Here is a 115,343-nt window from a genome sequence, read left to right as displayed (position 1 = left end):
TACCGCGCCGCGTGGGAGAACACGCAGTTCCGTCGGGCCATCTTCAACTCGATCGGCATCAGCCTCATCGCCACCACGCTCTCGGTGATCCTGGCGACGCTGGCGGCCTACGCCATCGCTCGGCTCGACTTCAAGGGCAAGAAGCTCGTGCTCACCACGGCGCTCGCCATCGCGATGTTCCCGGTGGTGTCGCTGATCAGCCCGCTGTTCGACATGTGGCGCGCCATCGGCCTCTACGACACCTGGCCCGGCCTCATCATCCCCTACATGTCGTTCACGCTGCCGCTGGCGATCTGGACGCTCTCGGCGTTCTTCCGCGAGATCCCGTGGGAGATGGAGCAGGCCGCCCAGGTCGACGGGGCCACGTCATGGCAGGCGTTCCGCAAGGTGATCGTGCCGCTCGCCGCACCCGGCGTGTTCACCGCGGCGATCCTGACGTTCTTCTTCGCCTGGAACGACTTCGTCTTCGGCATCACGCTGACCTCGACCGAGACCGCCCGGCCGATCCCGGCGTCGCTGTCGTTCTTCGTCGGTGCCGACCCGTTCAACCGACCGGCATCGCTGCTGGCGGCCGGTGCCGTCATTGCGACGATCCCGATCATCATCATCGTCCTCATTTTCCAGCGCAAGATCGTCGCCGGTCTCACCTCCGGCGCAGTGAAGGGGTGAACTGCTCATGGCCGGCATCGACATGAGGAACATCGTCAAGAAGTACGGCGACGGCTTCCCGGCCGTCAACGACGTCAGCATCGACGTCCAGGACGGCGAGTTCATGATCCTGGTGGGCCCGTCGGGCTGCGGGAAGTCCACGCTGCTGCGGATGATCGTGGGCCTGGAGGACATCACCGACGGCGACATGATGATCGGCGACCGCCGGGTCAACGACCTCGCGCCGCGCGATCGCAACCTGGCGATGGTGTTCCAGAACTACGCGCTCTACCCGCACCTGACCGTCTACGAGAACATCGCGTTCCCGCTGCGGCTCGCCAAGGCCCCCGAGGCCGAGATCGACAAGAAGGTGCGCGAGGCGTCGAAGACTCTCGAGCTCGACGAGCACCTCGAGCGCAAGCCCGGCAACCTGTCGGGTGGCCAGCGTCAGCGCGTGGCGATGGGGCGGGCGATCGTCCGCGAGGCCGACGCGTTCTTGTTCGACGAGCCGCTGTCCAACCTCGACGCCAAGCTCCGCGGTCAGATGCGCACCGAGATCTCGCGGCTGCAGAAGCGCCTGGGCATCACCACCGTCTACGTCACCCACGACCAGACCGAGGCGATGACGCTGGGCGACCGGGTCGCCGTCCTCAAGCGGGGCGTGCTGCAGCAGCTCGCCTCGCCCCGTGAGCTCTACGAGAACCCCGGCAACCTGTTCGTGGCCGGCTTCATCGGCAGCCCGCCGATGAACTTCCTGCCGGCCACGGTCGAGGGCACCTCGGTCAAGCTGCCGTTCGGCTCGGTCGAGATCCCGGCGGCCAAGGCCGAGAAGGCGGCCGGCAAGGGCCTGCTCATCGCCGGCATCCGGCCCGAGCACTTCGAGGACGCCTCCGTCGTCGACAGGGACACCTCGGGCTCGACGTTCCGCGCGAAGGTCGACGTGGTCGAGTGGCTCGGCAACGAGGCCTACGCCTACCTGCCGTTCGAGGCGCCGCCCGAGGTGGAGGAGCAGCTGCTCCAGCTCGAGAAGGACCTCGACGGCGACTCGCTGCGCACCCAGCTCGTCGTCTCCCTCGACGGCGCCAGCAGCATCGCCGAGGGCGACGAGGCCGAGATCTGGGTCAACACCGCCAAGATCCACCTGTTCGACCCGCAGACCGGCGAGAACCTCACCGTCGACCACCAGAAGGCCGGCCGCATCCCCGGGCACGCCATGGCCGACGCCGCCGAGCAGCCCGCGGCGGCCGGCTAGCCGTCCCTCCCGACCGGCTCGACCGCACCGCGGTCGGGCCGGTCCGGCGTCTCAGTGCAGGGCGTGCGGACCCTTGCGCCCGGGCGGCAGCCCGTCCCCGCCGTCGCGCCGCTCCTTGCGCTCGACCGAGACGCCGCCCCAGAACGCGACGCCCCTGATGCGCAGCACCGGCGAGTCGGGGGCGAGGTCGGGCGCGACCGACTCGTCGTCCCACCAGCCGAAGCCGCCCATGATGCCGGTGCCCTCGACGATCACGTCGACGCCGGGACCGACGGTCACCGTCGCGCCGCCCATGAAGGCGTTGACGGTCATCACGCACTCCTGCGCTCCGAACGAGGCCTCGCGCAGGTCGAGGTCGGCGCCGCCCATGAACGCCGTGACCGTCATGCTGGCCGGCACGGTCCACGCCCCCTTGCGGTCGAAGCCGCCCATCATCGCCAGGTGGCGCGACCGCGCGACGGTGGCGCCCGGCGTCACCGACGCGCCCCGGACGACGGGCGCGGACGACGTCCTCGGGACCGGCAGGTCGGCCGTGATCGGGACCAGGTCGGCGTAGGTGCGCGCGGCATAGGTGGCCTCGAGCCGCTCCTCGAGCTCGTCGAGGTCGATGCGCCCCTCCCCCGCCGCGTCGCGCAACCGCTCGGCGACCGCGTGCCGCTCGTCGTCGGAGATGCGCAGGTCGGGAGTCGGCTCGGCGTCGCTCACCCTGGGCAGGTTACGCGGCGGGCGCGGTCCTACGATGGCCGTCGTGAGCGAAGCCGAGTTCCGTTACTCCGACCTGCTGCCCACCGGCCCCGACGACACGCCGTACCGGCTGGTCACCACCGAGGGGGTCTCGACGTTCGAGGCCGGCGGACGCACGTTCCTGCAGGTCGAGCCGGAGGCGATCCAGCGGCTCACCGCGGAGGCGATGCACGACATCAGCCACTTCCTGCGCCCGGCGCACCTCGCCCAGCTGCGCAGGATCATCGACGACCCCGAGGCCTCGGGCAACGACCGCTTCGTCGCGCTCGACCTGCTCAAGAACGTCAACATCTCCGCCGGCGGCGTCCTGCCGATGTGCCAGGACACCGGCACCGCGATCGTCATGGGCAAGAAGTCCGAGGGCGTGCTCACCGGCCTCGACGACGGCGAGGCGATCAGCCGCGGCGTCTTCGACGCCTACACGCAGCTCAACCTGCGCTACTCCCAGCTCGCCCCGCTGACGACGTACGAGGAGAAGAACACCGGCACCAACCTGCCGGCGCAGATCGAGCTGTACGCGACGCCCGACCCGGCGTCCGGCAAGCCCGAGTACAAGTTCCTCTTCATGGCCAAGGGTGGTGGGTCGGCCAACAAGTCGTTCCTGTTCCAGGAGACGAAGGCGATCCTCAACCCGAAGCGCATGCTGAGCTTCCTCGACGAGAAGATCCGCTCGCTCGGCACCGCCGCCTGCCCGCCGTACCACCTCGCCGTCGTCATCGGCGGCACCAGCGCCGAGTTCGCGCTCAAGACCGCCAAGTACGCCAGCGCCCACTACCTCGACAACCTGCCCACCGAGGGGTCGATGTCGGCGCACGGCTTCCGCGACCTCGAGCTCGAGGAGCAGGTCTTCGAGCTCACGCAGTCGTTCGGCATCGGCGCGCAGTTCGGCGGCAAGTACTTCTGCCACGACGTCCGCGTCGTCCGGCTCCCCCGCCACGGCGCCTCGTGCCCGGTGGCCATCGCCGTCTCGTGCTCGGCCGACCGGCAGGCGCTCGGCAAGATCACCTCCGAGGGCGTCTTCCTCGAGCAGCTCGAGACCGACCCCGCGCAGTACATGCCCGATGCCGGCGTCGCCGACGACATCGCCGGCGGCGAGGTGGTCGAGGTCGACCTCAACCGGCCGATGAGCGAGATCCTCGCCCAGCTCTCCAGCTACCCGGTCAAGACCCGGCTCTCGCTCACCGGCCCGCTCGTCGTGGCGCGCGACATCGCCCACGCCAAGATCCAGGAGCGCCTCGACGCCGGCGAGGAGATGCCGGACTACCTCAAGAACCACCCGGTCTACTACGCCGGCCCCGCGAAGACCCCCGAGGGCATGGCCTCGGGCTCGTTCGGCCCCACGACGGCCGGGCGCATGGACTCCTACGTCGAGTCGTTCCAGGCTGCGGGCGGCTCGATGGTCATGCTCGCCAAGGGCAACCGCTCGAAGCAGGTCACCGAGGCGTGCGGCACCCACGGCGGCTTCTACCTCGGCTCGATCGGCGGCCCGGCCGCTCGGCTCGCCCAGGACTGCATCAAGAGCCAGGAGGTCATCGAGTACCCCGAGCTCGGCATGGAAGCCGTGTGGAAGATCGAGGTCGAGGACTTCCCGGCCTTCATCGTGGTCGACGACAAGGGCAACGACTTCTTCACCGACCCGTCCGGCACGGTCACCGTGCCGATCAGCGGCATCCGGGTGCGCTCGGCCGAGTAGGCCTAGTGGGTCGGCTCGTCGGCGTGCGGGTTGGCGTTGGGGCCGACCGCGCCGAGCTCATCGGCGCTCGGCGCCTCGGGGTTGCCGGCCACGCCCTGGCTGTCGCTGATCTCGGCGTCGGCGTCGTCGGCAGGCATGGCCTGCACCTCGGACACCTGGCCCTCGCCGTCCTGCGACTGGTCCTGCGACTGGCTCTGCGACTGGCTCATGCCTCCACGGTGCGGGCTCGGACGTCGGTCCGGTCCACCCGCACGGGTCCCGGTCGGGAACCTCCGAGCGACCCGGCTCGTCCATGCTGACGTGCGCTACCGAGACCTGCCCGAGGACGGACCCGAGGTGTGGCGGTCGGTCGCCCGCGGGACGGCGGTGCTGCTGGCCGCGGCGACCGGTGTGTGCCTCGCCGTGGTCGCCGTCGGGGTGTCGACCGGCGGGCTCGACCTCGACCGGTTGCTCTTCCGCGACCGGGCCGTCGACGCAGAGATCATCGACCGCACCGACACCGGCGAGCGCTGCGGTCGCACCGGCAACGCCTCGTGGTCTCGCTACCTGGTCCGGTGGACGACGCCCGCGGGCGAGCAGGCGGAGGCCTACGTGCACTCGTGCCCGGGGTCGAGCTCCGGCGGCACGCACCCCGTCCGGGTCACCCCCGCTCAGGAGCGTGCGGCCGCCCAGGGGCTACGTCCCTCGGTGCCGAAGAGCTCGATCGTGCTCACCTACGGCTTCTACGGCGGCTCGGGCCTCGCGATCGTCGTGCTGGTCGCCTGGTTGCGGACGCGCCCCGCGACCCGGCGCGCCCGCCGGGAGGAGCGGATCAGAGCTGCGCTGCGGCACGCATCGCTGTCACACCAGCGCGCGCAGGCCGTCGACGAGCGGCGTGGTGGGCCGGCCGATCAGGCGTGAGAGCGAGCCGTCGGGGTCTCCCAGGACGCCGCGGCTGATGCCGTCCTCCATCGCCACGACGAAGCCGGCGGTGCCGGCGTCGAGGCCCACCGACTCGAGCAGCGCCCGGTGCTCGTCGGCGGAGAGCTGCCGCAGCGTGACGTCGCGGCCGACGACCTCGCCGAGCGTGGTGGCCAGGACGGCGAAGTCCCACGGCTCGTCGCCACCGAGCTCGTAGACGCGGCCCAGATGGCCGTCGGTCGTGAGCACGACGGCGGCCGCCTCCGCGTAGTCGGCGCGCGCGGCACTCGCCACCCGGCCGCTGCCGGCATTGGTGGCGAGCACCCCGGTCTCGCGGGCGGTGGCGAGGGTCTGCGCGTAGTTCTCGTGGTACCAGTTGTTGCGCAGGATCGTGGCCGGGGCGCCTGAGGCGACGATGATCTCCTCGGTCGCCTTGTGCTCGGGGGCGAGCACGAAGTCGGCGGTGTCGGCCTTCGGGGCGCTCGTGTAGACGAGCTGGCTCACGGCCGCGGCCGCGGCCGCGTCGACGACGGTGCGGTGCTGCTCGACCCGCTGACCGACCTCGCTGCCCGAGATCAGCAGCACGCGGTCGACGCCGGCGACGGCGTCCTCGACCGAGGCGGGGTCGGAGTAGTCGAGCCGGACGACGTCGACGCCCTGTGCGGCGTAGGCGTCGAGGGCGGACGGCGTCCGCGCTCCGGCGCGGACGGTGGTCGGGTCGACGCCGCGGGCGAGCAGCGAGTCGAGGACGAGGCGGCCGAGCTGGCCGGAGGCGGCGGTGACGAGGATGGTCATGTCGGCTCCAACGACCGGGTACATCCGATGCTTCCCATCAGGAGGTACCCACCTTTTGGTAAGTTGGTGGCATGACGGTGAGTCTCCAGGCCATGCGGGTGCAGAGCGACGGCATCTTCACCCGGCACTGTCCGGCTCGCACCGTGCTCGACCACGTGACCAGCAAGTGGGGCGTGCTGGTGCTGGCAGCCCTGGCCGACGGCACGCTGCGCTGGGGCGAGCTGCGCCGCGAGGTCGACGGCATCAGCGAGAAGATGCTCGCCGCGACCCTCAAGACGTTCGAGGCCGACGGTCTCGTCGTCCGCACGGCCTACCCGGAGGTGCCGCCGCGGGTCGACTACCGCCTGACGCCACTGGGCCGCGACCTGGTCGGGGCCATGTCGCCCCTGATGACCTGGGTCGCGGCCCACGCCGGCGAGATCGTCAACGGCTGAGCGAGGCCTCGCGAGCCGGGGTGTCGGCCGCGACCGCGACCGGCGTCCCGGCGATGAACCGGTCGAGCGAGAGGCGGCCGGCACCCGTGGCGGCCAGGGCGAGGCCCATGGCGCCGAGCACGAGCACGAGCTCGTAGCCGCCGTCCGAGGCGAAGAAGGCGTCGCGGTGCACGTAGTAGAACGCACCCGCCATGTTGGCCGCCCACAGGACGCCGACCAGCGGCGTCAGCGCACCGAGGACGACGAGCACGCCGCCGCCGAGCTCGATGGCGATCGCGAACGCCGCGGCGGCGTCGTGCAGCGGGATGCCCATCATCTCGAAGCCGCTGGCCGTGGCGTCGAAGCCGTTGGTCACCAGCTTCTGCCAGCCGTGGGCGATCATCACGACGCCGAGGACGAGCCGCAGGAGCAGCAGGCCCGCGTCGTGGGCGGTGGTGGTGGGATGACTTCCGAGCAGGACCTTCTTCATGGCCAGCCTCCGAGCGGGTTGGTGATCTGAGTGGGGTGCGGGGACGGTCGATCGGTTCGGCACCGGACCGAGGAGCCGGTGGTTGATCGTTCAACGAACCTAGGGGTGCTGGTTGAAAGGAAGATGAGAGTCGTGTTCGGGCTGCGTTAACGCTGCGAGGACGTCGGTGTCAGGCTGGGCTCGTGAACTACGTCGAGCTGGCGCGGGCCGAGACCGAGCGCGGCGAGCTGGTGCTGCGCGAGCGCCGTCCCGGGGGCGACGACCTCGACGACGCCGCCGGCGCCCCCACCGCGCTCGAGCTGCGCGCCAACGGGGTCTTCGTGATGGACACCGTGGAGGTCTCGACCGAGCGGGCACTGGCCGGCGCGGCGCTGGCCGTGGTCGAGGAGCCGCGTGCCGTGTGCGTCGGCGGCCTGGGCCTGGGCTTCACGATGCACGAGGTGCTCGCCGACTCCCGCGTCGAGACCTGCGCCGTCGTCGAGCTCGAGCAGGCGCTCGTCGACTGGATGCGCGACGGCACGATCGCCCACGGACCGGCGCTGCTGGCCGACGAGCGCGTGAAGGTCGTGGTGGCCGACATCGCGATCGCCGTCGCCGAGGCCCGCCCCCACACCTACGACCTCGTGCTGCTCGACGTCGACAACGGACCCGGCTACCTGGTGCACGAGACCAACGCCACCCTCTACGAGCAGCCGTTCCTCGAGCAGGTGCGCGCCATGCTGCGATCGGGCGGCGCCCTCGTGGTCTGGTCGGCCGCCGAGGCACCCGAGCTCGCCACCGCCCTCGGCGCGGTCTTCGACGACGTCGGCGCCGACGCACTCGACGTCCGGCTGAACGACCGCGACGAGCAGTACTGGCTCTACCGGGGCCGGGTCGCGGCCGGCAGCTAGCGGCGCCGCGACAGGTCGACGGGCGCCGTCGCCGGTATCGGGTCGGCCGGCTTGGTGACGACGTTCTCGTGCGCGCGCTCGCGCACCGCGATCTTGATCTGCTCGAGGTTGTTGCGCAGCAGGTCGGAGACCAGCTCGTCCATGCGCGGGTCGCTGAGCATGTCGATCAGCACGCGCATCACGGTCTCGGAGGCCTCGGAGACGATCGTGTCGTAGCCGGGCAGCCTGCTCACGATGCGGGCGTTGGGGTCGGCGCGCACCTTCTCGGCCACCAGGGCCTTGAGCTCGTCGTGGTTCTCGAGCAGCGCGTCGGAGATGTTCTTGGTGTAGTGGCCGGTCTGGATGACGGCGGCGACCTCGTCGAGGACGACGATCGTGAGTGGCCGCTTGACCAGCTCGATGAGCCGGAACGCCAGGCGGCCGGCCCGGTCGACCACCCACGGACGTCGCATGCCGACGCGGACGAACAGCGCGCCGACGAGCGCCGCGGCGATCGAGCCGCCGATCACCAGGCCCGCCACCAGCAGCAGCACCTGCAGGGTGCTGAGGTCCTCCAGCCACTGGCCCATGGGCCCAGCCTAGGAGTCGTCCGCGCGTCAGCCGAACAGGGACCGGTAGTGGTCGCCGCGCTCGAGGTAGGGCTCGAAGACCACCGCGGCGGGATCGCCACCGTCGAGGCACGCCGTCAAACGGTCGAGGTAGTAGTCCCACCCCGGGCCGACGCTGGCGACCATGTCGGCGCCGACCTGCCCCTCGGGCACGACCTGGGTGAACGTGAGCGTCGTGACGCCGTCGGCCTCGACGAGCTCGAGCGTGTGCTGCCACTGCACCAACGGGCCCGAGCCGTCGGGACTGAACGGGTGGCCGTCGCGGCTGCGGACGACGAAGCGGCGCGGCGGCTCGCAGGTCTCGACGAGGTAGACCTCGTCGGGGACGTCGTCGCCCTCGGCCGTCATGCGGAAGACCACCTGGCCGGTGGCCGGGTCGCCGCTCCAGGTGCCGATCCAGCGCTCCATGCGCTCGGGGTCGGTGCAGGCCGCCCAGACGTCGTCGATGGGGGCCCGGTAGGTCCGGGTGAGGACCAGGTCGTGGCCGGCGCGGGTGCCGAGGTTCATGCGGTGTCCTCCTGGGACTCGGTGGTGGGGGTCGTACGTCGGTCGGGGGCGGTGCGCCGGACCTCGAGGTCGAGCCCGTCGAGGTCGGCCGCGCCGAACCGTGGGGCGGGCGCCGGCCGGAGCTCGTCGAGCAGTGCCTGCACGGGCAGCAGGCCGGCGGGGACGAGGGCGTAGTGGCGTTCGCGTCCCCGCTCCTCGGCGGTCGCGAGGCCGGCCTCGACGAGCAGCCGCAGGTGCTTGCTGACGGCCGGGCGGCTGATGGGGCGCGCCGCCGCCAGGTCGACGACGCGGGCCGGGCCATCGCTGAGCGCGCGCAGCAGGTCGCGACGCACGGGGTCGGCGAGGGCGGAGAAGGGGTCCACCGGCAATAGGTAACCCGATGGCTACCATTTGGTCAAGGTCCGGCCGTTAGGTTGGAGGCGTGAAGACACGGACCGAGCACGACTCCATGGGTGAGGTGGAGGTGCCGGCCGACGCGTTGTGGCGGGCCCAGACCCAGCGCGCCGTCGAGAACTTCCCGATCAGCGGGACCCCGATCGAGCCGGCGCTGGTGCACGCGCTGGGACACGTGAAGGCGGCGGCCGCCGTCGTCAACGGCGAGCTCGGCGTGCTCGACGACGGGCTCGCCGACGGTGTCGCAGCCGCGGCGCGGGAGGTCGCGGCCGGCGACCACGACGACGCCTTCCCGATCGACGTCTTCCAGACCGGATCCGGCACGAGCAGCAACATGAACGCCAACGAGGTGATCGCCTCGCTGGCCGCCCGGGCCGGTGTCGAGGCGCACCCCAACGACCACGTCAACGCCAGCCAGTCGAGCAACGACACCTTCCCGACGGCGATCCACGTCGCCGTCACCCTCGCCGTGGTGGGCGACCTCGTGCCGGCCCTCACCACCCTGCGCGACTCGCTGGCGACCAAGGCCGAGGAGTTCGGCGGGCTCGTGAAGTCCGGTCGCACGCACCTGATGGACGCCACCCCGGTCATGCTCGGCCAGGAGTTCTCCGGCTACGCCGCCACGCTGGACTACGCCGTCGAGCGGCTCGAGGCGGTGCTGCCGCGCGTGCGCGAGCTCCCGCTGGGCGGCACCGCGGTGGGCACCGGCATCAACACCCCGCCCGGCTTCGCAGCAAGGGTCATCGAGGTGCTCGGCGAGGCCACGGGCGAGCCGTTCACCGAGGCCCGCAACCACTTCGAGGCGCAGGGGACCCGCGACTCGCTCGTCGAGCTCAGCGGCGTGCTGCGCACGATCGCCGTCGGCCTGACGAAGATCTGCAACGACCTGCGCTGGATGTCGTCGGGCCCCACCACCGGGCTCGCCGAGATCCACCTGCCCGACCTGCAGCCGGGCTCGAGCATCATGCCCGGCAAGGTCAACCCGGTGCTGCCGGAGGCCACGCTCATGGTCTGCTTCCAGGTCGTCGGCAACGACGCGGCGGTCACCGCCGCCGGGGCGTCGGGCTCGTTCGAGCTCAACGTGGCCATGCCGGTCATGGCCCGCAACGTGCTCGAGTCGGTGCGGCTGCTGTCGACGTCGACGACGCTGCTGGCCGACCGTTGCGTCGACGGCATCACCGCCGACGCCGAACGCATGCGCCGCTACGCCGAGTCGTCGCCGTCCGTCGTCACGCCGCTGAACAAGCACCTCGGCTACGAGGCGGCGGCGGCGATCGCGAAGCAGGCGCTGGCCGAGGGAAGCACGATCCGCGAGACGGTGCTCGCCCTCGGCTACGTCGAGCGCGGCGAGCTGAGCGAGGCCGACCTCGACGCCGCGCTCGACGTCGAGCGGATGACGAGGCCGTGAGCGTGGCCGAGCCCGTGACCCGACCCGAGCTGTCCGACGAGTACTTCACCGAGGAGCGCCTGGCGATCCGCCAGGCCGTCTGGCACCCCACCGCCGACGGCCGCGAGCCGTCGACCGAGGCGCTCTTCGCGCTGGTCGACACACGGCCCGACGCCGTGCTGGAGATCGGCTGCGGCACCGGGGCGTTCGCGGCGCGCGTGGCCGCCGCGCTCCCCCGCGCCGACGTGGTCGCCGTCGACGCCTCGGCGCGGATGGTCGAGCTGGCGGCGAGCCGCGGGGTCGCGGCCCGCGTCGCCGACGCCCACGACCTCCCGTTCGCCGACGACTCCTTCGACGCCGTCGCCGCGCTGTGGATGCTGTACCACGTGCGCGACCTGCACCGCGGGCTGGCCGAGGTCCGCCGCGTGCTGCGCCCGGGCGGCACGTTCGTCGCCGTCACCAACGGCATCGAGCACATCGCCGACCTGCGCCGCGAGGCCGGCGGCGACGTCGTCGCCACCCACTTCTCCAGCGAGAACGGCGACGCGGCGCTGCGCCGTCACTTCGACGACGTCACCCGCGACGACCTCCACACCCGCGCGATCCTGCACGACCGCGCCTCGGCCCTGGCCTATCTGCACTCCTCCGAGGAGGACCTCGACTGGTCACCGCCCGACGACGGCTGGCCGCGCGAGTACGCCGGCCACGTCACGGTGTTCGTGGCCCGCTGACCTCGCGTCGTCAGGCGCCTGGGCAACACACACGGGCTCGCGTGTACGACGACGACCTGGGGACCGGTCTCAGGCACACGACCCTGCACCCGAAAGTTCACGAGACCTGGCGGCGCGACACGCTCGCGCGGCCGAGCACACACGTCGGCGCGGGCCGGCCGGATGCGCGGGCCCGCCGCAGCCCGAGCCGACCACAGCCCAGCCGGATCACCCAGGCGGACCCGAGCGCGGCAGCCTGGCGCGTCGCCGCCCTACCGACACGGGCACAGACCGACCTCGCGGCGCGACACGCTCGCGCCATTGGAACTAGTACCAGCCGACGCTCTCGGAGTGGCCCCAGGCGCTGCAGGGGCTGCCGTAGCGGTCGCGGATGTAGCCGAGGCCCCAGCGGATCTGGGTGACCGGGTTGGTCGCCCAGTCGGCGCCGGCGGACGACATCTTCGAGCCCGGCAGGGCCTGCGGGATGCCGTAGGCGGACGACGAGGGGTTGTCGGCGTAGGGGTTCCAGCCGGACTCGCGCATGTAGAGCGAGTCGAGGCAGCCGAACTGGTCGCTGCTGAAGCCGAACTCGGACAACAGCGCCCGGGCGATGTCGCGGGGGTCGGCGTCGGAGAGGTCCTGCGCGCCGGACTCGACGACGGCCGCGGACTCGGCCGACAGGGCGGCCTCCTTGGCCGGGTCGGCCGGCTCGCGGCGATCGGCCGAGCGGGACAGCTCGGGGGCGCGCTCGATGACCTCGGCGCTGGTCAGCTCGGCGTCGGCCGGCCGACGGATCGGCACGTCGTCGGCGGCGGCGACCTCGCCGACCGGGTTGACGGTGTCGACCGCCTGGGCGGAGGAGCCCGCCGAGCCGGTGAGCATGCCGCCACCGATGGTGGCGCCGGTGCTCACGACGGCGACGGAGCCGAGGAGGACGGTGGTGCCGACGACCTTGCGCGGGGCGACGGTGACGGCGTCGGGCACGGCAGGACGCTTGGGGGCGCCGCGGTGCTTCGGGACGTGCTTCACGTGCTTGGACAAGATTTCAGTACCCAGGTGCTGGACGACAGTCGGTCTCGGCGATCGGCTGGGCCCGCAAGGGGACCGCGGAAGATCTCGCTCCACCATGCCCGGTGGTTGAAAGTCGTGCAAACCGAACCGCGCGATCCGGTGGACGAATGTGGGCGATCTCGGGGCGGGCGCGCCTCGTCAGTCACACGAGACACACCCGCCACGCGGGACCCGGCGGAACCCGGCTCAGGTCACACCGTCGCGTTCTCCAGCATCTCGGTGACCAGCGCCGCGATGGGCGAGCGCTCGGACCGGGTCAGGGTCACGTGCGCGAACAGCGGGTGCCCCTTGAGCTTCTCGATCACGGCGACGACGCCGTCGTGCCGCCCGACCCGCAGGTTGTCGCGCTGGGCGACGTCATGGGTCAGCACGACCTTCGAGTTGGCGCCGATGCGCGAGAGCACGGTGAGCAGCACGTTGCGCTCGAGCGACTGGGCCTCGTCGACGATGACGAACGCGTCGTGCAGCGAGCGACCGCGGATGTGGGTGAGCGGCAGCACCTCGAGCATGCCGCGCGCGAGGATCTCGTCGATGACGTCGGCGGAGGTGATGGCGCCGAGGGTGTCGAAGACCGCCTGGCCCCACGGCGACATCTTCTCCGACTCCGAGCCCGGCAGGTAGCCGAGCTCCTGCCCGCCCACCGCGAACAGCGGGCGGAACACCACGACCTTCTTGTGCTGGCCGCGCTCGAGCACCGCCTCCAGGCCCGCGCACAGCGCGAGCGCCGACTTGCCGGTGCCGGCCCGGCCGCCGAGCGAGACGATGCCGACCTCGGGGTCGAGCAGCATCTCGAGCGCGACCCGCTGCTCGGCGCTGCGGCCGTGGATGCCGAACGCCTCGCGGTCGCCACGCACCAGGTGGACCTGCTTGTCGGGCCCGACCCGGCCGAGCGCCGTCCCGCGGTCGGAGAGCAGCACCAGGCCCTGGTGGCAGGGGAAGTCGCGCGCCGACTCGAGGTCGACGGTGCCGTCGTCGTACAGCTCGTCGAGGACGGCGGCCTCGACGTCGAGCTCGGCCATACCGGAGAAGCCGGTGTCGGAGTCGTTGATGGTCTCGCCGCGGTACTCCTGGGCGTCGAGGCCGACCGCGGAGGCCTTGATCCGCATCGGCAGGTCCTTGGAGACCAGCGTGACGTCGCGGCCCTCGTCGGCGAGGTTGCGGGCGACGGCGAGGATGCGGGTGTCGTTGTCGCCGAGGCGGAAGCCGGAGGGCAGCGCCGTCGGGTCGGTGTGGTTGAGCTCGACGCGGATCGTGCCGCCGTGGTCGCCCACCGGCACCGGCTCGTCGAGGCGTCCGTGGGTGACGCGCAGGTCGTCGAGCATGCGCAGCGCCGAGCGGGCGAAGTAGCCCAGCTCGGGGTGATGACGCTTGGCCTCGAGCTCGGTGATCACCACGACGGGCAGCACGACCTCGTGCTCCTCGAAGCGCCGCATCGCCGCCGGGTCGGCGAGCAGCACGCTGGTGTCGAGCACGTAGGTGCGGTTCTGGGTGTCAGCCACGGTCGTCCCCTGTTCGTGACCGCGCGCGCACATCCGCCCGGTCCTCACTCAGCGATGGACCGGAGAGGTGCCCGAACACCGATGTGCCGGCGTCCTCCCACCACGCGGCCGGCAGTGCTGCCGGTCGTGGTGCAAAGGTCGTGATCGCTCACGCTCGGGCCTCCCGATGGCGACGAGCTTCCCCACTCGTCACTGGCTACGACGCTACGACTCCGCGCCGCGGATCCGTGGCGACACGCCCGAACGCGCGATGACGGGCGGGTTAACTCCCGTATCTCCGTTCGCGCTGGGCGTAGGCCCGGATGGCGCGCAGGAAGTCGACGCGGCGGAAGTCGGGCCAGTAGGCCTCGCAGAAGTAGAACTCCGACTTCGCGCTCTGCCAGAGCAGGAACCCGCCGAGGCGCTGCTCGCCCGACGTGCGGATGACGAGGTCGGGGTCGGGCTGGCCCTTGGTGTACAGGTGGTCGGCGATGTGCTCGACGTCGATGATCTCGGCGAGCTGCTCGAGCGTGGTGCCGCGGGCGGCGTGCTCGTGCAGCAACGAGCGGACCGCGTCGGCGATCTCGCGGCGTCCGCCGTAGGGGACGGCGACGTTGACGAGCATGCCGTCGACGTCGGCGGTGGCCTCGGCGGCCGCCTTGAGCCGGCGGGCGACGTCGTCGGGCAGCAGGTCGAGGGCCCCGACCGGGTGCAGGCGCCACCGCCGCTGGTCGGCCAGCGAGTCGACGGCGTCGGCGATGATCGTGAGCAGCGGCTCGAGCTCGGGGGCCGGGCGGTTGAGGTTGTCGGTGCTGAGGAGCCAGAGGGTGACCACCTCGATGCCGACCTCGTCGCACCACCCGAGCAGCGGCTCGATGTTGGCCGCGCCGGCGCGGTGACCGTGCGAGGTGTCCTGCCCGACCGCCCTGGCCCAGCGCCGGTTGCCGTCGAGCATGACGCCGACGTGCTTGGGCAGGCTGCTCGGCATGCGGCGCAGCATCCGGGCCTCGTAGGCCGGGTAGAGCACCTGCCGGATTCCCCGCTTCCAGTCGGCCACCTCCCGATGGTAGGACACCGGAAGAGGTTCGGTCGGCACCTGAGACCGGCCGCCCCCGTCTCGTTCCGAGACTCCCCGAGACCCGAGAAGAGCGACACAGACCGATGAACGCTGACTGGCACCCCGACCCGACCGGCCGTCACGAGCTGCGCTACTGGGACGGCTCCCAGTGGACCGAGCACGTCTCCGACCAGGGCAAGCAGTCCACCTCGCCCATGGACGCCGCTCCCCCGCAGCACGCCCAGCAGGCCCGGCAGGCCCAGCCGGCCCAGCAGGGCTACCAGCAGCACGGTGGCCAGATGGGCGGCCAGATGGGTGGCGACATGTTCGCCGGCATCTCCGGCGACCTCATCGACGGCCGGTTCGCCGAGGTGCAGGGCAGCGGCCCGCAGCTGCAGAACGCCAAGATGCTCCGGGTCCGCGTGACCGAGCCGTTCATGGCCCAGCAGGGCTCGATGGTCGCCTACCAGGGCAACGTCACCTTCGCCTACCAGAGCGCCGGCGGCGTCGGGAAGGTCCTCAAGCGGGCCCTGACCAGCGAGGGCCTCTCGCTCATGCGCGTCGAGGGCCAGGGCGACGTCTTCATCGCCGACACCAACAAGAACGTGCACATCCTGCAGCTCAACAGCTCCGGCATCTCGGCCAGCGCGAAGAGCATCCTGGCCTTCTCCGCCTCGCTGCAGTGGGACGTCGAGCGGGTCAAGGGCGCGAGCATGCTCGCCGGCGGCCTGTTCAACACCACCATCCGCGGCACCGGCTGGGTCGCCATCGTCACCGACGGCGAGCCCGTCGTCCTCAACGCCGCCGAGGCGCCGACGTTCGCCGACACCGACGCCATCGTCGCCTGGTCGGCCGACCTCCAGACCACGCTGAAGTCGACGATGTCGGCGGGCGCGCTGATCGGCCGCGGCTCGGGCGAGGCGGTCCAGGTCTCGTTCCAGGGTCGCGGCTTCGTCATCGTCCAGCCCTCGGAGGGCTACCCGGTCCCCGGCAGCGCCTGAGCACCTCGCGCACACGGGCCGACGTCGATGAGACACCTCTCATCGAGGTCGGCCCGCGCCGCACAGGTTCGGTCGATACCCTCAAGGGCATGAACGACGCGCTGCAGCACGCCAACGGGGCGGTCCGGCACGGTCTCGAGACGATCGGCGACAGGGCCGAGCAGGCCATCGCCGCGGTCAAGCCGAGACTGCGCGGGTGGCTGCACCTCGGCACCGCGCCGCTCGCGCTGGCCGGCGGCATCGTGCTGATCTGCCTCGCCCCGACCACCGCCACCAAGATCGGTGCGGCGCTGTTCACCGCCTCGGCGCTGCTGCTGTTCGGCGTCTCGGCGATCTACCACACCGGCACCTGGTCGCCGCGCACGTGGGCGTTCCTGCGGCGCTTCGACCACGCCAACATCTTCCTGCTCATCGCCGGGTCGTACACCCCGTTCAGCATCATCCTGCTCGAGGGCACCTCACGCACGCTGCTGCTCTCGGCGGTCTGGGGCGGGGCGCTGCTCGGCGTGGGGTTCCGGATCTTCTGGACCGACGCGCCGCGCTGGCTCTACGTGCCCATCTACATCGCGCTCGGCTGGGCGGCGGTGTTCTTCATCCCGGCGCTCTACGACGGCGCCATCGACCTCGGGCTCGGCATCGGCATCGCGGTGTTCGTGCTCATCTGCACCGGCGGCCTGCTCTACACCTTCGGTGGCGTCGTCTACGGCTTCAAGCGGCCCAACCCGTGGCCGCGGTGGTTCGGCTTCCACGAGGTCTTCCACACCTTCACCGTGCTCGCGTTCGCCGCGCACTACGTCGGCGTGTCGATGGCGACCTACGCACTGCGCTAGCCCCTCAACACAACGCCACCTCCCCGCGTCTAGAAGGGCGGAGGTGGAGATGACCTACGAGGAGTTCGTGGTCGCCGAGCAGCAGCGGCTGCTCGGACTCGCGCACGCCCTGACCGGCAACCCGCACGACGCCTGGGACCTCACCCAGGAGACGCTCGTGCGCGTCGCCGAGCGGTGGCGGCGCATCGACGACGCGCGGCCCTACGCCCGCCAGGTGATGGTCCGGCTGAACGTCGACCGGATTCGTCGGCGGCGCCGGGAGCGCCCGGTCGACGAGACGCCGGACGCCGCCGTCGAGCCCGTGCTCGTCGGCGACGTCGACCCGTGGCTGGTCGAGGCCCTCGCCACCCTCTCGCCCCAGCAGCGCACCGCCCTGGCGCTGCGCTTCGTCGAGGACCTCGACACCCGCACCATCGCCGAGCGCCTGGGCTGCTCGGAGGGGACGGCGCGCAGCCACCTCTCCCGCGGCACCGAGCGCCTGCGCCACCACGCCCGACAGCGCGAGCAGGAGCCGAACCGATGACCGACACCACGCAGATCGAGGCCGCCTACGAGCGCCTCACCGCCGCCCTGGCCGTCCCCGCCGAGGCCGACCGCCTCGTCGCGGCGCGGGTCGCCGTCCGACGCCGTCGCCGACGCGCGAGGCACGGCGTGGCCGCGATCGCGGTCGCGGCGACGACGATCGGCGCCGCCGCCCTCGTCGGCGGTGGGACGCCCGCGACGCAGCCGATCCCCCCGGCCGCCACCGCAACCGAGACCACGGCCCGCCCCGCACCGGACCGCGCCGCCGACGAGACCCCTGACGCCGAGCCGCTGTGCGGCCTCACCGGCGAGGAGGCGCTGCGACTGGTGCGCCAGCGCTACCGCGACGAGCACCCCGGCGCGCACGGCCCGGACGACGAGCTCGCCGTCCCGCTCGCCGACCTGAGCCGGGCCGTCGCGCCGTGCCGCTGACCCTCCGCCGGTCATCGGCTCCTCGACGAGCGACTGGCGCTGAGCCCGTAGGCTCGTGGCCATGGCCACGATCGAGCTGACCAACGACAACTTCGCCGAGCACGTCGAGGGCGACGACATCCTCCTCGTCGACTTCTGGGCCAGCTGGTGCGGGCCGTGCCAGCAGTTCGCCCCCACCTACGAGGCGGCCTCCGAGGTCCACTCCGACATCACCTTCGGCTCCATCAACACCGAGGAACAGCGCGAGCTGTCGGCCGAGGCCGGCATCCGCTCGATCCCGACGCTGATGGCGTTCCGCGACGGCATCCTGGTCTTCTCGCAGCCGGGCGCGCTGCCGCCCGCGGCGCTCGAGACGCTCATCGGCAAGGTCCGTTCGCTCGACATGGACATGGTGCGCCAGAAGGTCGCCGAGGCCGAGGCGGCCCAGTAGCGCCCACCTAGCCGGAACCCCCGCCGCGCCGTCCGCGTCGGAGCCCGCATGTCCCGCTCCCGCGTCGTCCTCGTCGCCCTGGTCATGGCCGCAGCGGTCGCCGTCGGCGTCGGCGGCGGCCTCGTCGTCGCCGGCACCGGGGACGACGCCCCGGATGCCGGCGTGCGCGAGCGCGAGCCCGTCGTCCGGGCCCCGGAGCCGCAGGTCTTCGACGTCACGCTCGAGGTCGACGCGTGCTGGGTCGCGGCCGTCGAGGCGGGCGGCCGGGTCTGGGACCTGCCGGTCGAGCAGCAGTTCAGCGCGATCGCGCAGAACACGCCCGACGACATCAGCGGCCGGGGCACCGCCACGCTCGACGGGCCCGACGACGACACCCTCGACTACGTCGACGCCGACGGTGGCCGGCTGACCTTCGTCCCGGCCGGCGACCCGCGCACGCTGCAGGACCGCGTGTGCGACGCCACCGGCCCCTGACGGCGACGCCGATCGGCTCAGCCCTTCTTGCGCACCGGCTTGCCGAGCTTGGGCAGCACGGTGCCGCGCCCGTGCAGCATCGTCAGCACCTGCACGAGCTGCTGCTCGTGCTGGGTGGTGCGCTTGAACGAGGTCAGCGGCATCACCGGCTTGAACCGCTGCCGCGCGATCGCCTTGGCGTAGGTGAACTCCTTGAGGCCGTCCTCGCCGTGGATGCGGCCGAAACCGGAGTCGCCGACGCCGCCGAACGGCAGAGACGGCACGCCGGCGAACGTGATCACGCCGTTGATCGCCGTCATGCCCGAACGGATGCGCTCGGCGATCTCCATGCCGCGCGCCTTCGAGAACACCGTGGAGCCGAGGCCGTACGACGTCGCGTTGGTGCGCCGGATCGCCTCCTCGACCGTGCCGACGCGCGCCACCGTGACCGTGGGCCCGAACGTCTCCTCGCAGACGGCGAGGGAGTCCTCGGGCACGTCGACGAGGATGGTCGGCTGCACGAACCGCTCGCCCACGGCGTCGGCGCCGCCGACCAGCGCCCGGCCCCCGCGGGCGATGGCGTCGTCGATGTGGGCGCGGATGACGTCCATCTGCTTCGGCATCGTGATCGGGCCGAGCGGGGAGTCGGGCCCGTCGTGGGCCTCGAGCTGCTCGGCCTGCGCGACGAGCTCGCGCACGAACTCGTCGTAGACCCGCTCGTGCACGTAGACGCGCTCGACGCCGGTGCAGGTCTGGCCGGCGTTGGCGACCGCGCCCCACAGCACGGCGTCGGCGGCGGCCGCGACGTCGGCGTCGTGGTCGACGATGACGGCGTCCTTGCCGCCGGCCTCGATGACGACCGGCGTGAGGGTCTCGGCGCACGCGGCCATGACCCGCTTGCCGGTGGCGGTGGAGCCGGTGAACGCGACCTTGTCGACGCCGGCGCGGCACAGGGCGGCGCCGGTGTCGCCCAGGCCGGTGACGACGGTGAGCACCGGGCGGCCGACGGCCTCGTGGAACGTGCGCGCCAGCCACTCGCCGACGCCGGGGGTGTACTCCGACGGCTTGAACACCACGGCGTTGCCGGCCGCGAGGGCGTAGGCGATGGAGCCCATCGGCGTGAAGACCGGGTAGTTCCACGGCCCGATGACGCCGACGACGCCGAGCGGCTTGTAGGCGACGGTCGCGGCCTGGTTGGCCATCAGCAGCCCCGACGACACCTTGCGGCGTCCGAGGGTCTTGCCGGCGTGCTTGGCCGCCCAGTCGAGGTGGTCGATGGCGAGCGCGGCCTCGAGCAGCGCGTCGCCGGTGGGCTTGCCGGTCTCCTGGCGCATCACCTCGGCCAACTGGGCCAGGCGCCGGGTGATGACGCCCTTCCAGCGCTGCAGGTGCTCGGCGCGCTCGTCGAACGACAGGGCCGCCCACCACACGGCCTCGTCCTTCGCGGCCCGGACGGCGGCGACGACGTCGGCCTCGGAGTGCACCGGGTGGCTCGCCACGACGTCGCCGGTGATCGGGTTGAGGGAGTCGAACCTGGGCGCCGGCGCGGTCTGGTCGGTCCGGTCGGTCTGGTCGTCGGCGATCGTCACTGCGCACTCCTGATGAGGTCGGCCGCCTTCTCGGCGACCATGATGGTCGGGGCGTTGGTGTTGCCGCGCGGCACGGCCGGCATGACGGAGGCGTCGACGACCCGCAGGCCCTCGACGCCGCGCACCCGCAGCTCGGGGTCGACGACGGCGTCGTCGCCGGTGCCCATCGCGCAGGTGGAGGTGGGGTGGAACGTGGTCTGCGTGTAGCGGCGCACGTGCTCGACCAGGTCGTCGTCGGACGGCGTGGCGGTGAGCTCGAAGGGGCGGTCGATGAGGTCGGCGATCGCCCCCTGCTGGGTCACCTCGGCGATGCGCCGGCAGCCGGCGACCATCGCGTCGAGGTCGGTCTGGTCGTCGTAGTAGGCCGCCTCGATCTCGGGGTGCCAGGTCGGGTCGGCCGAGCGGAGCCGCACGTGGCCGCGGCTCGCCGTGCCGACCAGGGTGGACAGCACGGTGACCATGCGCGTGCGCGGCTCGACCATGCCGTCGCCGTACAGGCCGGTGGGCAGCACGTGCGCCTGGAGGTCGGGTGCCGGCAGGCCCTCGCGCGAGCGCCAGAACGCCCCGGTCTCGGCGACGTTGGAGGTGAGCGGGCCCTGCTTGCGCGTCTTCCAGCGAAGGAAGTTGCCGAGCGTGTTGAGGTCGGCGAGGTCGGTGGTGTCCTTGGTGTGCCAGAGCATCGGCGTGTAGGGGTGGTCCTGCATGCCCTGGCCGACGCCGGCGAGCTCGACCTTGCCGGTGATGCCGTGCTCGGCGAGGTGCGCCGTCGGCCCGACGCCGCTGAGCATCAGCAGCTGCGGGCTGTTGATCGCACCACCGCTGAGCAGCACCTCGCGTCTCGCGCGCACCGTGTGCTCGCGGCCGTGCTGGCGGAAGGTGAGGCCGGTGGCGCGGCTCTGGCCGCTCGAGCCCTCGATCTCGATGCGCGCCGCGAGCGCCCCGGTGGCGACGGTCAGGTTGTCGCGGCCGAGAGCGGGCTTGAGGTAGGCGTCGTAGGTCGACCAGCGCTGCCCGCCGTTGCAGGTCACCTGGTAGGGCCCGGCACCCTCCTGCTCGGCGCCGTTGAAGTCGTCGGTGCGCTTGAACCCGGCAGCGACCGCGCTCTCGACCCACGACGACGACAGCTCGTGGGTGAAGCGGCGGTCCTCGACGACGAGCGGGCCGTCGGTGCCGTGGAAGGTGTCGCCGAGGCGGCGGTTGCCCTCGGCGCGCTTGAAGTAGGGCAGGACGTCGTCGTAGCCCCACCCGGCGGCGCCGTACTGGTCGCGCCAGCCGTCGTAGTCGGCGGCGTTGCCGCGGATGTAGATCATCGCGTTGACCGCCGAGCACCCGCCGAGGGCCTTCATCCGCGGCCACGAGGTCCGCCGGCCGTGCAGCTGCTTCTGCTCGGTGGTCGCGTAGTTCCAGTCCCACTTGGTCTTCACCAGACCGACGAACGCGGCCGGGATCATCACCTCGTCGACCTCGGGCGCGGGGCCCGCCTCGACGAGCAGGACCGTGGTGCCGGGGTCCTCGCTCAGGCGAGCGGCGAGCACGGCGCCGGCGCTGCCGGCCCCGACGACGACGTAGTCATAGGCGTCAGTGGTGTGGACCGTCACACAGGCGAACGTACTGCAGGTACGGCAAGGATGACAGTGTTGCTGTCAACGTTCTGGACGACGGGTCAGGCGTCGCGCTCGTCGGACGGGGCCGCGTCGGACTCGCCCTGCTCGCGCTGCTGCCGGACGGCGGCCAGCCCGCGCGGCGGACGCTGCCGTCGCGGCGGGTCGCTCGGGTCGTAGAGCCCCGAGGCCGCAGCCTTCTCGACGTTCTTGAGCCGCTTGACCAGGCTGAAGCCGAGCAGGACGACGGCGAGGATGCCGAGGCCGAAGAGTCCGAAGGCGCCCCACCCGGCGACGACGTCCTCGTCGTCGGGGGCGGCCGCGAGCACGAGCTGGAGCGTGGTCATGCCCCCATCGTCTCACCGAGGGTGACACCGGCGAAGAGGTCGTCCTCCACGACGCCGTCGGCCACCGTGGGACCGACGTGGCTGGTGACCAGCTCGAAGTCCTCCGTGGGCCAGATGGTCGCCTGCAGCTCGCGCGGGATGGCGAACCAGAACCCGTCGGGGTCGATCTGCGTGGCGTGGGCCAGCAGCGCCTGGTCGCGCACCCCGAAGTAGTCGGAGCACGGCACCCGGGTGGTCACGCGTGCCTCCCACTCGGGCTCGTCGACCCAGTTCTCGAGCCGCTCGGTCCAGGGCGACTCGAGGCCGTGGGCGAGCATCGCGTCGTGGATGGCCTGGATGCGGGCCTTGTTGAACGAGTGGTGGTAGTAGAGCTTCAGCACCTGCCACGGCTCCCCGGCCTCGGGGTACTGCTCGGGATCGGCAGCGGCCGCGAAGGCCGCCACGCTGACCTCGTGGCAGCGGATGTGGTCGGGGTGCGGGTATCCCCCGCGCTCGTCGTAGGTGGTCATGACGTGCGGGCGGAACTCGCGGATGAGCGCCACCAGTCGGCCGACGGACTCCTCGAGCGGCACCAGGGCGAAGCACCCCTCGGGCAGCGGCGGCTTGGGGTCGCCCTCCGGCCAGCCGGAGTCGACGAAGCCGAGCCAGTCCTGCCGCACGCCGAGGATGTCGCGGGCACGCTCCATCTCCTGGCGGCGGATCTCGGTGATGTTCTCCAGGACGTCGGGCCGCTCCATCTTCGGGTTGAGGATCGAGCCCCGCTCGCCGCCGGTGCAGGTGACGACGTGGACGTCGACACCCTCGGCGACGTACATCGCCGTGGACGCCGCGCCCTTGCTCGACTCGTCGTCGGGGTGCGCGTGCACGTGCATCAAGCGGTAGCCCGCACGGGGCTTCGGGTCCTGCGACATGGCGTCCATCCTAGGATCGGGTCGTGAGCAGCACCGACCTGGCCGCCCGATACGGCACCCGACCGGGCTGGCACCGCTGGGCCCTGGTCGCCCTGGGCGGCGCGCTGGCCCTCGGCGCCGTGGCGTTCTTCGTCGCGTTCCTGCCCTCACTGGCCTCTCCCCCGGTCTCCTCGGGCAACCTCACCTACGACGTCGTCGACGACCGGACGGCGGTCGCGACGTTCAGCGTCGACCTCGACGACGACGTCGACGAGGCCACCTGCACCCTCAAGGCCTACGCCGCCGACCACACGCTCGTCGGCAACCTCGCCTTCGCCGTCCCGGCCGGCTCGTCGCGCGTCGAGCAGTCGATCGCGACCGCCAGCCGGGCCACGTCGGTCGAGCTCGTCGGCTGCACCGCGCCCGGGCAGAACCGGCCTCGCTGAGCGGCCTCTTGCTAGTCTCGTTCTTTCGGCCGCCCGGGCGATTCGGGCGGCTCGCGTGTTTCGTACCCCCAGCACCACACCGCTAGGAGCAAGTCATGACCCAGTCGACCGAGCAGGACACCATCTGGCTGACCGCCGGTGCCCTCAGCAAGCTGCGGGCCGAGCTGGAGAACCTCAAGGGTCCGGTCCGCGACGAGATCGTGACCCGCATCAGCGAGGCCCGCGACGAGGGTGACCTGAAGGAGAACGGCGGCTACCACGCCGCCCGCGAGGAGCAGGGCAAGAACGAGGGCAACATCCGCGCCCTCGAGGAGCTGCTCCTCAAGGCCGTCTCCGACGAGCCCGCCGACGACGGCGTCGTCGCGGTCGGCAAGGTCGTCACCTACAAGTTCGAGGGCGACGACGACGACGAGGCCGAGACGTTCCTGCTGGGTGCCCGCGAGAACGAGGACTACGTCGACGTCGACGTCTACTCGCCCCAGGCCCCGCTCGGCGAGGCCCTGCTCGGCGCGAAGAAGGGCGACACCGTCGCGTTCGAGGCGCCGACCGGCAAGACCCTGCAGGTCGTCGTGGTCGACGCGACGCCCTACACCGACTGACGTCGGGCCCGGCTCACTCCAGCACCCGGTAGCCCCGCTCGCGCAGCCGGGCGGTGACGAGGGCGGCGTGCGGCTCGCCGCGGGTCTCGAGCTGCAGGTGCACGTCGACCTCGTCGAGGTGCAGCGACGGCGAGATGCGCTCGTGGGCGACCTCGAGCACGTTGGCGCCCATCTCGCCGACCTCGCCGAGCAGGCGGGCGAGGCCGCCGGGCACGTCGGGGATGTTGACGTGCAGGTTGAGGTAGCGGCCGGCGGCGGCCATGCCGTGCTGGATGACCTTGCCGAGCAGGATCGGGTCGATGTTGCCGCCGGACAGCACGGCGACGGCCGGGGTGCGGTAGGCGGTCGGGTGGGACATCAGCGCGGCGACGGCGGCCGCCCCGGCCGGCTCGACGACGACCTTGGCCCGCTCGACGAGGGCGAGCAGGGCGCGCGACATCTCCTCCTCGGTGACGGTGACGATCTCGTCGACGTGCTCGCGCACGGCGGCGAAGGTCAGGTCGCCGGGCAGGCCGACCGCGATGCCGTCGGCCATGGTCTTCATCGACGTCAGGGCCACCGGCGCCCCGGTCTGCAACGAGCTGGGGTAGGCCGCGGCGCCCTTGGCCTGCACCCCGATCACCGTGACCGAGGGCCGCAGCGCCTTGACCGCGAGCGCGACGCCGGCGAGCAGGCCTCCCCCGCCGGTGGGCACGACGACGGTCTCGACAGCGGGCACCTGCTCGAGCACCTCGAGGCCCACCGTGCCCTGGCCGGCCATGATGTCGCCGTGGTCGAAGGGGTGGATGAGCACCGCGCCGGTCTCGTCGGCGAACCGCCGTGCCTCGCGCAGGCAGTCCTCGAGGTAGCCGGGCACGAACACGACGTCGGCGCCGTAGCCGCGCGTGGCCTTCTCCTTGGGGATCGGGGCACCCTCGGGCATGAAGACCGTGGCCCGGATGCCGAGCGTCTGGGCCGCGAGCGCCACGCCTTGGGCGTGGTTGCCGGCCGAGGCCGCCACCACACCGCGGGAGCGCTCCTCGGGCGTGAGGCGGGAGATGCGCACGTAGGCGCCGCGGGCCTTGAACGAGCCGGTGCGCTGGAGGTTCTCGCACTTGAGCCACACCGGACCGCCGACCACCGAGGAGAGCCAGCGCGACTCCTCCATCGGGGTCTCGATCGTGACGCCGGCGAGGAGGCGGCGCGCCTCCTCGATGTCGGCCAGGGAGACCGTCACCGGTCGTCCCCGCGGGAGGTGTCGGCCTCGTCGGGGTCGCGGCCGGGGTCGTCGCCGACCCCGGGGTCGGCGTCGGCGTACGTCACGGCGAGCTTGTCCTCGGGGTGGACGACGCCCTGCTCGGCGTAGTCCTCGGCAAGCTCCTGCTGGGGTGACTTGCCGGGCTCGGTGTAGCCGGACAGGTGGGTGACGACGGCGTTGACGACGGCGGCGAAAGGCACCGCGATGAGCGCACCGGTGATGCCGGCCAGCACGATGCCGGTGGCGATCGCGAGGATGACGCCGAGCGGGTGGATCGAGACCCACCGCCCCATCAGGAACGGCTGGAGCACGTGCGACTCCAGCTGCTGCACGACGACGATGACCGCCAGCATGATGAGCGCGATCACCGGGCCCTCGGCGACCAGCGCCACGAGCACCGCCACACCGCCGGCGACGAAGGCGCCGACGAGCGGGACGAACGCGCCGAGGAAGACCAGCACGCCGATCGGGAAGACGAACGGCACGCCGAGAACGGCCGCGCCGATCATCACGCCGGCGGCGTCGACCGCGGCCACGATCACGGTCGCACGCACGAACTGGGTGAGCGACGTCCAGGCGACGCGGCCCGAGCTGTCGACGCGCGCCCGGGCGGCGCGCGGGGTGATGCGCACGAGCCACGACCAGATGCGCTCACCGTCGGCGAGGAAGAAGTAGGTGGAGAACAAGACGATGAACAGGCCGGCGAAGACGTGGCTGATCGTCGCGCCGACCTCGGTGACCCGGCCGGCGACGTCGCCCTCGTTGACGGCGTCGAGCAACGCCTCCTGGGTCTTCTTGATGCCGTCGTCGATCTGGTTGTCGCTGGCGTGGAGCGGGCCGTCCTTGAGCCAGTCGCGGATGTCGCCGAGTCCGGCCGCGGCCGAGGTGGCGAGGTCGTCGGCGCCGGAGGCGATCTGCTGCCCGGCGAGGGTGAGCAGGCCCGCGACGGCGCCGAGGGTGACCAGGACCGTGAGGAGGGAGGAGAGACCGCGGGGCAGCCCGAGGCGGGTCAGCGCCCGGACGAGCGGGCTGACCAGGGCGGTGATGAGCAGCGCCACGGCGAGCGGCACGGTGATCTCGCGCAGCGCGTTGATCGACAGCACGATCATCGTGCCGGCCACCGCGATGACGACGAACCGCCACGCCCACTGGGCGGAGAGCTCGACGCCGTAGGGCACCATGCCGCGGTAGTCGTCGGCCGAGGGCACGGCCGAGGCGGCGGCGCGCGGGGGCTCGGCGAGCCGCTCGTCGCGCAGCTGGGCCCACTGGGCGGTGATGCGGGCGAGCAGTCTCTCCTCGCGCTCGGAGTCCTCGATCTCCTGGCGACGACGCAGGCGTCGGCGCCGCTGCTCGGGTTCGTCGACGGGCGTGCTGGGCTGGTGGGGGTCGTCCGTCACCTCGTCACCCTAAGCAACGTGGTCGCCAGCCGGGAGGCCACCTCCGGGTGTTCGTGCGTGAGCAGGCCGACGGCGGCCAGCACGTAGTCGCGGTCGACGACGACACGGGCCCGTTCGGGCAGCTGCCACCCGCCCTCGACGTCGGCGCCCAGGCTGCCGGCGAGCACCCGGTGCTCGACCCCCGGCCGGCCGTGACGCAGCACGCCGCCGGACGCGACGACGAGGCCGACCTCGCGCAGGTCGGTGCCGGTGCGCTCGACCACGCGCCCGTCGGGGCCGACGACGACCCGCGACCGGCCGGCGTGACGTCGCAGCGCCGCGCCGACGGCGACGCCGGCGATCGCCTCGTCGTCGTCGCGCCCGGCGTCGTCGGTCGGCAGGAAGGCCGGGTCGTCGCTGCGCACGCGTGCCGCGGCGGCGAGGTCGTCGCGCTCCCCCGCCTCGACGGTGGTGCCCGCCGACCACCGCATGCCGAGGTCGCCCTCGACGGTGCGGGTGACGGCGGTGGGGGCGACGACGTCGCGGGCGAGCGCGCCGTCCTCGGGGTCGAGGTCGACGACCGAGTGCACGTCGGTGGTGGCGCCGCCGACGTCGACCACGACGACGTCGGAGCCGGTGGCGGCCGCGAGCACCTCGACCCCGGTGAGGACGACGTCGGGCGTCGCGCCACGCACGAGCTCGACGAACGTCGCGCCGCCGTCACGACGGCTGAGGGCCTTGCCGCCGATCACGTGGGCCAGGAACATCTCGCGGATCGCGGCGCGGGCGCCGTCGGGGCGCAGGACGCCGATCTGCGGCACCACGTTGGCCGCCACGACGACGGGCAGCCCGCGCAGCACCTCGACGACGTCGTCGACCGCGTCGGCGTTGCCGGCCACGACGACCGGGCCGCGCCACCCGCAGGCCACGAGGTGGCGGGCCGCGGCCACGATCACCTCGGCGTTGCCGCCGTCGGTGCCGCCGGTGAGCAGCACGACGTCGGGCTCGGCGAGGTCGTCGAGGCCGATCGCCCCGGACGCCGCCGCCACCACCGCGACGACCTTGCCGCCGCTCGACAGGGCCACCCGTCGTCCGGCCTCGGCGGTGACCAGGGCCTCGTTGCCGACGACGGCGATCCGCAGCCCGCCCCCGGCGCTCGAGCAGGCCAGCACCGGCACGCCCTCGGCGCCGAGCGCGGCGACGCAGGCGTCGACCCCGTCGAGCACGTCGGTGCCGATCGTCGTGGGGTGCTCGGCGAACCCGACGATGGCCGACGTCGTCAGGTCGACCAGGGTCGCCTTGGTGAAGGTCGACCCGACGTCGACGCAGAGCACCCGGTCGTCGTTACGAGGAGAGGGCACGGTCGAGGTCGGCGATCAGGTCGTCGGCGGTCTCGATGCCCACCGAGAGACGCACCAGGTCGGCGGGCACCTCGAGCTCGGTGCCGGCGACGCTGGCGTGCGTCATGCGGCCGGGATGCTCGATGAGCGACTCGACGCCGCCCAGCGACTCGCCCAGCGTGAAGACCGACGCCCTCTCGCACACCGCGAGCGCCTGCGCCTCGCCGCCCTCGACCCGGAAGGCGACCATGCCGCCGAACCGCCTCATCTGCCGGCTCGCGACGGCGTGGCCGGGGTGCTCGGGCAGGCCGGGGTAGATGACCTGCGTGACGGCGCGGTGCCCGGTGAGGAACTCGACGACGGCCTCGGCGTTGTCGCAGTGGCGGTCCATGCGCACGCCGAGGGTCTTGAGGCCGCGGTGGGTGAGGAAGCAGTCGAACGGGCCGGCGACCGCGCCGATGGCGTTCTGGTGGAAGGCGACCTGCTCGGCGAGGTCGAGGTCGCGGACGACGAGCGCGCCACCGACGACGTCGGAGTGGCCGCCGACGTACTTGGTCGTGGAGTGCACGACGACGTCGGCGCCGAGCGTGAGCGGCTGCTGCAGGTAGGGCGAGGCGAAGGTGTTGTCGACGACGAGCAGCGCGCCCGCGTCGTGGGCGACGGCGGCCAGGGCCTCGATGTCGCCGACGTTGAGCAGCGGGTTGGTCGGCGTCTCGAGCCAGACCAGCTTGGTCTGGCCGCGCCGGATGGCGGCGCGCACGGCGTCGACGTCGGTCAGGTCGGCCGGCGTGTGCTCGATGCCCCACGCCTGCTCGACCTTGTCGAAGAGCCGGAACGTGCCGCCGTAGGCGTCGTTCGGCAGGACGACGTGGTCGCCGGGGCGCACGGTCGAGCGCACGAGGGTGTCCTCGGCCGCGAGCCCGGAGGCGAAGCTGAAGCCGCGCTCGCCCTCCTCGACGGCGGCCAGGGCGCCCTCGAGGGCGGTGCGGGTCGGGTTGGCCGAGCGGCTGTACTCGTAGCCGCCGCGCAGGCCGCCGACGCCGTCCTGCTTGTAGGTCGAGGTCGCGTAGATCGGCGGGATCACCGCACCGGTGGTGGGGTCGGGCTCGTAGCCGGCGTGGATCGCACGCGTCTCGAAGCCGCCCTTGGAGGTCTCGGGCCGGGTCTGCTCAGTCACCAGCCGAGCCTAGTGGCTCCCCCGGTTCACGCGTCCTCCCGGCGGCGGCTGCGGGCCATGAGGACCAGGCCGCCGACGAGGACCGACAGCCCCAGCAGCAGCTGCCACAGCTCGATCTCGGCGCCCGTGCCCGGGAGCGGGATGCCGCCACCGTTGCCGTCGGTGCCGCCGTCGCCGCCGTCGCCGCCCTGGGTGGGCGGGTTCGTCGGCGGGGTGGTGGGCGGCGTGGTGTCGCCGAAGTCGATGACGACGGTGTCCTCGTTGCCCTCGACGACGTCGCCGCCCGGGTCGGTCGCGACGACCGTGGCGTCGTTGGTGATGCTGCCGGCGCGGATGTCGGCCGCGGTGATGGTGTACGGATCGGCCACGCAGGTGATCGTGGCGCCGGGCTGCAGGACCCCGCCGCCCGGGCACCGGACCGTGAGCCCGGCCTCGTCGAGCATCGGGTCGTCGATCCGCACGTCGCGGGCCGGGGCGTCGCCGGTGTTGGTGACGACGAACTCGTAGACGACCTGGTCGCCGACGTCGGTCGACCCGCTGTTGTCGATGTCGATGATCCGGCGCACGTTCTTGTCGAGCGCCAGGTCGGCCTGGCCCGCGGGCGGGGCCGGGACCGGGGTGACCGTCGAGTCGGGCACCGAGACGACCGGCGTGCCGCCCGGGTCGGTGCCGCGGACCGTGGCGGTGTTGCGCACCGCGCCGGCCGCGACGTCGCCGGCGGTGATGGTGTAGGTCGCGCTGCAGGTGAGCGTGGCGCCGGCGGCGACGACCGCACTCGGGCAGGTGACCGCGACCAGCGGGTCGTCGACCACGACGCCGGTGATGGGCAGCGAGCCGGTGTTGCTGACCACGAACGTGTAATCGATGGTGTCGCCGGCGTCGACGCGACCGTTGCCGTTGGCGTCGACCGGGTCGCCCGCCTGCTTGTCGACGGTCAGGGACGACGTCCCGGTGCCGGGCACGGGCGTGATGACCGAGTCGGTGTCGGTCACGTCGGGCCCGGTCGGCGGGGTGCCGACCACCGTGGACGGGTTGGTGACCGAGCCGGCCGCGATGTCGGCCGGCGTCAGCGTGTAGACGACCGTGCAGGTCGTCGACTCGCCGGGCGCCAGCGTCGTGGTCGGGCAGACCACCGTGCCGGGCAGACCGTCGGTCACCGTCACGTTCGTGAGCGTGACCCCGCCGGTGTTGGTCACCACGAAGCTGTAGGTGATGGTGTCGCCGGCGTCGACGACCCCGTTGCCGTTGGCGTCGACGATCGGGCCGGCCGTCTCGACCAGGTCGATCGCGGCCGCGGTCGGGATCGGCGTGACGACGGAGTCGGTGTCGGTCACGTCGGGCCCGGACGGCGGGGTGCCGGCGACCGTGGACGGGTTGGTCACCGAGCCGGCCGCGATGTCGGCCGGGGTCAGCGTGTAGACGACCGTGCACGTCATCGACGCACCGGGCGCCAGCGTCGTGGTCGGGCAGACCACCGTGCCGGGCAGCCCGTCGGTGACGGTCACGTTCGTGAGCGTCACGCCGCCGGTGTTGGTGACCAGGAACGAGTAGGTGATCGTGTCGCCGGCGTCGATCACGCCGTTGCCGTTGGCGTCGAACGGCGGCGCCGCCGACTCGACCAGGCTGATGCTCGGCGTCGCGGTGAGCGGCGTCGAGACCGTGTCGGTGTCGGTGACCGGCGCACCGGTCGGCGGGTTGCCCGTCACCGAGCTCGGGTTGGTGACCGAGCCGGCTTCGATCTCGGCCTGCGTGATGGTGTGCGTGGCCGTGCAGGTCATCGACTGTCCGGGCGCCAACGTGGAAGTCGGGCAGGTGATGGTCGTGTCGGCCAGGCCGTCGGTCACGGTCACGCCGGTCAGCGTCGTCGAGCCGGTGTTGGTCACGACGAAGGTGTAGGCGATGGTGTCGCCGGCGTCGATGACGCCGTTGCCGTTGGCGTCGACCGGGACGCCGGCCGACTCGACCAGGTCGATCGACGGCGAGGCGTCGAGCGGCGTGGACACGGAGTCGGTGTCGGTGACGGCCGGGCCGGTCGGCGGGGTGCCGGTGACCGACGACGGGTTGGTGACGACGCCGGCGTCGATGTCGGCCTGCGTGAGCGTGTAGGTGACGGTGCAGGTCGTGGAGCCACCGGGCGCCAGGATCGTGGTCGGGCAGACCACCGTGCCGGGCAGTCCGCCGGTCACGGTCACGTTCGTGAGCGTGACACCACCGGTGTTGGTGACCACGAAGCTGTAGGTGATCGTGTCGCCGGCGTCGATCACGCCGTTGCCGTTGGCGTCGAACGGCGGCGCGGCGGTCTCGTCGAGGCTGATGCTCGGCGTCGAGACCAGCGGCGTCGTCTCGGTGTCGTCGTCGGTGACGACCGCGCCGGTCGGCGGGGTGCCGACGACGGAGCTCGGGTTGACGACCTGACCGGCGTCGATCTCGACCTGCGTGATCGTGTGCGTCGCGGTGCAGGTGAACGAGGCACCGGGGGCCAGCGTGGTGGCCGGGCAGACGATCGTGGTGTCGGCCAGACCGTCGGTGACCGTCACGTTGGTCAGCGTCACGCCACCGGTGTTGGTGACCAAGAACGAGTAGGCGATGGTGTCACCGGCGTCGATCACGCCGTTGCCGTTGGCGTCGAACGGCGCCGCGGCACTCTCGTCGAGGCTGATGCTCGGTGTCGCGGTGAGCGGCGTCGTGACCGTGTCGGTGTCGGTCACCGGCGCCCCGGTCGGCGGGTTGCCGGTCACCGAGCTCGGGTTGGTGACCGAGCCGGCGTCGATCTCGGCCTGAATGATCGTGTGCGTGGCCGTGCAGGTGAACGACGCACCGGGCGCCAGCGTGGTGCCCGGGCAGGCGATGGTCGTGTCGCCGAGACCGTCGGTCACGGTCACGCCGGTCAGCGTCGTCGTGCCGGTGTTGGTGACCACGAACGAGTAGGTGATCGTGTCGCCGGCGTCGACGATGCCGTTGCCGTTGGCGTCGACGGGGGCCGCCGCGGACTCGACGAGGTCGATGCTCGCGGCCTGGGCCAGCGGGGTGGTGACCGAGTCGGTGTCGGTGACCGGGGCGCCCGTGGGCGGGTTGCCGGTGACCGCGCTCGGGTTGACGACCTGACCGGCGTTGATCTCGGCCTGGGTGATCGTGTGGGTGGACGTGCAAGTGATCGACTGCCCGGGCGCCAGGGTGGTGGTCGGGCACACGATCGTGGTGTCGGCCAGCCCGTCGGTGACGGTGACGCCGGTCAGCGTGACGCCGCCGGTGTTCGTGACGACGTAGCTGTAGGCGATCGTGTCGCCGGCGTCGATGCGGCCGTTGCCGTTCGCGTCGACCGGAGGCGCGGCCGACTCGACGAGGTCGATCGACGGGGTAAACACGAGCGGCGTCGTCTCGGTGTCGTCGTCGGTGACCACCGGCCCGGTCGGCGGGGTGCCGACGACGGTGCTCGGGTTGACGACCTGGCCGGCGTCGATCTCGGCCTGCGTGACCACGTGCGTCGCGGTGCAGGTGAACGACGCACCCGGAGCCAGCGTCGTGGCCGGGCAGACGACCGTGGTGTCAGCCAGCCCGTCGGTGACCGTCACGTTGGTCAGCGTGACGCCGCCGGTGTTGGTGACCAGGAACGAGTAGGTGATGGTGTCGCCGGCGTCGATCCGTCCGTTGCCGTTCGCGTCGACGGGGGCGGCCGCCGACTCGTCGAGGCTGATGCTCGGCGTGGCCGTGAGCGGGGTGACCTCGGTGTCGGAGGCCGTGACCGTGGCGCCGTCGGGCGCGGTGCCGACGACGGTGCTCGGGTTGACGACCTGGCCGGCGTCGATCTCGGCCTGCGTGATCGTGTGCGTGGCCGTGCAGGTGAAGGACGCACCGGGTGCGAGCGTCGTGGCCGGGCAGACGACCGTGGTGTCGGCCAGCCCGTCGGTGACGGTCACGCCGGCCAGCGTCACCGTGCCCGTGTTGGTGACCAGGAACGAGTAGGCGATCGTGTCGCCGGCGTCGATGCGACCGTTGCCGTTCGCGTCGAACGGAGCCGCGGCGGTCTCGTCGAGCGTGATCGCCGGGGCGGCGGTGAGCGGCGTCGTCTCGGTGTCGGACGCCGTGACGACCGGCCCGGTCGGCGGGGTGCCGACGACGGTGCTCGGGTTGACGACCTGGCCGGCGTCGATCTCGGCCTGCGTGATCGTGTGCGTGGCCGTGCAGGTGAAGAACGCACCGGGGGCCAGCGTGGTGGCCGGGCAGACGATCGTGGTGTCGGCGAGCCCGTCGGTGACGGTGACGCCGGTGAGCGTGACCGTGCCGGTGTTGGTGACCAGGAACGAGTAGGCGATCGTGTCGCCGGCGTCGATCCGACCGTTGCCGTTCGCGTCGAACGGGGCCGCGGCGGTCTCGTCGAGCGCGATGCTCGCGGTGGCGGCCAGCGGCGTGGTCACCGAGTCGTCGTCGGTGACGACCGGACCGGTCGGCGGGGTGCCGACGACGGTGCTCGGGTTCACGACCTGGCCGGCGTTGATCTCGGCCTGCGTGATCGTGTGGGTCGCGGTGCAGGTCGTCGAGGCGCCGGGCAGCAGCGTGGTGGTCGGGCAGACGACCGTGGTGTCGGCCAGCCCGTCGGTGACCGTCACGTTGGTCAGCGTCACGCCACCGGTGTTGGTGACCAGGAAGCTGTAGGTGATCGTGTCGCCGGCGTCGATCCGACCGTTGCCGTTCGCGTCGACCGGGTCAGCCGCCGTCTCGTCGAGGCTGATCGACGGCGTGGCGGCGAGTGGCGTGGTCTCGGTGTCGTCGTCGGTGACCACCGGGCCGACCGGCGGGGTGCCGACGACGGTGCTCGGGTTGACGACCTGGCCGGCGTCGATCTCGGCCTGCGTGATCGTGTGGGTCGCAGTGCAGGTGGTCGAGGCACCGGGCGCCAGCGTGGTGACCGGGCAGACGACCGTGGTGTCGGCGAGGCCGTCGGTCACGGTCACGTTCGTCAACGTCACGCCACCGGTGTTGGTGACCAGGAAGCTGTAGACGATCGTGTCGCCGGCGTCGATGATCCCGTTGCCGTTGGCGTCGAACGGCGCCGCGGCGCTCTCGTCGAGGCTGATGCTCGGCGTCGCGTTCAGCGGCGTCGTCTCGGTGTCGTCGTCGGTGACCACCGGGCCGACCGGCGGGGTACCGACGACGGTGCTCGGGTTGACGACCTGGCCGGCGTCGATCTCGGCCTGCGTGATCGTGTGCGTGGCCGTGCAGGTGAACGAGGCACCGGGCGCCAGGGTCGTGGACGGGCACACGATCGTGGTGTCGGCCAGCCCGTCGGTCACGGTCACGCCGGTGAGCGTCACGGTGCCGGTGTTGGTGACCACGAAGCTGTAGGCGATGGTGTCACCGGCGTCGATGACCCCGTTGCCGTTGGCGTCGAAGGGCGCCGCGGCGCTCTCGTCGAGGTCGATCGAGGCGACGGACCCGAGCGGGACCGCGGTCGAGTCGGGCAGCGACTCGATCTCCTCACCGCTGGGCGGCGTGGCGAGCGCCGTGGCGGTGTTGAGCACGGCTCCGCCGTCGACGTCGGCCTGGGTGATCGTGTAGCTCGCCTGGCAGGTGAGGTCCGCTCCGGGAGCGAGCACGATCGTCGGGCAGGTGACGTCGTCGAGCGACGGGTCGTCGACGTCGACGTCGGTGAGCGGCACGTTGCCGGTGTTGGTGACCACGAACGTGTAGGTGATCGTGTCGCCGGCCTCGGGCGAGCCGTCACCGTCGTTGTCGGTGGGGGCACCGGCCGACTTATCGACCACGACCAGCTCGATCGGGCTAGTCGGTGTCGTCGTGCTGTCCGGCGCCGAGGTGACCGGGTCGCCGCCCGGTGTCGTGCCGGAGGCGGTCGCGGTGTTGACGACCGCGCCGGCGTCGAGGTCGGCCTGGGTGACGGTGTAGGTGGCGCTGCAGGTGACCGTGGCTCCGGGGGCCAGCGTGGCCCCGCAGGCCTGGGCGCCGACGAGCGGGTCGTCGATGCTGATGCCGGTCAGCGTCTGCACTCCGGTGTTGGTGACCTCGAAGGAGTACTCGATCGTGTCACCGACGTCGGTCAGACCGTTGCCGTTGACGTCGGTCGGCGTCGCGGCGGTCTTGTCGAGCACCAGGGACGTGTCGGTCGACGTGGGGGTCGACGTCGAGTCGGGCGCCGAGACGGCTCCCTGCCCGTTGGCCCCCGTGCCGCGGGCGGTCGCGGTGTTCTCGACGCTGCCGGCGTCGACGTCGGCCTGCGTGATCGTGTAGGCCGCGGTGCACCGCGTGGTCGCCCCGGGCGTCAGCGTCGTGGTCGGGCAGGTGACGGCGGTGCCGATGGTGGCGTCGTCGATCGTGAGGCCGGTCACGGTCGTGGCGCCGGTGTTGGTGACCACGAACGCGTAGGGGATGGTGTCGCCGGCCTCGATGCGACCGTCGACGTCGACGTCGACCGGCACGCCGGCCTGCTTGTCGAGGGTCAGCGTCGCGGGCACCTCGAGCGGGGTGCTCGTCGTGTCCGGGGTCGAGGTGAACTCCGGCCCCGTCGGCGGGATGCCGCTGGCGGTGGCCGAGTTCTGCACCGACCCGGCGTTCACGTCGGCGAGCGTGATCACGTAGACGCGGGTGCAGGTCAGGGCGGCACCGGGCAGCAGGCTCGTGGCCGGGCAGGTGACCGCGCCGACCTTGGGGTCGTTGACGCGGACCTCGCTCATCGACACGGCGCCGTTGTTGGTGACCACGAAGGTGTAGGCGATCGTGTCGCCGGCGTCGAGGCGGCCGTTGCCGTTGGCGTCGACCGGGGCTGCGGCCGACTTGTCGATGACGAGCGAGGCGACGGCCGAGGTCGGGGTCGTGGTCGAGTCGGGCGGCGAGGTCACGAGCTGGTTGCCCGGGCCGCGACCGGTGGCGGTGGCGGTGTTGTTCACCGCACCGGCGTCGACGTCGGCCTGCGTGATCGTGTAGCTCGCGGTGCAGACGGTGAAGGCGTCGGGGGCCAGGGTGGTCTGCGGGCAGGTGATCGGCGCGACCTTCGGGTCGGTGATCGCGACCTGGGTCAGGGTCTGGGCGCCCTGGTTGTCGACCCGGAAGGTGTACGGGATGGTGTCGCCGGCGTCGACCCGGCCGTTGCCGTTGACGTCGACGGGCGTGCCCGCGACCTTGTCGACGGCGAGGCGACGGATGGTCGACGTGGTCGTGGTGGTCGACGAGGCGAGCGAGGTGACCGGCGGGCCGCTCGGTGGGGTGCCGGTCGCCGTGGCCGAGTTGACGACGCTGCCGAGGTCGACGTCGGCCTGGGTGATCGTGTAAAGCGCGGTGCAGGTCACGGAGGCACCGGGGGCCAGCGTGGTCTGGGGGCACGACACGGTGCCGACCTTGGGGTCGTTGACGACGACGCCGGTGAGCGTGGTGTCGCCGGTGTTGGTGACCACGAAGGTGTAGGGGATGGTGTCGCCGGCGTCGACGCGGCCGTTGCCGTTGACGTTGTTGACCGGACCAGCCGTCTTCTGGATCGTCAGCGCCGACGCGGTCGACGTCGAGGTCGACGTCGAGTCGGGCAGTGATCCGATCTGCGGGCCGACCGGAGGCAGGCCCTGGGCCGTGGCGGTGTTGTTGACGGCGCCGGCGTTCACGTCGGCCTGCGTGATGCGATAGGTGGCAGTGCAGGTCGTCGTCTGGTTCGGGTTCAGCACCGTGGTCGGGCACGCGACCGCGCCGACCGTGGCGTCGGTGATGCCGACCCCGGTGAGGGTCGTGGTCCCGGTGTTGGTGACCACGAACCGGAACGGGATGGTGTCGCCGGCGTCGACCCGGCCGTTGCCGTTGCCGTCGATCACGGTGCCGGCCTGCTTGTCGAGCAGCAACGAGGCCGTGCGGCCGGTGGGCGTCGTGGTCGTGCTCGGCGCCGAGGTGATCGGGGCCCCGGCCGGTGGGGTGCCGGTCGCGGTGGCGGTGTTGGCGACAGAGCCCGAGTTCGTGTCGGCGAGCGTCACGGTGTAGGTCGCGGTGCAGGTGACCGAGGCCCCGGGCGGGAGCGTCGTCGTCGGGCAGTTCACGCCGGCGACCTTGGCGTCGTTGACCACGATGCCGGTCAGCGTCTGCGAGCCGGTGTTGGTGACGATGAAGCGGTAGCCGAGCTGGTCGCCGGTGTCGAGCAGGCCGTTGCCGTTCGTGTCAGTCTGGCTCGCGACCTGCTTGAGGATCGTGAGGGTGTTGGTGGTGTTGGTCGCCGTCGTGGTGGTGTCGGGAGGCGACGTCACCGGGCCACCGGTCGGCGGCGTACCGGTCGCCGTGGCGGTGTTGACCACCGAGCCGGCGTTCACGTCGGCCTGGGTGATCGTGTAGCTCACCGTGCAGGTGACCGACGCCTCCTGCTGCACCGTGCTCGGCGTGCAGGTGACCGGGCCGGTCTTGGAGTCGTTGACGACGACGCCGGTGAGGGTGACGGTGCCGGTGTTCGTGACCACGAACGAGTACGGGATCGTGTCGCCGGCGTCGACGCGGCCGTTGCCGTTGACGTCGACCGGGGTGCCGGCGGTCTTGTCGATCGCGATCGAGCGCTGCACGGTCAGCTGCGTCGTCGCCGAGCTCGGGGCCGAGGTCACCGGCCCGCTCGGTGAGGTGGCCGTGGCGGTGGCGGTGTTCACCACGGGCGCGGCGTCGACGTCGGCCTGCGTAATCGTGTAGGTGGCCGTGCACGTGATCGTCTGGCCTGGCGCGAGCGTCGTGCCCGGGCAGGCCACGGCGCCGACCCGGGCGTCGTTGATCACCAGGCCGGTCAACGTGACCGAGCCGGTGTTGGTGACGGCGAACGAGTACGGGATCTGGTCGCCGGCGTCGAGGCGGCCGTCGGAGTCGACGTCGATGCCGGTGCCGGCGGTCTTGACCAGGGCGAGCGTCGAGACGGCGGTCGTGGGCGTCGAGGTCGAGTCGGGGTCGGAGGTGACGGCCGGGCCGTTCGGCGGGGTGCCGGTGGCGGTGGCGGTGTTGACGACCGAGCCGGCGTCGACGTCGGCCTGGGTGACGGTGTAGCTCGCCGTGCAGGTCTCGGTCTCGCCCGGCGCGAGCGTGGTGGTCGGGCAGACGGTCGCGGCGACCTCCGGGTCGTTGATGCCGACGAGGGTCAGGGTGACCGCGCCGGTGTTCACGACCACGAAGCGGTAGGCGATCGTGTCGCCGGCGTCGACCCGGCCGTTGCTGTTGACGTCGACCGGCGCAGCGGCCTGCTTGTCGACCGTCATCGTGGCGGTGGCGGTGGTCGGCGTCGTCGTGGACGACGGGGCCGAGGTCACGGCCGGGCCGGTGGTCGGGGTGCCCGTGGCGGTGGCGGTGTTCACGACCGAGCCGCCGTCGACGTCGGCCTGCGTGATCGTGTAGGTCTTCGTGCACGACAGGCTCGTGCCCGGGAGCAGCGGGGTCGTCGGGCAGGTGACCGGGCCGGCCTTGGCGTCGTTGATCGTGATCGCGTTGAGCGTCTGCGCGCCGTTGTTGGTGACGATGAAGGTGTAGGCGATCGTGTCGCCGGCGTCGACCCGGCCGTTGGTGTTGACGTCGACCGGCGCGGCGGCCTGCTTGAGCAGGGAGATCGCGCGCAGCGTCGAGGTGGGGGTCGAGGTCGAGTCGGGCGCCGAGGTGATGGCCGGGCCCGTCGGCGGCGTGCCGGTGGCGGTGGCGGTGTTGTTGACCGCACCGGAGTTCACGTCGGTCTGGGTGATCGCGTAGGTCTTCGTGCAGGTGACGGTGGCGCCGGGCGCCAGCGTGGTCGGCGAGCAGGTGACCGGCCCGATCTTGGCGTCGGTCACCCCGACCGCGGTGAGGGTCTGTGCGCCGGTGTTGGTGATCACGAACGAGTAGGCGATGGTGTCGCCGGCGTCGGTGCGGCCGTTGCCGTTGGCGTCGACCGGGGCGGCGGCCTGCTTGTCGAAGGACAGCGAGCGTGCCGTCGAGGTCGGCGTGGTGGTGGTCGCCGTCGGCGAGGTGATGGCGGGGCCGGTCGGCGGCGTGCCCGACGCGGTGGCCACGTTGACGACCGCGCCGGCGTCGACGTCGGCCTGCGTGATGGCGTAGGTCTTCGTGCAGGTGACCGAGGCGCCCGCGGCGAGCGTCGTCGGTGAGCAGGTCACCGGGCCGACCTTCGGGTCGTTCACCCCGACGCCGGTCAGCGTGACCGCACCGGTGTTGGTGACCACGAACGTGTAGGCGATCGTGTCGCCGACGTCGACGCGGCCGTTGGTGTTGACGTCGACCGGCGTCGCGGCCTGCTTGGTCAGGCCGATCGTCGTCGCCGTCGAGGTCGCCGTCGTCGTCGAGTCGGGCGCCGAGGTGAGCGTCGTGCCGTCGGGCGTCGTCACGGCCGCCGTCGCGGTGTTGACCACGGAGCCGGCGTTCACGTCGGCCTGGGTGATCGTGTACGTCTTGGCGCAGGTGAGGCTGGTGCCCGGCTGCACCGTGGTGCTGCCACAGGTCACGGGCCCGATCTTCGGGTCGTCGATCGTGACGCCGGTCAGGCTCACGGCGCCGGTGTTCGAGACCACGAAGCTGTAGGCGATCGTGTCGCCGGCGTCGACGCGGCCGTTGCCGTTGACGTCGACCGGCGCGGCCGACTGCTTGTCGAAGACGAACGCGGCGACCTGGCTGGTGGGCGTCGACGTCGAGTCGGGCGACGAGGTGACCGCCGGTCCGGTGCTGGGCGTGCCCGACGCGGTGGCGGTGTTGTCGACCGTGCCGGCGTTCACGTCGGCCTGGGTGATCGTGTAGGTCTTCGTGCACGTGACGCTCGTGTTGGGCGCCAGCGTCGTCGGGCTGCAGGTGACGGGGCCGATCTTCGGGTCGCTCACCGCGACCCCGGTGAGCGCGCCGGCGCCGGTGTTGGTGACCACGAAGGTGTAGAGGATCGTGTCGCCGGCGTCGACGCGGCCGTTGGTGTTGACGTCGACCGGGGTCGCGGACTGCTTGTCCAGCAGGATGGAGCGGGTCGTCGACGTCGGCGTCGTCGTGGAGGACGGCGTGGAGGAGATGCGCGTGCCCGTGGGCGGCAGACCGCTCGCGGTCGCGGTGTTGACGACCGTGCCGGCCTCGACGTCGGCCTGCGTGATCGTGTAGCTCGCCGTGCACGACGTCGAGGTGCCGGGCAGCAGCGGTGCGGTCGAGCACGTCGCTCCCCCGGTGCGGCTGTCGGCGATCTGGATGCCGGTCAGCGTCTGGGCGCCGGTGTTGGTGACCACGAACGTGTAGGGGATCGTGTCGCCGGCGTCGATGCGCTGGTTGGTGTTCACGTCGACGGGCGTACCGGCCTGCTTGTCCAGCGAGACCGAGCGGACCGTCGAGGTCGGCGTGGCGGTGTTGTCGGGCAACGAGGTGATCGCCGGCCCGGACGGCGGGGTGCCCGAGGCGGTGGCGGTGTTGTTGACCGAGCCGCCGTCGACGTCGGGCTGGGTGATCGCGTAGACCTTGGTGCAGGTGACCGAGGCACCGGGCGTCAGCGTGGTGGTCGGGCAGGTGACGGCGCCGATCTTGGTGTCGGTGACGCCGACGGAGGTGAGCGTCTGCGCACCGGTGTTCGTGATCACGAACGAGTAGAGGATGGTGTCGCCGGCGTCGACGCGGCCGTTGGTGTTGACGTCGACCGGCGCGGCCGCCGACTTGGCGAGCGTGACCGCCCGCAGCGTCGAGGTCGGCGTCGACGTCGACGACGGGGCGCTCGTCACCGTGGCCCCGCCGGGAGCGGTGCCGCTCGAGGTGGCGCTGTTGTCGACCCTGCCGAGGTTCACGTCGGCCTGGGTGACCGTGTAGGAGGCCGTGCAGGTCAGGGTGGCGCCGGGCTGCAGCGTGGTCGCCGGGCACGAGACGGCACCCACCTTGAGGTCGGTCACCCCGACGCCGGTCAGCGTGACCGCGCCGGTGTTGGAGACCAGGAACGTGTAGGCGATGGTGTCGCCGGCGTCGGTGCGGCCGTTGCCGTTGACGTCGGCGGGGGCACCGGCCGACTTCACGAGGCCGATGGTCTGCACGTTGGACGTCGTGGTCGAGGTGCCGACCGGGTCGCTCGACAGCGTGGCGCCGCTCGGCGTGGTCGCGCGACCGGTGGCGTTGTTGAGCACCGACCCGGAGTTCACGTCGGCCTGGGTGATCGTGTAGGTCGCCGAGCAGGTGGTGGTCGCGTTCGGCGCCAGCGTGGTGGTCGCGCAGGTCACGGTGCCGACCTTCGGGTCGTTGATGCCGACCAGGCTCAGCGTGACCGTGCCGGTGTTCTGCGCGGTGAAGCTGTAGGTGATCGTGTCGCCGGCGTCGATGCGCCCGTTGGTGTTCGGGTCGGTGGGCGTGCCGGCGGTCTTGGTGATGACCAGCGACGGCTGGTCGGCGGTGTCCACCGTCGACGTCGCCACGTTGGAGAGCACCGCGGGCCCGGTCGGCGGGGTACCGCTCGCCCGCGCGGTGTTGACGACCGCGCCGTTGTCGACGTCGGCCTGGGTGATCGTGTAGGTCTTCGTGCAGGTGACGCTCGCGCCCGGGAGCAGCGTGGTCGTCGAGCACGTGACCGGGCCGACCTTCGGGTCGTTGATGGTCACGCCGGTGAGCGTGACGGCGCCGGAGTTGCTGGCCACGAAGGTGTAGGTGACGACGTCGCCGGCGTCGACGAGGCCGTTGCCGTTCGGGTCGGTGGTGCCGGTCGCCGTCTTGGTCAGCGACAGGCCGCTGGCGGAACTCGTCGGCGTCGTCGTCGAGTCGGACGGCGAGGTGACGGTCGCCCCGCCGGGCAGGGTGCCCGTGGCGTTGGCGGTGTTGTTGACCGCGCCGGCGTCGACGTCGACCTGGACGATCGTGTAGGTCTTCGTGCAGGTGACGCTCGCACCGGGCGCCAGCGTCGTGGTCGGGCAGGTGACCGGGGCCAGCTTCGGGTCGTTGATCGCGAGGTTCGAGATCGTGCGCGCACCGGCGTTGGAGACGACGAACGTGTAGACGATCGTGTCACCGGCGTCGATCTGGCCGTTGGTGTTGACGTCGGTCGGCGCGGCCGACTGCTTGTCGAAGGTGAGGCCGACGACCGTCGACGTCGGCGTCGAGGTGCCGCTGGTGTTCGAGCTGATCGGGCCACCGGTGGGCGGGGTGCCCTGGGCGACGGCGGTGTTGACGACGGCGCCGGCGTCGGCGTCGGCCTGGGTGATCGTGTAGGCCGGGGCCGTGCAGGTCACGCTCGCACCCGGCTGCAGGGTGGTCGGGACGCACGTGACGGCGCCCACCTTGGGGTCGGTGACGCCGACGGCGGTGAGTGTCTGGGCGCCGGTGTTGGTGACCAGGAACGAGTAGGTGATGCGGTCGCCGGCGTCGATGCGTCCGTTGGTGTTGACGTCGACCGGGGCGGCCGCGCTCTTGGCGAGCGAGAGCGTCCGCAGCGTCGAGGTGGGCGTCGTCGTCGACGCGTTCGGCGAGGTGACCGTGGCCCCGCCCGGGTTGACGCCGGTGGCGTTGGCGGTGTTGACCACCGAGCCGGTGTTCACGTCGGCCTGGGTGATCGTGTAGGTCTTCGTGCACGTGACGCTCGCACCGGGGGCCAGCGTGGTGCTCGGGCAGGTGACGGGGCCGACCTTCGGGTCGTTCACGGTGATCGAGGTCAGGGTCTGCGCGCCGGTGTTGGTGACCACGAACGAGTAGGCGATCGTGTCGCCGGCGTCGGTGCGGCCGTTGGTGTTCACGTCGACCGGGGCGCCGGCGCCCTTGACCAGCGTGATCGTGCTCGTCGTGTTGGTCGGCGTCGAGGTGCCGCTGGTGTTCGAGCTGATCGGCCCGCCGGTCGGCGGCGTGCCCTGCGCGACGGCGGTGTTGACCACGGCACCGGCGTTCACGTCGGCCTGCGTGATCACGTAGGGAGCGGCCGTGCACGTGACGCTCGCGCCCGGCGCCAGCGTGGTCGGGGCACAGGTGACCGCGCCCACCTTGGCGTCGGTCACCCCCACCGCGGTGAGCGTCTGCGCACCGGTGTTCGTGACCAGGAAGCTGTAGGTGATGCGGTCGCCGGCGTCGACCCGGCCGTTGGAGTTCACGTCGACCGGGGCGCCGGCCGTCTTGGTCAGCGACAGCGTGCGCACGGTCGAGGTCGGCGTCGTCACCGTGGACGGCGCGGAGGTGACCGTCGTGCCGCCCGGGTTCGTGCCGGACGCCGTGGCGGTGTTGACGATGCTGCCGGTGTTCACGTCGGCCTGGGTGATCGTGTAGGTCTGCGTGCACGTGACGCTCGCGTTCGGCGCCAGGGTGGTCGTCGAGCAGGTGACGGGGCCGACCTTCGGGTCGTTCACCGCGACACCGGTCAGCGTCTGCGCACCGGTGTTGGTGACCACGAAGCTGTAGGTGACAGTGTCGTTGGCGTCGACCCGGCCGTTGGCGTTCACGTCGACCGGCGTCGCCGCGCTCTTGACGAGCGTGATCGTGCTCGTGGTGCTGGTCGGGGTCGAGGTGCCGCTGGTGTTCGAGCTGATCGGACCGCCGGTGGGCGGGGTGCCCTGCGCGGTGGCGGTGTTGACCACGGCGCCGGCGTTCACGTCGGCCTGCGCGATCGTGTACGGGGCCGCCGTGCAGGTGACGCTCGCGCCGGGCGCCAGCGTGGTCGGGGCACAGGTGACCGCGCCGACCTTCGCGTCGGTCACCCCCACCGCAGTGAGCGTCTGCGCACCGGTGTTCGTGACCAGGAACGAGTAGGCGATCGTGTCGCCGGCGTCGACCCGGCCGTTGGTGTTCACGTCGACCGGCGTCGCCGCCGTCTTGGTCAGCGACAGCGAGCGGAGCACCGACGTCGGCGTCGTGGTGGACGACGGGGACGACGTCACGGTGCCACCGCCGGGGTTGGTGCCCGATGCGGTGGCGGTGTTGACGATGCTGCCGGTGTTCACGTCGGCCTGGGTGATCGTGTAGGTCTGCGTGCACGTGACGCTCGCGTTCGGCGCCAGGGTGGTCGTCGAGCAGGTGACGGGGCCGACCTTCGGGTCGTTGACCGCGACGCCGGTCAGCGTCTGCGCACCGGTGTTGGTGACCACGAAGGAGTAGGCGATCGTGTCACCGGCGTCGACCCGGCCGTTGGCGTTCACGTCGACCGGCGTCGCCGCGCTCTTGACGAGCGTGATCGTGCTCGTGGTGTTGGTCGGGGTCGAGGTGCCGCTGGTGTTCGAGCTGATCGGGCTGCCGGTGGGCGGCGTGCCCTGTGCGGTCGCGGTGTTGACCACGGCGCCGGCGTTCACGTCGGCCTGCGTGATCGTGTACGTCTTCGTGCAGGTGACCTGGGCGGCCGGTGCCAGCGTCGTCGGGCTGCAGGTGACCGGGCCGACCTTCGCGTCGGTGATGCCCACGGCGGTCAGGGTCTGCGCGCCGGTGTTGGTGACCAGGAAGGAGTAGGCGATGGTGTCGCCGGCGTCGACCCGGCCGTTGGTGTTCACGTCGACCGGGGCGGCCGCGGTCTTGAGGAGCGTGAGCGAGCGGATGGTCGAGGTCGGCGTCGTCGTCGAGGACGGCGCCGAGCCGATGACGGCACCGGTGGGCGTGGTGCCCTGCGCCGTCGCGGTGTTGGGCACTGAGCCGGCGTTCACGTCGGCCTGGGTGATCGTGTAGGTCTTCGTGCACGTGACGCTCGCGCCCGCCGCGAGGGTGGTCGGGGTGCAGGTCACGGGTCCGACCTTGGCGTCGGTGACGCCGACCGACGTGAGTGTCTGGGCGCCGGTGTTGGTGATGAGGAAGCTGTAGGCGATGGTGTCGCCGGCGTCGACCCGGCCGTTGGTGTTGACGTCGACGGGCGTCGCGGCGCTCTTGGTCAGGGTGATCGTCGTCGTCGTGTTGGTCGGCGTCGAGGTGCCGCTCGTGTTCGACGTAATGGGCCCGCCGGTCGGCGGGGTGCCCTGCGCGGTGGCGGTGTTGACCACGGCGCCGGCGTTGACGTCGGCCTGCGTGATCGCGTACGGCGCGGCCGTGCAGGTGACGCTCGCGCCGGGTGCGAGGGTGGTCGGCGTGCAGGTCACGGGTCCGACCTTGGCGTCGGTGACGCCGACCGACGTGAGTGTCTGGGCTCCGGTGTTGGTGACCACGAAGCTGTAGGCGATGGTGTCGCCGACGTCGACCCGGCCGTTGGTGTTCACGTCGACCGGCGTGCCGGCCGACTTGGCCAGCGAGACCCCGCGCAGCGTCGACGTCGGCGTCGACGTGGTCGACGGCGCCGAGGTGATGACCCCTCCCCCGGGCGTCGTGCCCTGGGCGGTCGCGGTGTTGTCGACCGCGCCGGTGTTCACGTCGGCCTGCGTGATCGTGTACGTCTTCGTGCAGGTCACGCTCGCACCGGGCGCGAGGGTGGTCGGCGTGCAGGTCACGGGCCCGACCTTGGCGTCGGTGACGCCGACCGACGTCAGCGTCTGCGAGCCGGTGTTGGTGATCAGGAAGCTGTAGGCGATGGTGTCGCCGGCGTCGGTGCGCCCGTTGCTGTTGACGTCGATCGGCGCGGCGGCCGACTTGGTCAGCGTGATGGTGGTGACCGTCGACGTCGTCGTCGACGTCGAGTCGGGCGCCGACGTGATCACAGCACCGGTGGGCGGCGCGCCCTGCGCCGTGGCGGTGTTGAGCACGGCGCCGGCGTTCACGTCGGCCTGCGTGATCGTGTAGGTCTTCGTGCAGGTGATGGTCGCTCCCGGCGCGACCGTCGTCACCGCGCACGTCACCGGTGCGAGCTTGGCGTCGTTGATGCCCACGGCGGTGAGCGTCTGCGCGCCGGTGTTGGTGACCAGGAACGAGTAGGCGATGGTGTCACCGGCGTCGACGCGACCGTTGTTGTTGACGTCGGTGGGCGTCGCCGCGACCTTGTCGAGCGCGATGCCCCGCAGCGTCGAGGTCGGCGTCGTGGTGCTGGACGGCGCGGAGGTCACGGTGCCGCCGGTCGGCCGGGTGCCGGTGGCGGTCGCGGTGTTGACGACCGACTCGGCGTTCACGTCGGCCTGGGTGATCGGGTACGACTTCGTGCAGGTCACGCTCGCCCCGGGGGCGAGCGTGGTGCTCGGGCAGGTGACCGCGCCGACCTTGGCGTCGTTGATCGTCACCGCGCTGAGCGTGACCGCTCCGGTGTTGGTGACCAGGAAGCTGTACGGGATGGTGTCGCCGGCGTCGACCCGGCCGTTGCCGTTGACGTCGACCGGCGTGCCGGCCGACTTCACGAGGGTGAGGGTCGCGGCGGTCGAGGTGGGCGTGGTCGTGCTCGAGGGCGACGACGTCACGAGGGCGTTGGCCGGGTTGCGCCCGTTCGCGGTCGCGGTGTTGGCCACGCTGCCGCCGTCGACGTCGGCCTGGGTGACCGTGTAGGCCTTCGTGCAGGTGACGCTCGCGCCGGGAGCCAGCGTGGTGCTCGGGCAGGTGACCGGACCGACCTTGGCGTCGGCGACCGCGACCGCGGTGAGGGTCTGGGCGCCGGTGTTGGTGATCAGGAAGCTGTAGGTGATGGTGTCGCCGGCGTCGGTGCGGCCGTTGTTGTTGACGTCGACCGGCGTGCCGGCGGTCTTGGTGAGCGAGATCGTCGACAGCGTCGACGTCGGCGTCGAGGTGCTGCTGTTGTTCGAGGTGATGGCCGCGCCCGTCGGCGGCGTGCCCGACGCCGTGGCGGTGTTGTTGACCGCGCCGGCGTTCACGTCGGCCTGGGTGACGGTGTAGGTGGCCGTGCAGGTGGTGGTGCCGCCCGGCTGCAGGGTCGTGACCGGGCAGGAGGCGCCGGTGACCTTCGGGTCGTTGATCACGACGCCGGTCAGCGTCTGGGCGCCGGTGTTGGTGACCAGGAACGTGTAGGCGATGGTGTCGCCGGCGTCGGTGCGGCCGTTCGTGTTGACGTCGGTGACGCTGCCGACCGACTTGGTCAGCGTGATCGTGCGCACCGTGCTGGTCGGGGTCGACGTCGTCGCCGGCGTCGAGCTGACCCGCACGCCGCCTGGCGACGTGCCGGCCGCGACCGCGCTGTTGGCGACCGCGCCGGTGTTCACGTCGGCCTGGGTGATCGTGTACGACTTCGTGCAGGTCACGCCGGCGCCGGGGGCGAGGGTCGTGGTCGGGCAGGTGATCGCGCCGACCTTGGCGTCGGTGATCGCCACGCCGGTGAGCGTCTGCGGGCCGGTGTTGGTGACCACGAACGTGTAGGTGATCGTGTCGCCGGCGTCGACGCGACCGTTGGTGTTGACGTCGACCGGCGTGCCCGCGGTCTTGGTGAGGGCGATCGTGTTGGCCGCGCTCGTCGCGACGGTGTTGGTGCTCTGCGCCGTCGTGGCCGCGCCCGTCGGCGGGGTGCCGCTCGCCGTGGCGGTGTTGACGACCGAGCCGGAGTCGGCGTCGGTCTGGGTGATCGTGTAGGGCGCCGAGGTGCAGGTGGTCGAGGCGTTGGGCGCGAGGGTGGTGACCGGGCAGCTGGTGCCGGTGACCTTCGGGTCGGTCACGCCGACCGCGGTGAGCGTGACGTCGCCGGTGTTGGTGACCAGGAAGCTGTAGGTGATCCGGTCGCCGGCGTCGACGCGACCGTTGGCGTTGACGTCGACCGGCGCGGCGTTGCTCTTGACGAGGGTGATCGCCTTCAAGGTGCTGGTGGGGATGCTGCGCGACGCGGTCGCGGTGACCGCGGGCCCGGTGGGCGGCGTCCCCGACGTCGTCGCGGTGTTGTTGATGGTGCCGGCGTTCACGTCGGCTTGGGTGACCGGGTAGGCCGCCGCCGTGCAGGTGGTCGAGGCGCCGGGCGCGAGCGTGGTGGCCGGGCAGGTGACCGCGCCGACCTTGGCGTCGGTGACCCCGACGCCGGTCAGGGTGACGTTGCCGGTGTTGGTGACCACGAAGGTGTAGGTGACGGTGTCACCGGCGTTGAGCCGGGTGTCGGCGCCCGGGTTCGGCGTGGCGTTCTTGACCAGGGCGATGGCCGGGTTGCGCGTGATGGGCAGGGTGTTCGTGGCCGTCGCGGTCGCGTTCGGGAGTCCGGCGACGGACGAGACACCGGTGGCGGAGGCGTTGTTGACCACCGATCCGGCGTTCACGTCGGCCTGGGTGAGCGTGTAGGTCGCGGTGCAGGTGCGGCTCGCGCCCGGAGCCAGGGTGCCGGCGGGGCAGGTGACGGTGCCGACCTTCGGGTCGGTCACGGTGACCGAGGAGAGCGCCACGTTGCCGGTGTTGGTGACGACGAACGAGTAGGGCACCGTCGACCCGGCCGTCTGGCCGGTGGGGGTGCCCGCGGTCTTGGTCAGGGTGATCGCCGGGACGAGGGGCACGTTGGTGAACAGGCAGTAGACCGCCGTGCCGTCGGTGCCGGCCCCCGTGGGCATCGTGAAGGTCGCGACGTTGCCCGAGCCCGAGGCCAGGGTGGCCCCGGTGTTGAGGTTGGTGCAGCTGTAGGTGACGGCGTACTGGTTGGTCGAGATGCCGGTCTGGGTGAAGGTGTAGCTCTGGCCGTCGAGACCGAGCAGCGTGCCCGCGGTCTCGGCCGCGGTGTCCTGCAGGCCGGTGTCGGTGCCGGCCGTCGTGCCGGTCGAGCCCGGCGTGGCCGAGGTGATGCCCCCGCCGGTGATCGCGACCGTGGCCTGGTCGCCGGAGCTCGCGCGGCCGTTGGGGAAGCTCACCTGGCCCTTGAGCGTGTTCGGGGACGAGCACGAGGCGGCGTCCACCGCGCCGCCGGTCGTGGCCCCGCCGAGGTTGGCGGTCTGGGTGGCCTCGATGGCCCCCGTCGACGGGTTGACCGTACGGATCGTGTTGTCGTTGGTGAGGTAGAGGCGGCGGTCGCCCTGGCCGCCGAAGGCGATGCCGTTGGCGAGGCCGCCGGTCGAGGACGCGTCGTTGATCGTGGCGATCAGCTTCGCCGTCAGCGTGATCGGGGTGCCGGCGGCGGTCGGGATGGTCTCGTTGACCGAGAACAGGAGCGCCTGGGTGAGGCTGGCGTTGACCAGGAACAGCCCGTTCTGGTTGTCGAAGGCGATGTCGCCGTTGCCCGGCAGGGTGCCGGTCGGCTGTGCGGTGACGCCGGTGGCGACCTGGCCGAGGGCCGAGCCGGTCAGCGGGTTGAACCCGAACAGGTTGAACGTGGTGCCGCCGTAGCCGCCGAAGTAGTAGATGCCCGTGCGCGGGTTGACCGCGCCGTGGGTGATGGTGCCGATCGTGGCGGTCGGGATGGTGATCGAGCCGAGGAGCGTGACGGCGGCGGTGGTGCGGTCGTAGGAGTAGACGCGACGCACGTTGGCGTCGGCCTGCGAGTTCACGACGCCGTAGATCACGTTGCCGTTGTCGCTGATGGCGAGGGCGTTGAGGTTGGCGGTGTCGGCGACGCCGGGCTGGCTGCCGAAGGCGACGCCGGCCGCGGTGAGCACGCCCGTCGACGGCACGATCGAGTAGACCGCCCGGGGGGCGGCACCCTGCAGCACGTAGATGCTCGAGCAGTTCAGCGGCGACTGGCCGATGTTGACCCGGTAGTCCTCGGTCTCGCCGGAGTCGGTGCGACCGTTGGCCGCGATCGCCGCCGTGCCGTAGGCCGCGCGGAAGCGGGCGTACGTCGTCCCGCCGGCCGTGCCGCTCGGCACGGTCCAGGTCAGGGGCACGCTGGAGGCACCCGCCGCGAACGTCGTGCAGGCGCGCTCGGCGAGCTCGAAGGCGTTGCTGCGGTTGAAGTCCATCCAGCCGCACACGGCACCGGACTTGCTGGCCCCGGAGATCGGCACCGTGACCGTGTAGCCGTTGGTGACGCCGATCGCGGACGCCGGGATGTTGGGTGGCTGGGGATCGAAGGCGTCCTCGTCGGCACCGTCGCCGTTGAGCCCGGTGTTGTCGGCACCCGCGGCGACCGAGTTGGCGCTGGTGGTGGGGTTGACGGCGCCGGTGTTGTCGGCGTCGATCGTGGCCCCGAGCTTGAGGTCGCCCACGGTGTTGGAGGCGGCGACGGTGCCCTCGTAGGTGGTCGGCGCGTCGCCCTGGTCCTCGCTGACCGAGGCCACGATGTTGAACGCGTCGTCGAACGGCAGCACCGTCGAGCCGCCGAGAGCCACGCTGACCTGCGACAACGAGAACGTCAGGCTGGTCACGGTGCCGCTCACGTTGACGCTGCCGCAACCGGCGTTGGCCGCGGTCGCCGGGTTCGTGCCCGCGGTGTCGCACTGGGTGCTCAGGTTGGCGGTGATCGCATCGATGGTGTTGCCGTTGAGGATGCGCAGGTTGCTCGAGCCGGGACGGATGGCCCCGAGGGTCGCGCCGGCCGGGGTGGACGACGCCAGCGTGAGCCGGTTGCGCCCGCGCGTGGCCTGGGTCGTCGAGCCCTGGACGCCGGCCTGGCTGCCGAGGCCGGAGACGTGGATGACGGGGTCGGTGACGGGCTGGCTGAAGCTGATCGTCATCGTGCCGAGCCCGGTACAGGTCGCCCCGGCCGTGCAGCTGTCCGGGAGCGTCGTGACCATCCGGAACGCGGGCGTCGTCGTCGGCAACGGAGGCGAGTAGGCCTGCACACCGCTCGAGCTGACGGTGCCGGCGGCGTCCTGGATGGTCGTCGCGGCGGTGCCGTCGACCGTCGAGATCGTCTGCACGAGTCCGTTCGACATCGTGATGGTGCCGGTGCGGGCACCGACCACGCCCGTGCGCGGGTCGCCGGCGGCCGGGGCGACGTCGGCCTCGGCCGGCGTGCCGGGCGTCAGCACCGGCACGAGCGCGGCGACGAGCGCCGCCGAGACGACGACGCGGACGGTGTGGCGCGGCAGGACCCGCCGCCGGCGGAGGACGCGAGGGAGGACGCTCACGCTGGTGCCCCTGTCAGGACGGAGGGCCTGAGAAGGGCCGGGTGGCGCACGGAACCGCAGGGCGCGGGAGGGGGCATCACGGTCACGGTGCTCCGGGGTTCTCAGGAGGGTGGGGGGATGCGGCGGGGTCCGCCGCGGTGGTTCAGGGAGAGCAGGACGTCCCTCCTGACCGGCGCGGATGGTGCCGGCGGGGAGCGTCGCGCGGGTCCGTACCCACCGCCGCGATCAATAGGACTGCAACCGAAGAACCTGCTGAATTCACCCTGAGGGAGGACGTGTCGGGCACGACCCTGGCCCGATCGGGCCAGGGCCGCCATGACTCCACCGTGCTACCGGACCCCTCCAGCCCCGCGCAGGCGCCGAACCGCTTGCGTCCCCTGGGACGATGGAGGCATGTTCTCCAGGGCCAAGACCTCCCTCGTCGACGCCGAGCACGCGCTGCCCGGCCGTGAGCAGGACCCGTTCCACCGCGCCGCCCAGCACCGCGTGCTCGACGCGCCCGTCGTCACCGACGACGTCCCCGACGGACTCGAGGTCGCCGTGTTCGGCCTCGGCTGCTTCTGGGGCGCCGAGGAGATCTACTGGCAGAAGCCCGGGGTCTGGTCGACCTCGGTCGGCTACGCGGGCGGGCACACCCCGCACCCTTCCTACGAGGAGGTCTGCACGGGCCGTACCGGGCACACCGAGGCCGTGCGCATCGTCTTCGACCCCGCGGTCGTCTCCTACGCCGACCTCGTCAAGACGTTCTTCGAGGTGCACGACCCCACGCAGGGCATGCGCCAGGGCAACGACGTCGGCACCCAGTACCGCTCGGCGATCTACTGGACGACGCCCGAGCAGGAGCAGACCGCCCGCGAGCTGACCAAGATCTACGGCGACGAGCTCGCCCGGCGCCGACTCGGCGACATCACCACCGAGATCCGGCCCGCGGCCGACGTCCCCTACTACTACGCCGAGGACGCCCACCAGCAGTACCTCGCCAAGAACCCGCACGGCTACCGGTGCCACGCCAACACCGGCGTGCGCTTCCCCGCCGACGCCTGAGGCCGGCGCTGGAGGAATTCCCCTCCTCTCGGGTCACCCGCTCGGCACCGACCGACTGAGAGGATGGATCCATGGCCGACCTCCCTCGCAAGGCAGCGGCGCGCACCGCGCGTCTCGCCGCGCTGCCTCTCGGCTACGCCGGCCGCAAGACCCTCGGCCTCGGACGCCGGATCGGGGGCGCGCCGGCCGAGGCGGTGCTCTCCGACATCCAGCAGCGCACGGCCGAGCAGCTCTTCCGCACGCTCGGTGAGCTCAAGGGCGGGGCGATGAAGTTCGGTCAGGCGCTCTCGGTGCTCGAGGCCGCCCTGCCCGAGGAGGTCGCCGGGCCCTACCGCGAGCAGCTGACCAAGCTGCAGGACTCCGCTCCCCCGATGCCGACGAGCACGGTGCGCGAGATCCTGGCCGCCGACCTCGGCGCCGACTGGCAGGACAAGCTCGTCTGGCTCGACGGCGGGCCCACCGCCTCGGCGTCGATCGGCCAGGTGCACAAGGGCCGGTGGCACGACGGGCGCGACGTCGCCGTCAAGGTGCAGTACCCCGGCGCGGGCGACGCGCTGCGCTCCGACCTGCGTCAGATCGCCCGCCTCGGGCGCACGGTCGGCCCGCTGTTCCCGGGCATCGACGTCAAGCCGCTCATCGACGAGATGCAGGCCCGCGCCGTCGAGGAGCTCGACTACGCGCTCGAGGCCGAGGCCCAGAGCACCTTCGCCGAGGCGTTCGACGGCGATCCGCACATCGTCGTGCCCCCCGTGGTCGCCGTCGGGCCCACCGTCATCGTCACGGAGTGGATGGAGTCCACCTCGTCGCTGGCCCAGGTGATCGCCGAGGGCACGCAGGCCGAGCGTGACCACTACGGCGAGCTCTTCGTGCGCTTCCTGTTCTCCGGTCCGGCGCGCACCGGCATGCTGCACGCCGACCCGCACCCCGGCAACTTCCGCGTGATCCCCGCCGACGACGGCGGCCTCGGCCGCCTCGGCGTGCTCGACTACGGCGCTGTCGCGCGACTGCCCGAGCGTGAGCTGCCCGCAGCGATGGGCCGACTGATGCGCGCCTGCGCCTCGGGCGACGCCGACCGCGTGCTCGACGGGCTGCGCGCCGAGGGCTTCGTGCGCGAGCGGATCAAGATCGACGCCGAGCTGCTGATGGACTACCTCTCGCCGTTCGTCGAGCCCGCCTCGGTCGAGCGTTTCCGCTTCTCGCGCGAGTGGATGCGCGAGCAGTTCCAGCGCATCAACAACCCGCGCGAGCCCGCCTACACGATCGCGGTGAAGCTCAACCTGCCGCCGTCGTACATGCTGATCCACCGCACGTGGGTGGGCGGCATCGGCGTGCTGAGCCAGCTGGAGGCCGAGGCGCCGTTCCAGGCCATCCTGGTCGAGATGCTCCCCGGGTTCGCCGACCCCGACGCCTGAGCGCTTACACCTATTCGCCGGTCAAGCCGTCCACTGATTCGCGGATGAGGTCGGCGTGACCGTTGTGCCGGGCGTACTCCTCGATCATGTGCAGGAGGATCCAGCGCAGGCTGATCTGCTCGCCCGTGCGCGAGTGACGTCCGACTGACAGGGCGTCGGCGCCGTCGCCTCCGGCGAGCGCCTCGACGACGAAGGCGTCGGAGGCGGCGATCAGGGAGTCGAGCAGACCGTGCAGGTACTCCGGCTCGTCGTCGAGAGCCGTGCGGAACTCCCACTCGGGATCGACGTCGAAGTCGACGTCGGTGAACGGCGCCACCGTCTCGGTGCCTCGCAGGCACACGCCGAACCACCAGTCCTCGACGAGTGCCGCGTGCTTGACCAGGCCGGCGAGCGTGAGGGCCGACGGCGGGTGCAACCGGCCGAGCTGCTCCTTGGTCAGACCTCGGGTCTTCCACCGGAAGGTCTCACGCTGGTAGTCGAGGTAGGCGCGCAGCATCGTCACCTCGTCGTCCACGAACCGCGGGTCGAGGCGTCCGGCCGGTGAGTCGCTCATCCGCCCGACGCTAGCGCGGCACCCGGTCGGTGATGCAGTAGCGCGTGCCGGCCGGGTCGGCGAGCACGGTCCACCGGGAGTGGACACCCTCGACGGTGGCCCCGAGCGAGACGTGCCGCTCGGTCTCGGCGGCCCGGTCGTCGGCGGCGAGGTCGAGGTGGTAGCCGGGCTCGCGGTCGTCGCCGAGCCGCTGGAGGAGCACGCGGAGCGGTCCCCCGCCGTCGAGGCGCTTCAGCTCGGGGCTGCCGGTGTCCGACGGGGTGAACCCGGTCAGCTCCTCCCAGAAGTCCCGCTCCCGGTCGAAGGACGACGGACCGATGTCGAGGGCCACCTGGTTGACCTGCGAACGCCCGCCGGGCCACCGGACCGGCGACGACAGCCTGGTCTCGTGGGCGGCGACGAGACAGAACACCAGCCCGGCGGGCGACCGGAGGACGACGACGTCGGCGCCCGGGCCGGCGACCTCGGCAGCGCCGAGACCGACCGCGCGGGCGGCTGCGCCGCGGGGGTCGGGCACGTGCAGGTCGAGGTGGTGGCCCGACGTCGGCGACCCGAGGCGCTGCACCCGCAGGTACGCGTCGCCGTCCCGCGGCACGAGGGTGACGAACTCGTCGTGGTGACCGCGGCTCGGGGAGACGCGCGAACCGGTCACCTCCGCCCAGAACACCACCCCGCGCTCGAAGTGGTCGGGGGCGAGGTCGACGAACGCGGTCAGCCAGGACGGCGTCCAGGGGCCTGGGCCGCTCACGACGACGCCGGCTTGTGCAGCACGGCGCTGGTCGGGGTGACCAGCACGTCGTCACCGTCGACCACGGCGGTGCCGTCGACGAGCAGGCTGAACCCCGGCGCCTGCCGAGGTGGGTAGAGCAGGGTGACGACCTCGTTGGCCGCGACGTTGGCAAGGCTGCCGCGTCCGGGCGCCCGGACGACCAGCACGCCGTCGGTGAGGACGGGCCGCACGCTGACGGCCTTCACCCGCTGGTCGCCCGTGGTGAGCAGGTAGCCGTCGTCGACGTCGGCCAGGGCGTCGGCGAGGCGATCGACCTCGACAGGGATGCTCATGGGCCCATCTCACCAGAGTCCGAGCACGCCCCCGCCGATGCGGACCACGAACGCGCTGACGACGACGATGAAGAACACCCGCACGAAGCCGGCGCCCCTGGCCACCGCCGTCCGGGCGCCGAGGTAGCCGCCGACGATGTTCGCGGCGCCCATGACGAGGCCCACGTGCCACAGGACGGCGCCCTGGGGCACGAAGACGCACAGCGCGGCGAGGTTCGTGGCCCAGTTGGCCAGCCGCGCCTTCGCGCTCGCCTCGAGGAACGAGTAGCCCATCAGGCCCACGAGCGCGAACACGAAGAAGCTGCCGGTGCCGGGACCGAGCGCGCCGTCGTAGAACCCGACCGTGAACCCGGTGAGGCCGGCGATCGAGGTGTGCCGGTGGCCGCTGAACTTGAGGTCGGTCGCGTCCCCGAGGTCGGGCTTGAGCAGCACGTAGGCTCCCACGAGCACGAGCGCGACGAGCACGATCGGGTCGAACGCGCTGCGCGGGATCAGACTCGCCACCACGGCGCCGCTCGCCGATCCGGCGAACGCCAGGACCATCAGCGGCAGGAACGTGCGTGGGTCTGGCCGCACCCGGCGGTAGTAGGTGATGGAGCTGACCGTCGTCCCGCAGATGGAGCCGGCCTTGTTGGTGGCCAGGATCTCGATCGGGCTCGCCGCCGGGAGCCCGATCAGCAGCGCCGGGAGCTGGATGAGCCCCCCACCGCCGACCACCGCGTCGACGTAGCCCGCCATCACCGCCGCGAGTGCGAGCAGGGCCAGCACGGTCAACGACGGGTCGGGCACTCGGGCGATCCTAGTGACGCACGAGGGGGGAGACTGAGGGGGTGCGCATCGTGTCCCTGCTGCCGTCGACGACCGAGATCCTGTTCGCCATCGGCGCCGGGCCGGAGGTCGTCGGGGTCACCTTCGAGTGCGACCACCCGCCGGCGGCGCGCGAGCGGCGGGTCGTGTCGAGCACGGCGATGCCGCCCGGGCTGGCGCCGGCCGAGATCGACGCGTTCGTCGCCGCCGCCGTCGCGCGGGGCGAGGACCTCTACCGTCTCGACGCGGGCGCGCTCGGCGACCTCGACGCCGACCTCGTCGTCACGCAGGACCTCTGCGCGGTGTGTGCCGTCGACGTGACCGTCGTCGACGACGCGCTGGCCTACCTGGGGTGCTCGGCCGACGTGCTGACCTTCGACCCGCACACGGTGGCCGAGGTGCTGGCCTCCATCGAGGTGCTCGGCTCCGCCGTCGGGCGGTCCGCCGAGGCGACCGCGTTGGTCGCGTCGCTGCGCGCCCGGCTCGACGCCGTCGGGTCCGTGACGGCTGACGGGCCGCGGCCCCGCGTCGTCGTCCTGGAGTGGACCGACCCGCCCTACGCACCCGGTCACTGGATCCCGGAGATGGTCGAGCTCGCCGGCGGCACGTGCGTGCTCGGGACCGCAGGCCACAGGTCGACCCGCGTGCCGTGGGACGCCGTCCACGCGGCGCGGCCCGACGTCGTCGTCGTCGCACCGTGCGGCTACGACCGCGCCGGGGCGCAGGCCCAGGCCGACGCGCTCGTCGCCGCGGGCCTGCTGCCCGACGACGTGCTCGTGCACGCCGTCGACGCCGACGCCATGTGGGCGCGCCCCGGGCCCCGCCTCGTCGACGGCGTCGAGGAGCTGGCGGGAGTGCTGGCCGGTGCGCGCCGGTAGCCCCGCTCACGTCGTGCGCGGGGCTGGTGGGGCGCTCAGGGATGTCGGCGTGCTCGGGTGCCGGGTGGTGGGCGTCGGTCGACGACTGACTCGACGCCGGTGGGGCTGGTCCAGGTGTAGAGGCCGGGTTCGACCATCCGGTAGGCCCACTGGCCGTGGGTCTTGGCGCGGTGGTGGCGTCGGCAGAGCAGCGCGAGGTTCCAGGTGGCGGTGATGCCGCCGGACTCGAACGGGACGATGTGGTCGAGGTCGACCCGGCGGCGGGTGCAGTCGGGGAACACGCAGCACCGGTCCCGCAACGTGACGCGTTCACGGATCGCGTCACTGGGTCGGTAGGCGGAGGTCTCGACGGATTCGGCGAGGTCGATCACCGGCTTCACCGTGACCTTCGTGCCGGCGGCTTCGCACCACGAGCGGACCTGGTCGACCAGCAGCGGGGTCTGGGTGTTGTCGAGCAGCCCCGGCAGATCAGGGTTGGCGGCGTCGAGGTGGGCGTAGATCGTGACCCCACGACCACCACCGCTGGTGTCGAGGTCGAGGGCGAGCTGGGTACGGGCCATCTCTCCGAGGGCCTGGGAGCGTCGGACGTCGAGGGTCTCGGTCGACCCGAGGTCGGCGAGGGTCTGGGCACGGTCGCGCAGAGCGTATTCGAGATCGACCGCGTCCGCGGTGTCCAACGTGGCGACGACGTCGACGGTGCCGTCGGTGGTCGCCCCGGCCAGGTACACGGTGACGCGCCGGTCCTCGAGCGCGGCGAGACGTCGGGCCTCGGCGTCGGCGGGGTCGTGCTCGGCCCGGGCCGCGTCGACGGTGCGGTCGAGCTGGGCGAACGAGCACCGGTCCGCGACCGGTGCGATGAACCGGTCGACGTGCCAGGCCGCCGCTTCGGACAGCGTCATGGTGGCATCGGCGATCTTGAACGCCCGCCACAGGGCAACCTCGTGCTTGACCACGCGGAGGTAGAGCCGCGGGAGCCGGTGACACAGCTCGAGCGCCCGACCGAGGTAGGTCAGCCCGGCGTCGGTGCTCGTCCCGAGCGAGAGGGCGAGGTCGAGCGCGGCGTACTCCGGCACCGCGGGCGCACCCGGCCCGGCCAGGTGCAACGGACGCTCCACCGACTGCAGCAACACGACGACCTCGTCGCTAGAAGCCTCGTTCCGTTCGGCCCAGGCCAGCACGGACTTCAGCGTCTCGACCTGCGCGTCAGCCTCAGCGAGCCGACGGCCACGCACGGCAAGCAGCAGCGGATCGCTGCCGGTGCGGGTCGCGGTGGCCATAGGCCATGATACCACAAATTCGAACGCATGTTCGAGTCAATCTCGACCACCCTTCAACCCATCCCCCAGGAACTGGCCGCGCTTGGCGGGCGGTGCGCCGGAACTTGCGGAGGCGCCACCGCACGCGCCGGACCAGCACGCCGCGAGAGGCTCGGGGTCAAGGACCAATCCCCAGATCCGCGGAACAGCAAGGCGTAGGGATTGGTCCTTGAGGCCGAGACGCGGCGTGCTACCGCGCGCGGCCAACCCGACCACGCACCTCAGTCACCCACGAGAGCGCCTCAGTCGTCGCCGACCCAGGACCCGCGGCCACCCATCCAGTCCCCGTAGGCCGACCGCAGCCCACTCATCCCGCCGAAGCCGCCGTAGCCGCCGTCCCCGCCCGGCCGCCCGGCGTCCCGCGAGCCGAGGTAGGAGCCGACGACGGCGGCGCCGAGGTCGTCGAGCTCGGGGCTGACCATGCGGCCGTCGACGCGCCGGGCCATCTGCTCGATGAACCGGGCGAGACCGGGGTCGTCGCCGAGGCGGAAGAACGTCGTCTGGGCGCCGAGGCGCCGCGACGCGTCGAGCTCGCGGACGGCGAGCGCGATCGTGACCGGGTGGGGCGGGTAGGAGAAGTAGACCTCGCCGGAGCTCTCGAGGTGCGAGGTCGGCTCACCGTCGGTGACGATCAGCAGCACCGGCTGGGCACCCGGGTGCTTGCGGAAGTGCCGGTTGGCCAGCAGCAGCGCGTGGTGGAGGTTGGTGCCCTTGTCCCACATCGCGTCGAGCGCGGTGAGCTGCTCGATCTCCATCACCTCGGCGTGCCGGCCGAAGCCGATCAGCTGCAGGTGGTCGCCCCGGAACCGGCTCTTGATCAGCGTGTGCAGCGCCAGTGCGGTGCGCTTCATCGGCACCCAGCGCCCGTCCATCGCCATCGAGAACGAGGTGTCGACCAGCAGGGCGACGCAGGCCTGGGTGCGCGCCTCGGTCTCCTGCACCTCGACGTCGTCGATCGTCATCCGCGGGCCAGCGGCATCGCCCGCGCGCCGGACGACGCCGTTGAGCACCGTGCGGGGCACGTCCCACGGCTCGGTGTCGCCGTAGGCCCAGGCGCGCGTGGCGCCCGACCGCTCCCCCGCCGCGCCGGCCCGGAGCATGTCGCGCTGGCCCTGCCGGCCCGACATGCGCTGGGCGACGTCGCGCAGCAGCGCCTTGCCGAGCTGGCGCATCGCCTTCGGCGTCAGGCGCAGCTGGCCGTCGGTGCCGCGCTCGAGGGTGCCGCTGTCACGCAGCGCCTTCTCCAGCTGCTGCAGGGTGCGCGCGTCGACGGCGGCCTCGTCGCCGAGCTGGCGGGCGAGCTTGTCGAGGTCGACGTCGTCGAGCTGCGCGCGCGGGCCCGACTGCGAGAGCTGCTCGGCGAGGTCGTCGAGGTCGGCGAGGTCCTGCAGGACGCCGGTGCCGTCGCCGAGGCCGAGACCCTGCTCGCCGTCGAAGCGCTCGGAACCGCCCCAGTCCTCGCCGGGACGCAGCGCCTGGAGGTTGGCGTCGAGCTGGCCGAGCTGCTCCATGAGCTCGGGCGAGCCGAAGGCCTGCGCGCTCAGCTCCATGAGCTCCTGGCGCTGCTCGGGCGTCATCGAGTTGAGCATCCGCTGCGCGGCGGCCGCGCGTTGCGCGAGGGCGTCGAGGAGCTCGTCGATCGTCTCGGGCCGCTCGGGGAAGAAGTCCCCGTGCTGGGCCATGAAGTCGTCGAAGTCCTGCTGGGTGTCGTCGCCCGCGGCGTGCTTGGCGAGCAGCTCGTTGAGGTCGGCGAGCATGTCGTTGATCGCGGCCCGGTCGGCCTCGGTGGCGCCCTCGAGCGCCTGCTTCATGCCCTGGAAGCGCTGGTCGAGGAGCTCGCGGCCGAGGAGGTCCTTGATCTCCTCGTAGGCCGCGCGGGCCTCGGGGCTCTGCCAGTCGTAGTCGGACAGCTCGCTGACCGCGGCGGCCGGCGACGGCGAGACGTTCTCCATGCGCATCTCGCGGAATGCCCGGTCGGCGTCGTCCATCATCGCGTCGCGCGCGAGCTGCTTGCGCTCCTCGAGCACGGCCCGGTCGAGCAGCTCCTTGACCTGGCGCAGGGTGCCGTCGAGGTCGTGCTTCTGCAGCAGGTCGCGGCGGCGCTCGGCGACCTGGCGCGCGAGGTCGTCGAGGCCGCGCTGGTCGCGGCCACCACGCCGGAGGAACTCGCGCATGGCGCGCTCGGGGCTGTAGCCGGCCATGACGTCGTCGCCGATCGCGTCGAGAGCCTCGGCGAGGTCGACCGGCGGGGCGAGGGGGTCGCCACCGTCGTACTTGCGGAACCGGGATCGGGTGCGGGGCACGTCATCGAGCCTACGACGGTGCTCCTGACCAGAGGCCTGCCTCGTCCGCCCGAGGGCCGGCGTGCGACCTAGCCGTAGACGGTCTCGGCGCCGTCGGAGTCCTTGCCGACCTTGCGGGCGAGGTAGAGCCCCTCGAGAGCCAGCTCGATGGCCCCGGCGCGCTGGCCGTCGTTGGTGGCGCCGAGGCGCTCGCAGATGTCGTCGTAGAGCTCGGACTCGCCCAGCACCGGCAGGCCGGTGAGGAAGTCGCGCGCCGTGACCTGCTCGCCGGTGGTCACCATAGCGCCGGCCTCGATGCGGTCGACGAGGAGGCCGAAGTCGAGGCCGCGGAAGTGGGCGCGCACGGTCTCGGCGATCGCGGTGCGCAGCAGGTGGGTGAGGGTCTCCTGCTCGCGGCCCTCCTCGCCGGACTCGAACTCGATCTTGCCGCCGAGCACGTCGACGGCGGTCTCGAGGTCGACGACGCGGGCGACGGGCTCGTCCTCCCCCTGTCGCGTGGCGCGGTGCAGCGCGGCGGCGGCGATGGTCTCGGCGCCGGCGATGGCGAAGCGGGCCGAGACGCCGGAGCGCTGGTCGACCGCGGAGGACTCGCGCAGCTGGCGCGTGAAGCGGGCCAGCACCTCGACGAGGTAGTCGGGCACGTCGGCGACGAGGTCGGCCTCCTGGCGGATGACGGCGACCTCGGCGTCGAGCTCGAGGGGGTAGTGGGTGCGGATCTCGGCGCCGAAACGGTCCTTGAGCGGGGTGATGATCCGCCCGCGGTTGGTGTAGTCCTCCGGGTTGGCCGACGCGACGACGAGGACGTCGAGCGGCAGGCGCAGCACGTAGCCGCGGATCTGGATGTCGCGCTCCTCCATCACGTTGAGCATCGCGACCTGGATGCGCTCGGCGAGGTCGGGCAGCTCGTTGATCGCCACGATGCCGCGGTGCGCGCGCGGGATGAGGCCGAAGTGGATGGTCTCGGGGTCGCCCAGCGAGCGTCCTTCGGCCACCTTCATCGGGTCGACGTCGCCGATGAGGTCGGCCACGGAGGTGTCGGGGGTGGCCAGCTTCTCGGCGTAGCGCTCGTCGCGGTGACGCCACGAGACGCGCAGGTCGTCGCCGTAGGTGGCCACGGCGTGCTGGGAGCCGATGGTGACGGGGTCGTAGGGGTGCTCGCCGAGCTCGGAGCCGGAGATCACCGGCGTCCACTCGTCGAGCAGGCCGATCATGGTGCGCAGCAGACGGGTCTTGCCCTGCCCGCGCTCGCCGAGCAGGACGACGTCGTGGCCGGCGATGAGCGCACGCTCGAGCTGCGGCACGACCGTGGACTCGAAGCCGTGCAGGCCCGGCCACGGGTCGTCGCCGGCCGCGAGCTTGGCGAGCAGGTTGTCGCGGATCTCGGTGCGCAGCGGCTTGTGGACGTGTCCGGACGCGCGGAGCTCGCCGAGCGTGGACACCGAAGGAGCAGAGGTCACGTCCTCCACGCTACTCACGCGCGACAACGCCACGACCGGTCTAGTCCGATCCGGGCTCGCCCGGGCACAGGACGGGTGCTGTCCCCCATGGACACGGGCCGAGTCCGGTGCTGGCAGCGACCGTCGTGACCGGCGTAAACAGTTGTCTCACCGAGTTTCCCCGAACTGCTTGACGACCGGGGGAACGGCTGATTGTCTGACCATCCTCATCCACCCCTGGGTCGTACGCGTCGTTCCACCGTCGGAGCGGACGCGTGATCGGCGTCCCCGCCCGTCGCCGACCCGGGCCAGCCAAGGAGACCCATGTCGTCCTCCCGCCCCCGACCCGCGCGCAGATGGGTGGCGGCGACCGCCGCCGCCGTCCTGCTGCCCGGCCTCGCCGCCGCCGTCGTCCCGATGGCCGGCCCGGCCGTGGCCGACCCCGACACCGCCGACGCACCCGCCCTGCCCGTGCTCGAGCGCACCGCCGACGAGGAGCCGGTCGTGGTCAAGGTCGAGGTCGCCGACCGCGACGAGCTCGACCGGCTCGTCGGCACCGGCGTCGACCTCGACCACGGCGTCGAGCAGCACGGTGACCACCTCGACGTGAAGGCCGTCGTGACGCCGGGCGAGATCGCCACGCTCCAGGAGCTCGGCTTCACCGTCGGCGAGGTCGTCTGGACCCAGGACGACGCCCGCCGCGCGGTCACCGAGCGCACCGCCACGATCGCGCAGGCGCGCCAGGACAACCGACGGATGGCCCAGCGGGCCACCAACCCCGACGTCTCCGACGTCCGCATCATCCGCGCCGACTACTACACCGCCTTCGGCGTCGGCTTCCTCTCGGTCGAGGCCAAGTGGGCCAACGGCCAGACCGAGACCACCGCCCTCACGGTCGAGCGCGACAGCGGCCCCGGCACCGCGATGGGCTCCGGCGGCACCCAGAACATCACCCGCTTCGTCGACGCCGGCGTGTACCTCTACCACCGCGGCGCTGCCGCGGTGGCCACCGCGGGCGACCCGGCCGTGGCCGTGCGACCCGACAAGGTGCGCATCACCAGCGCCAGCGGCGACGTCGCCGAGGCCACCGTCCGCGACTGGCTGCCGACCCCCGAGGACGACGACCCGTTCAAGGGCCCCGGCTACCAGCAGGACTTCATCGGCTCCTACCACGACCCGACGCAGCTCTACGACCGCATCAAGATGCTCGCCCAGCAGTACCCGTCGATGGCCGAGCTCGTCGAGCTGCCCAACCAGACCAACGGCTACCGCCGCCTCTCCCAGGCCCTCCTCGACCCGCCGGGCAACCGCCTCGTCGTCCGGACGACTTCCGGCCCGGCCGGCGAGTTCACCTACGTGCCGCGCACCGGCACCGTGGGCGCCGTCCCGGCCGGCGGGTTCCCCGCGACGTCCACCCAGCTGGCCGACGTCGTCGCCGGGCCCAACGAGGCCTTCCCGAACGCCACGCCCGCCATGGGCTGCGGACCGATCAGCGGCTTCCCGGCCGGCGCGATCGCCGTGGTCACCCGCGGCGAGTGCACGTTCCAGGACAAGGCCACCAACGCCCAGGCCGCCGGCGCGAGCGCCGTCGTCGTCGTCAACAACCTCGGCGGCGCGGCCACCGGCCCCGGCAACATCGCCGCGACCGTGACCATCCCCGTCGTGGGCGTCTCGCAGGCCGACGGGGCCACCCTCCGCGCGCTGCCCGCGGGCGTCACCGGTCGTCTGGTGCCCGCCACCGCGGTCAGCAACGACCAGCGCGTCGGTCTCGACTCGAAGGCCTGGGGCCACGAGGGCGGCGACGACCTCGTCGTCCAGGTGCTCGACCCGGGCGCGGCCAACGCCGACCTCTCCGTCTCGGTCGCGGGCCGCACCATCCAGGTCGTCTCGGCCAGCGACGCCACGGGCGCGCGCACCAGCACCGCCGCCCAGGTGGTCGCGGCGATCAACGCCCACCCGCGCGCCTCGACGCTGGTCACCGCCTACACCTACCGCGGCAACGCCGGTGGCGGCGTCGTGCAGCCCACCCGGCTGATCCAGCTCGACGACAACCTCAACGCCCCCGACTACGTCTCGCACGAGCCGCAGACGGTCTACGCGCTGCGCATCGGCACCTCCCCCGAGGGCACCAAGCCGGGCGTCTTCGCCTACGCCCAGGAGCACGCCCGCGAGTGGGTGCCGCCGCTGGTCACGATCGAGGCGGCCGAGCGGCTGCTGCGCAACTACGGCACGCACGCACCGACCAAGGACCTCGTCGACAACCTCGAGGTGTGGATCATGCCGTCGGTCAACCCCGACGGTGGCCACTACTCCTTCTACGACTTCGCCTCGCAGCGCCGCAACATGAAGCGCTACTGCGAGCCCACCGGCAACTTCGACGTCACCGCCCGCAACAGCTGGGGTGTCGACGTCAACCGCAACTACGACGAGTACAGCCTCTTCGACGGCTACGACGGCGCGTCGGCGTCGTGCACCAGCGACACGTTCGCCGGCCCGGGCGAGCTGTCGGAGTCGGAGTCGAAGAACGTCGACTGGGTCGCCGCCAAGCCGAACATGAAGTTCTCGATGAACATGCACTCCTCCGGCAACTACTTCATGTGGTCGCCGGGCGCCTACAAGCTGCCCGGTCGCGTCTCGGCCCCGCGCCCGACGCTCGAGGAGGAGAACTACTTCTGGCAGGCCTCGTCGCGGATCCTCACCGCGATCAAGCGTCACCGCGGTATGTCCGTCACGCCCGCCCGCACCGGCGTCACCTCCGACGTCCTCTACTCCGCGGCCGGCAACTCGGGCGACATGAACTGGTACAAGCACCACCTCTACGCCTGGAACTTCGAGGTCGGCACCACGTTCCAGCCGCCCTTCGAGAGCACCACCGGCCCCAACGGCGCCTCGGCCCACGCCGAGACGATGGAGTACGCCAACGGCCTCGTCGAGCTGATGCGGGTCGCTCGCGACCTCGACAGCGACGTCGTGGCCCCGACGTCGACGGTCACGGTCACCGAGAGCTCGACGGCGGGCAAGGTCAACGTCGCGTTCTCCGCCGACGAGTCCGCCGAGATCCGCTACACCCTCGACGGCACCCGCCCCTCGGAGACCAACCCGGCGACGAAGGTCTACGCCCCGCGCGGCGTCCGCGAGGACGGCGAGCTGCTGACCGTCGACGCCGGCGCGAAGATCTACTGGTACGCCACCGACACGGCCGGCAACGTCGAGGGCGGCTACAACCCCGCCGACGACGCCGACCGCCGTTACCGCAAGTGGATCGCGCGGGTCGGCTACGAGGCCGCCCCGGCCCCGTCGACCGTGGCTCTCGCCGTCGCCCCGACGAGCGTCGTGGCCGGCAACGGCACCGTCGAGGCCACCGTCACGGTGACCTCCGACAACGACTTCGGCCTCACGCCCTCGGGCGAGGTCACGGTCACCGCCGGCACCGGGGCGAACGCGGTCAGCGCGACCGCACCGCTCGACGCCACCGGCAAGGCCACGGTCGACCTCGGCCCGTTCGCCAGCACCGGCTCGAAGAGCATCACGGCGACCTACGCCGGCGACGACGTCGCCGCCACGGCCACGTCGAGCGCCTCGACGGTCGCGGTCACCGCGGCCCCGTCGACGGTCGACCTCACGGTGACGCCGGCGCAGGTCGCGGTGGGCACCGGGAAGGTCCGGGTCAGGGTCGCGGTCACCGCGCCCAACCAGGTCGGCCACCAGCCGTCCGGGACGGTCGTGATCGGCAACGCCAAGACGTACGTCGTCGCCCGGCTCGGTGCCGACGGCACCGCGGTCGCCGACCTCGGCCCGTTCGACACGGCGGGCGTGACGTCGATCGCGGCCGCCTACACCGGCGACTCGCTCGCGGCGCCGTCGTCGTCGGCGGGCCGGCAGGTCCGCGTCGCCAAGGCGGCCTCGTCGGTGGCGGTCGTGCGCCAGAGCCCGACGATCGTGCGCACCAAGGGCACGGCCGCCCAGACCCGGGCCGTGCTCCGCATCCGGGTGCGGACGCCGGGCACCCCGGTCTCCGGGCGGGTGACGGTCGTGCGCGCCGGCTCGGTGGTCGCCCGCGGCACCGTCGGTCGCGACGGCATCGTCGAGCTGCGGCTGCCGCGCTTCCCGCAGCCGGGCACGAAGACCGTGCGCGTCGTCTTCGCCGGCAACGCGAACGCCACGGCCGCGAGCGTCGTCCAGAAGATCACCGTGCGTCGCTGACGCCTCCGTGAAGCACGCAGGAGCCGGTGACGCACCCCGCGTCACCGGCTCCTGTGCGTCCCGCGACTTCCCTCGAACGGCCCTGCCTGGTGACCGGCGCCACTACAGTCGTCGGGCGGGCCGACCGGCCCGGGACTCATGGGGGACCTGCACCGCATGGCACGCAAGCTGCTGAAGACCAACGACTCGGCGTGGCTGTTCGCCGAGACCTCCCGCACCCCGATGCAGGTGGGCATGCTCGCCACCTTCCGGGTGCCCCACGACCGCCCGACGTTCGTCGCCGACCTGGTCGCCCGGTGGCGCTCGGTGCGCCGGTTCCAGGGGCCGTACAACTACCTGTACCGGTCGCTGCCGGTGCCCAGCTGGGTCGAGCTCCCCGACGCCGACATCGACCTCGACTACCACCTGCGCCACTCGGCCCTGCCCGCGCCGGGCAGCCAACGCGAGCTCGGCGTGCTCGTCTCACGGCTCCACTCCGCGAAGATGGACCGGCGCTACCCGCTGTGGGAGTGCCACGTCATCGAGGGCCTCGAGCCCGACCCGGGCGACGACGGCGGCCCCCGGTGGGCGCTGTACATGAAGGCCCACCACTCACAGGTCGACGGCGTCGGCGGCGTCCGGCTGCTGAGCCGGATGCTCTCGGTCGACCCCGACGCCCGCGACATGCTGCCGCCGTGGGCCGTGGGCGCCCACGGGCCCGACCAGTCCGGCCTGCCCCCGAAGGCGAGGCGCACCGAGGTCGAGGTCGCGCCGCCCGGCGGTCTCGTCTCCGGCCTCACCGACGGGGCCCGCAGCGCGGTCTCGATCGCCGGCTCGCTCGGTCGCACCTACGCCGAGACGCTGACGGGCCGCACCGACCCCGACCGCGCGGCGCCGTTCCGCGCCCCGAAGTCGATCTTCAACGGCCGCATCCACACCCCGCGCCGCTTCGCGACCCAGCACTACTCGATCGAACGCCTCCGCCCGCTGGCCAAGGCCGCCGACGGCAGCCTCAACGACGTCTTCCTCGCCGTCAGCGGCGGCGCGCTGCGCCAGTACCTCCTCGAGCTCGACGCACTGCCCACCGAGTCGTTGACGGCCAACGTGCCGGTCTCGGTGCGCGCCCACGAAGGTGCCCGGGTGGGCAACGCCGTCACGTTCCTCTACGCGCGCCTGGGCACCGACACCCACTCGCCCCGCAAGAGGGTCGAGGCCATCAAGGCCTCCACGCGACTCGGCAAGGACCGGCTGCCCTCCGTCGGGCAGGGCGCGATGGACGCCTACACCGGGGTGCTGATGGCCCCGTTCATCGCCCAGGCCGTGCTCGGCGTCGGCGGCCGTGGACGCCCGGCGTCCAACCTCGTGATCTCCAACGTGCCCGGCCCGGCCGAGACCCGTTACCTCGACGGCTCGCCCATGGAGGAGATCTTCCCGGTGAGCCTGCTGTTCAACGGCCAGGCGCTCAACATCACCGCGGTCTCCTACGCCGGCGAGTTCAACATCGGCTTCACCGGGTGCCGCGACTCCGTGCCGAGCCTGCAGCGCATCGCGGTCCACGCCGGCGACGAGCTGGCGCGGCTGGAGCAGGAGTACGGCGTCGCGGTGCGCGCGTAGAGTTCCGCCGTGGTCTGGGCGCTGCTGACGATCGCCGTCGTGCTCCTCGTCGCCGTCGGGGTGCTCGTCGTCGTGACCCGCCGCCAGCAGCGGCGCATCGAGGAGCAGGCCGCCCGCATCGACCAGCTCGAGGCCGACCTCTCGGCCGCGCTCCGCCCGCGGCCGCCGTCGACCGCGGCCGAGCGCGCGGTGCGCCGCGTCGTCCAGACGGCGTCGAAGGTGCGCGAGTCCGGGCTCACCGGCTTGGTCGCCAGCTCGATCGACGACCTGCAGTCGTGGGCGGCGTCCGAGCGGCAGGAGATCGTCAGCATGGCCGACGTCGACGGGCGGGTGACGCTCGTCTTCTCCGACATCGAGGACTCCACCCCGCTCAACGAGCGTCTCGGCGACGACACCTGGGTGCGGGTGCTCGCCGCGCACGAGGCCCTCGTGCGTGGTCGCGTCGAGCGCTACCGCGGCCAGGTGGTGAAGAGCATCGGCGACGGGTTCATGATCGCCTTCCGCGACGCCGAGGCCGCGTGCCGCGCGTCGGTCGGCATCCAGAAGGACCTCCGGCGCACCCTCGACCCGCTGCTGCGGGTCGTCGCTCCCCTGCGGGTGCGCATCGGCATCCACACCGGCGAGGCGATCACCAAGGACGGCGACTACTTCGGCCGCAACGTCGCCATGGCGGCCCGCGTCGGCGCGCTCGCCACCGGCGGTGAGGTGCTGGCCACCGCCGCCGTGCACGACGCGCTCGACGACGACGCCGCCGTCCGGCTGGTCGAGATGGGGCAGGTCGAGCTCAAGGGCCTGCCGGGCGAGCACCGGGTCTGGCGGGTGGTGACCCGATGACGGCACTCACCACGCCCTGCCCCTGCGGCACGGGATCGGCCTACGACGCCTGCTGTGGCCGGCTGCACCGCGGTGCCGCGCAGGCCGCGACGCCGGAGGAGCTGATGCGCTCGCGCTACGCGGCCTACGCCGTCCGTGACGGCGACTACGTCTGGCGCACCTGGCACCCGCGCACCCGCCCGCTCTCGGTGACCCCCGACTCGGACGTGCGCTGGACCGGGCTCGTCGTCCACGACGCCGACGGCGACGAGGTCGAGTTCACGGCGTCGTTCGAGCGACTCGGCGAGCCCGGCCGACTGCACGAACGCAGCACGTTCGCGAGACGCGCCGGCCGATGGTTCTACGTCGAGGCCACGACGTCGAGCACGTCGTCGTAGACCGCCTCGGCCTGGTCGACCAGCGCGCGCCAGACGACCGCGCGCAGCATGGCCTGGCGGCGGGCGCCGGTCGACCACCGGACGAGCTCGTCGCGCGGCGCGTCGAGCCGGAGCACCGAGTCGAGGACGGCGACCGCCTCGGCCCACAGCGGCGGGCGCCACGCCGGCGAGACGTCGATGACCACCGGTGCGCCGTACCCGTCGAGGAGCACGTTGCCGGCGAGATCGGCGTGCACCAGCTGGTCGGCACCGAGGTCGCACGCGTCGAGCAGCGCCTCGGCCCGCCGGACGACGCCCGCCACCGGGGTGCCGGCGGCCGCGGCCGCCAGGTCGGCGGCCGGGCCGAACACGAGTCGCTCGGCCCGGGCCCACCGGTCGGTGCGGTGGTCGAGCCCGGCGGGGCGGACCGGCACGGCGGAGGCCAGCCGGGCGTGCAGGACGCGTGCCGCGGCCAGCGTCACGTCGAGGTCGCGGCACGTCGTGGCGCCGTCCTCGTAGCGGGTGGCGCCCCACCCGTCGACGACCCAGGAGCCGTCGCGCGCCGGCACCGGCAGCGCCACCCGGAGGTCGCGCCGACGACGCCGCGGGGCCTCGTCGAGGCGTACCGACAGCCGCGCGAGCACCGGGTTCAGCCACTCGGCCACCTGCGCCTGGCGCCCCGGCGAGAGCACCAGGTCGCCGGCCCGGTAGCTCGACCCGGCACCCCCGGGGAGGGGCTCGGCGGCGTCGGGTACCGCGAACAGGTCGAGCACCTCGGCCGGTGGCGCAGTCACCGTCCGACCGTAGTACGGGATCGAGGTGCGACAGGACGGCGGCCCTCGTCACCGTTCCGACGCCCAGGTGTCACCGATCCGTGTCTCCTGCGTGGACGTCGTGTGGATCGGCCGGGCGTAGTGTTCTGGATGTCGGCAAACGAAGGCCCGGCCGGGAGACCGGATCGGGTGCGCGGAGCCGATCGACATCGGTAGGACCTGTTCGGCGGATCTGGGGGGATACGCCTTGAACGGGTCCTCCTGTCGTTTTCGCGACCCTCAGGGGATGAAGCCCTCCTCGCTGAGCCAGTCCTCGGCCACCTCGGCCGCCTCCTGGCCGTCGACGTCGATGCGGGCGTTGAGGTCGACCAGCACGTCGTCGGTGAGCTTCTCGGTGACCGGGGCCATCAGCTCCTCGATCTCCGGGTACTCCTCCTTCACCGACTCGCGCAGCACCAGCGAGACGTTGTAGTTCGGGAAGTACTTCTTGTCGTCCTCGAGGGGTGTCAGGTCGAGGGCCTTGATGCGACCGTCGGTGGTGAAGACCTCGCCGAAGACGCACTCCCCCTTGGCGGTGGCGTCGTAGATCGCGCCGGTGGCGTAGGTCTGCAGGTTGCCGCCGGGCACGTCGAGGTCGTACGTCTTCACCATGCCGGGCATGCCGTCGGCGCGGTTGCGGAACTCGCTCTCGATGCAGAAGGTGCGCTCGCCGACCGGCACCTTGTTGATCTCCGAGAGCTTCGTGATGCCGTACTTCTCGACCGAGGCCCGGGTGATGGCGAAGGCGTAGGTGTTGTTCATCGGGGCGGGCGGCAGCCAGGCGAGGTCGTTCTCCTCCAGGTCCAGCTCCTTGACGGCCTCGTACTGCTCCTCCTTGCCGGGGATCGGCTTCGGCTGCTGGAGGTACTGCAGCCACCCGGTGCCGGTGTACTCCCACATGGCGTCGATGTCGCCCTGCAGGTGCGCCTGGCGAGCCGCCGCGCTGCCCGGGATGTTGGTGAGGTCGGTGACCTCGGCACCGGCGGCCTGCAGGAGGATCAGCGTCATCTTGCCGAGCAGCACGTTCTCGTTGAAGTTCTTCGAGCCGACGGCGATCTCGGCACCGTCGAGGCCCTCGAGGTCCATGTCGGCGAGCGAGCCGGCGAGGTCGGCCTCGGGCACGTTGCCGCCGGCCGTGCGGAGGCCGCACCCGGTGATCGAGGCCGCCAGGAGGAGCGTCGCGCCCGCGGCCAGCACTGCGCGTGGCGTGCGCATCAGAGTCCCTTCGGTCGGGTGAGCTGCTCGAGCACGCGGCCGAGCCACTCGATGAGGAGGGCGAGCAGGGCGACGAGCACGGCGCCGGCCACCATCACGCGGAAGCGGTACAGGGTGATGCCGGAGTCGATGATCGCGCCGAGGCCGCCGCCGTTGATGAAGGTCGCGATCGTGGCCGTGCCGACGACCAGCACCAGTGCGGTGCGGACGCCGGACATGATGACCGGCAGCGCCAGCGGCAGCTCGACCCGCAGCAGGACGGCGCCTCCGGACATGCCCAGGCCACGACCGGCCTCGACCAGTGTGGGGTCGACGCCCTGCAGGCCGGTGATCGTGTTGCGCAGCACCGGCAGCACGCCATAGAGCACGAGGGCGAAGATCGCCGTCCAGAAGCCGAAGCCGCGCCACATGGCGAGCAGCACGAACATCCCGATGGCCGGGGCGGCCTGGCCGATGTTGGCGATGCCGACGACGAGCGGCGACAGGGCGCGCGCCCGGCCGCGGGTGAGCAGGATGCCGAGTGGCACGGCGATGGCGACGACGAGCGCCGAGGCGACCAGCGTGAGCTTCACGTGGGCCCAGATCTGCGACCAGGTCGTGGCCCACTTCAGCTGCTCGAGCTCGACGCCGTCGAGGTCGGCGGTCTGGCGCCACCACACGTAGCCGAGGAACGCGACTGCCACCAGGACCGGCGGCAGCACCAGCATCACGAGGGTGCTGCGATCCATCCGGCTCCGCGCACCGGCGGTCGGCGGGGGGCCCTCGGGCTCGAGGAGGGACTCCTCCTCGGCGCGGGCCTGGGTCGCGAGGTCAGCCACGCGCCTGCTCCTCGAGCAACCGGATGTGCTCGGTGACGGCCTCGAAGAACACCACACCGAGGTACTGGTCGCGATCGCCCGTGACGACGGCGCCGCCGTGGCTCGAGCTGAGCATCGTGTCGAGGGCGTCGTTGAGGGTGGCGCGGTGGTCGAGGTTGACGAGGTCCTCGGTGGGCTCGACGACCCGGTCGCCCTTGAGCTGACGCAGCCACGGCCAGCCGACGGGCCGACCGCGGTCGTCGAGCACGATGACCGACCGGTCGCCGTTCGACTCGGCGCGCTGCTTCACCTCGGCGACGGAGTCGCCGACCTTCGCCGTCGTCGGCTTGCGCAGCTCGACCTCGGCCACCCGGACGAGGCTGAGCTGCTTGAGCGAGGAACCCGCGCCGACGAAGTCCTCGACGAACTCGTCGGCCGGTGCGCCCAGGATCGCCTCCGGGGTGTCGTATTGGGCGACGTGCGCGCCCTCCTTGAGGATCAGGATCCGGTCGCCGAGCTTGATGGCCTCGTCGATGTCGTGGGTGACGCACACGATCGTCTTGCGCAGCTCACGCTGGATGCTGAGCATCTCGTCCTGCAGGCGTTGCCGGGTGATCGGGTCGACGGCGCCGAACGGCTCGTCCATGAGGATCACCGGCGGGTCGGCGGCCAGACCGCGGGCGACGCCGACGCGCTGCTGCTGGCCGCCGGAGAGCTCACGGGGGTAGCGGTCGCGGTACTTGCCCGGGTCGAGGCTGACCAGGTCGAGCAGGTCGTCGATGCGCTGGTCGATCCGGTCGGCGTCCCAGCCGAGCATCTTCGGCACGATGGCGATGTTCTTGGCGACCGTCATGTGCGGGAACAGGCTGCCGCCCTGGATGACGTAGCCGATCTTGCGGCGCAGCTCGTTCTCGCTCTGGCCCTTGATGTCCTGGCCGTCGATCTTGATCGTGCCGGACGTCGGCTCGATGAGCCGGTTGATCATCTTCAGCGAGGTGGTCTTGCCGCAGCCCGAGGGCCCGATGAACATGACGATCTCGCCGGCCGGGATGGTCAGCGACAGCGAGTTGACCGCCGGCACCTTCTGGCCGGGGTACTTCTTGACGACGTCGTCGAGGACGATCTCGGCGCCGCTGATCTCGGCCGGGGACTCGCCGGCGACCGGCTCGGTCGCCTTGTTGAGGTCGGTGGTCATGTCAGACACGGATTCCCTTCGAGATCGAGACGCGCCCCAGCAGCAGCAGGAGCCCGTCGGCGACCAGTGCGACGAGCACGATGCCCACCGTCCCGACCACGGCGTAGTTGACGGCGTTGGCACCGCCGATGCGGGCGAGGCCCTGGAAGATGTAGTCGCCGAGCCCGGGCCCCTTGACGTAGGCCGCGATGGCGGCGATGCCCATCGACATCTGCGTCGACGTGCGGATGCCGGCCAGGATCACCGGCCAGGCGAGCGGGATGCGCACCCGCCACAGCGAGGCCAGCTCGCTCATGCCCATGCCCCGCGACGACTCGAGCAGGGTCTCGTCGACGCCCTGGAGGCCGACCACGGCGTTGCGCAGGATCGGCAGCACGGCGTAGAAGGTCACCGCGACGAACCCGGTGACGACGCCGATCGACGTCAGCGGCAGCAGCAGCCCGATGAGCGCGAACGCCGGGAGCGTCAGGCCGATCGCGCTGATGATGTTCGCCGCTCCGGCGAGGGCCGGCACGCGCACGACCAGCACCGCCAGGAGGACCGCGACGACCGTGGCCAGCACCACCGCCTGGAACACGAGGCTGGCGTGCTGGTAGGTGTTGAACAGGATGTCGCTTCGACGTTCGTCGATGAAGTCCCACACGGGATAGGCCGGCCTCCTCGGGCACCACGGAGCCGCCCCACGACGACCAGGTCCTCGACCCCATCACGGCCCCGGTCGACCAGGCTCACCCTTCGGGGGGGGCGCAGTACCACCGGCCGCCTACCTGGACAGGAAGGCGAGGAGGTCCTGTCGGGTCAGCACGCCGACCGGCTTGCCGTCCTCGTGCACCAGGACGGCGTCGCCGGACTCCAGCAACGACACCGCCGCCGAGGCGTCCTCGGTCGAGCCGATGCTGGGCAGCGCGGCCGACATGTGGTCCTCGACCGGGTCGGTGAGCTTGGCGGTGCCGGCGAACAGGGCGTCGAGCAGGCTGCGGTCGGAGACCGAGCCGGCGACCTCGGCGGCCACGATGGGCGGCTCGGCCTTGACGACGGGCATCTGCGAGACGCCGTACTCCTGCAGGATCGCGATCGCCTCGGCGACGGTCTCGCTCGGGTGCGTGTGCACGAGGTCGGGCAGGCGGCCGGACTTGCCGCGCAGCACCTGGCCCACCGTGCGGGCCGCGGGCGGCGCACCGGTCGCGAAGCCGTACTGGCTGAGCCAGTCGTCGTTGAACACCTTCGTCAGGTAGCCACGTCCCGAGTCGGGCAGCAGGACGACGATGACCGCACCCTCGCCCTCGGGCGTGCCGGCGATCTCGCGGGCCAGCTGACGGGCCGCGAAGGCGGCCATGCCGGACGAGCCGCCGACCAGCAGCGCCTCCTCGCGGGCCAGGCGGCGGGTGAAGGCGAACGAGTCGGCGTCGCTCACCTCGATCACCCGGTCGGCGACCGAGCGGTCGTAGGTGTCGGGCCAGAAGTCCTCGCCGACGCCCTCGACGAGGTAGGGCCGACCGGTGCCGCCGGAGTAGACCGAGCCCGAGGGGTCGGCGCCGATGACCTTGACGTCGGGGTTCTGCTCCTTGAGGTAGCGACCGATGCCGCTGATGGTGCCGCCGGTGCCCATGCCGGTGACGAAGTGGGTGATCCGGCCCTCCGTCTGCCGCCAGATCTCGGGACCGGTCTCCTCGTAGTGCGAGCGCGGGTTGTGCGGGTTGGAGTACTGGTCGGGCTTCCACGCCCCCGGCTGCGAGGCGAGTCGGTCGGAGACGTTGTAGTAGGAGTCCGGGTGCTCGGGCGCGACCGCCGTCGGGCAGACGACGACCTCGGCGCCGTAGGCCTTGAGCACGTTGCGCTTGTCCTCGCTGACCTTGTCGGGGCAGACGAAGATGCACTTGTAGCCCTTCGACTGCGCCACCATCGCCAGCCCCACGCCGGTGTTGCCCGACGTCGGCTCGACGATGGTGCCGCCGGGCTGCAGCGCACCGGAGGCCTCGGCGGCCTCGATCATGCGGGTGGCGATGCGGTCCTTCACCGAGCCGCCGGGGTTGAGGTACTCCACCTTCGCGAGCACGAGCGGACCGTCGTCGGGCCGGCCCGGGTCACGGGCGAGGTCGAGGGTGCGCGAGAGCCGGAGCAGCGGGGTGTTGCCGATCAGGTCCAAGAGAGAGTTCACGTACTCCATACCCCGCAATCTAGAGCCCGCGGATCCACTTCGTAGGATCGGCGCATGGGGAAGGCCGCGGCAGCACGCAAGCTCGCGGCCGCCGCTGCCTTCGGGGGCGGTGGCCTGTCGCTGCTCGGGGCCGGCATCTACGGCGTCCTGACGGCCGAGGCCAAGCTCGCCCGCAAGACGATCGGCGACCCGCTGCCCGACCCGGTGCCCGACGCGACCGGCTGGTACGGCCGCTCACGGCCCGGACCCGCGGTGAAGATCGCGCTCCTCGGCGACTCCAGCGCGGCCGGCTACGGCGTCGACCGGGTGGAGGAGACGCCCGGCTCGCTGCTGGCCAGCGGCGCCTCCGAGCAGGGCGACCGCCGGGTCTACCTCCGCGCGTTCTGCGTGGTCGGCGCCGTCTCGGCTGACCTGCGCACCCAGATCGACCGCGCCCTGCTCATCGAGCCCGACGTCGCCGTCATCCTCATCGGCGGCAACGACGTCACCCACGTCGTCGCCCCGAACGAGTCGGTGCAGCACCTGTCCGAGGGGGTCCGCCGGCTGCGCGCCGCGGGGGTCGAGGTCGTCGTCGGCACCTGCCCCGACCTCGGCACCATCAAGCCCATCGCCCCACCGCTCAAGCAGGTCGCCCGCGCCTGGTCGCGGCGGCTCGCGGCCGCGCAGACCATCGCGGTGATCAAGGAGGGCGGCCGCACGGTCTCCCTCGGCTCGGTGCTCGGGCCCGAGTTCGCCGCCGCGCCCGCCATCCTGTTCGGCCCCGACCAGTTCCACCCGTCCGCCGTCGGCTACCGCGCCCTGGCGCGCATCCTGCTGCCCTCGGTGCTCGCCGCCGTCGGCCTCGCCCCCGACGACGAGGCCCGCCCCGAGACCCACCGCGGCGAGGGCGTCATGCCCGTCACGCGCGCCGCCATCGAGGCCGTCAACGAGCCGGGCACCGAGCTCGACGGCACCGAGGTCGGCGGAAGCCGCACCGGCGTCCGTGGGCTGTGGGTCGAGCTGCGCCACCGCCGCCGCCGTCCCCAGACCGCGGGCGAGCGGCCGGAGCCCGCCGAGGTCTCGGGCTAGTCCGAGACCCGCACGATCGGGGCCGGGGACGCCGAAGGCCCCCGGCGAACCGGGGGCCAACGGGACGAACAGGTCGAACGGGTCGATCAGTCCTGGTTGAAGAACGCCAGGATGCGGAGCAGGTTGGTGTAGATCCACACCAGGCTGACCGTCATCGCGAACGCGGCGCGCCACGACTCCGACTCGGGGAGGCCGTTGCGGATGCCCTGCTCGACGAAGTCGAAGTCGAGGATGAGCATGAACACACCGAGCACGAGGCCGGCGACTGCGGTCACCATGCCGAGGCCCGAGACGCCGAACAGGCCGATCTGGGCGCCGAAGAGGCCGAGGACGAGCTCCATCAGGCTGAGCCCGACCATGCCGAAGACGGCGGCGATGACGAACATCCGGAACTTCTGGCCGACCTGGATGTTGAAGAACTTGTAGGCGGCCAGCGTGCCGCCGAAGGCGGCGAAGGTGCCGATGACGGCACCCATGACGATGTTGCCCTCGTAGAAGCTGTTGAACAGCTTGCTCAGTGCGCCGAGCGCGACGCCCTCGAGCGCGGCGAAGACCATCACCAGCGCCGGGTTGACGACGCGCTTGAACGAGATGAACATCGACAGGGCGAAGGCGCCGAGGCTGCCGACGGCCAGGGCCGCGAACAGCGGGCCCATGTCGGCTCCGGCGGCACCCACGGTGATCTCGGGGGTGAGGATCCAGGTCGCCATGGCGACCACGATCACGATGCCGACGCTGACGGCCGTCTTCTGCACGACGGTGTCGATCGTCATGCGGCCGGTGCCCTGGGTCGGGCGCCGGTCGTCGTAGCCGAGCGGGCCACCGGGCTGGCCGGTACCCCACTGGGCGGGCTGGCCGTAGCCGGCGTAGGTCTGGGTCTGCGAGGCGCCGCCAGCCCGGTTGAACTCTTCCGAGCGACGGAACACCGGGTTGTTGCTCTGCATGGTCTCCTCCTTGGAGGCCTGGTGACCGTCTACCTGACGGCCCACCGTGAGAAGCCCATCCTAGTCGGCTCCTCGCTGTGATTAACGCGACCGCCCGGGTGAATAGTTCCCACTAGGGAGTCGTCTCAGCGAGTCTTCAGGCGCGGCGCCGCGCGCGCACCACGGTGTCGCTCACGACGTGGTTGACCCCCTCGTGCTCGTGGTCGCGAGTGAGCACCCGCGCCGAGACGACCTCCCACTCCCCCGGGTCGAGCACGCGCACGACGTCGTCGGGGGTGAACAGCAGGTGCGACAGCTCGCTGTTGCGCAGGCCGGTGTGCGCGTCGTCCGGGTGGTGGGCCAGGACGACGAGGTGCCCGCCGGGTGCGACGGAGGCGGCGAGGTGGCGGTAGACGGCCTCGAAGTCGTCGGGCGGCACGTGCACGTAGGCGGCGGTGACGAGGTCGACGCCGGTCGGGATCGGCTCCCGGGCGAAGACGTCGGCCCGCAGCCACTGCGTGCGGTCGGCGACGCCGGCCCCGGCCGCGTGGCCGGCCGCGCGCTCGAGCGCGACGCCGGACACGTCGACCCCGGTGACCTGCCAGCCGCGACCGGCCAGCCAGACGGCGTCCGCGCCCTCGCCGCAGCCGACGTCGACGGCCGTCCCGGGCTCGAGGCCGGCGACCTCCTCGACCAGGAACCGGTTCGGGTTGCCCGACCAGATGCGGTCGGAGGTCGCGTAGCGCTCGTCCCAGAACTCCTGGGTGAACATCGCGCGGAGGTCGTCGCCGTGGGCCTGTCGCCCGTGCTCGTGCTGGTGCTGGTCGTCGCTCATGGTGCCACCGTGCCACTTCAGGTGGACCTGAAGGCAACATGATGGGTGGAACCCGACGCGCTCCGCGACCGTCGAGGTGAGCATGACCACCTCGATGCCGTCCTCCCGGCGCCGCCATCTCGCCGCCGCCCTCGTCGCCGCGACCGTCGGCGCGACGCTCTCCGTCGCCACCTCGACGGCACCGGCGGTCGCCGCCGACGACCGCGTCCGCCCGGGCGACGGCGACGTCGTCGCCACCGCGACGACGTCCCGCCTGACCACCCGCACCGTGACGCCCGGCAGGACGAGCGCCCGTCAGGTCGGCGGCGTCCGCGTGTTCCCCGTGCCGTCGAGCTCGGCCGGGTTGAGACGGATCACCACCGCCCCCGACGGCACCATGTGGTTCGTCGAGGAGGACACCAACACGATCGGCCGCATCACACCGTCCGGGTCGATCACCGAGCTGACGCTGCCGGAGCAGACGACCTCGGGATCCCGGGTCAACGACCTCGACGTCGCTCCCGACGGTGACGTGTGGGTGGCCTGGGACTCCGGCTGGAAGCTCTCGCGCGTCGACGTGGCCACCCTGACGGCCTTCACGTGGGAGTTCACCTACCCCTACGCCGAGGAGGTCCGGGTGCAGGCCGACGGGGTCGCCTGGGCGACGATGAGCTACGACGAGGACGGCATCGTGCGGGTCCAGGGCAACCAGGCCTCCTGGCACCCCAACGCTCCCGAGTGCGACGACGCTCTCGGCGCCGGCACCGACGGCCGGGTGTGGTGCCGTCAGCTCGACCGGCTCGTGCGGGTCAACCCGCTCGGCGACGGCGGCGTGACCTACCCCTTGCCGTCGAACGCGACGTACCCGTACTCCATCGCACCCGGTGCCGGCGGCGACGTCTGGTTCGCACGCGACACCGGCGGGACGATGTTCACCTCACCGCGCGACGGCAACGTCGGCTGGATCTCGGCCGCCAGCGGCGCCGTCCGCACGATCGAGCTCGGCGACGCCGTCGCGCCTCGCAGCCTGCGCCGCGGGCCCGACGGCGCCATGTGGTTCACCTCGGTCGGGCGCACCCAGGCCATCGGCTGGGTGACGCCGTCGCGGACCGGCTCGGTGGTGAAGATCGGCAGCTACCGGCCGACGTCCCTCACCTTCTCGCGCGACGGGGCCGTGTGGTTCACCGACCGCTCCTCGAACGTGATCGTGCGGGTGCCGCGCACCGCGCTGCGCTACACCAACACGCCCCTGGGCGACGGCACGGCGCTCGTCGCGCCCCGTGCACCCCGGGCGGCAACGCTGAAGGTGCGCAGGGCCGGCGCCAAGCGGGTGTTCACGGGCACGGTCGGCTCCCCTGCCGCCGCCTGCCGTTCCGGCGTCGTCACCCTCTACCGGACCAAGCCCGGCCGGCCCGCGAAGGTCGGCACGGCTCGGGCCGTCAGGGGCTCGTGGAGGATCGCCCGACCGGCACGCAAGCTCAAGAAGGGCAGGTACTACGCATCCGTACGACCCACCCGCTCGGCGCTCTCCACGTGTGCCGGCGTGACGACGCCGAAGCGCCGGCTGTAGGCGCGGCAGCGCCGGAGGCACGACCCGGCGGGCGGTCCGTGGCCAGACCGCCCGCCAGCCGTTGATTCATCAGCCGCCGAAGGCGAACGTCGTGCCGTTGATCTCGATGCGGCGGACCAGGCTGGTCAGGTTGTCGCCGTCCTGGCACCCGTTGAGGATGTTGATGTTGGTGATCAGCTGGTCGCCGTGCTCGGCCAGGAACGACGACCACGGAGCCTCGGCGCCGGGGTTGCTGCCGGCGTCGTCGTTCAGCCGGACCGTGCCCGAGGTGACGATCCACTCGTGCATGGGGCCTTCGGCGAAGTCGCCGTCCGGCTGGGTGTTGGGCGAGAACGTCAGCCGGTCGAACTCGGCGGCGGAGGTGGGGTCGTCGAAGAAGACGCGCATGGTGGGAGAGCCGACACCGCCGGTGTCGTCGTCGGCCGTGTACCGCGCGTGGTACACGAGGCTCTTCAGGCTGGAGAGCGGTCGACCGTTGAGGCCGTCGTAGTCGAGGCGTCCGAAGTCGGTGCCCGGGTTGTCGCACCCGCCCCCGTCGGCGAAGGGGCCGAAGCGGATGCCGTCGGGCGTCATGGTCACGCCGGCGGCGTCCTCGGCACGAGCGGTCCAGGCGCCGTCGAGCGCCGTGACCTGCTGGATGACCGAGTCGCCGGCCGGTCCAGCGGGGCCGACCGGGCCCGCGGGTCCAGCCGGACCTCGTGCACCGGTCTGTCCCTTCAGCTTGGTGCGTGCCTGCTTGGTCAGGTCGTTGACCTGGAGGCTGCCGTCCTTGATGTCGTCGCTCTTGATGGTGCCGTTCTTGATGTCGACGCTGCGGATCGTCTCGTTCACGATGTCGGCGGACCGGATGGTCGCGGCGGCGTAGCTCACGCTCGCGCCGAGGACGGCCACCACGGCGCCCCCGGCGATGGCCGCGGCGAGGCGGCTCTCGATGATCTTCACGGTGATCTCCCAACCTAGATTCCCGTCCCCATGACGAGATGCCGTGACGCTAGGCGTGACGGCCGTCATGAACAGGCGACCAGGGCAAGATGACCCGAACGGGCCGGTCCGCATGGCCCGAACGAGCCAGACGCCTCCTGGGGTGGGTCGCTCGGGCGTCTTCCCGGACAGGGTGCCCCCGGTGGGGTTCGAACCCACACTGGGCGGTTTTTAAGACCGCTTCCTCTGCCGGTTGGGATACAGGGGCGTCACAGATAGGTCTGGCGAGCGTAGACCGCGTGGGCGTCGGCGACGCGGTCGAGGAACAACAGTCCCGCGCAGTGGTCCATCTCGTGCTGCAGGGCGCGGGCCTCGAAGGCGTTGGTCACCAGCTCGACGTGCTCGCCGGTGCCGGGCAGCTGGCCGGTGACCACCAGCCGCGACGCGCGCTTCACGTCGCCGGTGAGGTCGGGCACGCTCATGCAGCCCTCCCGTGCCTTCTCGTTGCGCGACGACGACACGACTTCGGCGTTGCAGAGCACGAACGTGCCGTGGTGGTCGCGGGTCTTGGGATGGGCCGAGACGTCGACGGCGAAGACCGTCGAGCCGACGCCGACCTGCGGCGCGGCGAGGCCCACGCAGCCCGGGCTGACGCGCATGGTGGCGACGAGGTCGGCGGCCAGCTGGACGACGTCCGCGGCCGTGGGGTCGACGGCCCCGCCGGGCGTCGAGAGCACCGGCGCCGGAGCGCGGACGACGTCGAGCACGCGACCGGGGACGCCCAGCTCGGCCTCGGTCCAGGCGGCGGTGCGGTTGTCGAGCAGGGTGCTCACAGCTCGTCGGTTTCCACCGGACGCAGTGTCGCACCGACCCCGAGGGTGGTGGCGACCTGCTTGATGGCGCCCTCGAGCGCGGCCTCGTCGACCGAGACGGGCAGGTCGATCTCGGCGACGAGCAGGTAGAGGTCGCCGGCCAGACGCGTGGTGAGGTCGGTGATGTTGCCGCCGACCCGCGCCACCTCGGCCACGACGGCCGAGACGATGCCGGGCCGGTCGCCGCCGTGCACGGTGAGCACCCACGGCACTCCGGCGACGGCCGGGCCGTCGCCGTCGACCGGCACCTCGCGCACCGCGACCGACAGGGTGCCGTCGGCGGTGAGCGGCTGCAGCGCGGCGGTGATCTCGGCGTCGGTGGCCTCGCCCGCCCCGACGAGCATCATCGCGAAGTGGCCGCGCAGCAGCGTCATGGTGGAGTCCTCGAGGTTGAGGCCCAGCCCGGCGAGCTTGTCGGTCGTCTCGGCGATGATGCCGGGCCGGTCGTGGCCGAGGACGGTGATGGCGTGCAGTGTCACGGCTCGATCATCCCAGCCGCGCGCCCGAGCACCGCATCCAGCATCGGCTCGGTGAGCCGGCCGGTGAAGGTGTTCTGCTGGCTGGGGTGGTAGCTGCCGAGCAGGACGACGTCGCCGTGCGGCGCGGCCAGCACCGCCTCGGCGCCGTGGCCGAAGCGGGGCTTGGGCCGCGGCACCTCCCACCCGGCCCGCCGGACGCCGCCCAGGGCGGCGTCCCAGGCGATGGAGCCGAGGGCCACCACGACCCGCACCGACGGAGCGAGGAGCGCGAGCTCGCGGTCGAGCCAGTGCGAGCAGCGCTGCTTCTCCTCGGTGGTCGGCTTGTTGTCGGGCGGGGCGCAGTGCACCGGGGCGACGATCCGGGTCGCCCGCAGCGCGAGCCCGTCGCCGCGGTGGGTCGCGGTCGGCTGGTTCGCCAGCCCGACGCGGTGCATCGAGGCGTAGAGCCAGTCGCCCGACCGGTCGCCGGTGAACATCCGGCCGGTGCGGTTGGCGCCGTGGGCCGCGGGCGCGAGCCCGACGACGAGCACCTGCGGCTCTGCGACGCCGAAGCTCGGCACCGGTCGGCCCCAGTACTCCTCGTCGGCGTAGGCAGCGCGTTTGTCGCGCGCGACCTGCTCACGCCAGCGCACCAGGCGCGGGCAGCGTCGGCAGTGCGTGACCTGCTCGTCGAGCGCGGCCAGCCGGTCGCCTAGCGGAGCGACCATGCGATGCCGTCGAGGATGTCGGACTCCGAGACCACCAGCGACGAGGCGCCGCTGCGGGTCAGCACGCGGTCGAGGATCAGCGCGCCGGCGTCGATGACGTCGGCCCGGCCGGGGTGCAGCCACGGCTGGCGCAGGCGCTCGGCCCGGGGCATCGCGACGATGCGCTCGACGAGGGCGTGCACGTCGTCGGCGGCGAGCACGGCCTGGTCGATGGCGTCGCGGTCGTAGTCGTCGAGGCCGAGGACGCCGGCCGCGATCGTGGTCACCGTGCCGGCCACGCCGACCACCGTGGCCGCCCGGGCCGGGTCGACGGGGCACGCGTCGAGGGCGGTGTCGACGTCGGCCAGGATCGCGGCGACCTCGTCCGGTGCGGGCGGGTCGGCCCGCACGTGCCGCTCGTGGAGGCGCACGGAGCCGATGTCCATGGAGTGGGCCGCGGTCGGGGCGCCGTCGCCCAGCACCAGCTCGGTCGAGCCACCCCCGACGTCGACGACGAGCACCGGGGTCGTCGGGGCCGACGCCAGGTGGCGGACGGCGCCGTCGAAGGCGAGCGCGGCCTCCTCGGTGCCGCTGACCACCTCGGGCTCGACACCGAGCCGCTCGAGCACCCCGGCGCGGAAGGTGTCGGCGTTGACGGCGTCGCGGCTGGCCGACGTCGCGCAGAACCGCAGCCGGGTCGCGCCGTGCTCGCGCACCAGGACGGCGTACTCGTCGATCGCCGCGAACGTGCGGGCCAACGCCTCGTCGGAGAGCCGGCCGGTGCGGTCGACGCCCTCGCCGAGCCGGACCATGCGCATCTCGCGGACGAGGTCGCCGTCGGGCCCGGTGACGAGCAGCTTGACGGTGTTGGTGCCGCAGTCGAACGCGGCGACGGTCTCAGCCATCGGCCGCGTCGTCGTCGAGGCTGACGCACGGCCCGGAGGCCCACCACTCCCCCAGCCGCTCGAGCACCTCGTCGCCGAGCGGGTTGACCCCGGGCCCGGCCGCGAGGGCATGGCCGGCCAGCACGTGCAGGCACTTGACGCGGTCGGGCATGCCGCCGGCGGAGACGCCGTCGATCTCGGGCACGTCGCCGAGCGTGGCCCGGAACTCCAGGTAGGACTCGTGCGCGGCGCGGTAGCCGGCGGCGAGCTCGGCGTCGTCGCCGAGGCGGGCCTGCATCTCCTTCATGACGCCTCCGCCCTCGAGCGTGCCGATCATCGAGGCCGCCCGCGGGCAGGTGAGGTAGAAGGTCGTGGGGAACGGGTCGCCGTTGGGCAGCCGCGGCTCGGTGGTGACGACGTCGGGGTTGCCGCACGGGCACCGGTGGCCGACGCCGTGGATGGCGCGCGGCGGACGGCCGAGCTGCGCGTGGATCCGGGCCTCGTCGGTGGGGTCGATCACCGACCCATTGTGGCAGCCGGGTCAGTCGGGTCAGTCGGTGCCGAGGTCGGTGAGCTTGTCCTCGGGTCGGGGGCCGGCCTTGCGCTGGGGGTGGCCGGCGACCTCCATCGTGGCCCACGCGTCGTCCCACCAGGCCTCGGGCTGGGCGGGGTCGATCGTGGCCGGGTCGCTGAGCTCGGCGTCGGTCTCGAGCGGACGGCCGTCGTCGAGCACGACGAACGGCTTCTCGCCGGGGAACACCATGCCCTGCTCGCGGCCCTGCTGCTCGATGTAGGCCGGCGTGCGCTGCCGCTGGATCTCGCCTTCCATGCGCTCGATGTCGGCCTGGCTGGCGTCGATGCGCGACTGGAGGTCGTCGAGGTGGTCGCGCTGCTGCAGGTAGGCCCGCAGCGACGAGGCGTAGGAGACCGCGAGCACGGCGAGGATGACGACGAGCACGGCCGCCCGGCTCGTGAACCGCGGACGACGCGGGCTCGCGCCGGCGCGCGCCGCGGCCGGGCCCGACGAGGTGGCCGCGGTGGACGACGTGCGGCGGCTCGGGCGGCCGGCGCCCGGCGTGCGACGAGGCCCGCCCCGCCCGGCGGTTCCCTTACCGCGGGCGGGCGGACGACGTCCTGGTCCCGGCGTAGGCATGGGGACCATCCTCCCTCGCGGGAGGCTCGGATCAGCGCAGGAAACGCGGGAAGGCCGCAGCTCCGGCGTAGCGCGCGGCGTCGCCGAGCTCCTCCTCGATGCGCAGCAGTTGGTTGTACTTGGCGACGCGCTCGGAGCGGGCCGGGGCACCGGTCTTGATCTGGCCGCAGTTGGTGGCGACGGCGAGGTCGGCGATCGTGGTGTCCTCGGTCTCGCCGGAGCGGTGGCTCATCATGCAGCGGAAGCCGTTGCGGTGGGCGAGGTCGACGGAGTCGAGGGTCTCGGTCAGCGAGCCGATCTGGTTGACCTTGACCAGCAGGGCGTTGGCGTTGCCGCCCTCGATGCCGCGCTGCAGCCGCTCGACGTTGGTGACGAACAGGTCGTCGCCGACGATCTGGATCTGCTGGCCGAGCTGGTCGGTCATGGTCTTCCAGCCGCCCCAGTCCTCCTCGTCGAGCGGGTCCTCGATGCTGACGATCGGGTAGGCCGAGCACAGCTCGGCGTAGTAGGCGGTCATCTCGGCGCTCGTCTTCGAGCCGCCCTCGAAGGCGTAGGCGCCGTTGTCGTGGAACTCCGAGGCCGCGACGTCGAGCGCGAGCGCGAAGTCCGTGCCGAGCTCGTAGCCGGCCTGGCCGATCGCCTCGGCGATGAGGTCGAGGGCGGCGCGGTTGGAGTCGAGGCTGGGCGCGAACCCGCCCTCGTCGCCGAGCCCGGTGGCGAGGCCCTTCTTCTTCAGCACGGTCTTGAGGGTGTGGTAGACCTCGGCGCCCTGGCGCAGCGCCTCGCGGAACGTCGGCGCACCGATCGGCGCGATCATGAACTCCTGGACGTCGACGTTGGAGTCGGCGTGCGAGCCACCGTTGAGGATGTTCATCATCGGCACCGGCAGCACGTGGGCGTTGGGCCCACCGACGTAGCGGTAGAGCGGCAGGCCGCTGGAGTCGGCGGCGGCGCGGGCGACCGCGAGCGAGACGCCGAGGATGGCGTTGGCGCCGAGGTCGGCCTTGTTGGGGGTGCCGTCGAGGTCGAGCATGGCCTGGTCGATCAGGCGCTGGTCGTCGACGGTCATGCCCTCGAGGGCCGGACCGATCTTCGAGATCACGGCGTCGACGGCGTTGGCCACGCCCTTGCCGAGGTAGCGCTCGCCGCCGTCGCGCAGCTCGACCGCCTCGAACGCGCCCGTGGAGGCGCCGCTGGGCACCGCGGCCCGGGCGAACGCCCCGTCGTCGAGGGCCACCTCGACCTCGACGGTGGGGTTGCCGCGCGAGTCGAGGATCTCGCGGGCTCCGACGGCTTCGATCGATGCCACGTCACATGCTCCTGGGTGCCGATATGGGGTAGGAGCACCCACGCTATCGCTGCTCCGCCCGCGAGCGCTCGCGCGCCCGGGCGCGGCCCGCAACTGACCCGCGGGTAACACAAGGGTTACCCCGGTAGCGGTGCGCACGGCGTCCCGGAGACCTTGTCTAGACCACCCGGTCGCGTCGCCCACCAGGCCTGCCTCCCGGTGGCGCACCACCGCCAAGGAACCCCGAACGGCCGGAGCCGAACAGGCTCGAGTCCGGCCGAGCCAAGGAGCCAGAAGCACCATGAAGCACACCCGACCCATCACCGTCGCCATCGCCGGAGGAGCCGCCTGTGCAGCGCTCCTCGCCTCGCCCGCTGCACAGGGCGCTCCGGACCCCGGCGCGGTCAAGCCCGGGGCTGACGTACCGACCTACGCGGAGTTCCGCGAGGCCACGTACCGCGACTTCGACGGCCAGTACATCGTGAACGGCGACGAGCCGATCGACGCCGAGGAGCTGCGCGCCTACTACAACCGCATGGTCAGCACCGCCGACGGCGAGAGCGCCCACGGCGAGGACGCGCAGGGTCCGATCAACGGCCTCATCGTCAACCAGGACGGCGGCGCCGACGACGTCTGGACGGCCGGCGAGGTCGGCAACCTGACCTACTGCGTGAGCGACGACTTCGGCTCGATGAAGAGCACCGTGGTCGCCGCGATGGCCGACGGCGCGGCCGAGTGGGAGGCCGCCTCGTCGGCCATCGACTTCGTCTACGACTCCAGCGCCGACGCCGACTGCGTGACCAGCAACGACGACGTGCTGTTCCCGGTCGAGCCGGTCAACACCAGCTCCTACATCGCCCGGGCGTTCTTCCCGAGCAGCCCCGACTACGAGCGCAACGTGCTCGTGGCCGACTCGCTGACGACGTCCGGCTGGGACCCGGCCAACATCATGGCCCACGAGCTCGGCCACGTGCTCGGCTTCCGGCACGAGCACACGCGACCCGAGGCGGGCACCTGCTTCGAGGACAACAACTGGCGCCCGCTGACGCCGTACGACGCGGCGTCGATCATGCACTACCCGCAGTGCAACGGCGCCTCGCAGGACCTCACCATGTCGGCCACCGACCGCAGCGGCGTGGCCGACCTGTACGGCGGCTGAGCCGCGGCTCCACCCCCGATCACCACAGGGTCGGCCCCGGGCGGGGGCCGACCCTGTGGTTCCTCCGCGGGACCCGGCGCGTTCATCCGCCGGCCACCGCCCGGTCGACCGGCTCCGCTTGCGTAGGCCGGTCCGACCGCGGAGCCCGACCGCGGTCCCGCCGGAAGGCCTCCCCGTGCAGCTCCGCCGTCCTCGCACCGCGCTCGTCGCGCTGTGCACCGTCCCCCTCGTCGTCGCCGGTCTGCAGACCGGCCCGGCGTCCGCCCGTCCCGACGAGCGCCCGAACCGTCCGATCGGCCCGCAGTCGCGCCTGGCGGCGACCGGTCCGTGGTTCGACCGCGTGGCGACCTACCCGGTCTTCCAGAACGTGCCGGCCGGTGTCGACCCGGCCGACGAGACCGTCGCGGAGATCTCCACCGTCACCCCCGACGGCAACACGGTCGTCTACACCGACGCCGCCGGCCAGCGCATCGGCTTCCTCGACATCACCGACCCCACCGCTCCCGTGGGCGCCGGCACCCTCGACCTCGCCGCGCTCGGCCACGCCGACGACCAGCCGACGTCGGTGGCCGCGGTCGGCGACGTCGTCCTCGTCGTGGTCGACGAGTCCGGCGGCGACTTCGTGGACCCGGCCGGCCGCGTCGACGTCGTCAGCCTCGCCACCCGGCAGGTGCTGCACTCGATCGACCTCGGCGGCCAGCCCGACTCGATCGCCATCAGCCCCGACGGCGACTACGCCGCCATCGCGATGGAGAACCAGCGCGACGAGGAGGCCACCCCGCCGGGCGGCGAGGAGGGCGACCTGCCGCAGCTGCCCGCCGGCTCGCTGCAGGTCGTCGACCTCTCCCCCGCCGACCCGACCTCGTGGACGGCGACCGAGGTGCCGCTCGTCGAGCCCGACGGCGACCCCCTGCCGTCGTTCGTCGAGGCCGGGCTCGACACCCCCGAGGACCCCGAGCCCGAGTACGTCGACATCAACGACGACGACCAGGTCGTGATGACCCTGCAGGAGAACAACGGCGTCGTCGTCGTCGACCTGCCCACGCTCACGGTCGAGAACGTCTTCTCCGCCGGCAACGCCATCGTCTCCGGCGTCGACGCCACCGACAACGGCGTCTTCGACGCCGACGACGCCATCGACCTGCCGCGCGAGCCCGACTCGGTGCAGTGGGTCGGCGACGGCCTCGTCGCCACCGCGAACGAGGGCGACTGGAAGGGCGGCACCCGCGGGTGGACCGTCTTCGACGCCACCACCGGCGACGTCGTCTGGGACGCCGGCAACACCTTCGAGAACCTCGCCATCCGGCACGGGCTGTTCAACGACGACCGTGCCGACAACAAGGGCGCCGAGCCCGAGGGCCTCGCCTTCGACGTCGTCGGTGGCGTGCCGACCGCGTTCGTCGGCTCCGAGCGCAGCAACTTCGTCGCCGTCTACGACATGACCGACCCGACCCGCCCGGCCTTCCGCCAGGTGCTGCCGGCCACCAACGGCCCCGAGGGCCTGCTGCCGATCCCCTCGCGCAACCTGCTCGTCGTCTCCTCCGAGACCGACGAGAGCGACGTCCAGGTGCGGGCCTCGGTCGGGATCTACCGGCTCGGCTCGTCGACGCCGCGGTTCCCCTCCGTCGTCTCGACCACGCTGCCCGGGGAGCCGACGCCCATCGGCTGGGGCGCCCTCGGCGCGCTGTCGGGCAAGCCAGGCGACGCCGGCGCGATGTACGCCGCCAGCGACTCCGCCTTCGCCACCGGCCGCATCTACGAGGTCGACGTGACCGGCACCCCGGCCGTGATCACCGACGTCACCACCGTGCGCGCCGCCGACGGCAGCCGTCCCGCGATCGACATCGAGGGCATCTCCGCGCGACCGGCCGGCGGCTTCTGGCTCGCGGCCGAGGGCGCCACCGGCCCGGCCAACCAGCTCGTGCGGACCGACGCCGCGGGCGTCGTCCGGCAGACGGTGGCGCTGCCGACCGAGGTGAGCTCGCACATCCGCAACTGGGGCCTCGAGGGCGTCGCCGTGCGCGGCTCGGGCGCCTCGGAGCAGGTCTTCGTCGCCGTCCAGCGGCCGCTCTGGGTCGACCCGTCGGTCGCCGCGGGCGCCGTGGAGCCGCTCGAGGGCAACGTCGCGCGCATCGGCCGCTACGACGTCGCCACCGCCCGGTGGACCTGGTTCACCTACCCGCTCGCCACCACGAGCACCCCGGGCGACTGGATCGGCCTGTCGGAGATCGCCGTGGTCGACGACAACACCCTCGCCGTCATCGAGCGCGACAAGCTGGCCGGCACGCGCGCGGCCTTCAAGCGCGTCTACACCGTCGACGTGCCCGCCGGCACGCCGTCGCGACCGACCCGCCTGGCCAAGCGTCTCGCCGTCGACCTGCTGCCCGCGATGCGCGCCCAGAAGGGCTGGACCCAGGAGAAGCTCGAGGGCCTCGGCATCGCGGCCGACGGCGCCGTGATCGCGGTCACCGACAACGACGGCCTGTCCGACGCCACCGGCGAGTCGCAGCTCTACCGCCTCGGTGGGCTCAAGCGGGTCTTCGCCGCCTCCATCGGCACGACGACCGGCCTCCGGACGACCAAGCGCACCGTGCGCCGCGGCCAGCCGGTCACGCTGACCGTGCGCGTCGGCCCGTCGTTCACCACCGGCGTCGTCCGGCTGACCGACCGCGGTCGCGTCGTCCGCACGCTGCGGCTGCGCGGCGGCGCGGCGCGCGTGACTCTGCGGCCCGCGCGCGGTGTGCACCGTTACCGCGCGGTCTACGCCGGTGCCGCCGACGCGCTCGGCTCGGCCTCGAAGGTCGTGCCGGTGACCGTGCTGAAGAAGAAGCCGCGCGGACGCCGCTGACCCACGCCGGCGCCGGCTCGACCCTCAGCCCCGCAGCAGGCGGCGGACGGCGTCGCGCAGCTCCTGCTCGGGGTCGACGCCGGCGTCGTGGGCCTCGACCACCAGGGCGAGGAGGCGGTCGCCGAGACCGTCGCCGGCCCCGTGACCGCCCGGCTCGGCCGGGCGTCCGGCGCGCCCCAGCCGGTCGACGACCTTGTCGGCGTAGAGGAGCGCAGGCAGGGTCGGGGCGATGCCGTCGGTGACGTCGTCACGCGACTTCTCGGTGGCCTTGACCTGCTCCCACAGCTCGTTGACCTCGGCCGCGCTCGTCTGCGCCCCCGCGTCGCCGAAGACGTGCGGGTTGCGGCGCCGCATCTTGGCCACGATGCCGGCCGCCACGTCGTCGAGGGTGAAGGTGCCGGACTCCTCGGCGATCGCGGCGTGGAAGTAGACCTGCAGGAGCAGGTCGCCGAGCTCCTCGGCGAGGTCGCCGGGCGTGCCGGTCTCGATGGCGTCGACGGTCTCGTGCAGCTCCTCGACGAGGTAGCGCACGAGGCTGCGGTGGGTCTGCCCGGCCTTCCACGGGCACTCGGCCCGCAGCCTGCGCATGACCTCGCGGAACTCGAGCAGCGGCTCGTCGGACACGGTCGCGCCTCTCGGGAGAGGGTCAGGCCGTGGGGCCGCAGACCTGGTCGGCCGGCAGGCCCTCGGCCGCTGCCGCGACCTCCTCCTGGTTGCCGCCGAGCAGCTCGAGCCCCGCCTCGGCCTGGGCGGCGACGGCGGCGTCGCTGACCGGGATCGACAGGCCCTCGTCGGCGGTGAAGGTGCCGTCGTCGGCGAGGGCGACGCCGTAGGCGGGGTTGAGGTCGACGTCGTTGTCGACGAGCCACTCCTGCAGCGCCTGCACACCGCGGGCGGCGGCCGCCTCGTCGTCGGCCGAGGTGCCGTCGTCGAGCAGCTCGGCACCGATGACGCCGGCCGCTGCCGCGACGTAGAGGCGCGCCACCTCGCCGTCGGCGAACAGCTCGGCGTCGTCGGCGTCGCCGGCCTCGGCGAGCTGCTGGCGGACCGCGGAGGCCTGGGTATCGACGTCGGAGGGCAGGTCGAGGCCGAGCTCGTCGAGCACCTTCTCGGCCGCGACGCGGCGCACGGCGGTCTCGAACGTCAGGCGTCGCACCGCGGACTTCGGGAAAGCCGCCTGCTGGCCCTCGGCGGCGTCGAGGAAGTCGCAGATGCCCTGGGTCTCGTCGTCGACGTCGCTCGTGGTGATCGCCGTGCCACCGACCTCGGCGGCGAGGCCGGGCCGGGCCTGCTCGTCGGCGACACCGCAGCCGTTGAGGGCGATGCCCGCGACGAGCACGGGGGTCAGCAGGGCGGCACGGCGCACGGGGTGCTTCACGACGAGGGCTCCAGGGTCGGCTGGCTGGCGGGCAGCGGGTCGATGACGCTGTCGATGACACCGCGGGCCCATTCAAGCAGGGCGATGCCCTCGAGCGGGGTGCCGGTCCGGCCGGGGATGCCGGGCCTCGGGACCAGGACGGCGTCGGCCGCGGCCTTGATGATCGACTTGGGGTACATGCGCTGCAGGCGCACCTGCCGCGACTCGGGCAGCGAGACCGGGGCGAAGCGCACGTTGCGACCGGCGATGGTGACCTCGCCGACGCCGGCCTGGCGGGCCCGCGCGCGGAACCGGGCCACGAGCTGCAGCGAGACGACCTCGACGGGCGGCTCGCCGTAGCGGTCGACCATCTCCTCGGCGATCTTGTCGACGTCGTCGTCGGTGCGGACCTCGGCGAGGCGGCGGTACATCTCGAGCCGCAGCCGCTCGCTCTCGATGTAGTCGTGCGGCAGGTGGGCCTCGATCGGCAGCTCGATGCGGACCTCGTTGAGCTCGGGCTCGGTGTCGCCCTTGAACTCGGCGACGGCCTCGCCGACGAGACGCACGTAGAGGTCGAAGCCGACGTCGGCGATGTGGCCGGACTGCTCGCCGCCGAGCAGGTTGCCGGCGCCGCGGATCTCGAGGTCCTTCATCGCGATGGCCATGCCGCCGCCGAGGTCGGAGTGCTGGGCCAGCGTGGCGAGGCGCTCGTGGGCGGTCTCGGTGAGCGGCTTCTCGCCCGGGTAGAGGAAGTAGGCGTAGGCGCGCTCGCGGCTGCGGCCCACCCGCCCGCGCAGCTGGTGCAGCTGCGAGAGGCCGAGGGTGTCGGAGCGCTCGATGATCATGGTGTTGGCGTTGGAGACGTCGAGACCGGACTCGACGAGCGTGGTGCACACGAGCACGTCGAAGCGCTTCTCCCAGAAGTCGAGCATCACCTGCTCGAGCTGCTTCTCGTTCATCTGCCCGTGCGCGGTGGCGACCCGGGCCTCGGGCACGAGCTCACGGATCTTCGAGGCGGCCTTCTCGATGGAGTTGACCCGGTTGTGGATGTAGAACACCTGGCCGTCGCGCAGCAGCTCGCGGCGGACGGCGGCGGTGACCTGACGGTCCTCGTAGGCGCCGACGTAGGTGAGCACCGGGTGGCGCTCCTCGGGCGGGGTGGTGATGGTCGACATCTCGCGGATGCCGGTGATCGACATCTCGAGCGTGCGCGGGATCGGGGTGGCGCTCATGCTGAGCACGTCGACCGAGGTGCGCAGCCGCTTCATCTGCTCCTTGTGCTCGACGCCGAAGCGCTGCTCCTCGTCGACGATGATGAGGCCGAGGTCCTTCATCTTGATGTCGGGGTTGAGCAGGCGGTGGGTGCCGACGACGATGTCGATCGAGCCCTCGGCGAGACCGGCGGCGACCTCCTTGGCCTCCTTGTCGGTCTGGAACCGGCTGAGGCCCTTGATCACGACCGGGAACCCGCTCATGCGCTCGGCGAAGGTGCTCAGGTGCTGGGTGACCAGCAGCGTGGTGGGCACCAGGACGGCGACCTGCTTGCCGTCCTGCACGGCCTTGAACGCCGCCCGGACGGCGATCTCGGTCTTGCCGTAGCCGACGTCGCCACAGATGAGGCGGTCCATCGGCACGACCTGGCGCATGTCGGACTTGACCTCCTCGACCGTGCTCAGCTGGTCGGGGGTCTCGGTGAACGGGAAGGCGTCCTCCAGCTCGCGCTGCCACGGGGTGTCGGGGCCGAACGCGTAGCCCTTGGTGGCCTGGCGCGCGGCGTAGAGCTTGATCAGCTCGGCCGCGATCTCCTTGACCGCCTTGCGGGCGCGGGCCTTGCGCTTGGTCCAGTCGGCGCCGCCGAGGCGGTCGAGGCTGGGCTGCTCGCCGCCGACGTAGCGGGTGACCTGGTCGAGGGCGTCGGCCGGCACGTAGAGGCGGTCGGGCGGGGCGCCGCGCTTGGTGGCGCCGTACTCGAGCACGAGGTACTCGCGGCGCGCGCCCTGCACGTCGCGCTGCTTCATCTCGACGAAGCGGCCGACGCCGTGCTGCTCGTGGACGACGTAGTCGCCGGCCTTGAGCTCGAGCGGGTCGATCTGCTTCTTGCGGCGGGCAGGCATCTTGCGCATGTCGCGCGTGGACGCGCCGCGCTGGCCGCTGACGTCCTCCCCGGTGACGACGGCGATGCGGGCGGCGTCGTCGACGAAGCCGTGCGAGAGCGCGCCGCAGGTGACGGTGACGACGCCGAGCTCGAGGTCGCCCTGCTCGACGATGCGGGCCGGGACGTCGCGCTCGGCGAGCTGCTCGACCAGGCGCTGGGCCGGTCCGTGGCCGGGGTGGACGGCGACGACCTGGTAGCCGTCGCCGCGCCACCGGTCGAGGTCGGCGAGCGCCTTCGCGACGTCGCCGTGGTAGGTCGGCACGGGGACGGCCGGGAGCGCGACGCTGGGCCGGTCGCCGGTTTCGACCACGTCACCCAGCTCGCCCGGGTCGAGGCCGAACGGGCTGAGCGACCACCACGACTGCCCGCGCCCGAGCACGTGCTCGCGGACGTCGCCGAGCGAGCGGTAGGACGCCGCACCGAGGTCGATCGGGGCCTGTCCCCCACCCGCCGCGGCGGCCCACGAGGCACCGAGGAACTCGTCGCTGGTGGCGACGAGGTCGTGGGCGCGGGTGCGCACGCGCTCGGGGTCGAGCACGAGCAGGTGGGCGTCGGCGGCGAAGAGGTCGACGAGCAGCTCCATCTCGTCGACCAGCACGGGCGCGAGCGACTCCATGCCCTCGGCGGCGATGCCGTGGGCGATCTTGTCGGTGAGCTCGAGCAGCTGCGGGTGTTCGCGGCCGAGCTCGGCGGCGCGGCCCCGCACGTCGTCGGTGAGCAGCAGCTCACGGCACGGCGGCGCCCACAGGCGCTCGGCCTTGTCGAGGGTGCGCTGGTCGGCGACCGAGAACGAGCGGATCTCCTCGACGTCGTCGCCCCACAGCTCGACGCGCAGCGGGTGCTCCTCGGTGGGCGGGAAGACGTCGACGATGCCGCCGCGCACGGCGAACTCGCCGCGCTTCTCGACCAGGTCGACGCGCGTGTAGGCGGCGTCGACGAGCCGGCGGACGAGGTCGTCGAGGGGCATGGAGTCGCCGAGCGCGAGCTCGACCGGTTCGAGGTCGGCCAGGCCCTTGACCTGCGGCTGCAGGATCGAGCGGACCGGTGCGACGACGACCTTCAGCGGGCCGTTGGCGGCGTCGGTGCCGGGGTGCGCGAGGCGGCGCAGGACCGCCAACCGCTTGCCGACGGTGTCGCTGCGCGGGCTGAGCCGCTCGTGCGGCAGCGTCTCCCAGCTCGGGTAGTGCGCGACGACCTCGGGCCCGACCAGGTCGCCGAGCTCGGCCGTGAGCTCCTCGGCCTCGCGCGTGGTCGCGGTGACGACGAGCGTGGAGCGGCCGGCCCCGACCAGCGCGGCGGCCACGAACGAGCGGAGCGAGCCCGGCCCGGTGAGGTCGAGCGTGCGGGCCTCGCGCGAGCGGGCCCGGGTCGCGAGGTCGGCGTAGGCCGGGGTGGCGAGCACGAGGCGGGCCAGGGCGGCGAGGGACACAGGGACTCCCGTAGAGCAGGTGGGGCAGCACGAGCGGCCCCCGATCAGGTCGATCGGGGGTGCTTCTCGAGTCTAGGACCGCCCACCGACAGTCCTTCATCGGCGCTCGGCCGAGGAACCCTCAGACGACGGTGACCGGGTGCTTCACGACGGCGTCGAAGAAGTAGCCCTGCGCGTTGAGCGGGCTGACGTCGGGCTGGGTGCGCCCGGCGCGGTCGGTGGCGCGGGCCAGCAGCTGGTAGGAGCCGGGGCGCGGCTTCGGCCAGCGCACGGAGAACTGCGTCCAGCCGTGCCCGCGGTCGCCACGGTCGCGCCGGTGGTGGCCGTGGTGCCCGTGGGGGTGGCGGTCGTCGAGGTCGGCGCGCCGCCAGGTGGCGCCGCCGTCGAGGCTGACGTCGACGCGGGCGATCGGCGCGGCGCCCGACCACGCGCGGCCGGTGAGCGTGTGGGTGCGGCCGGCGGCCAGGATGGCCGGCAGCGGCAGCTCCCAGGCCGAGCGCACGGGGTTGACGGTGAGCGGCGGCGAGTCGGCCGGGTAGTCACCGCCGGTCATCCGGTAGAAGGTCGTGTTCCACGGCGAGGTGAGCTCGCGTGTGGCGACCTCGAGCGAGCCGAGCCACTTGATGCTCGCGATGCCGATCCAGCCCGGCAGCACCAGCCGCAGCGGGAAGCCGTGGTCGGGCAGCAGGGGCTGGCCGTTGGCCCCCCATGCCAGGAGGGCGTCGTCCAGCCCCTTGGTGACGGGGAACGGACGCCGGACGCGACCGTAGTCGGTGGTGCCGCTGCGGAACGGGTCGTCGAGGCCGGTGGCCATGATCGAGACGGCGTCGCGGTCGAGGCCGAGGCGCCGCAGCACGGTGCGCAGCCGCACGCCCTCCCACTCGACCGTGCCGACGGAGCCGAGCCTCCAGGCGGTGCCGCTGACGGTCTGGCCCTGCTGGGAGGCGAAGAAGCTGCGACCGTTGCCGGTGCACTCGTGGACGGCGGTGAGCCGGGTGCGCGGCAGGCGCCGCAGGTCGCGCAGGCTCAGGCTGACGGCGTCGGCCTCGCTGCGGGCCTCGCGCAGGCCGTCGCCGAAGACCCGCAGCCGGTAGGTGGCGGCGTCGATGGTCGGGGTCGCGGTGTGGTTGCGCACGAACAGGTCGGCCTGCGGGGTGAGGTAGCGGCGCGGGTCGACGGAGTCCCAGCGCATCTCGGCGTTGGTGCCGAAGTCGACGAACCGCTCGGGCGGCAGGGGCTTGACGATGGACGGCGCCCCCGCCGCGGCGGGACGCTGGGCCTGCCCCACGGTGCTCGCAACGGTGCTGGCGATCGGGGCTGCGGCGGCGGAGGCCAGGACGGAGCGACGGCTGGTCGGCATGGCGCGACCCTAACACTAGTAAGTCACTTCAGTTGATGACCTCTGGAACCCTGGGAGGCAGGTGACGCTTGACACAACAACACGATCGGGCATAAAACAACACATACCAACATGCATGATCCAGGGAGAGCCATGACCGACCTCATCACCCCGGCGCTCGTCCGCCTCGATGCCGACCTCGGCAGCGACAAGCACGACACCATCCGTGCGCTCGCCGCCGTCGTCGCCGACGCCGGCCGCGCGACCGACGTCGAGCAGCTCGTCGACGACGCCTTCGCCCGGGAGGCCAAGTCGGCCACCGGCCTCAAGGACGGCATCGCGATCCCCCACTGCCGTACCACCGGCGTCGAGGTGCCGACGCTCGTCTTCGCCCGGCTCGCCCCGCCCGTCGATTTCGGCGCCAAGGACGGCCCGGCCGACCTCGCCTTCCTCATCGCCGCTCCCGCCGGCGGCGACAACACCCACCTGCAGATCCTCACCAAGCTGGCCCGGGCGCTGGTGCGCCCGGACTTCACCGACGGGCTCCGCGCCGCCAACACGGCCGACGAAGTCGTCGCGCTGGTCGCCGGGGTCGTGGCGCCCGAGGAGGCTCCCGCGCCCGCCCAGGCCGAGAAGGCTCCCGCGGCCGCCGCCCGGCGCCTGGTCGCGGTCACCGCGTGCCCGACCGGCATCGCGCACACCTACATGGCGGCCGAGGCGCTCGAGGCCGCCGCGCAGCGCGCCGGCGTCACCATCGACGTCGAGACCCAGGGCTCGGCCGGCTCGACGCCGCTCAAGCCCGAGACGATAGCCGCGGCCGACGCCGTGATCTTCGCCGTCGACGTCGGCGTGCGCGACCGCTCGCGCTTCGCCGGCAAGCCCGTCGTGTCGTCGGGCGTGAAGCGTCCGATCGACGACGGCGACGCCATGATCGCCGAGGCCCTGCGCTACGCCGACGACCCCGGTGCGCCGCGCGTCGAGGGGACGGCGTCCGCCGGTGAGACCTCGTCGTCCGGCGCCGCCGAGTCGTGGGGCGGGCGCACGCGCCGGGTGCTGATGACCGGCGTGTCGTACATGATCCCGTTCGTCGCCGCCGGCGGCCTGATGATCGCGCTCGGCTTCCTGCTCGGCGGCTACGAGATCGTCGGACCCTACGGCGACATCGCCGTCAACAACACGCTGTTCGACCTGCCGGACCCGTCGGCCCTGGGCCTCGACCACGCACTGTTCGGCTCGGGTCTCGCCGCCTACCTCGGCGCGCTGTTCTTCATCATCGGCAAGACCGCGTTCATGTTCTTCATCCCGGCGCTGGCCGGCTACATCGCCTACGCGATCGCCGACCGTCCGGGCATCGCCCCCGGCTTCATCGTCGGCGGCCTGGCGGCCAACATCTTCAACGTGCAGACCTCAGCGGCCGACCCGGTCGCCCTGCCGGCCACCGGCTTCCTCGGCGCCATCGTCGGCGGCGTGCTCGCCGGCCTGGTCGCGCACTGGATCGCCGGCTGGAAGGTGCCCGCCTGGGCGCGCGGCCTGATGCCCGTGCTCGTCATCCCGCTGCTCACCTCGGTCATCGCCGGCCTGGCGATGATCGTCGTGTTCGGCAAGCCGATCGGCTGGCTGATGGACCAGCTCAACAACGGTCTGTCCGACATGAGCGGCAGCTACGCGATCCTGCTCGGCGTCGTGCTCGGCCTGATGATGGCCTTCGACATGGGCGGCCCGCTCAACAAGGTCGCCTACTCCTTCGCCGCGGCCGGCGTCGGCGGTGCCTCGCTCGCCAGCGACGCACCCGAGCTGAAGATCATGGCCGCGGTCATGCTCGCCGGCATGGTCCCCCCGATCGCCCTCGCGCTCGCCACCGTCGTCCGCCCGCAGCTGTTCACGGTGCCCGAGCGCGAGAACGGCAAGGCCGGCTGGCTGCTGGGCGCCTCGTTCATCACCGAGGGCGCCATCCCGTTCGCCGCAGCCGACCCGCTGCGGGTCATCCCCGCGATCATGCTCGGCAGCGCCGTCACCGGCGGCCTCTCCGAGGCGTTCGGCGTCAGCGTGCGCGCCCCGCACGGCGGCATCTTCGTGCTCTTCGCCGTCGACGGCGTCCTCGGCTTCCTGGTCGCGCTCGCCGCCGGCGTCGTCGTCGGCGCGGCCGCGGTGGTCGGGCTCAAGTCGTTCCGCCCGCGCGAGGTCGAGGTCGCGACCGTCTGACCGCTAGTCGGAGACCCGGAACGGCACGTGCCGGGGTTCGACCTCGGCGACCACGAGGTCGGAGAACACCAGGCGCAGGTCGTGACCGTTGGTCGCGACCTGCGCCTCGTGGAACGTGATCCCGACCTCCGCCGCCCAGCGCTCGGCGTCGTCGGAGCGGTCGAGGAGCGTCAGGCCCGGGTAGAGCACCTGCCACTCGACGCCCCAGACGTAGCCGTCGAGGTCGGCCTCGAGGGCGGCCCGGTGGTCGAGCAGCCGCTCGTCGAGCGACCTCCGCCAGATCTCGGGCGCGATCGCCGTCCGCGCCTCGGCCACGACGCAGTGCGTGAAGCGGTAACGCATGTGCACCGGGTCGCGCCCCGAGCCCGTCGGCGCGTGCACGTAGACGTAGAGGTCGTAGTCGCGCAGCTGCGGCGTGTATCCGTGGAAGACCAGCGCCTCGTCGAAGACGTCGGCGAACGCCGCGATGATCCCTGCTCGATCCACGACACCGATCCCATCACGCGCCGGTAGCCCCGGTCCGGTCGGAGTCGGGGCTGGTGGGGGCGGTCAGGGATGTCGGCGGGCGTGGGTGCCGGGTGGTGGCCGTCGGTCGACGGTCTTCTCGGTGCCGGTGGGGCTGGTCCAGTGGTAGAGGCCGGGTTCGACCATGCGGTACGACCAGTGGCCGTGGGTCTTGGCGCGGTGGTGGCGTCGGCAGAGGAGGGCGAGGTTCCAGGTGGCGGTGATGCCGCCGGACTCGAACGGGACGATGTGGTCGAGGTCGACCCGGCGCCGGGTGCAGTCGGGGAAGACGCAGCACCGGTCTCGCAGGGTGACGCGTTCGCGGATCGCATCGGAGGGTCGGTAGGCGGGGGTCTCGGCTGGTTCGGCGAGGTCGATGACCGGCTTCACGACGACCTTCGTGCCGGCGGTCTCGCACCAGGAGCGGACCTGCTGGACGAGGAGCGGGGTCTGGGTGTTGTCGAGCAGACCGGGCAGGTCCGGGTTCACCGCGTCGAGGTGGGCGTAGATCGTCACCCCACGCCCACCACCGCTGGTGTCGAGATCAAGACTGAGTTGATGGCGGGCCATCTCCCCCAGGGCTTGGGACCGTCGGACGTCGAGGGTCTCGGTGGAGCCGAGGTCAGCCAACGTCTGGGCGCCGTCGCGCAGGGCGTGTTCGAGGTCGATCGCGTCGGCGGTGTCGAGGGTGGCGATGACGTCGACGGTGCCGTCGGTGGTCGCACCCGCGAGGTACACGGTGACGCCCCGGTCCTCGAGCGCGGCGAGACGTCGGGCCTCAGCATCGGCGGGGTCGTGCTCGGCCCGGGCGGCGTCGACGGTGCGGTCGAGCTGGGCGAACGAGCACCGGTCCGCGACCGGGGTGATCGCCTTGTCGACGTGCCAGGTGGCGGTCTCGGACAGCGACATGGTCGCGTCCGCGATCTTGAACGCCCGCCACACCGGCACCTCGTGCTTGACCACGCGGAGGTAGAGCTTCGGGAGCCGGTGGCAGAGCTCGAGTGCCCGACCGAGGTAGGTCAGCCCGGCGTCGGTCGACGTCCCGAGCGAGAGGGCGAGGTCGAGCGCGGCGTACTCCGGCACCGCCGGAGCACCCGGACCGGCCAGGTGCAACGGCCGCTCGACCGACTGGAACAGCACGATGACCTCGTCCGAGGTGGCTTCGTTCCGTTCGGCCCACGCCAGGACCGACTTCAGCGTCTCGACCTGCGCTCCAGCCTCAGCGAGCCGCCGGCCACGCACCGCGAGCAGCAGCGGATCGCTGCTGCTCTTCGTCGCGGTGACCATAAGCCATGATACCACAGAATCGAACACACATTCGACTCGAAGTCGACCACGAACCCGACCTAGCTCCCTCCCCTGGGCCGCGCTGTGGCGGGCGGTGCGCCGGAGCTTGCGGAGGCGCCACCGCACGCGCCGGACCAGCACGCCGCGAGAGGCTCGGGGTCAAGGACCAATCCCCGAAACCGTGTGACGGCTCACCGTGGGGATTGGTCCTTGAGGCCGAGACGCGGCGTGCTACCGCGCGCGGCCAACCCGACCACGCACGGCAGTCACCCGGAGCTGATCACGCGGATCGACCTACGCTCGACCCATGACCAGGAACGCAGTGGTGACCGGCGGCGGAACCGGACTCGGCAGGGCGATCGCGGCCCGCCTCGCGACGGACGGCTGCGACGTCCTGGTCGTGGGGAGGCGCCAGCAACCCCTCGACGACACCGCGGAGGCGATCAACGCGAGCGTGGGCCGCGAGGCGGTCAGCACCCACTCCGCCGACCTGACCGACCCCGACGCCGTGGCCCGGCTGGCCGAGGCGGCGCCCGAGCAGGTGCACGTGCTGGTCAACAACGCCGGCGGCAACTACGCCGCGGGCGGGGACGGCCTGGCCGCGGTGGCCGAGGGGTTCCGGGCCGACTTCGAGGGCAACGTGGTCACCGCGGTGCTCACCACCGAGGCGCTGCTCCCGCGGATGGCCCGCCCGGGCGGGCGGATCGTGCTGATGTCGTCGATCGCCGGCCTGCGCGGGGCCGGCCCCTACGGCGCGGCCAAGGCAGCGCTGCACGGCTGGGGCCTCGGCCTCGCCACGCAGCTCGCGCCGGAGGAGATCACGGTCAACGTGGTCGCGCCCGGCTTCGTGCCCGACACCGAGTTCTGGTCGGCGCGGATGACCGACGAGCTCTACGCATCGCGCGTCGGCCCGATCCCGATGAACCGGCCCGGCACCCCCGACGAGGTCGCCTCCGCCGTCGCCTACCTCACCGCCGAGGACGCCGGCTGGACCACCGGGCAGATCCTCCAGGTCAACGGCGGCACCCTGCTCGGCCGCGGCTGACCCGAGGCCGCGGCCTCAGACCACCGATAGGGGCAGCAGCCGCTGACCGGTCGGCCCGATCTGGATCTCGGTGCCCATCTCCGGGCACACGCCACAGTCGTAGCACGGCGTCCAGCGGCAGTCCTCGACCTCGACGTCGGCGGATCCGTCGGCGACCGCGAGGGCGTCCTCCCAGTCGGCCCACAGCCAGTCCTTGTCGAGGCCGGAGTCGAGGTGGTCCCAGGGCAGGGTCTCGTCGTAGCCCCGCTCGCGGGTGGTGAACCACGCGAGGTCGACGCCGGTGCCCTCCAGGGCCGCGGCCGCGGCCGTGGTCCAGCGCTCGTAGGAGAAGTGCTCGCTCCAGCCGTCGAAGCGGCCGCCGTCGCGCCACACGGACTCGATGACGCGGCCGACGCGGCGGTCGCCGCGCGAGAGGAGTCCTTCGATGATGCCGGGCTTGCCGTCGTGGTAGCGGAAGCCGATGGCCCGGCCGTAGCGCTTGTCGGCGCGGACGACGTCGCGCAGCTGCTGCAGGCGGTCGTCGGTGGTCTCGACGTCGAGCTGGGCGGCCCACTGGAACGGCGTGTGGGGCTTGGGCACGAACCCGCCGATGGAGACGGTGCAGCGGATGTCGTTCTTGCCGGTGACCTCGCGGCCTTTCTTGATCACGGCCTTGGCCAGCTCGGCGACCTGGAGGACGTCCTCGAGCTCCTCGGTGGGCAGGCCCACCATGAAGTAGAGCTTCACCTGGCGCCAGCCGTGGCTGTAGGCCGCGGCGACGGTGCGGATGAGGTCCTCCTCGGTGACCATCTTGTTGATCACCTTGCGCATGCGCTCGCTGCCGCCCTCGGGGGCGAAGGTGAGCCCGGAGCGGCGTCCGTTGCGCGAGAACTCGTTGGCCAGGCTGATGTTGAACGCGTCGACGCGGGTCGAGGGCAGCGACAGCGAGACGTTGGAGCCCTCGTAGCGGTCGGCGAGGTCGGTGGCGAGGTCGCCGATCTCGGTGTGGTCGGCGCTGGAGAGCGAGAGCAGGCCGACCTCCTCGAAGCCCGACTTGCGGATGCCGTTCTCGACCATGGCGCCGATCGTGGTCAGGCTGCGCTCGCGCACCGGGCGGGTGATCATGCCGGCCTGGCAGAAGCGGCAGCCGCGCGTGCAGCCGCGGAAGATCTCGACGCTGAAGCGCTCGTGCACGGTCTCGGCGAGCGGCACGAGCGGCTTGGCCGGGTAGGGCCAGGCGTCGAGGTCCATGAGGGTGTGCTTGGTGACGCGGTGCGGCACGCCCGGCTTGGTCGGCGTCACCGACACGATCTGGCCGGAGGCGTCGTCGTAGGAGACGTCGTAGAACCGCGGCACGTAGATGTTGCCGGTGGCGGCGAGGCGGTGCAGCAGCTGCTCGCGGCCGCCGGGTCGACCCTCGGACTTCCACTCACGCACGAGGTCGGAGATCGCGAGCACGACCTCCTCGCCGTCGCCGAGCACGGCGGCGTCGATGAAGTCGGCGATGGGCTCGGGGTTGAACGCGGCGTGGCCGCCGGCGAGGACGACGGGGTCGTGGTCGCCCCGGTCGACCGCGTGGATCGGGATGCCGGCGAGGTCGAGCGCGTTGAGCATGTTCGTGTAGCCGAGCTCGGTGGAGAAGCTCAGGCCGAACAGGTCGAAGTCGCGCACCGAGCGGTGGCCGTCGACGGTGAACTGCGGGATCGGGCCGTGCTCGTCGCCGGCGCGCATCACCGCCTCCATGTCGGGCCACACGGCGTAGGTGCGCTCGGCGATGATCCAGTCGCGCTCGTTGAGCACCTCGTAGAGGATCTGCACGCCCTGGTTGGGCAGGCCGACCTCGTAGGCGTCGGGGTACATCAGGGCCCAGCGCACGGTGGGGCCGCCGGTCTCGGACGACGCGGCGCAGTCCCACTCCTTGACGGTGGAGTTGAGCTCGCCGCCGACGTACTGGATCGGCTTGCTCACCGTCGGCAGCAGGGGCTCGAGCCGGGGGAAGACGCTGGCGGACATGGGTCCGAGTCTACGAGCGACCCCCGTCGAGCCACGAACCGTCAGTCGCCCTCGGGGGCGGCCGCTGCTCTCGCCGCGGCCGCGGCCGAGGTCTGGCGCAGCTCGACCGACGGCATCAGCAGCAGCACGAGGAAGGCGAGGAGGCCGGCCCCGGCGGCCATGAGGAAGACCGGGTCCATCGAGTCGGCGAAGCCCTGCTTGATGGGGTGAGCGAGCGCGTCGGGCAGGGTCTCGATGATCGAGGAGTCGTCCTCGATGCGGCCGAGCTTCTCCTGGAAGGCAGGGTCGGCGAGGGCCTGGGCCACCACGGGGTTGCCGGCGTCGTCGGCGAACGCCTGCTGGATGTTGGTGCCGACACCGCCGAAGAGCACCGAGAGGAACACCGCGACGCCGACCGTGCCGCCGATCTGGCGGAAGAACGTCGCCGACGACGTCGCGACCCCGATCTCCTGCGGCGGGACCGCGCTCTGCATCGTCAGCAGCAGCGGCTGCATGCAGCTGCCGAGCCCGAGGCCGAGCACGAACATGGGCAGCATCACCAGCGCGAGCGCGGTGTCGGCGGTGGTGAGGCTGAGCAGCACCAGCGCGACGGTGACGAGTGCGGAGCCGACGATCGGGAACGTGCGCACCTGACCGGTGCGGGAGATGATCCGGCCCGAGCCGATGGACGCCGTCATCATGCCGGCCACCATCGGCAGCATCAGGAAGCCCGACTCGGTGGGCGAGGCGCCGTGCACGATCTGCATGTAGAGCGGCAGCAGCATGATGCCTCCGAACATCGCGACACCCACGAGCACGCTGGCGCCGAGCGTGACGACGGCGGCGCGGATGCGGAACAGGCGGGGCGGGATGAGGGCGGCGTCGCCCATCGCCCGCTCGATGCCGACGAACGCGACGAGACCCACGGCGCCGATGACGAACGCGGCGAGCGAGCGGCCCGACGTCCAGCCCCAGTCGCGGCCCTGCTCGGCCACGGTGAGCAGCGGCACGAGGGCGACGACGAGCGCGGCCGCGCCCCACCAGTCGATGCGGACCCGGCCCGCCGGCCGGGGTGCGTGCACGTGCAGGGTGCGCAGCACGACGGCGAGGGCGAACACGCCGATCGGCACGTTGACCAGGAACACCCAGCGCCAGCCGGTGACCCCGAGCAGGGAGTCGCGCCCGGCGAGGAAGCCGCCGACGAGCGGTCCGAGCACGCTCGAGGTGCCGAAGACGGCCATGAAGTAGCCGGTGTACTTGGCGCGCTCGCGTGGGCTCACGATGTCGCCGATGATCGCCAGGATGAGCGTGAACAGCCCGCCGGCGCCGAGGCCCTGGACGGCGCGGAAGAGGGCCAGCGTCGTCATGGACGACGCGAGCGAGCACAGCGCCGAGCCGACGATGAAGATCGAGATCGCCGTCATGAACAGCTTCTTGCGGCCGTAGAGGTCGCCGAGCTTGCCGTAGATCGGCGTGGTGATCGTCGCGGTGATCAGGTAGGCCGTCGTCGCCCAGGCCTGCATCGACAGGCCCTGCAGGTCGTCGGCGATCGTGCGGATCGAGGTGCTCACGATCGTCTGGTCGAGGGCCCCGAGGAACATCCCCAGCATGAGGCCGGAGATGATCGTGAGGATCTGGCGGTGGGTGTAGTCGCCGGTGGCGGAGGGCTCGGTCGTTGACATCGACAACGAGCGTACGCGCCGGGACGACCCCGCCGCTCACCTCGGCGGGTCGGCCTCCGGGCCCTCGCCGGCGCGCGGTCGGCGTCCGAGCTCGGGGTCGATCTCACCGGTGAGCTCGTCGACCAGGAGCAGGTCGTCGCGCACCTGTCCCCCGCGGTAGGAGGCCCGGCCGACCATGTGCGCGGCGACGGGCGCCGTCGTCAGCTGGCCCAGGACGACGAGCGCGCTGAGCGCGGCCGCGGCCGGCTCGCGCAGCACGAGCGAGAGCCCGAGCGCCACGAGCAGGAGACCGAGCACCTGGGGCTTGGTGGCGGCGTGCATGCGGGTGAGCAGGTCGGGCAGGCGCAGGACGCCGATCGCGGCCACCAGGCTGAACAGCGAGCCGGCCAGGATGAGCACCGCGCCGACGACGTCGAGGATGTCGCTCACGAGGCGCCCTCCCGCTCGTCGGCGTCGTCGTCGTCGGACGGCTCGACGTCGTCGCTGCCGGGCGAGAACCGGGCGATGGAGACCGAGCCGACGAAGCCGAGCAGCGTGGCCACGAGCATCAGCGGCAGGTTCTCCGCGGTGCGACGCAGGGCTGCGTCGACGGAGATGCCGGCGATGGTGATCGCCACGATCACGTCGAACGAGATGGCGCGGTCGAGCATGGTCGGGCCCATCACGACGCGGGCCGTGACCGCCAGCGCCGCGAGACCGAGCACGGCCGCGGCCAGCACCAGGATCGCGGTCATGGTCCGATCTCCTCCTCGGTCAGGTCGGGCACGGGGTCCTCGGGCCGGATGGTCGGCGACAGGGCCCGCAGCAGCCGCTCCTCCTGGGCCCACACCCGCTCGCGCACGCGCTCGACCTCCTCGACCGAGCGCACGTCGAGCACGTGCAGGTAGAGCGTGAACGACGAGCGGTGCACCTCGACGACGACGCTGCCGGGCACGAGCGAGACGAGCTCGGCGACCAGCACCAGCACGAGGTCGGACTCGCTGCGCAGCGGGATGCGCACCAGCGCGTTGCGCAGGTCGCGGCGCGGCACGAGCACGGTGGCGGCGACCTGGAGGCTCGCCACGACGACGTCGTAGAGGAACCGGGCCACCAGGACGACGACCCCGACCGGCCGCACCCGCACCTCGAGGCGCAGCGGCGGCAGCGGGAACGCGAGCTGGACGGCGACCGCGACGAGGAGGCCGCCGACGAGCGACATGGCCGACCAGGTGCCCCACAGGACCCACCAGACCAGGGTCATCCACAGGACCATCGGCCACTGCACGCGGCGCTTGGCCCGACGACGCTCGTGCGCCCGCTGCGCGCGCTGCACGCGCTGGCGGGCGTTCACCGCGCCGCCTCGTCGACGGCGGTGATGTAGGTCGTGCGGTCCATGAGGTCGTCGGCGGCGCGCTCGGTGTAGGCGAAGAGCGGGCCCGCGACGACGGTGATCGCCACGCTCACCGCCACGAGGCCGGCGGTCGACGCCGTCATGAGCACCGGCAGGCGCTGGGGCCGGCCGTCCTCCTCGAGGATCTGGTGCAGGTCGCGGTCGGGGTGGTCGCCGTCGACGATCGCGCCGGCCTGCTGCACCTCGGCGGCGTTGAACGACGTCGTGTCGAGGCGCACCTGGCCGCGGCGCCCGAGCGTCGGCGAGTACTGCTCGGGCTCGTCGGCGTCGGCCCGGGCCAGCTCGCGCGCCATCTCGTGGGCCTCGGCCGGCGAGCGCCAGAACGCCAGCGACCACGTCTTCGCGACGGCGTAGAGGGTGAGCAGGCTGGTGAGCGTGCCGATCCCGACGAGGGTCCAGGCGACGCCGCCGCCGTCGGCGATGCCGGCCTCGAACAGCCCGACCTTGCCGAGGAAGCCCGACAGCGGCGGGATGCCGGCGAGGTTCATCGCGGCCACGAAGAACAGCACACCGAGCAGCGGGAACAGCCGGGCCAGGCCGCCGAGCCGGAGCAGGGCGGTGCTGCCGCCGAGGCGCTCGACCATGCCGACGACGAGGAAGAGCGCCGTCTGGATGGTGATGTGGTGGGCGACGTAGAAGACCGCGCCGGCCGTGCCCGCGGCGGTGCCCAGGCCGATGCCGAAGATCATGTAGCCGATGTGGCTGACCAGCGTGAACGACAGCAGCCGCTTGATGTCGGACTGCGCGATCGCACCGAGGATGCCGATGAGCATCGAGACGCCGGCCACCACCATCAGCAGCGTGGACAGCTCGCCGCCGGGGAACAGCAGGGTCTCGGTGCGGATGATCGCGTAGACGCCGACCTTGGTCAGCAGGCCGGCGAAGACGGCCGTGACCGGGGCGGGCGCCGTCGGGTAGCTGTCGGGCAGCCACAGCGACAGCGGGAACACCGCGGCCTTGATCGAGAACGTGACCAGCAGCAGCAGGTGCAGCATCAGCTGGGTCGAGGAGGGCAGCTCGCCCATCCGCTCGGCGATCTGGGCCAGGTTGACCGTGCCGACCGCGGCGTAGACCGCGGCGATGGTGACGAGGAACAGCATCGAGGACAGCACGTTGACGACCACGTAGATCGTGCCGGCGCGGATGCGGCCCTCGGTGCCACCGAGCGTGAGCAGCACGTAGCTGGCGAACAGCAGGATCTCGAAGCTGACGAACAGGTTGAACAGGTCGCCGGCCAGGAAGGCGTTGCTGACGCCGGCGACGAGCGTGAGGAACGTCGGGTGGTAGATCGAGACCGGCGCCGAGCGGTTGCTGTCGGAGATGCCCTGGCCCAGCGAGTAGAGCAGGACGGCGAGCGTGACGATCGCCGAGACCAGCAGCATGAGCGCGGCCAGGCGGTCGGCGACGAGGGCCACGCCGAGCTCGGCCCAGCCACCCAGCCAGACGACCTGGGGGCCGTCCTGGTCGGCGATGACGAGCAGGGCCGCGGCGACCACCACGACGAGGGTCAGCACGACGACGCTGACCAGGCGCTGGGCCCGCGGGAAGCGGAACAGCATCAGGGCCGCGCCGGAGCCGAGCAGCGGCAGCAGCACCGGCAGGGGGACGAGGGCAGAGCTCAAGCCGTTCACTGGCCGTCCTCCTCGGGGTCGTCGTCGTCCTCGCCGCGGGTGGTCATGCCGAAGCTGTCGGACGTCGCGTCGTCGACGGCGAGCCGGCGGATGCGGGTGTCCTCGGTGTCGTCCTGGACGTCGTCGTGGCCGGTCAGCTGCCAGCTGCGGTGGGCCATGGCGAGCAGGAACGCGACGGTGCCGAGCGTGATGACGATGGCGGTGAGGATCATCGCCTGGGGCAGCGGGTCGGACATGTCGTCGATGTCGGCGGTGCCGTAGAACGGCGCCTCGCCGGCGGGGCCGCTGGTGGACAGGATGGCGACGTTGACGCCGTTGCCGAGCAGCACGAGGCCGACGAGCACCCGGGTCAGGCTGCGCTCGAGGAGCAGGTAGGCGCCGCAGCCGATGAGGGCGCCGGCCACCAGCACGAGGGTCAGGTTGACGTCCATCAGCCGTTCACCTCCTGCGGGTGCTGGTCGTCCTTCTGCTCGGCCAGGATCTGCCGGTCGAGCCGCGCCCCGAAGGTGCGCAGCAGGTCGAGCACGAGACCGGTGACGACCAGGTAGACCCCGATGTCGAAGCCGACCGAGGAGACCAGGTGCAGCTCGCCCAGCAGCGGGACGTCGACGTAGACGTCGGCGGTCTGCAGCACCTCGCCGCCGAACGCGATCGGGCCGAGGCCCGACAGCGCCGCGACGAAGAGCCCGGTGCCGATCACGACGCCGGCGTCGACCGGCAGCGCCTCGGCGAGCTCGTAGCGCCCGCCGGCCAGGTAGCGGACCATCAGCGCGAGCCCGGCCACCATGCCGGCCGCGAACCCACCACCGGGCAGGTTGTGGCCGGCGATGAGCAGGTAGACCGAGAACACGATGATGCTGTGGAAGATCAGCCGCGTGACGACCTCGAACACCACCGAGCGGCGGTCGGGGCTCAGCGTGCCGGGCGCGGGCAGCCAGGCGCCGCGGGGCTGGCCGCCGGACGTCGCGGTCCCCGCTCCGGCGTCGGGGTGCGCGGCCTCGGCCAGGCGCCGGACGCCACCGCTGCGGGTGTCGAGGAAGACCAGGCTGGCCACGCCGGTGGCCGCGACGACGAGCACCGAGATCTCGCCGAACGTGTCCCAGGCGCGGATGTCGACCAGGGTCACGTTGACCACGTTCTTGCCGTAGCCGAAGTCGTAGGCGGCCTGGGCGAACCGGGTGGAGATCGACTCGGCCGTGCGCGAGCTGCCGGCGACGACGAGGATGCCGGCCACCCCGGCGCCGATCACGGCGGCGAGCGCCATGCGCAGGTAGCGCACCGGGCGCAGGGGGCGGTCGGTGAAGTAGTCGGGCAGCCGGCGCAGCACGAGCACGACGACGACGAGCGTCACGGTCTCGACGAGGATCTGCGTGAGCGCGATGTCGGGGGCGCCGTGCAGCACGAAGAGCAGCGCGCAGCCGTAGCCGGTGACGCCGGCCAGGATGAAGGCCCGCAGCCGGCGTCGCGAGCGCACCGTGAAGACCGCCGCGGCGATCATCACGAGCCCGACCACGAGCTGGCCGACGTCGTCCCACGCCACGACCCGCAGCTCGGGGCCGTCGACCAGGGCGAGCACCATCGCGGTGCCGGGCCCGGCGAGCACGACGACCAGGATGATGGCCAGGTAGGCCGAGGCCGAGCCGCGCTGCACGGTGCCGGTGACCTCGACGGCGAGCCGGTCGACGTCGCGCAGGATCCAGCGGTAGACCTGCGCACCCGAGATCGGCAGCTCGACGCGGTGCTGCAGGTCGCACAGCACGTCGCGCACGGCGAACAGCGCGAGGCCGACCACGACGGTGGCGGCCGAGAGCAGCAGCGGCAGCTCGAGGCCGTGCCACAGCGCGAGGTACTGCGGGTGTTCCGGGTCGGCGTCGGGGAACAGGTCGGCGTAGGGCGTGATCGCGTCGGTGACGGCGGCGCCGGCGAAGCCCAGCCCGAGCCCGAGCGCCGAGAGCAGCACCGGGCCGGCGGCGAACGGCACGTCGAGCGCCTTCACGTCGCTCGGCTCGACGCCCGGCTTGGTCGCGAACGCCCCCCACAGGAAGCGCAGGGTGTATGCCACCGTGAAGCACGACCCGACCAGCACGCCGACGACGACGAGCCAGCCGGCCCACGGGGCGATGCCGGCCGGGTTGTCGGCCTCGGTGAGCTCGAGCAGGCCGGCCCACATCGTCTCCTTGCCCAGGAAGCCGAGCAGGGGCGGCAGCCCGGCCATCGAGGCGCCGGCCAGCCCGGCCGCGACCGCGACGGCCGGCACGCGTCGTCCGACGCCGCTGAGCACGTGGAGGTCGCGGGTGCCGGTGAGCTTGTCGACGATGCCGACGCTGAGGAACAGCGTGGACTTGAACAGCGCATGGGCGAGCACGAGCGCCGTGCCGGCCAGGGCCGCCGTCCGGCTGCCGATGGAGAGCATCACGAGCAGGAAGCCGAGCTGGCTGACGGTGCCGTGGGCGAGGAGCAGCTTGATGTCGATCTGACGCAGCGCGCGCCAGCCACCCCAGAGCATCGTGACGACGCCGAGCGTGAGCAGCACCGGGCGCCAGCCGGGGGTGTCGGCGAAGGCCGGCACGAGCAGCGCGACGAGCAGCAGGCCGGCCTTCACCATCGAGGCGGCGTGCAGGTAGGCGCTGACCGGCGTGGGCGCGGCCATCGCGCCCGGCAGCCAGAACTGGAACGGCACGATCGCCGACTTGCTGAGCGCACCGACGAGCACGAGCCAGACGGCGATCGTCGTCGCCGTCCCGGACGGCGGGTCGGCCACGATCGCGGCGAGCGAGAACGTGCCGGCCTCGGCGCCGAGGAGGAGCATGCCGACGAGCATCGCCAGGCCGCCGAACGTGGTGACCATGAGCGCCTGGACGGCGGCGCGGCGACTGGCGCGGTTGGTCGGGTCGAAGCCGATCAGCAGGAACGAGGAGATCGTGGTGAGCTCCCAGAAGACGAACAGCAGCAGCAGGTCGTCGGAGACGACGAGGCCGAGCATCGCGCCGACGAAGGCGATGAAGCTGCTCGAGAAGCCGACCAGGCCCGTGCCGGAGTCGTCGAAGTACCACGCGCAGTAGGCCAGGACGACGACGCCGACCCCGGCCACGACCAGCACCATGAGCCAGCGCAGCGCGTCGAGGGTCAGGTCGAGCGTGAACCCGAGCGAGGGGATCCACTCGGTCGACTGCACCACGACGCCGCCGTCGAGCACCGTGGCGGACTGCGCGACGGCCCACACGACCGCGGCGAGCGGCACGAGGGCGAGCACGAGGAAGGCGCGCCGGCCGAGCCGTCGCACCAGTCCGGGAGCAACGGCCGCCGCGAGGCCGTGGGCCAGGACGAGGGCGAGCAGGATGATCGGCCTTTCGCAGGTCGGTCGGTGCCGCGGTCCCGCCGGGAGGCGGACGCAACGGGAGATGACGGCGGGACGCCCGTCAGTGCTCACTTTACAGGTAACCGGACACACTCTCCGCCCCGGCCACCGAGGCCCGGCGCATCGAGGACGGCGAACGTCCGGAACCTGCTCTAGCGTCGTCGGCATGACGATCGCTCGCTTCCCGTCCCTGGTCATCGACTGCCCCGAGCCGCGCGTGCTCGCGGAGTTCTACGGCACCCTGCTCGGCTGGCCGCCCCGCGTCGACGACGACGGCACCTGGGCCGAGGTGCGCGACGAGCACCAGTGCATCTGCTTCCAGCAGGTGGCCGACTACGCCGCGCCCGCCTGGCCCGGCCAGGAGCGGCCGCAGCAGACCCACCTCGACGTCATGGTGCCCGACCTCGACGTCGCCGAGGCCGAGGTGCTCGCCATCGGCGCGACCAAGCACGACCACCAGCCGGGCACCACGTTCCGGGTCTTCCTCGACCCCGCCGGTCATCCGTTCTGCCTGTGCGTGTCCTGACCTCCTGCGACCATGACGACGTGACCTGCCGCCTGTGCCGCTCCGAGCGGGTCGACGTCGTCCTCGACCTCGGCGAGCAGCCGTCGGCCGAGCGGTTCCCCCTCGTCGGCCTCTCCCCCGACGCCGACGAACGGCACCCGCTGCGCCTCGGGCTGTGCCGCGCGTGCGACCTGGCCCAGCTGATGGAGGACCCCGGCACCGTCGAGGAGCAGACCGTCGTGGTCGAGCCCCGGGCGATGACCGAGCAGGCCGAGGCCACGCTCGACCTCGCCACCGCGCTCGGCCTGCTCGACCCCGGCACCCGGGTCGTCGAGCTCGGCAGCCCGCACGGCATCCCCCTCGACGACCGGTTGCGCACCCGCGGCCTCGAGGTGGTCCCCGACGGGCCGGTCGACGTGGTCGTCGACGTCTACGGGCTGCTCCACGAGCCCGACCAGGCCGCCGCCCTCGCCCGCCGGGCCGCCCTCCTGAAGGGCGGTGGGGCCCTGGTGCTGCAGCTGCACGGCCTCGCCGCGGTGCTGGCCGCCGGCCAGTTCTCCGAGCTGCGCCACGGCCACTTCGCCTACTACTCGCTGCCGGCGCTCGACGGCGCGCTGCGGCGCCACGGCTACGGCGTGCACCGCGCCCGGCTCTTCCCGCTCGACGGCGGCACGCTCGTCGTCGTCGCGACCCCCGACCCGCGCCCCGACCGCGAGGCGCTCGAGCTGATCGACTCCGAGCGCCGGGCCGGCGTCGCCGACCCCGCGGTGCTCGTCGCCCTCCAGAGCGGCGCCGACACGTCGTCCGGTGCCCTGCGCGCGTGGCTCGTCGCCGAGCGCGCCGCCGGACGCCGCGTGCTCGGCTACGGCGCGGCCGGCCGTTCGGTCCCCTTGCTGTGCCACGGCGCGATCGACGCCGGCCTGCTCGCCGCCGTGGGCGACGTCACCGTCGCCAAGCACGGACGTCGCCTGCCGGGCACCGACATCGCGATCGTCTCCCCGGACGACCTCGTGGCGCACGAGCCCGACCGGGTCGTGCTGTTCGTCGGTCACCTGCTCGACGAGGTGCGGCGGGCGCTCCCCCGGGTCGAGGCGAGTGGTGGCCGGTGGGTGCTGCTCAGCCCCGCGCCGACACTCGTGCCGGTGGCCCCTGCAGGTCGTACGGGTCGCGCGGGCTGACCCGCTGCCTGAGCCGGACGGCGACCTTGCGGGCCTTGTAGGCCGCCAGCATCGTGCGCGGCCAGCGCCGCATCACCAGGGCGACGGCGCGGGTGCGGCGGTCGTCGCGGTAGGTGACCGCGAGGTCGGCGGCCTCGCAGGCGCCGTCGACGTCGCCCTCGAGCAGCAGGCGCCAGGCCCGCACGCTGGCCCGCAGGTGCCGGCTGCGCGGCACGACCTCCCGCAGCGCCGCCTCGTCGTCCGGGGTGCCGAAGTCGGCGACGGCGGCGGTGAGCACCCGCTCGAACGACTCCTCCATCACCTCGACGCCGCGCAGGCCCCGCGAGTCGGAGTCGTCGTCCTCGCGGTAGTAGGCGAGCACCTCCTCGACGACGAGGATCTCGTGGCCGAGGGCGAGCACGTCGACGAAGAACGCGAGGTCCTCGACGGTCTGGGCGTCGGTGCGGAAGCCGCCGATCTCCTCCCACACCTCGCGGCGCACGGGCCCCACGTAGTAGGGCACCCAGCCCTCGATCATCTCCTTGAGCGTCACCGGGTCGCCGCGCCGGTAGACCTCGGGCACGGGCTCGCGGTAGGTCGGACGGCGCAGGCCGCGCCCGGTCAGGTAGAGCGCGTCGGGGCAGACCATGGCGACCTCGGGCCGCTCGTCGAGCACCGGCACCAGCCGCTCCATGAACCGCGGGGTGACGAGGTCGTCGGTGTGCAGGACGACGACGTAGCGGCCCTCGGCGGCGCGTGCCCCCGCGTTGACGCCACCGGCGGCGAACGCGTTGGGCTGGCGGATCAGCGTGACGCGCGGGTCGTCGGTGTAGGGCCGCACGATCCGCTCCATCTCGTCGGAGGGGCCGTTGTCGACCACGACGAGCTGCCAGTCGTCGCGGGTCTGGGCGAGCACCGAGTCGATCGTGTCGGCCACGGTGTCCTCGGTGCGGTAGGCGCAGCACACGAAGGTCACCGCCGGCGGGCCGCCCGCGGTGCTCATCGCGCGGCCCCGACGTCGAGCACGAGCCGCACGGGGTGGAACGCCTCGGCGTAGCGGTGCCCGGACTGGACGCCGCGCAGCCGGGCCAGGCCGCGGAACGCCTCGTCGTCGAACCAGGTGCGCGCGCGCTGCGAGGGGTAGTGCTCGTGCAGCAGCCGGCACTTCTCGGTGAGCACCTCGTCGGTGACCGGGACCGAGACCAGCGGCTGGGCGAGGTCGGCCTCGGCCTTGAGGATCTCGTAGCCGAGCACGAGGTGGTCGCGGAAGACGGTCGGGACCAGCCGGGCGAGGCCGCGGTGGTCCTGGTGGTGGTCGTGCGCCGACGGGGCGATCACGACGTCGGGCTCGCACGTCGCCCGGAAGGCCTCGAGCTCGTCCTTGGCCTGGTTCCACTGGTCGGGCAGCCGTCCGTCGCGGAAGTCGAGCACGGTGACGCGGAGGTCGGCGCCGGGGCAGAACGCGGCGAGCGCGGCCCGCTCCTCGGCCTCGCGCGGGGTGCCGCCGCCGCTGAGCACGAGGGCCCGCACGCGGAGGCCCGGCACGGCGCGCGCGAGGGTGAGCAGCGTGGCCCCGGCGCCGATGGCGACGTCGTCGCAGTGGGCGCCCAGGACGACGACCTCGGCGACCCCCGCCGGCACGAGCCCGAGCATCAGGACTCCCAGACCATCCAGGGCCGGTCGCCCGAGCGGTAGGCCGCCTCGAGCTCGTTGCGTTCCTTGACCGTGTCGGCCGACTTCCAGAACCCGTCGTGGCGGTGGGCCATCAGCCCACCGGTGGCGGCCAGGGCCGTGCACGCGTCGCCCACGAGGTCGCCGCCGGGCGGGATGAGGTCGATGACCTCGGGCCGCAGCACGAAGTAGCCGCCGTTGATGCGCACGTCGAGGTCGGTGACCGGGCGGATGGAGGAGACCCGGTCGTCGTCGCCGGCCTCGACGACGTGGAACGGCGCGACCGGGGCGACCGCGACGAGCGCGGCCTTCGCGTCGCTCGCCCGGAAGGTCTCGACCATCTCGTCGAGCCGGACGTCGGTGAGGCCGTCGGCGTAGTTGGCCAGGAACATCTCGTCGCCGTCGACGAGGTGGCGCACGCGCCGCAGCCGCTCGCCGATGGGCGAGTCGACGCCGGTGTGCACGAAGTGGATGGTCCAGTCGGCGATGTCGGTGTCGGCGAGCGCGACCTCGCCGTCGCGCAGCACGAAGTCGTTGGACTCGGTCTCGCGGTAGTCGAGGAAGTAGTTCTTCACGTGGTGGTCGCCGTAGCCGAGGCACAGCACGAACTCGGTGTGCCCGAAGTGCGCGTAGTAGCGCATCACGTGCCACAGCAGGGGCCGTGGGCCGACGAGCTGCATGGGCTTGGGCACGTCGGACTCGTCGGCGGAGGTGCGCATGCGCATGCCGTAGCCACCGCAGAACAGCACGACCTTCACGGGGCACCCACCTCGATGACCTCCAGCTCGGGGACGGCGACGACGAGCCGGCCGCCCCATGCGCCGACCCCGGCCAGCTGCTCGACGATCTCGTCGCGCAGGTTCCACGGCATGATCAGCACGTAGTCGGGCCGCTCGGCCTCGATGCGCTCGGGCTCGTGGATCGGGATGCGCGTGCCGGGGGTGAACCGCCCGTGCTTGTAGGGGTTGCGGTCGACGGTCCAGGCGA

The 115,343-nt window shown here is 72.3% G+C and carries 91 protein-coding genes and 1 tRNA gene (2 of these 92 running past the window's edge); 31 read left to right on the top strand and 61 right to left on the bottom strand.

Annotation, left to right across the window (positions count from 1 at the left end):
* Both ABFT23_RS19520 and ABFT23_RS19515 read left to right on the top strand, forming a co-directional pair.
* Positions 1-669 carry the 3' portion of a carbohydrate ABC transporter permease gene (locus ABFT23_RS19520; RefSeq protein ID WP_347898227.1) on the top strand. Its footprint begins 168 nt before the window's first position, so only the last 669 of its 837 coding nucleotides appear in the window; its start codon lies off the left edge, out of view; its stop codon occupies positions 667-669.
* A gap of 7 nt (positions 670-676) precedes the next feature.
* Positions 677-1,900, top strand: a complete 1,224-nt coding sequence (locus ABFT23_RS19515) for an ABC transporter ATP-binding protein (RefSeq protein WP_347898225.1) — start codon at positions 677-679, stop codon at positions 1,898-1,900.
* Positions 1,901-1,951: 51 nt separating this feature from the next.
* On the opposite strand, the gene ABFT23_RS19510 is transcribed toward ABFT23_RS19515, so the two are convergent.
* Complete coding sequence (locus tag ABFT23_RS19510) at positions 1,952-2,605, bottom strand: DUF1707 SHOCT-like domain-containing protein (protein WP_347898223.1); 654 nt, start codon at positions 2,603-2,605, stop codon at positions 1,952-1,954.
* Between the two features lie 34 nt (positions 2,606-2,639).
* On the opposite strand from ABFT23_RS19510, the gene ABFT23_RS19505 reads away from it, so the two are divergent.
* A complete protein-coding gene (locus ABFT23_RS19505; RefSeq protein WP_347898221.1) occupies positions 2,640-4,337 on the top strand; it encodes a fumarate hydratase in 1,698 nt (565 codons plus the stop codon).
* Between the two features lie 2 nt (positions 4,338-4,339).
* On the opposite strand, the gene ABFT23_RS19500 is transcribed toward ABFT23_RS19505, so the two are convergent.
* Positions 4,340-4,546, bottom strand: a complete 207-nt coding sequence (locus ABFT23_RS19500) for a hypothetical protein (protein ID WP_347898219.1) — start codon at positions 4,544-4,546, stop codon at positions 4,340-4,342.
* A 91-nt stretch (positions 4,547-4,637) separates the two neighbouring features.
* Between ABFT23_RS19500 and ABFT23_RS19495 the strand changes: the two genes are divergently transcribed.
* The gene (locus ABFT23_RS19495; protein WP_347898217.1) at positions 4,638-5,237 is read left to right on the top strand and encodes a hypothetical protein; all 600 of its coding nucleotides are present in this window, start codon (positions 4,638-4,640) and stop codon (positions 5,235-5,237) included.
* Here the strand turns inward: ABFT23_RS19495 and ABFT23_RS19490 are convergent.
* On the bottom strand, positions 5,178-6,032 hold the full coding sequence (locus tag ABFT23_RS19490) for an NAD(P)H-binding protein (protein WP_347898216.1): 855 nt from the start codon (positions 6,030-6,032) through the stop codon (positions 5,178-5,180). The two genes, ABFT23_RS19495 and ABFT23_RS19490, sit on opposite strands and share 60 nt — an antisense overlap.
* A 71-nt stretch (positions 6,033-6,103) precedes the next feature.
* Here ABFT23_RS19490 and ABFT23_RS19485 point away from each other — a divergent pair, with 71 nt between their 5' ends.
* Positions 6,104-6,466, top strand: coding sequence for a winged helix-turn-helix transcriptional regulator (locus ABFT23_RS19485; RefSeq protein WP_347898214.1), 363 nt, complete (start codon positions 6,104-6,106; stop codon positions 6,464-6,466).
* On the opposite strand, the gene ABFT23_RS19480 is transcribed toward ABFT23_RS19485, so the two are convergent.
* On the bottom strand, positions 6,456-6,935 hold the full coding sequence (locus ABFT23_RS19480) for a DoxX family protein (RefSeq protein ID WP_347898213.1): 480 nt from the start codon (positions 6,933-6,935) through the stop codon (positions 6,456-6,458). The genes ABFT23_RS19485 and ABFT23_RS19480 overlap by 11 nt on opposite strands.
* A 182-nt stretch (positions 6,936-7,117) precedes the next feature.
* Here ABFT23_RS19480 and ABFT23_RS19475 point away from each other — a divergent pair, with 182 nt between their 5' ends.
* Positions 7,118-7,825, top strand: coding sequence for a spermidine synthase (locus ABFT23_RS19475; RefSeq protein WP_347898212.1), 708 nt, complete (start codon positions 7,118-7,120; stop codon positions 7,823-7,825).
* Here ABFT23_RS19475 and ABFT23_RS19470 read toward each other — a convergent pair.
* From ABFT23_RS19470 to ABFT23_RS19460, 3 genes are read right to left on the bottom strand one after another with little or no spacing between them, the layout of a single operon-like run.
* Entirely contained in the window at positions 7,822-8,394 is a 573-nt protein-coding gene (locus ABFT23_RS19470) for a hypothetical protein (RefSeq protein WP_347898211.1), read from the bottom strand. The two genes, ABFT23_RS19475 and ABFT23_RS19470, sit on opposite strands and share 4 nt — an antisense overlap.
* Positions 8,395-8,421: 27 nt before the next feature.
* A complete protein-coding gene (locus ABFT23_RS19465; RefSeq protein WP_347898210.1) occupies positions 8,422-8,940 on the bottom strand; it encodes an SRPBCC domain-containing protein in 519 nt (172 codons plus the stop codon).
* Positions 8,937-9,302: an ArsR/SmtB family transcription factor gene (locus ABFT23_RS19460; RefSeq protein WP_347898209.1), complete on the bottom strand. Its 366-nt coding sequence runs from the start codon at positions 9,300-9,302 to the stop codon at positions 8,937-8,939. Before ABFT23_RS19460 ends, ABFT23_RS19465 begins: the two co-directional genes overlap by 4 nt.
* A gap of 59 nt (positions 9,303-9,361) precedes the next feature.
* Between ABFT23_RS19460 and ABFT23_RS19455 the strand changes: the two genes are divergently transcribed.
* Together ABFT23_RS19455 and ABFT23_RS19450 are read left to right on the top strand one after the other, a co-directional pair.
* Positions 9,362-10,741 carry a class II fumarate hydratase gene (locus ABFT23_RS19455; protein ID WP_347898208.1) on the top strand — a complete coding sequence of 460 codons (1,380 nt, stop codon included), beginning with the start codon at positions 9,362-9,364 and terminating at the stop codon, positions 10,739-10,741.
* 2 nt (positions 10,742-10,743) lie between these two features.
* Positions 10,744-11,451: a class I SAM-dependent methyltransferase gene (locus tag ABFT23_RS19450; RefSeq protein ID WP_347898207.1), complete on the top strand. Its 708-nt coding sequence runs from the start codon at positions 10,744-10,746 to the stop codon at positions 11,449-11,451.
* A gap of 306 nt (positions 11,452-11,757) precedes the next feature.
* Here the strand turns inward: ABFT23_RS19450 and ABFT23_RS19445 are convergent, their stop codons facing one another.
* From ABFT23_RS19445 to ABFT23_RS19435, 3 genes are all read right to left on the bottom strand, one after another.
* On the bottom strand, positions 11,758-12,459 hold the full coding sequence (locus ABFT23_RS19445; protein ID WP_347898206.1) for an aggregation-promoting factor C-terminal-like domain-containing protein: 702 nt from the start codon (positions 12,457-12,459) through the stop codon (positions 11,758-11,760).
* 233 nt (positions 12,460-12,692) lie between these two features.
* Positions 12,693-14,000 carry a PhoH family protein gene (locus ABFT23_RS19440; RefSeq protein ID WP_457623762.1) on the bottom strand — a complete coding sequence of 436 codons (1,308 nt, stop codon included), beginning with the start codon at positions 13,998-14,000 and terminating at the stop codon, positions 12,693-12,695.
* 262 nt (positions 14,001-14,262) lie between these two features.
* Positions 14,263-15,036: an isoprenyl transferase gene (locus tag ABFT23_RS19435; RefSeq protein WP_347898204.1), complete on the bottom strand. Its 774-nt coding sequence runs from the start codon at positions 15,034-15,036 to the stop codon at positions 14,263-14,265.
* Positions 15,037-15,140: 104 nt separating this feature from the next.
* Here ABFT23_RS19435 and ABFT23_RS19430 point away from each other — a divergent pair, with 104 nt between their 5' ends.
* The 6 genes from ABFT23_RS19430 (at position 15,141) to ABFT23_RS19405 (ending at position 18,725) form a co-directional block, all read left to right on the top strand.
* Positions 15,141-16,037, top strand: a complete 897-nt coding sequence (locus ABFT23_RS19430) for an AIM24 family protein (RefSeq protein WP_347898203.1) — start codon at positions 15,141-15,143, stop codon at positions 16,035-16,037.
* A gap of 89 nt (positions 16,038-16,126) precedes the next feature.
* Positions 16,127-16,867, top strand: coding sequence for a PAQR family membrane homeostasis protein TrhA (gene trhA / locus ABFT23_RS19425; RefSeq protein WP_347898202.1), 741 nt, complete (start codon positions 16,127-16,129; stop codon positions 16,865-16,867).
* A gap of 49 nt (positions 16,868-16,916) precedes the next feature.
* Positions 16,917-17,390, top strand: a complete 474-nt coding sequence (locus ABFT23_RS19420) for an RNA polymerase sigma factor (RefSeq protein WP_347898642.1) — start codon at positions 16,917-16,919, stop codon at positions 17,388-17,390.
* Positions 17,387-17,821 (top strand): hypothetical protein, encoded by a 435-nt coding sequence (locus ABFT23_RS19415; RefSeq protein WP_347898201.1) that lies wholly within the window; start codon positions 17,387-17,389, stop codon positions 17,819-17,821. Before ABFT23_RS19420 ends, ABFT23_RS19415 begins: the two co-directional genes overlap by 4 nt.
* 61 nt (positions 17,822-17,882) lie before the next feature.
* Positions 17,883-18,251: a thioredoxin family protein gene (locus tag ABFT23_RS19410; RefSeq protein ID WP_347898200.1), complete on the top strand. Its 369-nt coding sequence runs from the start codon at positions 17,883-17,885 to the stop codon at positions 18,249-18,251.
* Positions 18,252-18,299: 48 nt separating this feature from the next.
* Positions 18,300-18,725: a hypothetical protein gene (locus tag ABFT23_RS19405; protein ID WP_347898199.1), complete on the top strand. Its 426-nt coding sequence runs from the start codon at positions 18,300-18,302 to the stop codon at positions 18,723-18,725.
* A 17-nt stretch (positions 18,726-18,742) separates the two neighbouring features.
* Here ABFT23_RS19405 and ABFT23_RS19400 read toward each other — a convergent pair whose 3' ends face one another.
* The 4 genes from ABFT23_RS19400 to mca form a co-directional block, all read right to left on the bottom strand.
* Positions 18,743-20,293 (bottom strand): aldehyde dehydrogenase family protein, encoded by a 1,551-nt coding sequence (locus ABFT23_RS19400; protein ID WP_347898198.1) that lies wholly within the window; start codon positions 20,291-20,293, stop codon positions 18,743-18,745.
* Positions 20,290-21,891: a GMC family oxidoreductase gene (locus ABFT23_RS19395; RefSeq protein ID WP_347898197.1), complete on the bottom strand. Its 1,602-nt coding sequence runs from the start codon at positions 21,889-21,891 to the stop codon at positions 20,290-20,292. The genes ABFT23_RS19400 and ABFT23_RS19395 overlap by 4 nt, the downstream gene beginning before the upstream one ends.
* Positions 21,892-21,956: 65 nt before the next feature.
* On the bottom strand, positions 21,957-22,241 hold the full coding sequence (locus tag ABFT23_RS19390) for a hypothetical protein (protein ID WP_347898196.1): 285 nt from the start codon (positions 22,239-22,241) through the stop codon (positions 21,957-21,959).
* Positions 22,238-23,161 (bottom strand): mycothiol conjugate amidase Mca, encoded by a 924-nt coding sequence (mca, locus tag ABFT23_RS19385; protein WP_457623758.1) that lies wholly within the window; start codon positions 23,159-23,161, stop codon positions 22,238-22,240. Before mca ends, ABFT23_RS19390 begins: the two co-directional genes overlap by 4 nt.
* Positions 23,162-23,175: 14 nt before the next feature.
* Here mca and ABFT23_RS19380 point away from each other — a divergent pair, with 14 nt between their 5' ends.
* Both ABFT23_RS19380 and greA read left to right on the top strand, forming a co-directional pair.
* The gene (locus ABFT23_RS19380; RefSeq protein WP_347898191.1) at positions 23,176-23,577 is read left to right on the top strand and encodes a DUF4307 domain-containing protein; all 402 of its coding nucleotides are present in this window, start codon (positions 23,176-23,178) and stop codon (positions 23,575-23,577) included.
* Positions 23,578-23,672: 95 nt separating this feature from the next.
* Complete coding sequence (gene greA, locus ABFT23_RS19375; protein WP_347898189.1) at positions 23,673-24,176, top strand: transcription elongation factor GreA; 504 nt, start codon at positions 23,673-23,675, stop codon at positions 24,174-24,176.
* Positions 24,177-24,189: 13 nt separating this feature from the next.
* On the opposite strand, the gene ilvA is transcribed toward greA, so the two are convergent.
* The 5 genes from ilvA to ABFT23_RS19350 are packed head-to-tail and all read right to left on the bottom strand — an operon-like array spanning position 24,190 to position 51,034.
* Positions 24,190-25,392, bottom strand: coding sequence for a threonine ammonia-lyase (gene ilvA / locus ABFT23_RS19370; RefSeq protein ID WP_347898186.1), 1,203 nt, complete (start codon positions 25,390-25,392; stop codon positions 24,190-24,192).
* Positions 25,389-26,810: an AI-2E family transporter gene (locus ABFT23_RS19365; protein WP_347898184.1), complete on the bottom strand. Its 1,422-nt coding sequence runs from the start codon at positions 26,808-26,810 to the stop codon at positions 25,389-25,391. Before ABFT23_RS19365 ends, ilvA begins: the two co-directional genes overlap by 4 nt.
* Positions 26,807-28,150 (bottom strand): glutamate mutase L, encoded by a 1,344-nt coding sequence (locus ABFT23_RS19360; RefSeq protein WP_347898183.1) that lies wholly within the window; start codon positions 28,148-28,150, stop codon positions 26,807-26,809. The genes ABFT23_RS19365 and ABFT23_RS19360 overlap by 4 nt, the downstream gene beginning before the upstream one ends.
* Complete coding sequence (locus ABFT23_RS19355; RefSeq protein ID WP_347898181.1) at positions 28,134-29,306, bottom strand: cystathionine gamma-synthase; 1,173 nt, start codon at positions 29,304-29,306, stop codon at positions 28,134-28,136. The genes ABFT23_RS19360 and ABFT23_RS19355 overlap by 17 nt, the downstream gene beginning before the upstream one ends.
* 26 nt (positions 29,307-29,332) lie before the next feature.
* A complete protein-coding gene (locus ABFT23_RS19350; RefSeq protein ID WP_347898179.1) occupies positions 29,333-51,034 on the bottom strand; it encodes a DUF7507 domain-containing protein in 21,702 nt (7,233 codons plus the stop codon).
* A 393-nt stretch (positions 51,035-51,427) separates the two neighbouring features.
* Here ABFT23_RS19350 and msrA point away from each other — a divergent pair, with 393 nt between their 5' ends.
* The gene (msrA, locus tag ABFT23_RS19345; RefSeq protein WP_347898176.1) at positions 51,428-52,078 is read left to right on the top strand and encodes a peptide-methionine (S)-S-oxide reductase MsrA; all 651 of its coding nucleotides are present in this window, start codon (positions 51,428-51,430) and stop codon (positions 52,076-52,078) included.
* A 71-nt stretch (positions 52,079-52,149) separates the two neighbouring features.
* Positions 52,150-53,490, top strand: a complete 1,341-nt coding sequence (locus ABFT23_RS19340) for an ABC1 kinase family protein (RefSeq protein WP_347898173.1) — start codon at positions 52,150-52,152, stop codon at positions 53,488-53,490.
* A 10-nt stretch (positions 53,491-53,500) separates the two neighbouring features.
* Here the strand turns inward: ABFT23_RS19340 and ABFT23_RS19335 are convergent, their stop codons facing one another.
* From ABFT23_RS19335 to ABFT23_RS19320, 4 genes are read right to left on the bottom strand one after another with little or no spacing between them, the layout of a single operon-like run.
* Complete coding sequence (locus ABFT23_RS19335) at positions 53,501-54,043, bottom strand: DinB family protein (protein WP_347898172.1); 543 nt, start codon at positions 54,041-54,043, stop codon at positions 53,501-53,503.
* A 10-nt stretch (positions 54,044-54,053) separates the two neighbouring features.
* On the bottom strand, positions 54,054-54,791 hold the full coding sequence (locus tag ABFT23_RS19330; RefSeq protein ID WP_347898171.1) for a VOC family protein: 738 nt from the start codon (positions 54,789-54,791) through the stop codon (positions 54,054-54,056).
* Positions 54,788-55,105 carry a pyridoxamine 5'-phosphate oxidase gene (locus tag ABFT23_RS19325; protein WP_347898168.1) on the bottom strand — a complete coding sequence of 106 codons (318 nt, stop codon included), beginning with the start codon at positions 55,103-55,105 and terminating at the stop codon, positions 54,788-54,790. Before ABFT23_RS19325 ends, ABFT23_RS19330 begins: the two co-directional genes overlap by 4 nt.
* Positions 55,106-55,114: 9 nt before the next feature.
* Positions 55,115-55,894, bottom strand: coding sequence for a TSUP family transporter (locus tag ABFT23_RS19320; protein ID WP_347898166.1), 780 nt, complete (start codon positions 55,892-55,894; stop codon positions 55,115-55,117).
* A 41-nt stretch (positions 55,895-55,935) separates the two neighbouring features.
* On the opposite strand from ABFT23_RS19320, the gene ABFT23_RS19315 reads away from it, so the two are divergent.
* Entirely contained in the window at positions 55,936-56,790 is an 855-nt protein-coding gene (locus tag ABFT23_RS19315; RefSeq protein ID WP_347898164.1) for a cobalamin-binding protein, read from the top strand.
* Between the two features lie 35 nt (positions 56,791-56,825).
* On the opposite strand, the gene ABFT23_RS19310 is transcribed toward ABFT23_RS19315, so the two are convergent.
* The 3 genes from ABFT23_RS19310 to ABFT23_RS19300 form a co-directional block, all read right to left on the bottom strand.
* Positions 56,826-58,067 carry an HNH endonuclease signature motif containing protein gene (locus ABFT23_RS19310; protein ID WP_347898162.1) on the bottom strand — a complete coding sequence of 414 codons (1,242 nt, stop codon included), beginning with the start codon at positions 58,065-58,067 and terminating at the stop codon, positions 56,826-56,828.
* Between the two features lie 281 nt (positions 58,068-58,348).
* Positions 58,349-60,409 (bottom strand): vWA domain-containing protein, encoded by a 2,061-nt coding sequence (locus ABFT23_RS19305; protein ID WP_347898160.1) that lies wholly within the window; start codon positions 60,407-60,409, stop codon positions 58,349-58,351.
* Between the two features lie 68 nt (positions 60,410-60,477).
* Positions 60,478-61,866 carry a sigma 54-interacting transcriptional regulator gene (locus ABFT23_RS19300; protein ID WP_347898159.1) on the bottom strand — a complete coding sequence of 463 codons (1,389 nt, stop codon included), beginning with the start codon at positions 61,864-61,866 and terminating at the stop codon, positions 60,478-60,480.
* 303 nt (positions 61,867-62,169) lie between these two features.
* Here ABFT23_RS19300 and ABFT23_RS19295 point away from each other — a divergent pair, with 303 nt between their 5' ends.
* The 4 genes from ABFT23_RS19295 to ABFT23_RS19280 all read left to right on the top strand — a co-directional run bounded on the left by ABFT23_RS19295 (position 62,170) and on the right by ABFT23_RS19280 (position 68,852).
* Positions 62,170-66,048: a M14 family zinc carboxypeptidase gene (locus tag ABFT23_RS19295; protein ID WP_347898156.1), complete on the top strand. Its 3,879-nt coding sequence runs from the start codon at positions 62,170-62,172 to the stop codon at positions 66,046-66,048.
* A gap of 156 nt (positions 66,049-66,204) precedes the next feature.
* The gene (locus ABFT23_RS19290) at positions 66,205-67,641 is read left to right on the top strand and encodes a WS/DGAT/MGAT family O-acyltransferase (protein WP_347898153.1); all 1,437 of its coding nucleotides are present in this window, start codon (positions 66,205-66,207) and stop codon (positions 67,639-67,641) included.
* Positions 67,642-67,650: 9 nt separating this feature from the next.
* Positions 67,651-68,475, top strand: coding sequence for an adenylate/guanylate cyclase domain-containing protein (locus ABFT23_RS19285; protein ID WP_347898151.1), 825 nt, complete (start codon positions 67,651-67,653; stop codon positions 68,473-68,475).
* Entirely contained in the window at positions 68,472-68,852 is a 381-nt protein-coding gene (locus tag ABFT23_RS19280; protein ID WP_347898149.1) for a YchJ family protein, read from the top strand. The genes ABFT23_RS19285 and ABFT23_RS19280 overlap by 4 nt, the downstream gene beginning before the upstream one ends.
* Here ABFT23_RS19280 and ABFT23_RS19275 read toward each other — a convergent pair.
* From ABFT23_RS19275 to ABFT23_RS19250, 6 genes are all read right to left on the bottom strand, one after another.
* Complete coding sequence (locus ABFT23_RS19275; RefSeq protein ID WP_347898148.1) at positions 68,816-69,625, bottom strand: hypothetical protein; 810 nt, start codon at positions 69,623-69,625, stop codon at positions 68,816-68,818. The genes ABFT23_RS19280 and ABFT23_RS19275 overlap by 37 nt on opposite strands.
* Before the next feature lie 258 nt (positions 69,626-69,883).
* Positions 69,884-70,858: a glycine betaine ABC transporter substrate-binding protein gene (locus ABFT23_RS19270; RefSeq protein WP_347898146.1), complete on the bottom strand. Its 975-nt coding sequence runs from the start codon at positions 70,856-70,858 to the stop codon at positions 69,884-69,886.
* Positions 70,858-71,676 carry an ABC transporter permease gene (locus ABFT23_RS19265; RefSeq protein WP_347898144.1) on the bottom strand — a complete coding sequence of 273 codons (819 nt, stop codon included), beginning with the start codon at positions 71,674-71,676 and terminating at the stop codon, positions 70,858-70,860. The genes ABFT23_RS19270 and ABFT23_RS19265 overlap by 1 nt, the downstream gene beginning before the upstream one ends.
* A complete protein-coding gene (locus tag ABFT23_RS19260; protein WP_347898640.1) occupies positions 71,669-72,850 on the bottom strand; it encodes an ABC transporter ATP-binding protein in 1,182 nt (393 codons plus the stop codon). The genes ABFT23_RS19265 and ABFT23_RS19260 overlap by 8 nt, the downstream gene beginning before the upstream one ends.
* A gap of 1 nt (position 72,851) precedes the next feature.
* On the bottom strand, positions 72,852-73,493 hold the full coding sequence (locus ABFT23_RS19255) for an ABC transporter permease (RefSeq protein ID WP_347898142.1): 642 nt from the start codon (positions 73,491-73,493) through the stop codon (positions 72,852-72,854).
* Between the two features lie 120 nt (positions 73,494-73,613).
* On the bottom strand, positions 73,614-75,017 hold the full coding sequence (locus ABFT23_RS19250; protein WP_347898139.1) for a cystathionine beta-synthase: 1,404 nt from the start codon (positions 75,015-75,017) through the stop codon (positions 73,614-73,616).
* Between the two features lie 45 nt (positions 75,018-75,062).
* Here ABFT23_RS19250 and ABFT23_RS19245 point away from each other — a divergent pair, with 45 nt between their 5' ends.
* Positions 75,063-76,076 (top strand): SGNH/GDSL hydrolase family protein, encoded by a 1,014-nt coding sequence (locus ABFT23_RS19245; RefSeq protein ID WP_347898136.1) that lies wholly within the window; start codon positions 75,063-75,065, stop codon positions 76,074-76,076.
* 86 nt (positions 76,077-76,162) lie between these two features.
* On the opposite strand, the gene ABFT23_RS19240 is transcribed toward ABFT23_RS19245, so the two are convergent.
* A complete protein-coding gene (locus ABFT23_RS19240) occupies positions 76,163-77,020 on the bottom strand; it encodes a Bax inhibitor-1/YccA family protein (protein ID WP_347898134.1) in 858 nt (285 codons plus the stop codon).
* 136 nt (positions 77,021-77,156) lie between these two features.
* Positions 77,157-77,834 carry a class I SAM-dependent methyltransferase gene (locus ABFT23_RS19235; protein ID WP_347898132.1) on the bottom strand — a complete coding sequence of 226 codons (678 nt, stop codon included), beginning with the start codon at positions 77,832-77,834 and terminating at the stop codon, positions 77,157-77,159.
* Positions 77,835-77,916: 82 nt separating this feature from the next.
* On the opposite strand from ABFT23_RS19235, the gene ABFT23_RS19230 reads away from it, so the two are divergent.
* Complete coding sequence (locus ABFT23_RS19230; protein WP_347898130.1) at positions 77,917-79,383, top strand: Vgb family protein; 1,467 nt, start codon at positions 77,917-77,919, stop codon at positions 79,381-79,383.
* Between the two features lie 69 nt (positions 79,384-79,452).
* On the opposite strand, the gene ABFT23_RS19225 is transcribed toward ABFT23_RS19230, so the two are convergent.
* From ABFT23_RS19225 to eno, 9 genes are all read right to left on the bottom strand, one after another.
* Positions 79,453-80,325 carry a hypothetical protein gene (locus ABFT23_RS19225; RefSeq protein ID WP_347898128.1) on the bottom strand — a complete coding sequence of 291 codons (873 nt, stop codon included), beginning with the start codon at positions 80,323-80,325 and terminating at the stop codon, positions 79,453-79,455.
* 173 nt (positions 80,326-80,498) lie between these two features.
* A tRNA-Leu gene (locus tag ABFT23_RS19220) sits at positions 80,499-80,572 on the bottom strand.
* Position 80,573: 1 nt separating this feature from the next.
* The gene (locus ABFT23_RS19215; protein ID WP_347898126.1) at positions 80,574-81,137 is read right to left on the bottom strand and encodes a peptide deformylase; all 564 of its coding nucleotides are present in this window, start codon (positions 81,135-81,137) and stop codon (positions 80,574-80,576) included.
* The gene (locus tag ABFT23_RS19210; protein ID WP_347898124.1) at positions 81,134-81,655 is read right to left on the bottom strand and encodes a glycine cleavage system protein R; all 522 of its coding nucleotides are present in this window, start codon (positions 81,653-81,655) and stop codon (positions 81,134-81,136) included. Before ABFT23_RS19210 ends, ABFT23_RS19215 begins: the two co-directional genes overlap by 4 nt.
* The gene (locus ABFT23_RS19205; RefSeq protein ID WP_347898122.1) at positions 81,652-82,362 is read right to left on the bottom strand and encodes a uracil-DNA glycosylase; all 711 of its coding nucleotides are present in this window, start codon (positions 82,360-82,362) and stop codon (positions 81,652-81,654) included. Before ABFT23_RS19205 ends, ABFT23_RS19210 begins: the two co-directional genes overlap by 4 nt.
* Positions 82,347-83,246: a Ppx/GppA phosphatase family protein gene (locus ABFT23_RS19200; protein ID WP_347898120.1), complete on the bottom strand. Its 900-nt coding sequence runs from the start codon at positions 83,244-83,246 to the stop codon at positions 82,347-82,349. The genes ABFT23_RS19205 and ABFT23_RS19200 overlap by 16 nt, the downstream gene beginning before the upstream one ends.
* Positions 83,239-83,745 (bottom strand): DUF501 domain-containing protein, encoded by a 507-nt coding sequence (locus ABFT23_RS19195; protein WP_347898118.1) that lies wholly within the window; start codon positions 83,743-83,745, stop codon positions 83,239-83,241. The genes ABFT23_RS19200 and ABFT23_RS19195 overlap by 8 nt, the downstream gene beginning before the upstream one ends.
* A gap of 30 nt (positions 83,746-83,775) precedes the next feature.
* Positions 83,776-84,378 (bottom strand): FtsB family cell division protein, encoded by a 603-nt coding sequence (locus ABFT23_RS19190; protein WP_347898116.1) that lies wholly within the window; start codon positions 84,376-84,378, stop codon positions 83,776-83,778.
* Between the two features lie 31 nt (positions 84,379-84,409).
* Positions 84,410-85,687 carry a phosphopyruvate hydratase gene (gene eno / locus ABFT23_RS19185; RefSeq protein WP_347898114.1) on the bottom strand — a complete coding sequence of 426 codons (1,278 nt, stop codon included), beginning with the start codon at positions 85,685-85,687 and terminating at the stop codon, positions 84,410-84,412.
* 280 nt (positions 85,688-85,967) lie between these two features.
* Here eno and ABFT23_RS19180 point away from each other — a divergent pair, with 280 nt between their 5' ends.
* Positions 85,968-86,825: a zinc metalloprotease gene (locus ABFT23_RS19180; RefSeq protein ID WP_347898112.1), complete on the top strand. Its 858-nt coding sequence runs from the start codon at positions 85,968-85,970 to the stop codon at positions 86,823-86,825.
* Between the two features lie 175 nt (positions 86,826-87,000).
* A complete protein-coding gene (locus ABFT23_RS19175; protein WP_347898110.1) occupies positions 87,001-89,673 on the top strand; it encodes an esterase-like activity of phytase family protein in 2,673 nt (890 codons plus the stop codon).
* Between the two features lie 24 nt (positions 89,674-89,697).
* Here ABFT23_RS19175 and ABFT23_RS19170 read toward each other — a convergent pair whose 3' ends face one another.
* The 4 genes from ABFT23_RS19170 to ABFT23_RS19155 all read right to left on the bottom strand — a co-directional run bounded on the left by ABFT23_RS19170 (position 89,698) and on the right by ABFT23_RS19155 (position 95,974).
* Positions 89,698-90,297: a MazG family protein gene (locus tag ABFT23_RS19170; RefSeq protein ID WP_347898109.1), complete on the bottom strand. Its 600-nt coding sequence runs from the start codon at positions 90,295-90,297 to the stop codon at positions 89,698-89,700.
* A gap of 22 nt (positions 90,298-90,319) precedes the next feature.
* On the bottom strand, positions 90,320-91,051 hold the full coding sequence (locus tag ABFT23_RS19165; RefSeq protein WP_347898107.1) for a hypothetical protein: 732 nt from the start codon (positions 91,049-91,051) through the stop codon (positions 90,320-90,322).
* Positions 91,048-94,614 (bottom strand): transcription-repair coupling factor, encoded by a 3,567-nt coding sequence (mfd, locus tag ABFT23_RS19160; protein WP_347898105.1) that lies wholly within the window; start codon positions 94,612-94,614, stop codon positions 91,048-91,050. The genes ABFT23_RS19165 and mfd overlap by 4 nt, the downstream gene beginning before the upstream one ends.
* A gap of 121 nt (positions 94,615-94,735) precedes the next feature.
* A complete protein-coding gene (locus ABFT23_RS19155) occupies positions 94,736-95,974 on the bottom strand; it encodes a molybdopterin-dependent oxidoreductase (RefSeq protein WP_347898103.1) in 1,239 nt (412 codons plus the stop codon).
* 132 nt (positions 95,975-96,106) lie between these two features.
* Here ABFT23_RS19155 and ABFT23_RS19150 point away from each other — a divergent pair, with 132 nt between their 5' ends.
* Positions 96,107-98,155 carry a PTS fructose transporter subunit IIABC gene (locus ABFT23_RS19150; RefSeq protein WP_347898102.1) on the top strand — a complete coding sequence of 683 codons (2,049 nt, stop codon included), beginning with the start codon at positions 96,107-96,109 and terminating at the stop codon, positions 98,153-98,155.
* A 3-nt stretch (positions 98,156-98,158) separates the two neighbouring features.
* Here the strand turns inward: ABFT23_RS19150 and ABFT23_RS19145 are convergent, their stop codons facing one another.
* Together ABFT23_RS19145 and ABFT23_RS19140 are read right to left on the bottom strand one after the other, a co-directional pair.
* On the bottom strand, positions 98,159-98,641 hold the full coding sequence (locus ABFT23_RS19145) for a YxiG-like protein (protein WP_347898100.1): 483 nt from the start codon (positions 98,639-98,641) through the stop codon (positions 98,159-98,161).
* A gap of 63 nt (positions 98,642-98,704) precedes the next feature.
* Entirely contained in the window at positions 98,705-99,946 is a 1,242-nt protein-coding gene (locus tag ABFT23_RS19140) for an HNH endonuclease signature motif containing protein (RefSeq protein WP_347898098.1), read from the bottom strand.
* Positions 99,947-100,253: 307 nt separating this feature from the next.
* Here ABFT23_RS19140 and ABFT23_RS19135 point away from each other — a divergent pair, with 307 nt between their 5' ends.
* Positions 100,254-100,991 carry an SDR family NAD(P)-dependent oxidoreductase gene (locus ABFT23_RS19135; protein WP_347898097.1) on the top strand — a complete coding sequence of 246 codons (738 nt, stop codon included), beginning with the start codon at positions 100,254-100,256 and terminating at the stop codon, positions 100,989-100,991.
* A gap of 15 nt (positions 100,992-101,006) precedes the next feature.
* Here ABFT23_RS19135 and ABFT23_RS19130 read toward each other — a convergent pair whose 3' ends face one another.
* From ABFT23_RS19130 to ABFT23_RS19095, 8 genes are read right to left on the bottom strand one after another with little or no spacing between them, the layout of a single operon-like run.
* Positions 101,007-102,983 (bottom strand): TIGR03960 family B12-binding radical SAM protein, encoded by a 1,977-nt coding sequence (locus tag ABFT23_RS19130; RefSeq protein WP_347898095.1) that lies wholly within the window; start codon positions 102,981-102,983, stop codon positions 101,007-101,009.
* A 41-nt stretch (positions 102,984-103,024) separates the two neighbouring features.
* Complete coding sequence (locus tag ABFT23_RS19125) at positions 103,025-104,644, bottom strand: MDR family MFS transporter (RefSeq protein ID WP_347898093.1); 1,620 nt, start codon at positions 104,642-104,644, stop codon at positions 103,025-103,027.
* A gap of 36 nt (positions 104,645-104,680) precedes the next feature.
* Positions 104,681-105,073, bottom strand: coding sequence for a monovalent cation/H(+) antiporter subunit G (gene mnhG, locus ABFT23_RS19120; RefSeq protein ID WP_347898091.1), 393 nt, complete (start codon positions 105,071-105,073; stop codon positions 104,681-104,683).
* A complete protein-coding gene (locus tag ABFT23_RS19115) occupies positions 105,070-105,378 on the bottom strand; it encodes a monovalent cation/H+ antiporter complex subunit F (protein WP_347898089.1) in 309 nt (102 codons plus the stop codon). The genes mnhG and ABFT23_RS19115 overlap by 4 nt, the downstream gene beginning before the upstream one ends.
* The gene (locus tag ABFT23_RS19110) at positions 105,375-105,974 is read right to left on the bottom strand and encodes a Na+/H+ antiporter subunit E (protein ID WP_347898087.1); all 600 of its coding nucleotides are present in this window, start codon (positions 105,972-105,974) and stop codon (positions 105,375-105,377) included. The genes ABFT23_RS19115 and ABFT23_RS19110 overlap by 4 nt, the downstream gene beginning before the upstream one ends.
* Positions 105,971-107,656 (bottom strand): Na+/H+ antiporter subunit D, encoded by a 1,686-nt coding sequence (locus ABFT23_RS19105; protein ID WP_347898085.1) that lies wholly within the window; start codon positions 107,654-107,656, stop codon positions 105,971-105,973. Before ABFT23_RS19105 ends, ABFT23_RS19110 begins: the two co-directional genes overlap by 4 nt.
* Positions 107,657-107,661: 5 nt before the next feature.
* The gene (locus ABFT23_RS19100) at positions 107,662-108,096 is read right to left on the bottom strand and encodes a Na(+)/H(+) antiporter subunit C (protein ID WP_347898083.1); all 435 of its coding nucleotides are present in this window, start codon (positions 108,094-108,096) and stop codon (positions 107,662-107,664) included.
* Complete coding sequence (locus tag ABFT23_RS19095) at positions 108,096-111,095, bottom strand: Na+/H+ antiporter subunit A (RefSeq protein ID WP_347898081.1); 3,000 nt, start codon at positions 111,093-111,095, stop codon at positions 108,096-108,098. Before ABFT23_RS19095 ends, ABFT23_RS19100 begins: the two co-directional genes overlap by 1 nt.
* Before the next feature lie 94 nt (positions 111,096-111,189).
* On the opposite strand from ABFT23_RS19095, the gene ABFT23_RS19090 reads away from it, so the two are divergent.
* Entirely contained in the window at positions 111,190-111,549 is a 360-nt protein-coding gene (locus tag ABFT23_RS19090; RefSeq protein WP_347898080.1) for a VOC family protein, read from the top strand.
* A 20-nt stretch (positions 111,550-111,569) separates the two neighbouring features.
* Positions 111,570-112,706 (top strand): class I SAM-dependent methyltransferase, encoded by a 1,137-nt coding sequence (locus ABFT23_RS19085; protein ID WP_347898078.1) that lies wholly within the window; start codon positions 111,570-111,572, stop codon positions 112,704-112,706.
* On the opposite strand, the gene ABFT23_RS19080 is transcribed toward ABFT23_RS19085, so the two are convergent.
* The 4 genes in view from ABFT23_RS19080 to ABFT23_RS19065 are tightly spaced (each overlapping or abutting the next) and all read right to left on the bottom strand, a layout consistent with a single transcriptional unit that may run on beyond the window.
* Positions 112,645-113,688 carry a glycosyltransferase family A protein gene (locus tag ABFT23_RS19080; RefSeq protein ID WP_347898076.1) on the bottom strand — a complete coding sequence of 348 codons (1,044 nt, stop codon included), beginning with the start codon at positions 113,686-113,688 and terminating at the stop codon, positions 112,645-112,647. The genes ABFT23_RS19085 and ABFT23_RS19080 overlap by 62 nt on opposite strands.
* Complete coding sequence (locus ABFT23_RS19075; protein WP_347898074.1) at positions 113,685-114,338, bottom strand: PIG-L deacetylase family protein; 654 nt, start codon at positions 114,336-114,338, stop codon at positions 113,685-113,687. Before ABFT23_RS19075 ends, ABFT23_RS19080 begins: the two co-directional genes overlap by 4 nt.
* Entirely contained in the window at positions 114,338-115,114 is a 777-nt protein-coding gene (locus ABFT23_RS19070; protein ID WP_347898072.1) for a glycosyltransferase family protein, read from the bottom strand. The genes ABFT23_RS19075 and ABFT23_RS19070 overlap by 1 nt, the downstream gene beginning before the upstream one ends.
* Positions 115,111-115,343, bottom strand: partial view of a class I SAM-dependent methyltransferase gene (locus tag ABFT23_RS19065; protein WP_347898070.1) — the final stretch only. It continues 1,021 nt past the right edge of the window; 233 of the gene's 1,254 nt are visible here — the last part of the coding sequence; its start codon lies beyond the right edge, outside the window; its stop codon occupies positions 115,111-115,113. Before ABFT23_RS19065 ends, ABFT23_RS19070 begins: the two co-directional genes overlap by 4 nt.

The organism is Nocardioides secundeburneus, assembly GCF_039939255.1.
In the GTDB taxonomy this organism is placed as follows: Bacteria; Actinomycetota; Actinomycetes; order Propionibacteriales; family Nocardioidaceae; genus Nocardioides.
This window is presented reverse-complemented; position numbering and strand designations above follow the sequence as displayed.

Coding starts and splice junctions, on each gene's coding strand:
- ABFT23_RS19515 (WP_347898225.1), top strand. CDS start 677: ATGGCCGGCATCGACATGAGGAACATCGTCAAGAAGTACGGCGACGGC.
- ABFT23_RS19505 (WP_347898221.1), top strand. CDS start 2,640: ATGGCCGTCGTGAGCGAAGCCGAGTTCCGTTACTCCGACCTGCTGCCC.
- ABFT23_RS19500 (WP_347898219.1), bottom strand. CDS start 4,546: ATGAGCCAGTCGCAGAGCCAGTCGCAGGACCAGTCGCAGGACGGCGAG.
- ABFT23_RS19490 (WP_347898216.1), bottom strand. CDS start 6,032: ATGACCATCCTCGTCACCGCCGCCTCCGGCCAGCTCGGCCGCCTCGTC.
- ABFT23_RS19485 (WP_347898214.1), top strand. CDS start 6,104: ATGACGGTGAGTCTCCAGGCCATGCGGGTGCAGAGCGACGGCATCTTC.
- ABFT23_RS19480 (WP_347898213.1), bottom strand. CDS start 6,935: ATGAAGAAGGTCCTGCTCGGAAGTCATCCCACCACCACCGCCCACGAC.
- ABFT23_RS19470 (WP_347898211.1), bottom strand. CDS start 8,394: ATGGGCCAGTGGCTGGAGGACCTCAGCACCCTGCAGGTGCTGCTGCTG.
- ABFT23_RS19465 (WP_347898210.1), bottom strand. CDS start 8,940: ATGAACCTCGGCACCCGCGCCGGCCACGACCTGGTCCTCACCCGGACC.
- ABFT23_RS19430 (WP_347898203.1), top strand. CDS start 15,141: ATGAACGCTGACTGGCACCCCGACCCGACCGGCCGTCACGAGCTGCGC.
- trhA (WP_347898202.1), top strand. CDS start 16,127: ATGAACGACGCGCTGCAGCACGCCAACGGGGCGGTCCGGCACGGTCTC.
- ABFT23_RS19420 (WP_347898642.1), top strand. CDS start 16,917: ATGACCTACGAGGAGTTCGTGGTCGCCGAGCAGCAGCGGCTGCTCGGA.
- ABFT23_RS19415 (WP_347898201.1), top strand. CDS start 17,387: ATGACCGACACCACGCAGATCGAGGCCGCCTACGAGCGCCTCACCGCC.
- ABFT23_RS19410 (WP_347898200.1), top strand. CDS start 17,883: ATGGCCACGATCGAGCTGACCAACGACAACTTCGCCGAGCACGTCGAG.
- ABFT23_RS19405 (WP_347898199.1), top strand. CDS start 18,300: ATGTCCCGCTCCCGCGTCGTCCTCGTCGCCCTGGTCATGGCCGCAGCG.
- ABFT23_RS19390 (WP_347898196.1), bottom strand. CDS start 22,241: ATGACCACGCTCCAGCTCGTGCTCGCGGCCGCCCCCGACGACGAGGAC.
- mca (WP_457623758.1), bottom strand. CDS start 23,161: ATGGACGCCATGTCGCAGGACCCGAAGCCCCGTGCGGGCTACCGCTTG.
- greA (WP_347898189.1), top strand. CDS start 23,673: ATGACCCAGTCGACCGAGCAGGACACCATCTGGCTGACCGCCGGTGCC.
- msrA (WP_347898176.1), top strand. CDS start 51,428: ATGTTCTCCAGGGCCAAGACCTCCCTCGTCGACGCCGAGCACGCGCTG.
- ABFT23_RS19340 (WP_347898173.1), top strand. CDS start 52,150: ATGGCCGACCTCCCTCGCAAGGCAGCGGCGCGCACCGCGCGTCTCGCC.
- ABFT23_RS19335 (WP_347898172.1), bottom strand. CDS start 54,043: ATGAGCGACTCACCGGCCGGACGCCTCGACCCGCGGTTCGTGGACGAC.
- ABFT23_RS19325 (WP_347898168.1), bottom strand. CDS start 55,105: ATGAGCATCCCTGTCGAGGTCGATCGCCTCGCCGACGCCCTGGCCGAC.
- ABFT23_RS19310 (WP_347898162.1), bottom strand. CDS start 58,067: ATGGCCACCGCGACCCGCACCGGCAGCGATCCGCTGCTGCTTGCCGTG.
- ABFT23_RS19295 (WP_347898156.1), top strand. CDS start 62,170: ATGTCGTCCTCCCGCCCCCGACCCGCGCGCAGATGGGTGGCGGCGACC.
- ABFT23_RS19290 (WP_347898153.1), top strand. CDS start 66,205: ATGGCACGCAAGCTGCTGAAGACCAACGACTCGGCGTGGCTGTTCGCC.
- ABFT23_RS19280 (WP_347898149.1), top strand. CDS start 68,472: ATGACGGCACTCACCACGCCCTGCCCCTGCGGCACGGGATCGGCCTAC.
- ABFT23_RS19270 (WP_347898146.1), bottom strand. CDS start 70,858: ATGCGCACGCCACGCGCAGTGCTGGCCGCGGGCGCGACGCTCCTCCTG.
- ABFT23_RS19260 (WP_347898640.1), bottom strand. CDS start 72,850: ATGACCACCGACCTCAACAAGGCGACCGAGCCGGTCGCCGGCGAGTCC.
- ABFT23_RS19250 (WP_347898139.1), bottom strand. CDS start 75,017: ATGGAGTACGTGAACTCTCTCTTGGACCTGATCGGCAACACCCCGCTG.
- ABFT23_RS19245 (WP_347898136.1), top strand. CDS start 75,063: ATGGGGAAGGCCGCGGCAGCACGCAAGCTCGCGGCCGCCGCTGCCTTC.
- ABFT23_RS19240 (WP_347898134.1), bottom strand. CDS start 77,020: ATGCAGAGCAACAACCCGGTGTTCCGTCGCTCGGAAGAGTTCAACCGG.
- ABFT23_RS19235 (WP_347898132.1), bottom strand. CDS start 77,834: ATGAGCGACGACCAGCACCAGCACGAGCACGGGCGACAGGCCCACGGC.
- ABFT23_RS19230 (WP_347898130.1), top strand. CDS start 77,917: ATGACCACCTCGATGCCGTCCTCCCGGCGCCGCCATCTCGCCGCCGCC.
- ABFT23_RS19205 (WP_347898122.1), bottom strand. CDS start 82,362: ATGGTCGCTCCGCTAGGCGACCGGCTGGCCGCGCTCGACGAGCAGGTC.
- ABFT23_RS19200 (WP_347898120.1), bottom strand. CDS start 83,246: ATGGCTGAGACCGTCGCCGCGTTCGACTGCGGCACCAACACCGTCAAG.
- ABFT23_RS19190 (WP_347898116.1), bottom strand. CDS start 84,378: ATGCCTACGCCGGGACCAGGACGTCGTCCGCCCGCCCGCGGTAAGGGA.
- ABFT23_RS19180 (WP_347898112.1), top strand. CDS start 85,968: ATGAAGCACACCCGACCCATCACCGTCGCCATCGCCGGAGGAGCCGCC.
- ABFT23_RS19155 (WP_347898103.1), bottom strand. CDS start 95,974: ATGCCGACCAGCCGTCGCTCCGTCCTGGCCTCCGCCGCCGCAGCCCCG.
- ABFT23_RS19150 (WP_347898102.1), top strand. CDS start 96,107: ATGACCGACCTCATCACCCCGGCGCTCGTCCGCCTCGATGCCGACCTC.
- ABFT23_RS19140 (WP_347898098.1), bottom strand. CDS start 99,946: ATGGTCACCGCGACGAAGAGCAGCAGCGATCCGCTGCTGCTCGCGGTG.
- ABFT23_RS19135 (WP_347898097.1), top strand. CDS start 100,254: ATGACCAGGAACGCAGTGGTGACCGGCGGCGGAACCGGACTCGGCAGG.
- ABFT23_RS19130 (WP_347898095.1), bottom strand. CDS start 102,983: ATGTCCGCCAGCGTCTTCCCCCGGCTCGAGCCCCTGCTGCCGACGGTG.
- ABFT23_RS19125 (WP_347898093.1), bottom strand. CDS start 104,644: ATGTCAACGACCGAGCCCTCCGCCACCGGCGACTACACCCACCGCCAG.
- ABFT23_RS19115 (WP_347898089.1), bottom strand. CDS start 105,378: ATGACCGCGATCCTGGTGCTGGCCGCGGCCGTGCTCGGTCTCGCGGCG.
- ABFT23_RS19100 (WP_347898083.1), bottom strand. CDS start 108,096: ATGGACGTCAACCTGACCCTCGTGCTGGTGGCCGGCGCCCTCATCGGC.
- ABFT23_RS19090 (WP_347898080.1), top strand. CDS start 111,190: ATGACGATCGCTCGCTTCCCGTCCCTGGTCATCGACTGCCCCGAGCCG.
- ABFT23_RS19080 (WP_347898076.1), bottom strand. CDS start 113,688: ATGAGCACCGCGGGCGGCCCGCCGGCGGTGACCTTCGTGTGCTGCGCC.
- ABFT23_RS19075 (WP_347898074.1), bottom strand. CDS start 114,338: ATGCTCGGGCTCGTGCCGGCGGGGGTCGCCGAGGTCGTCGTCCTGGGC.